Raw genomic sequence first — 115343 nt, forward strand, 5'->3', positions numbered from 1 at the left:
AGAACTTCGAATCAGGCCTCAGCGCCTTCTTCGTAGGCTGCGACGTTTCCGTCGTAGCGAGCCGCCCATTATATGGTGGCTTTTCTGCTTCGTCAACACCTCATTTCGGGGCGGTTGACTCGGCGGCTTCAGCGTTGGCCCGAAGGCTTTTCGTCGAAGCGAGCCGCCTATTATGGCAGGCTTTTTGTTTCCGTCAACACCCTTTTTGGAGGCTGCTGACGCTGCTTGTTGGTTCCGGTCACTGCTGTGATCGGCGCCGTGAAGCGAGGAAGTGGATTCTAGACATCTTTGTGAAAACCGCAATCACTTTTTGTTGCAGAGCGGCAAATCAGGGGTTGGGGCCAGACTTGGCAAAGTCCTTGCGGAGAGCTGCCCTCACCCCAGCCCCTCTCCCGTGTACGGGAGAGGGGCTTTGTCTTCGGCTGGGTGCAAAGAAGCTGCCGGTCTGTTTGCTGGGTGGCGTGGCTTGTTGGTGCGTTGTGCTTTTTTGCAATGCGGAGAGCTGCCCTCACCCCAACCCCTCTCCCGTATACGGGAGAGGGGCTTTGTCTTCGGCTGGGTGCACAGAGGCCGCCGGTCTGCTTGCTGGGTGGCGCGGCTTGTTGGTGCCTTGCGCTTTTTCAATGCGGAGAGCTGCCCTCGCCCCTGCCCCTCTCCCGTAAACGGGAGAGGGGTTCTGGCTTCGATTGCCCCTCTTCCGCGTGCGGCACTAAGGCTTTGCCTTCGGCTGATTGCATGAGAGCCGCAGGCCTGCTGGCTGGGCCACAATGCGGGTTGATCCGTTGCACCTCTATATAGATGACCAATCCGGCTCCGCGTTCGTTCTTTCGTGATCTCTCGCTGCCTGCGGTGGTTGCCGGCTTCATTACAGTGTTGGTGGGCTTTGCCAGCTCGGCGGTAATCGTGTTCCAGGCGGCGCAGGCCGTTGGCGCCGGGCAGGCCGAAATCGCGTCATGGATGTGGGCGCTGGGCATCGGCATGGGCGTTACCTGTATCGGCCTGTCGCTGCGCTACCGCGTGCCAGTAGTGACGGCTTGGTCCACGCCCGGGGCGGCGATGCTGGTGGTCGGGGCAAGCACGTTGCCACTGTCAGATGCCATCGGCGCCTTTGTGCTGGCAGCCGTGATGGGCACCTTGGCCGGATTCTCTGGCGTCTTCGAAAAAGCCATGCGGCGGATTCCGGTGTCGCTGGCTGCGGGCATGTTGGCCGGGGTGTTGCTGCGCTTTGGCCTGGATGTATTTGTATCGGTGAATACCCAGCCGATGCTGGTGCTGCTGATGTTTGCCACCTATCTGCTGGGCCGGCGTTGGTTTCCACGCTATGCGGTGATCGCGACCTTGCTGGTGGGCGTGGCGATGGCCAGTGGCAAGGGCTTGATGCATATGGAGCAGGTGCAGCTGCAGATGGCAATGCCGGTATTCACCGCGCCGACGCTGTCGTGGGCGGCACTGTTCGGCATCGCCCTGCCCTTGTTCATCGTGACCATGGCGTCGCAGAACGTGCCGGGCGTGGCAGTGTTGAAGGCCTCCGGTTATGACGCGCCGATATCGCCGGTGATCGGCTGGATCGGCGTGGTCAACACGCTGCTGGCGCCATTCGGCGGCTATGCCTTGAATCTGGCGGCAATCACTGCGGCGATCTGCATGGGCCGGGAGGTGCATGAAGATCCAGCACGGCGGTATACGGCGGCGGTGAGCGCCGGCGTGTTCTACATCGTGATCGGCTTGTTCGGGGCGACGGTGGCAGCGGTATTTGCTGCCTTCCCGAAGGAATTGATCGCGGCACTGGCCGGTATCGCCCTGCTTGGCACCATCGGCAACAGCCTGGCTGTCGCCTTGAAGGAAGAGGCCGAGCGTGAGCCGGCGCTGGTGACCTTTCTGGTGACGGCGTCAGGCCTGACCATGGCCGGGATCGGCTCGGCGTTCTGGGGCTTGTTGGCCGGTGTTGTCACCTTGCTGGTGCTGCGTCGGCCGTCGCCGCGCTGAGCACGCCGTGCATCGAGCGCGCACCTGCTCGGCAGCAGCAGGCGCGCACGCCTGCTGCTCAAATAATCAGGAACCCAATCACCACGTTGAGCAGGATCAACACGAAGATGCCAGTCACCACGGCTGCAACACTGGTGCCGCCGCGCAAGCGTAGCTGCGCCCGCAGTGCGTTGGCGCCGCTGGTATTCGCGGACGTCAGCTGCTGGATCTGCTTCTGCGTGTGCTTCAAATAAAACGCATTGCCCAGCCCACCTGCGGCAACGGAGATACCGATATTGACGCCCCATGCCGCCATGTCCGGGATGCCCATGATGCGTAGCGCGGTTCCCAGCAGCATTGCTCCGCCGCCCCACATCAGCGCTAGCGTATACATCTTGCGGTAGAGCATCCACAGCACGCCGAGGAAGAACGCCGGCCAATGCCAGGTGTCCTTGGCGTTGGGGTATTTTCCGTCCAGATGCCACTTCTGGCGGTACTTGTCGAAGTTGTTGCCGACAAAATCGGCGTAGGGCTTCAACTTGTCATCCAGCTCGACAACCGGTGCGGCAACAACCGTGGACGGTGCGGCATAAGGGTTGCTGCCAGCAGCGGGCGCGTCGTTGGCACCGGGCAGTGCCAGATCCTGCGCGAAGTTCTGCAGCGGCTGCCACTGCTCCATGCCGGCCCGCCATAGCAACGAGGCCGGGGCCAGCCCGCCCTCGGCGATCAGCTGCTGCAGCTGCGGGGTGGCAAGCGGCCCCTGCCGCTCATGCTGTGCATCGGTGTAATACCACTGGGTGTTCGGCATCGTTTCTTCCTTGATTGGGCACAGCTACCTTCATGGCAGCGCAAGGCGCCGACTCTAGGCCGGGCCGCCCTGCACTCACAACCAGAAACCACTCAAAGCGGCTTCACCTCGAACACCTGCTTGAGGCTGTGGCGTCCGCCCGGGGCCAGCTCGATCACGTCCGGGCCGGCGTTGGCCGCCTCCACGCAGACGTAGTTGCGCCACGCCGCGCCGATATCTTCCATCTTGGCTGCACCGGCTTCGCCTGCGTTCCAGACCACGGCGGTGCGGCTGCCGCTGGTGCTGATGTCGATTGCGCGCTTGAAGCCCGGGTCACGCAGTACGTAATGGCCGCCGGCCTGGGTGTAGAGGCGATCGCTACGGCCCGGGTCACGCGGATCGCGTAGGTTCCAGTCGCCCTTCTGCACATGGGCATTGCCGTTGTCGAGCTTGTCCAGGTAGGTGAGCCCGTCCAGGCCGGTGACATCCACCTTCAAGGCGTCGCTGACATTGAAGTAGTTGTGCAGTGCCTGGGTGAAGGTCTGCGGCTTGGTGCCGGCGTTTTCGGTGATCAGTTCCTGTTCGAGGGTGCGGCCGATGCGCAGCACCATCTGCAGGCGCAGGTCCAGGCTGTCCAGCACCGGTGGGGCAAGGGTCAGCACCACGCTGCCATCGGCTTCGCGGCGGGCATCGCGCAGCTGCCAGGCAACGGTACGCACGAAACCATGCGCGGGCACGTCATTGCTCTGGCCCTGCCGCGAGAAATATGGCCAGCACACCGGTGCACCGCCACGGATGGGCGTGGGCGGTTGCTTGGCAGTGGGCGAAAGCCACATCACGTCCTGACCGCCATTGGGCACGAAGGACAGCAGCTGCCCGCCAAACACGCTGATGGCAGCGGTCGAGAACGGGGTTTCCACCTTCCATGCGGTGAAACCCTTGTAGTCGCCTGTGCTCAGGCCCTGCACATCCTTCATTGAAACGTTGCTCCGTACGATCGGTGATTGGACAAGCTGCTGATAGCCGGCCGGTAGCCGGAACGCGGTGGGCTCGGCAGGCTGGGCGTTACGCAGCGCCTGCAGGATGCGGGTGCCGGCACGGCCATCGGCGTCCTTCCAGCCCAGCCGCTGCTGTTCGACCTGGATGGCGCGACGGGTGGCGTTGCCGACCATGCCATCGGCGCTGCCGATGTCGTGGCCACGAGCGAGCAGTAGGGTCTGCAGTTCGCGACGCTCATCGCGGCCGATGCCCGGGTCGTCGGTGGGCCAGGCCGCGCTCAAGCCAGGGCCGCCGCGCAGGCGGTCAGCCAGGGTGGCGATGGCCAGGGCGTAACTCTCGGCGGCGTTGTAGGAATAGATCGCGTCGTAGTTGCGGAACACCAGCAGGGCCGGGCCCTTGGTGCCGGCCGGCAGCAGCACGGCGGCGTTGCTGTCGTCAGCGATGGCCGATACCTGCAACGGCTTGCCGTCTGCCAGAGTGACGCCCAGCGCGCGCCAGTCCGCCAGCGGCTTGCGCTTGGTACGGCCGGCGAGTGCGGCATTGAAGTTGGCCGGGATGCGGACTTCCACGCCCCATGGCTGGCCGCTGCGCCAGCCGGACTGCTTGAGGTAATTGGCGGTGGAGGCCAGCGCGTCGGGAATGCTGGCAACCAGATCGCGGCGGCCGTCGCCGTCACCATCCACGGCGATGCGGGCGTAGGTCGATGGCATGAACTGGGTGTGGCCGAAAGCGCCGGCCCAGGAGCCGGTCAGGCCGTCGGGGTTAAGGTCGCCCTTGTCGATCAGCTTCAGCAAGGCCAGCAGCTCGCCCTTGAAGAAGGGCTGGCGGCGGCCGTTGCAGGACAGCGTGGCCAGTGACTGCAGCAGCGGGCGCTTGCCGAACACGCGGCCGTAATCGCTCTCCACGCCCCAGACCGCAACGATGGTGGCCGGATCAACGCCGTACTGGGCGCTTACCTGGTCCAGCAGCGCGCGGTGCTGGGTGAGCAGCGCGCGGCCATCGGCGATGCGGCGGCTGTCGACCAGCGAGGCCAGGTAGTCCCAAATGGGGGTGGTGAACTCGGGCTGCGCGTCGAGCAGTGGCAGCACGCTCAGGTCCGGCGTGATGCTGCTGAAGACCTGGTCAACCTTTTCGCCGCTGATGCCCTGGGCGACGGCGGCGGTCTTGAGTGAGGCGCCACAGCTGCCGAAGTCGGCGATCGCGGCGTTGGCAGGGAGGGCCAGCAGCAGCGCCGCCATCGTGGTGCCTGCACGCAGCAGGTTGATCGGGTTCATCCATGGGCTCCTTGCACTGGAGCTTGATGATAAGCGGTGTGCTTGCGTTTGGTTGTGGGAGCGGCGTGAGCCGCGAAGCTGGAGTTGTTTGAGGGTTGCGAAGAGCCAAAGGCACCCCTCCCCAGCCCTCCCCTTCGCTTCGCGCAAGGGAGGGTGCGTAGTGCCGAGCCGTGCTCGGCAGGGCTTTCCCGGTACGGCCCCAGCCGAGCATGGCTCGGCTCTACCAATGCGGCGCTGCTTCGCTGCATGCCCTGCCCGCGCAGTACGCGAGGGACGCGGTGGCGCTTCAGCCGGCGGCGTCCAGGTAGTACCAGCGGCCGTCGATGCGCTGGAAGCGGCTGTGCTCGGTCATCTTTACCGCGCTGCCACCGCCTACGCGGTAGCGGGCGGTGAACTCGACGTCGGCGGTGTCTTCGCCGGTGAGGGCATGACGCTTCACGCTCAGACCCAGCCATTGCGTGCGCTGGCCGGGGGCGTCCTGAAGCGAAAGCTCCGCCGGGCGGGTGTCCGGATGCCAGCTGGCCAACAGGTAGTCGACGTCCTGCAGTACATAGGCGCTATAGCGCGAACGCATCAGTGCCTCGGCATCGGGGGCAGCCTGGCCGGCGTGGTAACGGCCACAGCAGGCCGCATAGGTCTGCGCGCGGCCACAGGGACAGGGGGAGCTGGGAGATATCTGCATCTGTGCATTTTCGTCCAGCCGCGCGGCGCTTCCAAGCGATGTCGCCGTGCAGGGCGCGTATGCTGTCGCGCCCTGCGCCGGAGTTGCCATGCTGGAGTTGATCCCACCCGAGCTGCCGTGGTTGCTGGTCATCGCCTTCATCGCCGGACTGGTGGATGCGGCGGTCGGTGGCGGTGGTTTGATCCAGTTGCCCGGGCTGTTCACTGCCCTGCCGCAGCAGACGCCGGCCGCGTTGCTGGGTACCAATAAATTCAGCTCGGTGTTCGGCACCGGTGCCTCGGCGCTGCGCTATGCGCGCGCGGTGCGTTTCCCCTGGCGGCCGGTGTTGCTGGCGGCCGCTGCGGCGTTTGCGTTCTCCTTCCTTGGCGCCACTGCGGTGACCCTGCTGTCCAAGGAGGCGGTGCGGCCATTGGTGCTGACCCTGTTGATCGTGATGCTGGGCTATACCCTGACCAAGAAGGATTTCGGCGCGCTGCACCGGCCACGCGAGGTCGGCCGGCGCGAACTGCTGATCGCGCTGGCGATGGGCGGGGTGATCGGTTTCTACGATGGCTTCTTCGGGCCCGGTACCGGCAGCTTCCTGATCTTCCTGTTCGTACGCTTCTTCGGCCTGGACTTCCTGCGCGCCTCGGCCGCGTCCAAGGTGGTCAACCTGGCCACCAATGTGGCAGCGTTGTCGTTCTTCGTGCCCAGCGGCAATGTGCTGCTGGCCCTTGCGGTACCGATGGCCGCGGCCAACGTACTGGGCGCGGTGACCGGCACCCGGCTCGCCCTGCGCGGCGGCACTCCATTGATTCGCAAGCTTTTTGTGGTGCTGGTGGTGGTACTGATCACGCGCATGGCCTGGGATACCTTCAACACGCCGTGAAACCCACCTGCACATAGCTAAATTTCAGCCGCTGGAAATTATTGACGGACGTCACATAGTGGGTCCTTAACTACCAGCCAACCGGGACGGCGAATCTTGAAAAGCCCACGTGGAATTGCAGTGCTGCTGCTGGTCACGGGCGCCATCCTGGCCTGCGTACCAGTCGCCTACTCACTCCGCCAGGCACGGGCGCAGGCCATCCGCGAGAAGTTCGTGGGGCTGGACGAAGTGGCAGCCAACCTGGAACGCCAGGTCCGCAGCACCGCCACCACCTTGGGGATGCTGCGCGAGGAAATGCGCGGTAGCGGTGATGAACCCTGCAGCGACGCAGGAAGGCTGCGCTTGCAGCGCTTCGGGCTGGGTTCGCAGGTGGTGAAGAGCACGCTGTATCTGCAGGACGGCAAGGTGCTGTGCTCCTCCAGCGGCGCCTTGATGCAGCGGCTCGTGCTGGGCCCCTCTTCGCTGCGCACCCCCGAAGGGGTAAGCCTGTACACCCAACTGCGCGTCCCCGGGCTTGCCGACCGGCAGTACGTGTTGTTGGAGAAGGACGGCTACGCGCTGCTGCTGTACCCGGACGGGCTGATCGCACCGTTCGCACGACCGGATCTTTCACTGGGCCTGTTCAACGTCAAGGACAGCCGCTACACCGCGCGCAACGGCACGCTGGAACAACGCTGGGTTGAAGCCGACGGAAAGGCCGACGACAAGGGCCACTTCATCGACCAGCAGAGCGGTTACATGGTGGTGCGGCGGGTGCTGTCACCCGGCATCACCGGCTTGATCGTGGCCACCCCACTGTCGACCATCGACGCCCGCGTGGCCCAGTTCGCGCACTGGTTCATCCCGATCGGGGTCATCGCCGGGTTGGCCGTGCTGGGCATGGCGCTGATCCTTATCCGGCGCCAGGTGTCGGCGCGCGCCGAGCTGCTGCGGGCGCTCAACAAAGGCCACCTGTTCCTGCTCTACCAACCGGTTTTCGACCTGCAGGACAACACCTGCATCGGCGCCGAGGCGCTGCTGCGCTGGCAGCATGAGGACGGCACCGTGGTACCGCCGGACCGCTTCATCCCGTTTGCCGAGGATGCGGGCCTGATCCAGCTGGTTACCCGCCGTGTACTGGAACTGGTGGTCAAGGACCTGACCGGCTTCCTGCGCCGCCATCCACAATTTCACCTGGGCGTGAATCTGTCACCACGCGACCTGCAATCGATGCAGACACCGGCGCTGCTGGAAGCCATGCAGCGCAGTATCGGCGTGGGCAACGGCCAGTTCGTGGTGGAGGCTACCGAACGCGGCCTGCTGGAGGAAACCAGCGCCATGGAAGTGGTCAACGCCATCCGCGCCCTGGGCATTGCCATCGCCATCGATGATTTCGGCACCGGCTATTCCAGCCTTGCCTACCTGACCACCTTTCCGTTCGACATCCTCAAGGTCGACAAGAGTTTCACTTCCACCGCCTGCACCGAGGCGGTGACCAGCCAGGTGGCTACCCACATCATCGAACTGGCGCGCAGCCTGGGCATGCGCAGCCTGGTGGAAGGCATTGAAACCGCGGAGCAGGCGGAGTTCTTCCGCAACAAGGGCGTGGTCTACGCACAGGGCTATTTCTTCGGAAAGCCGATGTCGGCAAGTGCCTTGGCCGACTTCCTGCCGCTGCATAGCCGCCCCGGGCAGCACAGCACGCCGGCTGATGCGGCTGCTTGATCTGGCGCAATGCGCCGGCACCGTCAAACCCGCAGGCTGTACCCATCGCGGCAATGCCGCAGTTCGGGAGTACGGCCATGCAGCACGATTTTGCCGGGCGCATCGCCTTGGTGACCGGTGCCGCGTCCGGCATTGGTGAGGCGGTGGTGCGGCAACTGGCCGCTGGCGGTGCGCAGGTGCTGGCCGCCGATATCGATGGCAATGCGGCAACCGCGGTGGCGATGTCGCTGGGTGAGCGGGTGCAGGCGCTGCAGGTGGATGTGAGCGACCCGGATGCGGTGCGGCATATGGTGGGTGCCTGCAAGGAGCGCTTCGGCGGCCTGCATCTGGCCGTCAACAACGCCGGCATCAGCGGCGCCAGCCTGCAGACCGCCGATTATCCACTGGAAGAATGGCACCGCGTGCTCGGGGTCAACCTGCACGGCGTGTTCTATTCGATGAAGTATGAAATCCCCGCCATCCTCGCCAGTGGCGGCGGCGCCGTGGTCAATATGGCCTCGATCCTGGGCACCAATGGCTGGGCCGGTGCGGCGGCCTATGTGGCGGCAAAACATGCGCTGGTAGGCATGACCAAGAGTGCGGCGCTGGAATATTCCGCGCGCGGCCTGCGGGTCAATGCAGTGGGCCCGGGCTTCATCGACACGCCACTGCTGCAGGGCATGGACGACCGCGCCTACGCCGGGCTGGTGGCACTGCATCCGGCCGGGCGGCTGGGCACGGCCGAGGAGGTAGCGGCACTGACCTGCTTCCTGTTGTCGGACAAAGCGTCGTTCATTACCGGGAGCTACCACCTGGTCGATGGTGGCTATTCATCTCGGTGAATTGATGTAACAACGGTTTCATTGTGCGGTTTACGGCTCGTGTTGAGACGTCTCCGCTTGTCTGCGCCTAACGAATTGCTTACAAATCGGCTACGCCCGTCATGGTGGCGGGCACGTAGTCCGGCAATCACCAGGAGCTTTCCGATGACGTTGTTACCGCTACGCCCGCGCCGCCTCAGCTGCGCTGTCCGCTTATCCCTGTTGTGTCTGCTGCCCGGCGCGGCATTCGCGCAACAAGCACCCGACAGCGCGCCCAAGACCCTGGACAGCATTCAAGTCACGGGTACCCGCATCAAGAAAGCCGAGCTGGAGACCCAGGTTCCGGTACAGGTACTCACCCGCGAAGCCATCGAACGCACCGGTTACAGCTCGGTCGCCGATGTGGTCCAGCACCTCACCGCCAGCGGCGCATCGCTGAGCACCAAGCTCAACTCCAGCGGCAACTTCGGCTTTCCTCCCGATGGCGGCGGTGTCGGTGCCGGTGCGGCAACGGTGGACCTGCGCCATCTCGGGCCCAAGCGCGTACTGGTACTGGTGGATGGCATCCGCTGGGTCAATGAATCCTCCGGCTCGGGCGTGGGTTCCTCGGTGGACTTGAACACCATCCCGCTGGCGATCGTCGAACGCATTGAAGTGCTGGAAGACGGCGCGTCCTCGATCTACGGCTCCGACGCCATCGCCGGCGTGGTCAACATCATCACCAAGAAGGGTGCCGAAGGCGGCCACGTCGAGGTGCAGTACGGCGACTACAACCTCAAGGGCGGCGATACCAGCAGCATCGACCTGAGCTTTGGCGGCAGCAGCGAGCGTGCGCAGTGGATTGTGGGCGCGTCGTGGTTCAAGCAGAAGGAAATCTCCTCCAAAGAGTACGAATGGGCGACCGTGCCGGTACCCGGCACCGGCCTGGCCAACGGCAGCTCGGCAACCCCACAGGGGCGCCTGGTGTTTGCCGACCCCAGTGGCAATACCTACAACATCACCTCCAACAGTGGCGTTACCAATCCGGTTTTCGATCCCAGCCAGACCGGCTGTACCCGCACCGATGACTACCACTGCTTCGGCACCCCCGACCGCTACAACTTCGCACCCAACAACCTGCTGCTGACCCCGAACGAGCGCAAATCGGTGTTCGGCCAGGTGCGTTTCGAGTTCACCCCGAATGTCAGTGGCTGGTTCCGTGGCCTGTACAGCGAGCGTGAATCGGCCAACCAGGCCGCACCGGAGCCCTTCTTCCTGGGCACCGATGCCGGTGTGTACAACGACTGGGCCGAAACCAAACTGGTCATCTCTGCCAACAACCCCTACAACCCGTTTGGCTTTGACCTGACCACGATGGGCGCCAATCCCAATCTGTTCCTGCTCGGCCGGCGACCGGTCGAAGGCGGCCCGCGCCGCTACGAGCAGGACGTGAAAACCTGGTACGCGGCCGGCGGATTGGATGGCGTGTTCGAGGTCAACCAACGCACCTGGAACTGGGACGTCAACGTGATGTCCAGCGAGAGCAAGGCCACCCAGACCAATACCGGCAGCTACAACGTCAAGCACATCAACCAGGCGCTGGGTGACCCTGCCGCCTGCGCGGCGATTGCCGGTTGCGTACCGCTGAACATCTTCGGCGGGCCGGGCACCATCACCCCGGAAATGCTGGCCTGGATTTCGCCGATCGTGCGCGACCGCAGCAAGAACACCTTGTCACTGGGCTCGGCCAACATCACCGGCGAGCTGTTCGACATCTGGGCCGGGCCGTTGTCCTTCGCCGCCGGTGCCGAATGGCGCCGCTACAAGGGCGAGTACCATCCCGACCCGATCACCGTGGCCGGCGAATACAACGGCGTGCCCTCGGGCGTGACCATCGGCAGCTACTCGGTGAAGGAAGCGTATGTGGAATTCGACGTGCCGCTGGCGCGCGAGGGTTTCTGGGGCAAGAGCCTGGACCTGAGCATTGCCGGCCGTTACTCGGATTACTCCACCTTCGGCGGCACCGGCACCGGCAAGATCGGCCTGCGCTGGCAACCGGCCGACGAATTGCTGCTGCGCATGTCCTTCGCGCAGGGCTTCCGCGCACCATCGATCGGTGAGCTGTACGGCACCCTGAGCCGCTTCGATGCCACCATCGTCGACCCCTGCAACAACGCCGCCTCGACCACGCCCAAGTGCGTCGCCGACGGTGTACCGCCGGGCTACGAGCAGGCCAACCCGCAGATCTCGGTGGTGACCGCCGGCAACCGCAAGCTGGAACCGGAAGAGAGCCGCTCGTTCATGGCCGGCGCGGTGTGGAGCCCGAGCTGGGCCGAGGACAGCAGCTGGGCCAGCAAGCTGGACCTGGGTGTGACCTTCTACCGCCACACCATCGACAAGGCGATCCAGGCACCGGATGCACAGTCGATCATGGACCGCTGCATCGACAGCCGCGATGCCTTCGCCTGCGCCAGCTATACCCGCAACGACCGCGGCCAGATCGTCCGCTTCGAGGACATCCTGGCCAACCTGGGCACCATCAACACCAGCGGTTGGGATTTCAACGCGCATTGGCTGTTGCCGGAAACCGGCTGGGGCCAGCTCGGCTTCGACTGGAAGGCCACCTGGGTCACCCGCTACGAGCTGATCAATGAATCCGGCCAGCCCGAACCGAAGGGCCCGGGCATCGAAGTCAGCGACAGCGCCATCCCGGAATGGAGCTCGACGTTCACCACCAACTGGGATTACCAGAACTGGAACGTGAACTGGACCATGCGTTACATCGACCGCCTGCGCGAAAGCTGCGCCGGTGCCAATGGCTTTGCGATCTGCACCGACAGTGTCGCCGACCAGCATTGGCTTGGCGCCACCACCTACCACGATGCACAGATCAGCTGGCGCACCGATGCATGGATGAAGGGCGTGAAGCTCGCCGTGGGCGTCAACAACGTCTTCGACAAGAACCCGCCGATCTGCCTGAGCTGCACGCTCAATGGCTATGACCCGGGCACCTATGACCTGCCCGGCCGCTACACCTACGCCAAGCTCAGCCTGGATTTCTGAGTTGCATGACCGCCAAGGGAGCCGTAAGGCTCCCTTGGTTCATTGCCATTTTGTTTTTGTGGGAACGGCGTGAGCCGTGAAGCCAGCGAAGATTGCAATTGCAGATTGAACCGCAGCTGCGGGGCCATGAGCTTCGCGGTTTACACCGCTCCCACAAAAGCAGAAAACCGGTGCGGGCTCTCAGCGCAGGATCGCGCCGGCCAGGGCCATCAGCAGGAGCACCAGCACCGGCAACATCGACAGGCCGAAGCCCAGGCCGCGGCTGGACGGATTGCCGACATAGGCGCGCCAGTAGATGAAACGACCGATCAGGTAGACCGCGCCGATTGCCGCCACCCATTCGGCGGGCCAGAAGCGGGCAGCGATGAGCAGCGACGGCACCAGGGCAACCATCAGCTCCAGGGTGTTCATCTGCACCCGGTACATGCGCTCGAAGCCTTCATGGCCGGTGACGGCCGGCGCCTTGACGCCGTAGCGGCCGCGCGCACGGCCGACCTGGTAGATGAAGAACAGGTATTGCAGCACCACCAGGGCGGTGATGATTTCGACGTAATGCATGCTGATCTCCGTTGCGCGTGCTCTTGGTTGGCTCAAGGGTAACAAGTGCAGTGCGCGCTTTGCTCTGCTGCCTTTTCATGTGCGCAATGGATTGCTTTGCTGCTGCCACTTGATCAAAGGCTGAAGGGTAGCTTGGGGGTTTGGCTTCAAGCGAAAGCCGAAGCTGGATCACAAGCGTCCCCCCCATCCGCCCTTCGGGCACCTTCCCCCGCAAGCGGGAGAAGGGATGACCCTCATTGCTACGGGTGCGGCAGCCGCCGTGCACTGCTCCCTCCCTTGCGCAGCAGGGGAGAGTTGGGGAGGGGTGCTTTGGCTTTGGCTTTGGCTTTGGCTTTGGCTTTGGCTTGAAGCTAAAGCCGAAGCAGGATCACAAACTGCCCCCTTCCGCCCTTCGGGCACCTTCCCCCGCTTGCGGGGGAAGGGAAAGCCTCGGTGCCTGCCCTGACTGTCAGGCCGGAATGTTCTTTTTCGTCGAAGACTTCTTCGCGGCTTTCTTCGCGGCCGGCTTGGCAGTTGCTTCCACTTCCACTGAAGTTTCAACAGCCGGCGCTTCAAGCTCGGCCTCGGCGGCTTCGCTGGGTGCAGGCGCTGCGTCAGCAGCAAGCTGCACGTTCACCGCGTCCTCGACGCTGGCCTGGGCCATCGCGCCGCGTGCGCGCGCCGGCAGCTTCAGGCGATTGCCTTCGTCGTCGTATTCGATCAGCAATACGCCCGAATCGTGGCGGCCGCTGATCTCGACGAAGCAGGCGCCACCGATGAACGGTTCCAGCGTCATCACCGACTTCAACGGGGTGGCCACCACCATCTGGAAGCCGAAGTTCTCGAAGATGTTCATCGCCAGCGCGGTGAACTCGTTGTCGGCCTTGTCGAAAGCTTCGTCCAGCACCACGGCGGCGTAACGCGGCAGTTCGCCGTCTTCGCCGCCCAGCTGGTAGCGCAATGCAGCAGCAAGACAGGTCGTCGCCAGCTTCTGCCGCTGGCCACCGGATTTGCCGGCGCCGCTGCGATAGATTTCCACCTGTTCGCGGGTTTCGGCATCCAGCTCGACACCGATGAACTCCACATGCAGGCGCACGTCCAGCACCTGCTCGCGCCAGCGGCGCAGCTCCGGCTCCTGTGCGCCGAGGCGACGCACCAGGTCACGAAGCACATTGAACTGCGACTCGGCCAGCGAACGGTCTTCGGTCTGCTGGTGGGTCAACACCGCGCGCAGCTGCAGCTGGAAATCCTGCACTTCCGGCAGGCGCCGGTCGTGCACGTCGATGGCCAGCACAGTGCCGCGGTTGAACGCCACCTGCTCCAGCGAGGCGTTGACCTCGTCCATGCGCTGCTTGATCGCCTTGTGCGCTTCAGCGGTGTGCCGCTGCAGGGCAAGCAGATTGTTTTTGCTCTGGGTCTGCAGCAGCTCGAAGAAGCGGCCCTCGTGGCGCGGCAGGCCGTCGCTCTCAAGCCGGGTCAAACGCGCAAGGAAATCATCGGCGCTGGTCAGCGACACGGTGAAGTCACCGGAGTCTTCCGGCCACTGCTGGGTGTATTTGCGGAAGCAGTCCAGCAGGTGCTGGGTCAGCTTGGCGTCGCGGCCCTGGCTGCTGCCCAGTTCTTCGGCCAGGCCACGCTCGATCACCCGGAAGTGGCTTTCCAGACTTTCCAGGTTCAAGCCCGGCAGGATCTGCAGGCGTGCTTCCAGTCCTTCGCGCTGCAACTCGGTCAGTGGCGCGCTGGAAACGCGCGATTGGCCGTTGTCGCGCTGCTGCTCCAGGCGCACGCGCTCACGCGAGAACTGCGCACGTTCCAGGCGCACGTCTTCGTAGGTGCGCTTGCCCTGGTCGCGCAGGCCGCGGGTCAATTCAATCTGCTGGCCGATGCGGGCCAGGGCGCTGTCGCCCTCGCGCAGGTCAAGCAGCTGCTCGTCGATATCGGTGAGCCGCTGCAGGCGCGGGCCGACATCGATCTCGTCCCACTCACGCTCGATCAGCGAATGCGCGGCCAGCTGCTTTTCGTGGCCACTTTCGCGCTGCTTGCGCAGCATCGCCACGTCGGCTTCGCTGCGCGCGATGCGCTGTGCCAGCTCCTGGCCTTCGCGTTCGAATACGCGGCGCTTGTCGCGGTTGTCGTGGCCCAGCATCCAGCGCTTGCGATCGTTGACCGCGTGGCGGTCATCCTTTTCGTAGCGGTCGCCCGGGTGCTTGATCTGCCCTTCGCGGGTGATCGCGCGGTCTTCGCTGCGCAGCTGGCCAGCGTTTTCCACGCAGGTGTAGTCGAACCGGCGCTGCAGCTCGTTGTAGACCCAGTCGCCATAAGGATGGTCACGCAGCTGCAGCTTGTGGATCAGCGAGCGCTTCTCCGGCTCACGCGCATGCAGCAACTCGTTGTCGCGGATGCGGAAGTACACCAGCTTGGTGCCCAGGTGGGTGCGGTTGGCCCACTCGGCAACCTGCTGATGATTCTTCTCGTCAACCAGCAGCGACTGCGCGAAGCCGTGCAGCACGCGCTCGATGGCGCCGCGCCAGCCGATCTGGTCTTCGCGGACCTGGATCAACTCGCCGACAAAGGGCAGCGCCGATTCGGACAGGCCGGTGTCGTCGCACAGACGTGCGCGCAGCTGCTGCAGCGGTGCCGGGATCGAGCTCGGTGCAGCCTTCAGCGATTCCAGTTCCACCCGCAGTGCAGCGAAACGCTTTTCGTCATCGCGGCGCTCGGCCATGCGCTCGGCAATGGCATCGTCGACCGTGCCGGCGCCGGACTTGGTGCCGTCGATCAGCGCACGCGCCTGTTCCACCTGCTCGGAGAAACCGCTGGCGGTATCGGCCAGGGCCATGCCGAGCTGGCGGCATGCGCCTTCCAGCTGCTTGCGGCGACGGCTGCGTTCGTCGACTTCGCGCTCGACGCGGATGCGCTCGCGTTCGAGTTCCTCGATGCGCTCACCGCCCTGCTCGCGCTGCTGGCGTTCCAGCTCGACCAGCTTCTGTTCGTGGTTGTCCAGCGATTGCCGGCGTTGCCCTTCCTCGCCCATCAGGCCGCGGTCGAGCATTTCCACTTCTTTCAGGCGCTCGTTGACCAGCTCCAGGCGCTTCTCTTCGCGGAAGCCGTCGATGCCGATCTGCAGGTCGCGCAGCGTCGCTACGCCCTTGCGCAGGGTCATCAGGTCCTGATGGAAATCACGCGCCGGGGTCAGCGTCTCGACCTGGCGGCGCGCGGTGACCACGGCGTGGTGGGCACCATCAAGTTCAGCGAAATCTTCAACCAGGCGGTCGGCCGCTTCGAAGGTGCGCGGCTCTTCCAGCATGAAGCCACGCAGGAAGCCGTTGAGGTCGCCCAGGTTCTTGGCCGACTGGGTCTTGTGCAGCAGACGCAGCGCCATGTCGTTGCCGATGCCCAGCAGATGACGGAAGCGCTCGGCATAACCGGTGAAGCTGTCGAAGTGGCCGACGTCCTCGCCCAAGCGGCCGCGCAGCTTGCGCAGGTCCAGGTCGAAGCCTTCCATCTCCTTGGCCAGGTCGAAGCGACGCGGAATCACCATGTAGTGCTTGCGCACATCATTGGCCGAGGTGCCGGAGCCGGCAATCCAGAACAGGCGCACGATCGACACCGCGTCGCCGCGGGCGGTGTGGTATTCCAGCGCCAAGGCGCTCCAGGTGGCGCCTTTTCGCAGGTACTGGGTGGCGATCTCGCCCGACTCGCTGTCCTGCTGGTCGGCCCAGGCACCACGCACATAGGACACCAGCGAGCGGTCGCGGCCGGAGCGTTCGGCTTCGCGCGCGGCGGCGTTGAAGTCGACGATGCTCGGCGGCGTCAGCAGTGCACTCATGCCATCGAGCAGGGTGGACTTGCCCGAGCCGGAGCGGCCGACGAACAGGAAGCCGCGCTCGGCGATGGGCACTTCGGTCAGGCCCGAGAACGTGCCCCAGTTGAGCACCTGCAGGCGGCGCATGCGGAACTGGTTCGCGCGTGCATCGCTGGCCGGGTCGTTGAACAACGCGGCAGTGGGAAGCAGGGTGTGGGAAGTGGTTTCCATACGGCTCATCCTTCAGCCGCCACGCGGCGCGCGGCGGTGGTCATTCTGGTCAGCGTGGCGTGGGTGCCAGGCATCATTCGGCGGCAGTGCCGCTGGTCGTTTCTTCTTCGTCCACCGCGTCAGCGACCGCATCGCCGTCGCGCAGCTGGCGGTAGGCCTCGACCAGCACCTGCACGTCCTCGGCCGAGAACAGCAGCTTCAATGCCGGCGACACTTCGTAGCGGTCCTCGCTGCCGCGCAGCTTGGACAGCAGCTGGTTCTCGCGCAGCTTGGCGATGGCCGCGGCCACGCGCTTGCCGTAACCGGCCTGGTCGGTGGAGACGTTCTTCTGGTAGATGCTCATCGCCTCCACCAGCTGGAACTCGGCCACCACCGCGCGTTCGCCGCGGGTATCGGCTTCGGCCAGCTGCTGGCGCAGGAACAACAGCAGCACCGACTCGATGAAGGTCAGCGGCGCGGCGCGCAGCAGGTTGGGCGAGTCCAGTTCGGCAGTGTCGAACTGACGGGTGAAGGCAATACCGCCATCCCGGTCCAGCACCAGCTCCAGGAACAGCTCGCACAGCAGGCTGCGTACTTCGTCTTCATTGCGCAGCAGGGCCGCCCATTGCGCCGGTTGGCGCTGCGCATCGACGCTGGGGCCGGCCAGCAACAGGCACAGCGCGCGCCGTGCATCGACCGGCAGGCGGCCACTGTCGCCAACGAACAAGGCGCCGCCGCTCAGTACCGGTGCGGCCGGTGCCGGCGTTGCCTCGATCTCGTTTTCGGTTTCGGTCTCAGACCAGTTCATCGCGTCTTTCCTTGAGGAACCAGATCAGCGGTACGCGGGCGCGTCGCACCACGCCGTCACCGCCGGTCCATTCCACGGTTTCCAGTTGGTCGGTCATCACCTTGCCATGGCGGGTGCCGATGGAGAGGTAGCCGATGACGCTGCCCAGGCCCTGCCGCGCCGGCCGCTCGCGCAATACCTGCGAGATGCTCAGGCGCGGGCGTGAACCCAGCAGCATGAAGAGATTGTCTTTCAAGGTGCGCACGTCGATTTCCGACTGCGCGACCAGATCACCAACGCTGTCCAGAGTGATCTCGGCAGCTTCGGCGTAATAGATGGAGGTATCGACCTGGTGCGTGCGCGGGTCGTGCAGGCGCCATTGGCCGATCGAGCGGATGCGCGCCGACGACAGCGGCAACACGAAACCGGTGGGCGCGGTGGGCCGCACTTCTTCGCGCAGCAGCAAGGCCTGGCCCTGCGCCTGCTTGAGCAGCTGGTTGAGCCGGCGTTGTTCCAGATAGCCGCGGCTCTGCACGAAGCCACGCAGGCTGCGGGCAAAGTGCTGCATCACCTCATGCACCTGGCCGCCGCGTTCGAGCAGCGTGCTGGTGAAGTTGCGCAGGAAGTTGCGCTCGTTGCGGTCCAGCTTGCGGGTGAAGCCGCGGTTGAGCACGGTGTCCAGCGCGACATCGAGTTCGGCACTGCGTTGCGGGTCGTTCAACAGGTCCCAGAACGCCTGGAAGCTGCGCCCGGCATCGGATTCGCCAATCACATCGACGCCGTTGAACAGGCGGTCGAGCACATCGCCACGCGCGCCTTCGTCATCGATGATGCGCTCGCGGAAGCGGCGGTTGAGCTGTTCAAAGTCGTCACGCACGCGGCGGAAGTCCTCGGCCAGGTCATCGGCCAGGCGGATCACATCGCGGGTGCGTTCCAGCGCGCGCTTGCCATCCAGCGCGCTGACCTTGCCGGTGGACACCTGGGCGATCTCGGCATCGATGCGGTCGCGCTCGGCCTTCAATGCGGCCAAGCGTGCTTCCGGATCGGCCTCGGTCTGCTGTGCCAGCTGCGAGATCTGCTGCATCACCATCGCCAGGCGGCTTTCGGTGGCCAGGCTGGCGTTGTGCTCGATGCCGGCGATGAAACGGATGGCCTGCACCGCCTGCCGCGACAGCTCGTACTCTTCTTCCGTGGCGCCCTCAGGCAGGCGCCGCACCAGCCAACCCTGGGCCAGCCAGTAGGCGATGTAGGCCGGCGCGGTACGCGGCAGTTCGCGCTCGAGCTCCTCGCCATTGAGCGTGTCCAGCTGCTGCTGCAGGCGCTCGGCGAGGATGGAGCCGGGAATGCGGCGGTCGGCTTCCAGCAGCAGGCCCTGCAACAGGCCCACCAATACCGGGGCGCGGTCGGAGGCCAGCAGTTTCCATAGCGGCTGCTCGCGCAGACGCTGGTAGCCGGCAATACGTTGGCGGTACTTCATCGAGCGCGCGCGTTCCCTGGGTTCAGCGTCGGGCGTGGCCGACTTCGATGAAACGCAGGAACTCGGCGCGGGTGCGCGCGTCGTCATGGAAGGTGCCGCGCATGCGCGAGGTGACCATGCTGACGCCACGCTTGTGGATGCCGCGGGTGGTCATGCACTCATGCGCGCCTTCCACCACGATGCCCACGCCCATCGGCTGCAGCACGTCCTGGATGACATCGGCGATCTGCGCGGTCATCTTTTCCTGCACCTGGAAGCGACGCGCATAGGCCTCGACCACACGTGCCAGCTTGGAGATGCCGACCACGCGACCGTTGGGGATGTAGCCGACATGCACCCGGCCGATGATCGGCGCCATGTGGTGCTCGCAGTGGCTTTCGTACTCGATGTCGCGCAGCACGATCATTTCGTCGTAGCCGGCCACTTCCTCGAAGGTACGGGCCAGATACTCGCGCGGGTCGTCGTTATAGCCCTTGAACCAGTCGCCATAGGCCTCGGCTACCCGGCGCGGGGTGTCGAGCAGGCCTTCACGGGTGGGATCTTCACCAGCCCAGCGCAGCAGGGTGCGCACGGCGTCTTCGGCCTGAGCTTGGGTGACGGACGGGTTCTTGGGATCGGCCATTACAGAACTGCGCTTGGATTACGGGGTAGACATGCTACCAGCCGGGGGTGAAGTGGGGATGGAGAGGCCCTAAATCGCGTTGTACCCCCGCCCCCAAGAAATACATAAAACTTTGTTTTTATTGGTTTTATGAAGAGCCGACTCAGGAACGACTCCATCTGGATGCCCAGGCAATCGCGTCGGTGATGGGGCCGTACACGATTTGCCGCAATAGACGCGCCTCACCCGGATCTACCTGATGGGTAATGCCCTGCTCATATGCCTGCAGCAGTGCCTGCGCTTCCCGCCACAGGTTTTTGGCCAAGCGGTCCAACTCCAGCAGGGCCAGCCCCACCGGAATCCCGATGCTCTGACCAAACGCCCCCACCTCTGCCTTGGTTATATCGGCGAAGCGCGTGACATTGCCCATTGGGAAGACCAGGTTCTCCGTACCCCAATCCGGTGCCCGATAGACCGCAGTGCTCAGCAGGTCGTAATGCGGCGCCAGCTCCCAGCCCTTCTCGCCCCACAGAAAGCTGAGGTTCTTCAGATGGGCGTCGGCATTGCCAATAAAGAAGTTGAACAGCTGCCAGCGCAGCAGTGCCAGGCGCGTAACCGCCGGTGTCCGGATGATGTCCAACAGCTGTCGCAACGCGATGTTATTGGCCTGTTGGTACTTGAAGACGGCATCCAGTGACAGCAACTGGCAACCGTCCAGGGCGTAGCGACGCCGCACCTGCAGTCCCTCACCTTCACGGTCGAAGCGACGCACCAGATAGACCGGCTCCGGCACCCGCCGCACCTGCACCTCCGGTACCGGCAAGCCACAAGCGGCAGCCAGGCGCATGCAGAACCACTCGTTGACCACGCTGTGCGGGTAGTCATCCACCTGCTCGTGGTCTGGCTTGAGGATGTGGGTGGAAGCGGCCTGCCCGATCGGCTCCCACAGCTGATTCTGGTCGAACACCACGGCCAACTTGTGCTGTGCACCGGCCAGCGACATGCGCTTTGGCGCGCCGTGCGACAGCGGCTGCCTTGGCAGCGCCTGGATACGTGCGGAGAGCTCTGCATCGGACAGCGGCCGCAACTCGGGAGGCGGCAACTGCTGCCCGGGCGACAACAAGGTCAATGCGCCTGCCGACTCCGGACCAAAACGCTGCAGCAGGCCGAATGCGTCGGCCGCGTTGATGCCGGCATCGGCGGCGACCAACTGGCGCCCGCCCTCTTCCGGCAACAGGTTGTCGAAGAACCACTGCACGGGACGCTGGCTGCCACCGTCCTGGATCTCGCCCGCATTGCGCGGCAAAGCCGGCGACAGGTCAAAGCCGTTGTCGCGCCAGACCGGATCGTAGTGCAACGCCCACAGGTTGCCCTGCTCGTAGAGCTCACCGATGCGCTGTTGTTCCAGCCACACATCGAGCTGGCGCGGCTCGACCTCGATCGCCATCAGCCGCGCTCCGGCGGCGGCAGGTCCACTGGCAGATCAAGCTGCACGCGAATGCCCAGCTGTCGCAGCACTTCGAATACCCGGCCGATCTGCACGGTGTCCTTGCCGCGCTCCACATTGCCCAGGACCACGTGGCTGGTGCCCGCCATTGCTGCCAGATCATCCTGGCGCAGGCCTTGCGCCTTGCGCACAGCACGAACGTATTGGCCGATGTCTGACGCTTGGTCGATCTGCACCTGCATGGGCTGGCCCTCTGAAATATAACGCAGACTTTAGATTGATCTATAAAAGCGTATAGCTCAAGCGAAATCTAACGCAAACATTAGAAATTTCGTTTGCGGGTCGCCTCAGCATCAAAATCTAAAGCACACGTTATAAATTACCGAGAAGATCAAGCACGCCCAAAAACTAAAGCAGACATTATTTTCTGCCCACAGCAGCCTGGGTATCACGCTCCAGAGCCTGCATAAGGCTTGGGGCACGTGCAGTGGCGATATCGGCCACGCGCCAGCTGCTGCCTTGGCGCTGCAGGGTCAACTGCAGTTGCAGCGGGTGCTGGGGGTCGTCGAGCTGGGTGCTGGCGCGGAGTTGGCCGTCTGCCAAGGGCTGGATATCGAAGCTGAGCTGGCGCAGGTCCTGTGCGGTGTCCTGGCAGTCGCAGAGCGGATCGCCGTCCAGATAGCCTACTTCGCCGGCGTACGCGTCGCTATTGGCCTGCATCGCGGCCAGCAGGGCCGGCGCGTAGACCTCATCGTCCGGCAGGATGGCGTCCAGCCCGGCGTCGGGGTGATAGCCGGCGTAGATGTGGCTGAGGAAAGCGCGGGCGGAAGCAATGTCCTGCTCGCTGCTGCTGGCCGTTGCCGGGGCGGGCTCAGGCGCGGCGGTGGCGGGCGCGTCCTTGTTGCAGCCGGTCAGTGCCAGGAGCAGCAGTGCGGTGGTTGCCAGGGTTTTCATGGGCGTCCTTGCGGGTTCGTTTGTCGGGTCTTTTTTAGGCGGGACTGTTGGGGAAAGCAAAGGCTTTGAAGCACCCCTCCCCAACCCTCCCCTTGGCTACGCCAAAGGGAGGGAGACGAGCACCCCTCCGCTGCGCCTGCGGCGCAAGGGAGGGAGACAAGCGTTGCGCCCCCTCCCTTTGGCGCAGCCAAGGGGAGGGTTGGGGAGGGGTGCTTTTTGCGCGGACTGATCGCCCACCTTCGCCTACTTCAAAAGAGCGGGCGCCAACCGCTGCGCCAATCCCGACCAACGGCTGGCGTGGCGGGCCAGCGCCGCTTCAATCACCTCGGCGCTGCCGGCCAGATGCAGTCCATTGCGGGCGCGGGTAATGCCGGTGTACAGCAGCTCGCGGCTGAGCACGCGGTTGTCGCGGCGTGGCAGTTGCAGCCAGACCTGGTCGAACTCCGAGCCCTGCGCCTTGTGCACGGTCATCGCAAACGCGCTCTCGTGCAGCGGCAAGGCTGCCGGATGGAAGGCACGCGGGTTGGCCGGGTCGTCGCCCGGGAACCAGGCGCTGATGCTGCGGCCGTCGCCATCGCGTAGACAGATGCCGACATCGCCGTTGAACAGGCGGTGGCGATAACTGTTCTCGCCAATGATCAGTAGCCGGCCGTGGAACCAGCCCGGGCCCAGCGCGCGGCCGCGGTTGCCGGCCAACAGGTCTTCGATGCGGGCGTTGAGCCCGCGCGCGCCTTGCGGGCCTTCGCGCACCGCGGTGAGCAGGCGCATGCGACCGGCCAGCGCCAGCGCATCGGCCGGGCTGGCGGCATCGGCCAGTGACTGCCAGTACTGCTGCAGCGGCTCGCGCCAGGCCTGCAGGGGATCGATATCGCCTTCGTGGAAATGCACGCCGGACAGTTGCGCATCGCGCAGCAGTTGCAGCGTCTGTACGGCGTCGCCTTCGCGCATTGCCTTGGCCAGCGGCGACAGCTGCAGCGCTTCGCTCTGGCGGTAGCCGCGCTGCAGTTGCACGCGGGCACCGGCGAAGTCGGAAGGCTTGGATTCAATCGCCGCTGCCGGCAGTTCGCCCAGCAGTGCACGCAGCGCTTCTGCATCGGCCGCATTGCTGCGCTGGCCGTCACCGGCGGCGCGCAGGATGGCGCTGAGTACATCGCCCGCTTCCACCGATGGCAGCTGGTCGGGATCGCCGAGCAGCACCAGGCGCGTGCCCGGCGCGATTGCTTCGACCAGCTTGGTCATCAATGGCAGGTCGATCATCGAGGCTTCGTCGACCACGATGACGTCGTAGGGCAATGGGTTGTCGGCGTGGTGACGGAAGCGCGGGGAATCCGGGATCACGCCGAGCAGGCGATGCAAGGTGGTGCCGGTGCTGGGCAGTTGCTCGCACAGGGCGCTGTCGATGCCTTCCGCCGAGAGCTTCTGCAGGGCGTGGCGAAGGCTTTCGGCCATACGTTCGGCGGCGCGGCCGGTAGGCGCGGCCAGGGCAACGCGCGGCGCGGGCTGGTTTGTGGCCTGCGCCTGTGCGGCCAGCAGCACCAGCAGGCGGGTGATGGTGGTGGTTTTGCCGGTGCCGGGGCCGCCGGTGATCAGCAACAGATTGTGGCGCAGGGCGGTGGCTGCGGCTCTTGCTTGGTGGTCTAAAGGCTTGCCCTCATCCGCCCTTCGGGCACCTTCTCCCGCAGGCGGGAGAAGGAAGAGATCCGGCTGCACTGAGGTCTGTGGGTCTTGCGGCGCGGCCTGCCCTGGAAACAAGCGCGCAAACACCTCGGCCAATCCAGCCACATCCTCACCAGCAACCGGCGCCTGCCCGATCCGCTGCAGACCCGCCGCCAAGCGGCGCTCATACTCACGATAGCGGCGCAGATACAGCAATCCGTTTTCCCAGACCAGCGGCGCCTGTTCCGACTCCGCGTTGTTATCCACAGCACCGGCTATCCACTTCGACTCAGCCAGCTGCGCAATCCACTCCTCGGCCGCCGGCCATTCCACGCCAGCATCCACCAGCCGCTGCGGCTGGCTCGGATCAAAGCCCGCGTGGCCCTGCGATACCGCCAGCGACGCCAAGGCCGCCGCCGCCAGCACCGCATCCGGCGTTTCCGGGTCCAAACGGCGCAGGCTCTGCGCCAGCGCGTGATCCAGCGCGCGCAATGCGCTGGCTTTGTTCAAAGCGGCCAGCAGGCTCATGCCTCGCCTCCCAGTCGTGCCAACAAGGCCGCATGGCCGCCGCGGCCACCGGCAAACAATTCATCCACCGCGTGCACCAGCTCCGGTGCGAAGTTGTGCGCGTACAGACCCGGTGACTGCGTACGCGTTGCATCCAGCCCACGGCAGAACAGATAACGGATGCCACCGAAGTCACGCGCATAGTCGTAACCGGCACCGACGCGGAAGCGCAGCCAGCGGTGCAGGGCCACGGTGTAGATCAGCGCCTGCAGGTCGTATTCGCTATGGCGCATGGCCGCGTCCAGTTGCGCCGGGGCGTAATCGGGCAGGCGGTTGGATTTGTAATCGAGCACATACCAACGCCCGTCGCGGACGTAGGTAAGGTCGATCTTGCCGGTCATCAGCCCTTCCAGCTGGCGGCGCAGGCCAAAACCGTGGCGGCCGCGCACAACCCCGTGTGCATGCAGCACGCGCAGCAGTGCCGGCACCGTGGTCGGCTGCATGGCGAAGTGGAACTCGATTTCGGCACGGCGCTCGCCCTCGCCCAGCGAATGCAGGGCGCCGCCTTCGGGCAGGGTGACGGTCAGGGTCTGGCCGATCAGCTGGGTCAGCAGCGCCACGCCATCGGCGATCTCCTCGTCGATATAGCCATCGGCACGCAGGGCTTTTTCGATGATCTCGCCCTGCCCCTCCGGTGCCACCGCGCTGGGCTGCCAGTCACGCCAGTCGCCGAAGTCGACGTTTTCCAGCGCGGCATGCAGCACGTTGCCGAAACGGCTGCCGGCAAAACGCGGATCAAACACTTCCGGCTGTGCGGCGTTGGGTTCGCTGGCCGGCTCCGCGTCCACATCGACCTGCGCCGGTTCGTCGGCGGCACCGCCGCTGTCTTCGGTGGATGCGGCGGCGGTGTCGTGGCCGCCTTCGGCATGGGCCAGCTGGGTGAAGCTGTACACCCACCAGTCGTGCGGCACGCTGCGGCGTACGTCGCGCACCGGCGGCAGGGCCTGCTCACGCTCGGGTGGCAGCCGCGCCGGCGCCGGGCCGGTGTCGCCTTCGATCACCTCGATGTCGGCGTGCGCCGGCAAGCCCTGCAGCATCGGCCCCAGCCGCGAGGTGGCCAGGCCGGTCAAAGCGCCACCGCTTATCCACAAGGCATGCTCGGCGCGGGTCAGGCCGACGTAGAGCAGGCGCGCGGTCTCGGCTTCTTCATCGGCGTTGACCTGCTGGCCGATGGCCTTCCAGTCCGGGTCTTCCTTGTCGATCTTCCAGTGCAGCACGCGTTGTTCGCCGTCGTGCACGGTGCGGTGGTTGCTGCTGTCAGGCGCATTGGTGGCGATGCCGACGAAGGGCAGGTAGACCAGCGGGTACTCCAGGCCCTTGCTCTTGTGCAGGGTGATGATCTGCACGCGGCGCGCGTCCGATTCCAGCCGCAGCAGCTGCGCTTCGTCGCCTTCATCGGCGTGTGCGATCTGGCTCTGCAGCCAGTCCAGCAGGCCGTGCAGGCCGATGCTGCGATTGCTGGCTTCCTGCAGGGTTTCGGCCAGCTGCAGGTAGTTGGTCAGGCGGCGCTCGCCGTCGATCAGCAGCAACAGGCGTTCGGCCTGTTCGGCGCACAGGTCCGACAACAAGGCCAGCACGCCGCCGCGCTGCCAGCGCTCGCGCCATTGCAACAAGCGTTCCTGGTGCAGGCGCTGTTGTTCGCCTTCGTATTCCATCGCGGCGATGCGGGCAGCGCTCTCGCCCAGCAGCACGGTGGCCAGCGCGGCGCGCAGGCGGCCTTCGTCGGCCGGTTGCAGCAGGGCCAGCAACAGCAGGCGCAGTTCGTGGGCTTCGGCGCTGGCGAACAGGCTCTGCTTGCCGGCGGCTACCGCCGGGATGCCCAGTGCCGCCAAGGCCTGCTGCACGCGCGAGGCTTCCTTGTGCGAGCGCACCAGCACGGCGATATCGCCCGGTTGCACCGGTTTGCCATCGACCAGCGCGCGGCCTTCGCGGGCGGCACTGAGCACCCTGTGGATATCTGCAACGCAAGCGGCGGTGGCGGCATCGCGCGAGGCATCGGCCTTCAGCGGTTTGCCATCGGCATCACCGGCAATCAGCTGCAGGGTCAGCGCGGGCGCGGGCTTGCCGTCGAACAGATAGTCGGCGTCGCTGCGCTTGCTGCCCGGCAGGACCGGCTCGAACTGGATGCGTTCGTCGAGGAAGGCTTCGGGGCCGGCGTTGTCGTACAGCGCCTGGATCGCACGCAGCACGCCCGGGCGCGAGCGGAAGTTGCGATCCAGCGCCGGCGCGGCTTCGGCCAATGCCTTGGCCTGCAGATAGGTATGCACATCGCCACCACGGAAGCCGTAGATGGCCTGCTTGGGGTCGCCAATCAGGAACAGTGCGGCTGCCTCATCATCCGCAGCGAAGATGCGGCGGAAGATGTCCCACTGGCGCGGATCGGTGTCCTGGAATTCGTCGACCAGGGCAAAGCGGTACTGCGCGCGCAGGCGTTCGGCCAGATGCGCGCCGTGCGAACCGTGCAGGGCGTTGGCGACGTTGTCGATCAGGTCGTCATAGGTCTGCTGGCGGCGCAGCTGCTTGAGCTTGGCCAGCCGCTGGCGGACCTCGTCGCGCAGCTGGTGCAGCAGCACGATGGATTGCTGGCGCTGCCACTGCGTGACCTGCGCCAGTGCCTGCAGGTAGTCGGCAATCAGTGGCTGCAGCGGTGATTGCGGGGTGCTGCCGGCCTTGGCCTTGTTGGTCTTGGCGGTCAGTGCCTCCAGCGTCAGTCGTTCCAGACGCTCGTCCAGTTCGGCGCTCGGATCCGGATGGCGGCTCCACTGCAGCAGTTGCTGGAACAGCGGCTCGATCCAGTCGGGCTTGTAGCTGGCCTTGTTGAGGATGCCGCCATCAAGCGCGCCGCGCAGCTGCTGCAGGTAGCTCTCGCCGTGTTCTTCAAAGGCGGCGGCAAGACGCTGCGCGGCGCCGTCGCGGAAGGGGCGCGTGTCTTCGATCAGGCGCTGCGGCGGCTGTGGATAAAGCGGCAGCTCGGCAGCCAACGCGGGCAGATCGCGGGCCAGGGCATCGGGACTTTTCCACAGACCCAGCAAGGCCTCCAGATGCTCGCCCTGCCCTGCATGCAGGCGCCACAGGTCGGCAGCCAACTCATCATGCAGCGCGCGGGTATTGGCCAGCAGCTCGGGCGCGGCAAAGGTGTGGCCGCTCTCCAGCGCGTATTCGCCCAGCACCCGCGTGCAGAAGCCGTGGATGGTGAAGATGGAAGCCAGGTCGGTTTCTTCGGCGGCAATACGCAGGCGCCGGCCCAACTGCGCGGCGCTTTCCGTGCCCTGCTGCAGATGACGTTGCAGGATGGCGCGGGTGAGTGTGGTTTCCGGGCTGTCGTCTTCTGCAGCCGTGCTGTCGACCACGCGCGCGGCCAGTTCCAGCCGCTCACGGATGCGCTTGCGCAGCTCCTGGGTGGCGGCATCGGTAAAGGTCACCGCCAGGATCTGGCCCATGCGCAGGCCCTGTTCCACCACCAGACGGGTGAACAGCGTGGCCAGGGTGAAGGTCTTGCCGGTGCCGGCGCTGGCCTCGATCAGGCGCAGGCCATCCAGCGGCAGATGCAGATAGGGATCGGATTGCAGCGCTTCGGTGCTCATGCGCCGGCTCCATTCAGTGCATCGGCCTGTTCGTCGAAATCGGGCAATACGCGGCCCTCGCGCAGGGCGGTAAATATCAACAAGGCGTTGTGGATAAACCTGTGTGTAGTGGCCGGCGAAGCGAACGGATCGCGGCCGCGCAAGGCCAGTTGCAGAGCTTCGCCATTGCGCTCGCCCCAGCTGTGTTCGCTGCCGAACCAGCGTGCCTGGGCGGCGCTTTCACGTTTGTCATCGGCTGCGTTATAGACCTCCCAGCCGGTGTACGGGGCGAACAGCAGCGGTTGCTGCATGCCTTCGGAACGTAGCTGCAGCAAGGCTTTCAGGGCTGTTTTCGCGGTTTCAGGCGACAGCGCCGGCAACTGATGCGGGCCATAGCCGGCCTGCCCGTTGTCATGGAACTGCAGCATCGCCGACGGTGTTCCCGCCGCATTGGCCAACAGCCAATCCAAGCCGCCGCGCAGCACATAGGCCACACCTGCGGCACCGGCCTGCAGGCGCACCAGCCCCTGTGGATGGATTTGATCGACACGCCCATGCAGGCGCACGCCATCCAGTTCAACTTCGTAGCGCTGCGAGTCCAGCGGCTGCCCGTCGTACCACTGCGAAAACGCCTCCGCACAGGGGCGGATGCGGCTGAGCATGCGTTCGAACTGCTGCCGTCCCAATGCACCTGAAGGCAACAAAGCGCGGGCACGCAGGCGCTGGTACAGCCCGGCTTCGCGCCCCTGCAGCAGCGCACTGAGCACGTGCTGCTGCAATGAGGAATGCAGGCGGCCACCGCCGGGCACCAGCAGTGGCTCGATGTCTTCGCTGTCGTCTATTTCGCCCGCCAGACGCAAACCCAGGCGCTGGCTGAGGAACTGCCCGGCCGGGTCGCTGATGAAGCGCCGCAGTGCGTCCAGCGACAGGCTGTCGTCGTTGAGCGCGCTGGGCAGCGGCGCATCCAAGGGCCCATCGAACCACGGTGCCAGGCGCTGGCGACTGCCGCCAACCGCGCTGGCGGCCGGGTGCCACTGGCGCCGATAACTGAAACGCCGCGGTTCGCCATCGCCACCAAACGCGGCCGGGGCGAACGGCTGCAGCGGATGCCGCACCACCAGCTGCTTGCGGGCCGCAGCGGCATCCTGCTGATAGGCGGCCGCCGCATTGACCAGTTCGCTGACCAGCACCGACGGCTCACGCACGCTGCCATCGCGGGCATCGGCGCCCAGATAGCTCAGGTAGAACACTTCCTGGGCGGAAGCGAACAGCTGCAGGAACAGGAAGCGGTCGTCCTCGCGCAGCGAGCGATCGCCGTAGCGGCGGCGCTCGGTGCCGAGTTCGGCGGTAAGCCGGCTCAGGCCGGCGGCCGGGTCGCGGCGCGGGAAATCGCCATCGTTCAAACCCAGCACGCAGATCACCCGGAACGGCAGCAGGCGCATCGGCACCATGCGGCCAAAACTGATGCCGCCGGTCAGCAGCGGCGCGCGGGTATCGGCCTCGGACAATACCGAGGCGAAATGCGCACGCACCACTTCGGCCGGCACCGGCGCATCGAAGCCGGCCTTGTTGGCTTCCTCGGCGAACTCGTTGACCAGTTTGCGCAGCCGGTCCAGCGCGCGCACGGCGGACGGCTCGCTCGGGTTTTCAGGCAGCAATGCATTCAACAGGCCGAGCAGGCGCTCACGCCATTGGTTAGGACTCAGGGCTTCGGCCAGGGTCTTCTGGTGACGGGCCAGCACCCGCAACAGGCGGATCAGCGCATCCAGCGCGGCCAGGCCGCCGCCTTCCAGTTCCGGCCACGGGGCGACACCGCCGATGTCCTCATCGCTGCCGCTGGCGTGGCCGAGCAGCAGCCGGTCCAGCGCGAACTGCCAGGTGTAGGCATCGTCGGCCGGTGCCTGATGCTGCTGGCGGTGCCTGGCATCCAGCCCCCAGCGCGCGCCGGCGGCCTGCAACCAGGCGTGCAGGCGCTCGAAGGCAGCCGCATCCAGGCCAGAGGCCGATGCCAGCGGTGCGCTGGACAGCAGATCGAGGATTTCATTGAGGCCGAAGCGCGACACCGGCAGGCCCAGCAGCTGCACGAAAACCTCGGCCAGCGGCTCGCCCTGCAGCGGGCTGGCATCGGCCAGTGCCCACGGAATATGCGCGTCGTTGCCGCCGCGGCCGCCAAACACCGATTCCAGATACGGCACGTAGGGATCGATATCCGGCGCCAGCACGGCGATTTCGCGCGGCTGCAGCGGTGGATCGAAACGCGGGTCTTCCAGCAGCGCACGCAGCTGTTCGTGCAGCACCTGCATCTCGCGCAGGCGGGTGTGGCAGGCGTGGATCTGGATGCTGGGGTCGTCCAGCCGCAAGGCTTCGAGCAGCGGTGGCGAGGGCAGCGCGCGGCGATGGAACAGGTCGGCCTGCAGGCGATGCAGCAGGCTGTCGCCCAGGCCGCCGGCATCCAGGCCCGGCACCGGGATGCTTTCCGGATCGACATAGGCGGCGATTTCGCCGCTGGGGTGGACCACTTCGTAATCGCCCAGCACCGCCATGAAGTCGCGGCCGGCCTCGCCCCAGGCCTGCAGCAGCGGGTTCTCGCCGGCCTCGATGCCGAACGGCTCGGCCAGCCCGCTGCGCAGCTTTTCCTTCAAGGTCTGCAGGTCGCCCCAGTAGGAGCGGGTCGGCGTCGGCATATAGAAGTGCAGCGTGCCGACCCGCGCCTGGGTGGCGATCACCCGCAGTACGTCCGGCGAGACATTGAGCGTGGCGAAGGCGAACAGCCGCTGCGGCAGTCCCTGCGGCAAGGGCTGGTGCTCGCCCTCGAAGCGGGCCAGGTAGTCGTTGATGCGGCGCGCGCGGTAGTTCTGGCCGCCGGCGATATGCCGCCACAGGATGGCCTGCGGGTCGTCCGGCTCGGCACCGTCCTCCCAACGCAGCAGCCAATCACGGCGCCAGGCCTGGTATTTCTCGAACACCCCGCCCAGCTCGGCCGCCAGCGCCCAGGGCCGCAGCGGGTCGTCGCGGTCCAGGTAGGCACGCAACCCGCCCATCGCCGGTTTCTGCATCACCGTGCTGTCGGTCAACGCCCCATACAGCCGCCAGTGCAGGCCGGTGGCGCCCAGGTCATCGCGCTCGCCGGGCACATTGGCCTTGAGCGCCTTGGCGACAAACTCGCCTGGCGTCAGGAATTCGAGATTGGCCGACACCCCGTACTCGGCCGCCAGGGTGGACTGCAGCCAGCGCCGCATCGCCACCTGCGGGATCAGCACGATATCGGCGGCCAACAAGGGCTGGCCGGGGGCCGGCTCACGCAGCGCGTGGGCCAACAGCTGGGCCAACACGTCCAGGGCATTGGAGTGGTACAGGCGGAAATCGGGGGCATTGCTCATCGCGCCATCTTGCCGCAGTGCGATGGGTTCGACGAGTGATCCGCGGGGTATGTGGTGGATGAGCGGCTGGGTTGCGGCGCTTGGCAGCTATGTCTGACGGCAAGCTGCCGCAGTGGCTTGCCGGTTCAACCAATGTCCAGCAGGCGCGGCGCAGTGATCAAACATCAATCTTCTGATGAAAAACCAAGACTCAAATGGCACGTCAGGTTCAAAACTCCACTCCGCGGATGACGCCGTCCATCAACCCTTTACTTCGATCGAAGAGATCAATTTGATGACGTTACCTGGCCTCCACAACCTGCAGCGTCGTCGCTATAGATACCGCATCCGGAGCGTCGGAGTCAGATTGAAAGAAAATCGAACCGTCAGATCCACTGGCTTCACGGCAAATCGGTTTATCGAATCTGGCGCTGCCAACCAAGGGATTCGAACCGCTTCACCAGGAGAGAGAACTTGCACCTGTTTGGCCAAAGTTGAACTGGGTGGTCCCATGCACAATCGGCTCTCCTTTCCCGAGTGATTATCAATAAGAATCACCTTTGGCCCTCGCCTCCGGTAGTACTCAATTGGCAACGACACAGGCTGCTCGCCTGCGTTGAGTAGTTCCAATTCCACGTGGATCATCTCGTCGATGAAGCGACAGGGATTGCCGTCAAGGCAACGAGCACGCAGCTCAATCGTGGAAGCAGTTTCCCCGCTATGCGCGGACAAGGGCAACAATAGAATCAGGATCAACAAGAGACGACGCACATGACCTCCCGGCCGATTCTCCGGCTCAAAAATTCCTGAACTTCAAGACCTATGTTCCAGGCATTGGGGCATCGCCCACTACGATCAGCGTCCTTGCCATCGTGCTCGGCCCCTCCATGGCCGTCGCAGTGATTGCACTCGGGCTGGACCTTAGTCCCCTGACGCTTGATCAAGAATGGGATGTGTCTGGAAGTGGCCTGGTCCTGCAGCCTGGGCGGTTCCCGTCATTGAGCGGGGGCTCGCCGCCGGGAACCGGGCAGGCTGTACCCGCCACGGCTTGTGCACACAGGCCCCGGACGCCGATTCGGCCACTGGGGAGACAGTGTGTTGCCACCAATACCGACCTGCAGCGCATGCCGGGAGGCACTTGGGATGCGACAATACTGCACGGTCCAGTACGCTTATGTTCAGGCGCAGCTGGCAATCCTAGAACGTTGGTTTTCCGTTAAAGGCCACCATGCCCTCAGCTCGGACTCCCTTGGTGCAGTTGTCCAACGTGCGAATCGATCGCGGCGGACGCACCATTCTGCGCGACGTTTCGCTGCAGGTACCGCAAGGCAGCATCACCGCTGTGCTGGGTCCGTCGGGCAGTGGCAAGTCAACCATGTTGGCGGCGCTGACCGGTGAGCTGCGGCCGGTGTCCGGCACCGTGCAGTTGTTCGGTCGGGATATCCCGCACGGCAACCGTGACCTGCTGGAGATGCGCAAGAACGTCGGCGTGCTGCTGCAGGGCAACGGTCTGCTGACCGACCTGAGCGTGGCCGACAACGTGGCGCTGCCGCTGCGGGCACATACCAAGCTGCCCGAGCCGGTGCTGCAGCGCCTGGTACAGATGAAGCTGCACGCGGTTGGCCTGCTGGCCGCTGCCGATGCCTGGCCGCGCGAGCTGTCCGGCGGCATGGCGCGGCGTGTGGCCTTGGCCCGCGCCTTGGCGCTGGACCCGCCGCTGATGATCTACGACGAGCCGCTGACCGGGCTGGACCCGATCGCCTCGGGCGTGATCATGAGCCTGATCCAGCGCTTGAATGACAGCCTGGGCCTGACCAGCATCATCGTCAGCCACCATGTGCATGAAACCCTGCCGATCTGCGATCAGGCGGTGGTGATCGCCAATGGCGGCATCGTGTTCTCCGGTACGCCGGATGCGCTGCAGGCCACGACCGACCCGCTGGTGCGGCAGTTCCTGCACGGCGAGCCGGACGGCCCGATCCCGTTTGACGCGCCCACGCGCAGCTACGGTTTGGAGAAGGCGTGATGGTGACACTGCACGCGAAGTCCGCTTTTGGCCCCCTCTCCTGCGAAGCGGGAGAGGGCTGGGGTGAGGGCGCTTTTGAAGGCGCTTTTGAAGCTGGTGTTGCCAAAGCTGCCCTCATCCGCCCTTCGGGCACCTTCTCCCCTAAACGGGAGAAGGGCTTGTCGTCCAGCACCTTCAGTAGCTCAAGGGACGCCAGCTGATGCCCTTCACCTCTTCCATCCGCTCGCTGGGCCGTGCCGGGCTGTTCTCGTTGACCGTACTGCGTGGCTCGGTACCGACCCGCGACTTCCTGGCCGAACTGACCCGCGAGATCTACAAGATCGGTGCGCGTTCGCTGCCGATCATTGCCGTTGGCGGCGCGTTTGTCGGCCTGGTGCTCACCCTGCAGGGCTACCGCACGCTGACCACCTTTGGTGCGTCCGATGCGCTGTCCACCCTGCTCGGGCTGTCGCTGTACCGCGAACTGGCACCGGTGCTGACCGCGCTGCTGTTCATCGGCCGCGCCGGCAGCTCGATCGCCGCCGAACTGGGGCTGATGCGTGCCACCGACCAGATCAAGGCGCTGGAGCTGATGGCCATCGATCCGATCGCCAAGGCGGTGGCGCCGCGCTTCTGGGCGGCGGTGCTGACCGTGCCGTTGCTGACCGGCATCTTCTGCTCGCTGGCCATCGCCGGTGGTTACTTCGAAGCGGTACACATCCTGGGCCAGGACAACGGCACGTTCTGGTCGGGGCTGCGTGGCAGCGTCGATTTCTGGGACGACTTTGCGGTGGCCCTGCTCAAGTCGGCGATCTTCGGCGGTACTGCGGCGCTGGTTGCCGCGTATGTCGGCTTCCATGCCGAGCCGACCATCGAAGGCACCTCGGTGGCCACCACCCGCGCCGTTGTAAACGCCTCGTTGCTGGTGCTGATGTTCAACTTCGTGTTGTCGGCACTGCTGTTCCAATGATGCGGGTCAACCGCACAAGCCCGCGCATCCGTGTGCGGGAAGTCAATAAAAACCCGAACAATCCGCTTCGCACTGCGAAGCAACAGCTGGATCAGGAGTGAGACACAACATGGCCATCCGTGGACCCAGACTCGAATTTTCCGTCGGCGCCTTCCTGCTGCTGGCCCTGGCTTCGTTGCTGGTGCTGGCCGTGGCCTCCACCAACCAGCGCTTCGGCATGGGCGGTGGCGACTATGAATTGAAGGCACGCTTCAGCCAGATCGGGCAGCTGCGCAAGCAGGCGCCAGTGAAGGTTGGCGGTGTGACCATCGGCCAAGTAGCTGACATTCAGCTCGACCCGACTAAATACGATTCCATCGTGACCCTGGCGTTGGACAGCAAGTTCAAGGACCTGCCGGCCGACACCTCCGCCGGCATCTACACCAGCGGGCTGCTGGGCGAGAGCTACATCGGCCTGCAGCCGGGCGGCGATCCGGACGTATTGAAGTCCGGCGATGAAATCGTCTTCACCCAGCCGGCGGTGGACCTGCTGCAGCTGGTAGGCAAATACATGTTCAGCGGTGGCGGCAATACCGGCGCTGCTGCCAACGACACCCACGGCGCAGACGCGCCCGCAACGGAACCGCAACCATGAAAGTGAAACTGCTTACCGCCGTGCTTGCTGCGGCCCTGCTGGCCACCGCGCCGTCGGTCACGCTGGCGCAGGCGCGCCCGGCCGCAACCGCCGCGCAGCCTTCGGCCGCCGCCCGCACCGTGCTGGATTCCAGCACCCGCATCATCAACGCCCTGCAGACCCGTCGCGCCGAGTTCCGCGCCAACCCGGCAACGCTGCGCAGCTACATCGATGGTGAGCTGAGCCGCGCCTTCGATCGCGACTACGCCGCCCGCCTGGTGCTGGGCGTGCACGGCCGCGGCGCCGCCGATGCCGACATCAAGCTGTTCGCCGATGCCATGGCCGACAACCTGATGTCGCGCTACGGCTCGGCCCTGCTCGACATCCAGGGCAAGCCCAGCTTCCGCTACAAGAGCGAGCAGCCGCTGCCGGGCAATCGCGGCGTCAAGGTGTCCACCGAGCTGGTGCGCGCCGGCAGCGAGCCAACCCCGGTCGAGTACCTGATGCGCAACGTCGATGGCCAGTGGAAGATCTTCGACGTGATGATCGAAGGCATCTCCTACGTGCAGACCTTCAAGAACCAGTTCGATGCACCGCTGCGGCAGAAGTCGATCAAGCAGGTGGCCACCGAACTGCGCAGCGGCAGCATGCAGGCCAACGCCGGCCCGGCTCCCCGTGGCAAGTAACGCGACCTTCCGCACCGAGGGCGACACCCTGCTTTTGGCAGGGGTGATCGACCGCGCGGCGGTGGTTGCACTGTGGCCGCAGCTGGCGCGCGGGCTTGGCCCCGTACGCCAGCTCGATCTGCAGGCAGTGGAGCGCATCGACAGTGCCGGTCTGGCCTTGTTGAGTGAGCTCGCTGCACGGCTGCGCGCGCAAGCTGGCGGCAACGTCAGTGGTGCGCCGGCTGGACTGGACGAATTGTGTGCGGCCTACCGGCTGTCGCCGTCCCTCGATTTCAACGCCTCCTCGGCAGGAAGCTGACATGAAACTTTTCCGCACCCTTCTCCTTCTGCTCGTCGTGGCCCTGCTTGCGGCCTGTGCCGGCAAGCCGGCGCGCGATGCCATGCCGGCCACCACGCTGGTTGCACCGGCGGCCACCGAGCCGGCCGCGGACACCGCTGCAGCGGCGCCCGCTCCGATGCAGGACACGGCCAGCAACAGCGGCGCTACGCAGCAGGACAATGCAGCTGCCGGTGCCAGCGATGCCACCGCACCGACCGGTGCCGAAGACGACTTCGCTGCGTTGTACGGCGGTCCGGCACCGGGCAGCGAAGGCCAGAACGGCGCGGCCGCCGCCAGCATGACCTACGACCCGTGGGAGAAGTACAACCGCGGCGTGCACCGCTTCAACAACGCGGTTGACCGCACGGTCGCGCGCCCGCTGGCCACCGCCTATGTCAACGTGGTGCCGCAGTTCGCACGTACCGGCGTGAGCAACTTCTTCAGCAACCTGCGCTCGCCGTTGACCATGGTCAACCAGGTGCTGCAGGGCCATGCCGATGATGCCTGGGACACGCTGGGCCGCTTCCTGATGAACTCCACCTTCGGCATTGGTGGCTTGTTCGACCCGGCCAGCAAGGCGATGGTGCCCAAGCGCAGCGAAGATTTCGGTCAGACGCTGGGTGCGTGGGGCTGGCGCGGCTCACGCTATGTGGAGCTGCCTTTCTTTGGCCCGCGCACCGTGCGTGATGTGTTCGGCCTGGCCGGTGACATTCCGCTGTCGCCGATGCGTCAGATCGAGATGGACAAGGTCCGTATCGGCCTGCAGGGCCTGCAGCTGGTGGACATGCGCGCACAGCTGATGGCCGTGGATTCGCTGCGTGACACTGCGGTGGACGAGTACGCATTGACCCGCGATGCCTGGCTGCAGCGCCGCACCTACCAGATCGAGAAGGATCTGCGCCATGGCGGCAAGCGCGACGACGACGACCAGCCCACGATTCCGGTCGACGCGATGCCGATGCCGAACTGGGGCGACTGATCCTGGTTGTTGCTGGTTAGTCTCCAGCGACATACAAAAAGCCCGGGGAAACCCGGGCTTTTTGTTTGCTTCTTTTTTGTGGGAGCGGTGTCAACCGCGAAGCTGGCTGGTCAACAGATCGCGGTTGGATGCGGTTGCCATGCAATGTCAGCTTCGCGGCTGATGCCGCTCCCACAAGAACACAACTGTGGCTGCTTTACGCTGCCAGCGCTGCGTCCACTGCCTTGCGCAGGCCTTCGTCATCGGCGCTGGTGTCCGGGGCGAAGCGAGCGACGACGGTGCCGTCCTTGCCGATCAGGAACTTCTCGAAGTTCCACAGCACGGCCGGGGCCGGGTTGGCCTCGATGCCGAAGCCGACCAGCTTCTCGCGCATCGGGCCTTCGCCGATGGCGGCCGGCTGGGCGGCGGTCAGCTGCTGGTACAGCGGGTGGATGTCGTCACCGGCAACGCTGATCTTGGAGAACATCGGGAAGCTGACGTCATAGGTCAATGCGCAGAACTGCTTGATCTCGTCCTCGCTGCCCGGCTCCTGGCCATTGAAGTTGTTGGCCGGGAAACCCAGCACTTCCAGGCCGGCGTCCTTCTTTTCGCGGTACAGCTTTTCCAGGCCTTCGTACTGCGGGGTGAGACCGCACTTGGAGGCGGTGTTCACCACCAGCAGCACCTTGCCGCGGTAGTCGGCCAACGCTGCCGGCGCGCCGTCGATGGTGGTCAGCGCGATGTCGTAAACAGAAGCGGTCATGCGGTTGCCTGCTTGGGGGGTTGGAAAGCCCAAGCATAAACGGCGGCCGTGGCGCTGGCACGACCATCAGGTTGTAACACTGGGTTCTGTAGTGGTGCCGAACCAGGCTTGGCTACTGCATTACCTGTAGAGCCGAGCCATGCTCGGCTGGAGCGTTACCGGTAGAGCCTCTGCCGAGCATGGCTCTGCACTACAGTGGGATTGCTGGTGGAGCTCCTGCCTAGCATGGCTCGGCACTACATGGGTGTTGCTGGCATTTTGTGGGAGCGGCGTGAGCCGCGAAGCCAGTGCTGCATTGGCCTGCGAAAAGCCAACCCCTCCCCAACCCTCCCCTTCGCGATGCGAAAGGGAGAGAGCCGAGCATGGCTCGGCACTACATCGGGATTGCTGGTAGAACCTCTGCCGAGCATGGCTCGGCACTACGCTGTGGGGCTTTCGTCTTCTGCTTCGTCGGCTTCGTCGTCGGTGCCCAGCATTGCCTGCGAGGCGTCGCTGGACAGCGACTCCACGCCGCGCAGCTTACGCTCGATGGTGCGGGTCTTGCGGCTGGCGTCGCCCAGGCTCTTGCCGACGGTATTGATCTGCTTCTCGGCCTTCTCAAGGATGCCGGCGAACTTGCCGAACTCGCTCTTGACCGCGCCCAGCAGGCTCCACACTTCCGAGGAACGCTGCTCGATGGCAAGGGTGCGGAAGCCCATCTGCAGACTGTTCAACAACGCGGTCACCGTGGTCGGGCCGGCGATCACCACCCGGTGCTCGCGCTGCAAGGCATCCACCAGGCCGGCGCGGCGGATCACTTCGGCATACAAGCCTTCGGTCGGCAGGAACATCACCGCGAAGTCGGTGCTGTGCGGCGGCACGATGTACTTCTCGCTGATCGACTTGGCCTGGATGCGGATCGCCCGTTCCAGCTGGTTGCCGCAGTTGCGTACCGCATCCACGTCGCCGGCTTCCTGCGCATCGAGCAGGCGTTCGTAATCCTCGCGCGGGAACTTGGAATCGATCGGCAGCCACACCGGCGTACCGGCATCGCTGCGGCCGGGTAGGCGCACGGCAAAATCCACCATCTCGCCGCTGTCGGCGCGCAGCTTGACGCCACGTGCGTACTGCTCGGCAGTGAGCGTCTGCTCAAGGATGTTGTCCAGCTGCACTTCGCCCCAGCCGCCACGGTTCTTGACGTTGCTCAGCACGCGCTTGAGATCGCCCACGCCGGTGGCCAGCTGCTGCATTTCACCCAGCCCGCGCTGCACCTGCTCCAAACGCTCGGAGACCAGCTTGAACGAGGAGTCCAGGCGCGTATTGAGCGTGCTCTGCAGCTTCTCGTCCACGGTCTGCCGCATCAGTTCGAGCTTGGCGGCGTTGTCGCCCTGCAGGTCCTTCAGGCGCGCTTCCAGGGTCTGCCGCATCTCGGTGATGCGCTGCTCATTGCGCTGTGTCAGCTCCCCCAGTTTCTGGTTGAGGGTTTCGCCAAAGCGCAGCTGTACCTGTGCGCCCTCTTCGCGGCCCTTGCGGGTTTCCTCCACCAGGCTCTGCTGCAGGCCGGCCAGCTGCCGCGCGAAGGCTTCCATGCGCGCTTCCTGCTGCTGGCCGAACACGTCGAGCTGGCCGCGCACATCCTGCAGCCGCGTGCCCAGCAACTGCGCAAGCAACTGCTGGGCGTTGGCGGTTTCCTCGCGGCCCTTGCGGGCGTCGTCGTTGAGGCTGTCGCGCAGCAGGTCCAGGCGCTGGTCGGTGCGGGTGGACAGGTCGCTGAGGTTGCGGCCGAAGCCATCGCTGCGGATGTCCTGCTGCCGCGCCATGGTTTCCAGTTGCTCGCGCAGCTCGCCACGGCCGCTGCGTTGTTCTTCGCGCAGGGCATTTTCCAACGTGGACGTGTCATTACGGCGCAGCAACAGCAACAGCTGCAGCACGAGGACGGCGACCAGCAGGCCGCCAAGGATCAGGGTTTCAGTTTGCATGGGGAGAAGTGTAGCCCTGCCCGTCTCAGAAGCTGATCCGGCAGCTTGTCGGCTGGTGGCGAAAACTTCCCTCGGCGCGCATCTGCGATCATAGGCACCCCCACCTGCTGCACCCCCGACATGAAGTCTCTGTCCCTGCTGTTGTCGAGCCTGTTGTGCCTGTTGCCGATGGCAGCCCGCGCCGCCGACTCGCAGACCATCACCTCGCCCCACGCCCTGCCCACCAACGATGCGCGGCCCAAGGTGTTCCTGGCCGGCAGCATCGAGATGGGCAAGGCCGGCGACTGGCAGCAGCAGGTGCAGGCGGCATTGGCCGACCAAGGCGTGTTGATGCTCAACCCGCGCCGCGCCGACTGGAATCCAGCCTGGCGCGCCGAGGCCGACGAGCCCGAGTTCCGCCGTCAGGTGGAATGGGAACTGGCTGCGCTGGAGCAGGCCGACATCGTGCTGATGTATTTCGCGCCGGGCACGCAGAGCCCGATCACTCTGCTCGAATTCGGCCTGTATGCACGCTCGGGCAAGTTGCTGGTGGCCGCGCCCGCCGGTTACTGGCGCAAGGGCAACCTGGACATCACCGGTGACCGCTACGGCGTGCCGCGCTTTGATGACCTGCCGGCGCTGATCGACGCGGTGACACAACGCATCGCCGCACAGCGCGCGCCCTGACCCCCACGGAGAACCGCCATGCCGTGGATGGGCATCAACGACCTGGGCACCTTCGTGGTAGCCGTCATCCTGTTCCTGATGTTGCCCGGCCCGGGCACCTTCACCCTGCTCACCGCCACCGCGCGCGGTGGCGTGCGTGCCGGCTACGCCACCCTGGCCGGGCTGATGCTTGGCGACCAGATCCTGATCGCCATCGCTGCCACCGGCGTGGCCGCGCTGTTGCAGGCGCATCCGGTGTTGTTCGCCGGGCTGCGCTTTGTGGGTGCCGCCTATCTGATCTGGGTTGGCATCAACCTGCTGCGTGAGCCGGCGGCCGCTGTCGCTGGTGACAGCCCGGCGCTGCAGCACGGCCGGCGCTGGTTCCGCCAGGCGCTGCTGGTGGGCCTGCTCAACCCCAAGGCGATCCTGTTCTACATGGCGTTCTTCCCGCTATTCATTGATCCGGTACGGCAGCGCGGCGCGCTGACGCTGGCAACGATGGCGGTGCTGATCGCGATTCTCAGCGTCGGTTGGTGCTCGGTGCTGATCTTCGGCGGCCAGTTCATCGCCCGGCGTCTGGCCGGCTACCCGCGCGTTGGCGTGTGGCTACGCCGCGGCGTCGGCGTCTGCCTGGTGGTGTTCGGGCTGCGGCTTGGCATTGCCGAGTGATGCCGTTGCAAAGCCGGCACTGTTCAGCTGCCACAGCGGCGTAAGCTCGATCATCCGGACCGCTGCCCGGCTTGCACCGATGGTTTTTATGCCGAATTCGGCGCGTTGCCATCTGTACTCGGTAAAAGCGCGCCAAATGGCGGGTTTTTCTAGCTTTGCTGCACTGCGTTAAGCCAAACTCGGCCGCTTCCCCGAACCACCACGAACCGTGAGGTCCGCATGCAGTCCTGGCTCCGGCGCAAGCCCATCGACCAACTCACCGAACACGAAGAAGGCCGCCGGCTTATTCCCTCGCTGAGTTGGCCCCATCTGGTCGCCCTGGGCATTGGTGCCATCGTCGGCACCGGCATCTACACGCTGATCGGCGTGGGTGCGGACAAGGCCGGCCCTGCGGTGCTGCTGTCCTTCATCATTGCCGGCACCATCTGCGCCTGTGCGGCGCTGGCCTATGCCGAGCTGTCGACGATGATGCCGGCCGCCGGCAGTGCCTATACCTACAGCTACAGCGCGTTGGGCGAGACCATCGCCTGGGTGGTGGGCTGGAGCCTGATCCTGGAGTACTCGCTGGTGGTCAGCACGGTGGCGGTCGGCTGGTCCGGCTACTTCGTCGGCTTCCTGGAGTGGCTGCACACCTCGTTCGGCTGGAACGTGGCCCTGCCGCAGGCACTGGCCGCCGGCCCGCATGTGGAAGGTGGTTTCCTGAATGTGCCGGCCATCGTCATCACCTTCCTGGTCGCCGGCATGTTGATGGTGGGCACCAAGGAAAGCGCAACGCTCAACGCAGTGCTGGTGGTGTTCAAGCTGATCGCGCTGGCGGTATTCGTGGCAGTGGCGCTGCCGGCCTTCGACACGGCCAACCTGCAGCCGTTCATGCCCTATGGCTTCCCCAAGTCGCTGGGCCCGGACGGTGTGGAACGCGGCGTGATGGCAGCGGCGGCGATCATCTTCTTCGCCTTCTATGGTTTCGATGCGATCTCCACCGCCGCCGAAGAAACCAAGAACCCCAAGCGCGACCTGTCGATCGGCATCATCGGTTCGATGGTCGGCTGCACCATCATCTACCTGCTGGTGGCCTTGGCTGCGGTAGGCGCGATGAGCTACACGGTGTTCGGCAAGAGCGCCGAGCCGCTGGCGTTGATCATGCGCGAACTCGGCCACGGCACCGCTGCGCTGGTGATCGGCATTGTCGCCATCATCGCCCTGCCGACCGTGTTGCTGGCCTTCTTCTACGGCCAGAGCCGCATCTTCTTCGTGATGTCGCGTGATGGCCTGCTGCCGCGCAGCCTGTCCAAGGTCAACCAGCGTACCGGCACGCCGGTGACCATCACTCTGTTCACCGCGGTGCTGGTGGCAGCACTGGCTGGTGTGGCACGCCTGGATGAAATCGCCGCGCTGGCCAATGCCGGCACGCTGGCCGCGTTCACCGCGGTGGGCCTGTGCCTGCTGGTGCTGCGCAAGCGTGAGCCGAACCGTCCGCGTACCTTCCGCACGCCGCTGGCGTGGGTGGTGGGTCCGCTGGCCATCGGCGGCTGCATCTATCTGTTCATCAGCCTGCCAATGCGCACCCAGCTGTGGTTCCTGGCGTGGAATGTGTTTGGTTTGCTGGTCTATGCCCTGTACAGCCGCCGCAATGCGGTGCTGGGGCGTAGCAAGTAATCCACAGGCTGTTGTGGATAAAGCGAAAAGCGGGCTTCGGCCCGCTTTTTGTTTGTAGGGGTTTGTTGGTTCTGCTTGAAGAGCACCCCTCCCCAGCCCTCCCCTGCGCTACGCGCAAGGGAGGGGGTGGCGCTCTGCCCCCTCCCTTTGCCGCAGGCAAGGGGAGGGTTGGGGAGGGGTGCTTCTGCCTTGAAGCCTTGAAGCCTTGAAGCCTGGAAGCCTTGAAGCCTTGAAGCCTTGAAGCCTTGAAGCCTTGAAGCCTGGAAGCCTCAAAGCTCAACTCCACCTGTGGATAACCCACTTATCCCCAGCAGTTTGTGGATAAAAACAAAGCGGGCCTGAGCCCGCTTTGTCATTGCACGCCTCCAACAGCGCGCGATTACGACTTCTTCTGCGCCGCCGCGTAGTCCTGCGCCTGGCGCATCACCCGCAGCACGTTGCCGCTCCAGATATTGGCGATCTGCGCATCGCTCAAGCCACGGCGCTGCATCCACGCGGTGATCTTGGGCAGGTCGGCGGCGTCTTCCATGCCGGTCACGCCGCCGCCACCGTCCCAATCCATGCCGATGCCGACATGCTCCGGGCCGACCACGTCGAGCAGGTGGCCGAAGTGCTGGAAGAAATCATCCAGCGTGGCCTTGGGGCCTGGGTACTTCTGGTCGAGTTCGGCCAGCGCCTTGTTCAACTCGACGCCCTTGGCCATGGTCATGTTGTCCCAGCCGCCGAGGCGCTTCTCCAACGCGTCTTCGGCCTGCTTGCGTTCGGCGCTCTTGGTTTCGTCGACCAGATAGCCGCCATAGGCGTTGGCCTGGATCACGCCGCCCTTGGCCGCCAACTGGCGCAGGCGCGCGTCGTCCAGGTTGCGCGGGTGGTTGTACACCGCCTTGGCCGAGCTGTGCGACAGGATGAAGGGCACCGGCATCATTTCAATCAGGTTGTCGAACACCGCATCGGAGGCGTGCGACTGGTCGATCACGATGCCCAGCTTCACCGCCTCGTTGACCAGCGATTTGCCGGCCGGGCTCAGGCCCTTCCATTCGGCGCCCTTGGGGTCGGTGGCCGAGTCGGCGAATTCGTTGTTGGCGAAATGCACGGTCGACATCAGTCGCAGGCCGGCCTTGTAGTAGTAACTCAGCAGGGTCGGGTCGGCGACCAGCGGGCTGCCGTTCTCCATGCTGATATAGACCACACGCTTGCCGGCGGCCTTGATGCGGGCGGCATCGTCGGCGCTCAGTGCCAGCTGGAACTTGTCCGGGTTGGCGGCCAGCATTTCGTGGATTTCCTGCATGCGCTGCAGGCCGTGGTCGCGCTCATTGATATGCGCGGCCGGGCTGCGGTCGCCCTGATGGGTGTAGATGGCGAAGAAACCACCGTCCAGTGCCCCTTCCACCATGCGCGGGTAATCCACCTGCGACAGCGCGTTGTGGTCATGCCGCTGCATGATGTCGAAGTCGGCGCGGGGGAAATTGGCCGGTGTGTCCAGGTGGGTATCCAGGGTCAGCAGTTTCTGCTGCAGAGCCGTCGCCTTGCTCAACTCGGCCTGGCTGAACTCCACCGCCGAGGCTGCCAACGGAAAGCACAGGGACAGGGATACCAATACGGACAGGGGACGCAGGGTCATGGAGCCTCACCGAATTCGGGAAAATCCGACCTTACAGCCGGTCGCCCGATCACAGCCAGTGACGGACGACACAGACCTGCGCTGCCGCAACGGCAATGCCCGAACGCTTATCCACAACAGGTTGTGGATAAGCTCCGCACCTGCGCTGACGCAGCGCTTATTCCACCTCGCACTGCACGGTAAGTGTTACCTGCCCGCTCAGCGGGAAGCTCGCGACTGCTGCGCCGGCCGGTGTGAGCAGGTCGGCAGGCGTGGCCGGGCAGCTGGCGCCGTTGAGCGCGTCACATGCGCTTACCGCGCAGTTCTTCAAACCGGTGACGGGGGTATCACGCAGCACGGCGCCATCGGCGGCGGCCGGCCCGCCGTTGCGGGCAACCACCGTGTACTGCGTGGTCGCGCCGGCAACCAGGCTGTTGACGTCATTGCTCTTGCTGATCGACAGCTCGGCGCCGGCCTTGTTGGTGAAGGTGCAGACGACATTGGCGCCCTGCACCGCCGCGGCGGCAGGCAGGGTGACGCGGCGATTGGCCAGGTCAACCGTGGCATTGACGCCAGCGGGCAAGCCGCTGCATTGCACTGCGCTGAGGCTGAAGCCCGGGGTCGGGGCTTCGCTAAGGGTGGTGGCCGTGTTCAAGCTGGCGAACACCTGCGGCTTGCCACTGACCGCCTGGCCGATGCTGGTGGTGGTGATGCTGTGGGCGCCGACGCCATTGCTGCCACTGAAACTGAAGGCACCGGTGGCACCTTCGCTGATCTTGCGGGTGGTAAGCGACGGCCGCGCGGTATTGGTGATGGTGCAGGTGTACTGCGTATTGGCAGCAACAGCGAGGCTCCAGTCCGGGCCGCTACCGGTGACGGTGACCGCCGGCTCGGAGCCATCGGTCACCCGGTAGGCGCTGCAGCTGATGCTCTTGTTGTAGTCGGCGATGGCCGCCAGGCTGCCTGCCGCCATCGCATCACGCAGGGTATGCGTGCCGGTGTTGACCTGGATCGCGCCGGTGCTGGCCTGCTGGCCCACACCGCTGCCGCTGGTGGTGGCCGAGCGCAGCACGGTGCTGCCCTGGACGATGGCGACGGTGAACTGGTCCTGGGCGGCAATCCGCCCGGCCACGTTCTTGTTGATCATGATCGCCGGCACCGGGAACACCACCGAGCCCTGGCAGCCAAGCGAACTGGCCTCATCGGAGGGGTTGCGGAACTGTGCGGCCGGGATGATCTGCTCGACCCCGCCATTGATGTCGGCATGCTGCCAGCGCAGGCGGTTGAAGTTGAGGCCGCCGGCATTGACCCAGTACATGCGGATCAGGGCGCAGCTGTTGTCCACTGCGGCGGTGAAGCTGCCGATGCTGCGGAACACATCCTGGCCACCGGTATAGCTGCTCAGCGCACCCACCGCGACGTCATAGGTCGCCGCGCGGTAGCTGGTGTTGGTGTATTGCGTGGACAGATTCACCTGCACCGCATCATCGTGGGCAACCGCCAGGTTGTAGGTACCAGCGCGCGGGAAACGGATCAGCGAATAGATGACCTTGCCCATGGCGTGGTTGCTGCAGGCGCTGGAGGTGCGGCTGCCGGCGGTGCGGTTGTCGCACAGGCCATTGTCGATGCCAGCGCCGAAATCAATGAGTGCCGAGCTGCCGGTGCGCACCGCGTTGGCTGGGTTGGCGGAAAGCGTGCGCAGTGCATCCACGCCAGTGAGGGTGTAGTCGAAACTGGGCGCACCCGCGCGCCCGGCATAGGTCACGTTGGCCAAGCCGGAACCGCGGCTGGAATCGCCCCGATAGTCTTCCCAGCGCACGTTCTGCGCCGCTGCCGGCAACGCGCCCAGCAAAAGGGCAATCAGGAGTAGCACTACGCCGGTGCAACGCGCGGCGTGGGTGGATGGTGCAGTCATTGGCCGAGCCCTCGATGCGACAGACGTAGGGACCGACCGACAGAAAACTCCGGTGCAAGGCGCAGCGCAGCCACCCTTGCGTGTGGCTGCAGCGTGCCGTTACCTCGTCCTCCCACTCACGTGGGCCCCCACAGGTGCGGACACTTTCCAGCACAAAGTGTGACGGGATAGTCAAAACAGATGGCAGGCGCCGCACTGCCAGCGATTGCTCGCCAGCGGGTGGGGGTTCCAGGCTTGTGTGATGTGCGGATGCGCAGCCGTCTGTGGGCTGCGCTGGGGCGCTGCGGGTATCACCGCAGCGCCAGGCAGCGTCAGCTGCTCAGTCCAGCACGCGGCAGAACACCGCCTTGAGGTAACGCGATTCCTGCACGTGCGCCATGAACGGGTGATCCGGGCCGGCGCCGGCCACCTTCAGGATCTGGATGGTGCGGTTGGAATAGAACGCGGCACGCCGCAGCATGTCCAGGAACTGGTCCTCGGCTACCAGGCCGGTGCAGGAGAAGGTGGCGAACAGGCCGCCGGGCTTGACCACGCCCAAGGCCAGCTTGTTCATGTCCAGGTACTTCTTCAGCGCGGTGATGACCTGCTCGCGGTCGCGGGTCATCTTGGCCGGGTCCAGGATCACCACGTCGTACTGGTCGCCACGGTTGGCCGCATCACGCAGCCACGGGAAGATGTCGGCCTGCACGAAGCGCGGCTTGGCGTTGTTCAAACGCGCATTGCCCTTGGCCAGATGGATCACGTCCTGGTCGATGTCCACGCCCAGCACGTCGGCCGCGCCGCGCGCTGCGGCGTACACCGCAAAGCCACCGGTGTTGCAGCACAGGTCGAGCACGGTCTTGCCTTCCACCTGCTGGCTCAGCCACTCGCGGTTCTCGCGCTGGTCGGCGAAGAAACCGGTCTTGTGCGCGCCAGCCGGATCGGCACGGAACTTGATGCCGTATTCGGTGATCACCGCCGGCTCGGTGGTGGTATTGCCGTGGAAATCGAAGCTTTCCTGCTTCTGCACGTGTTCGTCGGCAAAGCTGTGGAAGCGGCAGCCCGGGAACAGGTCGCGCAGCGCCTCGTAGATCCATTCGCGGTGGCGGAACATGCCGGCGGCGAAGAACTCGACCACCAGCAGGTCGTCATAGCGGTCCACCACTAGGCCGGACAAGCCGTCGCCTTCACTGTGGACAACACGCCAGGCATTGGAAGTTGCATCCAGCTTGAGCACGTCGCGGCGCAGCGACACCGCCTGCGCCAGCTTCTGCGCGAACCAGGCCTGGTCCACGGCCACGTCCGGGTTGGTTTCCAGGATGCGCACGGCGATGCGTGAGTGGCCGTTGTAGAAGCCGCGTCCAATCCACTCGCCGTCCACGCCGACAACATCGACGATGGTGCCGGACTTCGGCTTGACGGTCGGCTTCTCGACCAGTTTCTGGAAAATCCACGGGTGGCTGGAGCGCCACGCGTTCTTCAGGCGTAAGACGGGGAGTGGGGTATTCATGGGCGCTATTGTAGCCGCGCACCGCCCCCTGCCTGCAGCGTATTCATTGACTGGAATGGGCACAGGCGGCATTATTCGCCCCAGAAGGGGAGTAGCTCCCAGACGTTGTCGCCGTCAATTCGAGTCGTAAGACTCCGGTGCAACGGCAGTTCCAGCCATTGGAACTGTGAGCAAGACCTTCGCCGCATTGGCGAAGCTCTGTCCCCGGTCTCCTTATTCCGTGTCCAGCTCTTGGCCTTTGTGGTTCCGAGATACCCCCGTTCACGACCGGAATTTTTCCATGATGCAGACAATTGGTAATCCCTGGCTTTGGGGCGGCTTCATTGCCGTGGTCATCGCCGCGCTGTTGATCGACCTGGTGCTGATGCGCCACGGCGGCCCGCACAAGGTCACCTTCAAAGAGGCCATTTACTGGTCGCTGGGCTGGGTGGCGCTGGCCTTGGCCTTCAACGCCGGCCTCTGGTACTACCTGCATGAGACCGCAGGCGCGGCCGTTGCCAATGAAGTGGGCCTGCAGTTCCTGACCGGCTACCTGATCGAAAAGGCGCTGGCGGTCGACAACATCTTCGTCTTCCTGCTGATCATGGGCTACTTCGCGGTGCCCGAGACCCAGCGCCAACGTGTGCTGATCATCGGCATCCTGGGCGCGATCGTGCTGCGTACGATCATGATCTTCGCAGGTTCCGTGCTGGTCACCCAGTTCCATTGGCTGCTGTACGTGTTCGGCGCCTTCCTGCTCTACACCGGCTGGAAGATGTGGTTTGCCGCCAGCGAAGAACCCAGCCTGGACAACAACCCGGCGCTGAAATTCATGCGCAAGCACCTGCGCATCAGTCACGAGTACAACGGCAACAAGCTGGTCACCGAAAAGAACGGCGTACGCTGGTTCACCCCGATGTTCGTGGTGCTGATCCTGATCGCCGTCACCGACGTGATCTTCGCGGTGGATTCGATCCCGGCCATCTTCGCCATCACCACCGACCCGTTCATCGTGCTGACCTCGAACGTGTTCGCGGTGCTGGGCCTGCGCGCGATGTTCTTCCTGCTGGCCGGCATGGCGGACCGCTTCCACCTGTTGCCTTACGGCCTGGCGGTCATCCTGGCCTTCATCGGTACCAAGATGCTGCTGATCGACATCTTCAAGATCCCGGTACCGGTATCGCTGGGTGTGGTTGCCGCGATCCTGGTGGCCACGGTGATCCTGAGCCTGAAGATCCCGCCGAAGGGCGGCCACAAGGCCTGATGCACGCACCCACCGGCGGGATTGTCCCGCCGGTGGCACGCCAGTTCCCATGCGCGGCGCCCTTGGCTTTGCCAGCGGGCGCCGCAATCACTTGATCATGGACACGCCAACCCTGCCTGACACCGGCGACACGCCGGCCTCCGCCGCCCGCAACGACCGCAGCCGCGTGCTGCGCGCGTTCAACATCAGCCTGGGCTTCGTATTGCTGCTGGTGGCGATGTTCGCCCTGCAGAGCAGTGGCTGGGATTGGCGGCCGTGGGCGGTAGCCCCATTGGAAGCCAGCGGCCTGGCCGGCCTGCTTGGCGCGCCCCTGCTGCACGGCTCGATCGAACACCTGGGCGCCAACGCGGTCGCCCTGCTTATTCTCGGTACCTTGGCTGGCAGCGTTTACCCAAAGGCCACCCTGCGCGCCCTGCCCTTGCTGTGGCTGGGTTCCGGCCTGGGTGCATGGATGCTGGGGGATGCCGGCAGCCGTCATCTCGGTGCCAGTGGCCTGACCCACGGCCTGATGTTCCTGGTGTTCGTGCTCGGCCTGCTGCGCCGCGACCGGCCAGCGATTGCCGCCAGCCTGATCGGCTTCCTGTTCTACGGCAGCATGTTGATCACCATCCTGCCGCACGAACCGGGCGTGTCCTGGCAATCGCATATGGGCGGTGCCGCCGCCGGCGTGATCGCCGCGCTGCTGTTCCGCAACGCCGACCCGCGCGCTGAGCGCAAGCGCTACAGCTGGGAAGACGAGGAAGAAGAACAACTGGCGCAGGCCGAAAACGAGCTGGAGCCACCGCTGCCGCAGAACGTGCCGGTGCTGTGGCAGCCGCGCGAAGGTCGTGATTATGAAGTTGTTGTGCCGTTGCGGCGGCGGGATCCGAACGAGCGGCCGTAAGGGCAGCACGGTAGTGCCGAGCCATGCTCGGCAGTGGCTCTACCAGCAATCCATCTGTAGGAGCGGCGTAAGCCGCGAAGCTGGCATGGTTGAAATCACCGACAGTCAGCTATCTGGTGGAGTGTGGGCTTCGCGGCTGACGCCGCTCCCACAAACAGCACGCAGGTTCAACCCTTAAGAACCACCATCCACCGCCCGCCGCCCCAACGCCGGATCATCGGTAAAAAACGCATCGATGCCCGCCTGCAGATAGGCGCGGATCTCGGCTACCGAGGCTTCCGGGTTGCGCGCATTCTCCGCGCCCTGGCGCAGTGCCGGCGGCAAGAACGGGTTTTCCGGGCGGAAGCTGTAAGCCACTACCTGCAGGCCCGCAGCATGCGCATCGCCGATCAAGGCGGTAGGCGCCGCCAATTGGCCCTGTGCATCCAGCGGCACCAGCGCGCGCCGTTCCACACCGATCGCATCGGCATAGCCGGCGATATCGCGCAGGCCGGCCGGGGTCATCATCTGTGCATAGGTCAACGTGCCGCCGGCCAGTGCCACGTCGGCCGGCTTCTCGTCGCCGCCATCAAGCAGCTGTAGCAGGCGGATATTGCTGTCCTTGCCGAGCTTGGCGCGAATCTGCCGCAGGTTGGCGGTTTCAAACGACTGCAGCAGGATCGGCGCGACCTTGGTGTAGCTGTTGCCCTGCAGGGTGGCGAGCAGCTTGTCCTCCATCGGCAGGCCGATGCTTTTGAAATAACTGCCGTGCTTGATCTCCGGCGCCAAGCCGATGCCACGGTTGGCGCGGCCGGCCTGCTGCACCAGGAAGCTGATGATCTCGTCCAGCGTGGCGATGCGGAACTGGCCGTCGAAGGCGGTGCCGCGGATCTGCGGCAGGCGTTCGCGCGCGTACAGCGTCTTCAGCTCGGCAATGGTGAAGTCTTCAGTGAACCAGCCTTCCACCTGCTGCCCATCGATCAGCTTGCGGGTGCGGCGGCTGGCGAACTCGGGATGGCTGGCGACGTCGGTGGTCGAGCCGATCTCGTTTTCGTGACGGGCCAGCATCACCCCGTCCTTGCTCATCACCAGGTCCGGCTCGATGTAATCGGCGCCGTCGCTGATGGCCTGTGCATAAGCGGCCAGCGTGTGCTCGGGCAGCAGTGCGCTGGCACCACGGTGCGCGTACACCGAAACCTGTGGGTAAGTCTGTGCGGCTGAGCTGTCCATTGCCCAGCAGCATGCCACGCCAACCCCCACCGCCATCAACCAGGCCCAGCTTCGCACCGTCAGCACTCCAATTGGAATCAAGGCGCGCAGCATGCCCGCTGCATGTGACGCGCGTAAGAACGCGCTGCCTTCAATCGCGTTGCCATTGCCAACCGTCCGCACCGGCATGCAGGCGCGCGCTGATGCCGATGGCCTGCAGCAGCGCTTCGTCATGCGAAACCAGCAGCAGGCTGCCCTGGTATTGGCGCAGCAGTTCCTCCAATGCGGCCAGGGCATCCAAATCCAGATGGTTGCCGGGTTCATCCAACAACAACAGCTGTGCCGGTGGATCGGCGTACAGCGCGCAGGCCAGGCCGGCTTTCAGGCGTTGCCCGCCGCTGAGCTGGGCCGAGGGCAGCTGTACCTGGTTTGCATCCAAACCCAGCAGGGCCAGCCGGCTGCGTAGTTCGCCTTCGGCCGAGCCCGGATTGCGCAGGCGCAAGGCCTCCAGCACGCTGCTGTGCGCGGGCAGCAATTGCAGTTGCTGATCGAGCAAAGCGGCTGGCACCTGCACGTTTACTTCGCCAGCCAAGGCAGCTAGTTGCCCGGCCAAGACCTTCAGCAGCGTCGACTTGCCCACACCATTTGCGCCGGTGATGGCGACCCGTTCGCCGCGGCGCAGATTGAAGTCCAGCGCGCGCAGCGCCGGTGCTACGTGTGGCAGCTGCAGTCCGGTGGAACGCACTACCCACTCCGGTCCGCTCGGTTGCAGGCTTGGGAGCAGCAACACCGGTGCTGCGGCTTCGCTATCGGCCTGCGCCTCGCGCACCGCGTCATGCAGCCGTAGCTGGCGCTGATCCAGCTGCGCGCGCGCCTTGCCCTGGCTGGCTTCTGCACGTTGGCGCTGCAGGCCAAGCAGGATCGGCGCTTGATTGGCGTTGGCGGCGTCACGGTTGCCGCGCGCGCTGCGCTGCTCCAGCCGCTGGCGTTGCTCACGCAGCGTCTGTTCGCCTTTGCGGCGTTCGTTTCGACGTTGCTGCAGCAGCGCCTCAGCTGCAGCGCGTTCACCAGCGCGTGCCTGTGCATAGAACGCGTGGTTGCCGCCGTAGCTGCGCAACCCTTGCGGCGACAGTTCGACGATGCGCTCCACCTGTTGCAGCAGCAGGCGATCGTGGCTGACCAGGATCAGCCCCTGCTTTCTTGCCTGCAGTTGCGCGGCCAACCACTGCCGGCCGGCACGGTCGAGATGATTGCTGGGTTCATCGAGGATCAGCCACTCCACCGGTTGCAGCAAGGCGCCGACCAGGGCCACGCGCATGCATTGGCCACCGCTGAGCTTATCCACAGGCGTGTCAGCATCGACGTCCTGCAGGCCTGCATCGGCCAAGGCCTGCTGCAGCGTTTCACACAGCGTCCAATGCTCGCCAACCGCGTCGAAATCCGCTTGCAGCGTGCTGCCGGCTTCAATCCTGCGTAATGCATCCACACGCTTATCCACAGCCGCCAGCTCCGCTATGCGCTGTCCGGCGCGCGGCTGTACCTGCTGTGCAAGGTAATAGGCCTCGCCGCTACGACGGCAGTGCCCGGCACTTGGCTGACGCAAGCCAGCCATGATCTGCGCGAGTACGGATTTGCCCACGCCGTTGCGTCCGACCAGGCCGGTTGGCCGCTGATCGAACTGTGCGTTGAGGTTGGAGAACAGGCTGCGCCCGTCAGGCGCCTGCCACGCGACGCTGTCCAGCGTCACGGAAATAGAAGTTGTCATGCGGTATTCCATCGATGCCCGAAGCACCCGGCCGCCAAGGGCAGCAGGGACTGGTAGGGACCGTCATCAAGACGGTGACATCAATGGCGCATTGGACCGGACTCCGTTGGCGGGGGCATCCCGTAACGCTTATAGCCTAACGGCGGAAAACCGAACCGTCAGTAACCGGCGGCGCTGTCACCCGCGCCGCCGTACCAGGCAAAGGGATGGCTCAGGCTTTTGCCGGGCGATGCGTGGCACAAAGCTTGTTGCCGGCCGGGTCGCGCAGATAGGCCAGATAGAGCGGGCCGAATGGGCTTTGGCGCGGACCTGGCGGATCTTCCACGCTGGTACCGCCGTGGCCAACACCGGCGGCATGCCATGCATCCACCAACTCGGCTGTGGCGCAGTTGAAGCCGATGGTGCCGCCGTTGGCGTGCGTTGCCGGCTCGCCGTTGCGCGGGTGGCCGACGATCAGCAAGGCGCCTGCGTGGAGATAAACCACGTTGCCCTTGGGGTCGATGAAACCCGGCTTTGCGCCGAGCGTGGAAAGCAGCGCGTCATAGAACGCCTTGGATGCTTCCAGGTCATTGGCGCCCACCACGATGTGCGAAAACATCCACTACCTCCTGATTACTGTCCTGTCTGGCCCCTGCGGGCCGGTCGCTACGCCAGCATCACTTGCCGATGCAGAAGCTCGAAAAAATCCTGCCCAGCAGATCATCGGCGGTCATGCGGCCGGTGATTTCGCCGAGTGCGTCATGTGCAAGCCGCAGTTCCTCGGCGGCCAGTTCCAACTGGTCGTAGTGCAGCTGCCCATCGGCGGCGTCGAGGTGTTCGCTGGCCAGGGCCAACGCTTCGACGTGGCGCAGGCGCGCGGAAAACTCACCCTGCATGCCCTCGCCCGCGCCGTCATTGGCGATCTCGCGCAGGCGCGCATGCAGCTGCTCCAGGCCTTGGCCATTGGCGGCGGACAGGGCGATGCTGTCTTCGCCCAGTTCCTGCGGCCACTGCGGCAACAGGTCCGACTTGTTGTAGATCCACAGCTGGCGCGCGGCCTGTGCGGCGGCATCACCAATCGCTTCCCTGCCCGCTTGCGGGTCGCGGGCATCGAGCACGACGATGGCCAGGTCGGCGCGCTGCATTTCGGCGCGGGCGCGGCGCATGCCTTCGCGCTCGATGGCGTCGCCACCTTCGCGCAGGCCGGCGGTATCGACCAGCTCCAGCTCCAGGCCGTCGATGCGGATGGTTTCGCGCAGGGTGTCGCGGGTGGTGCCGGCGATGTCGGTGACGATGGCCCGCTCGCTGCCAGCCAAGGCATTCAGCAGTGAACTCTTGCCGGCATTGGGCGGGCCGATCAGCACCGCGTGCAGGCCGTCGCGCAGCTTGCGGCCACGTTCGGCATCGATGCGCAGCTGGGCCAGCAAGGCCTTGGCCTGTTCGATGCCGGCGCGCACCTGCGCGCCGCCCAGCGTGTCCAACGGCTCGTCGGCGAAATCGATGGCGGCTTCAACATGGATGCGCAGCCGCACCAGTTGTTCGCCCACCTCTTCCACCCGCCGCGAGAACACGCCATCAAGCGAGCGGCGGGCAGCGCGGGCGGCGCGCACATCGCCGGCTGCGATCAGGTCGGCGATGGCTTCGGCCTGGGCCAGGTCGAGCTTGCCGTTGAGGAATGCCCGTTCACTGAATTCACCGGCGCGGGCCTGACGCGCGCCCAGTTCGATGCAGCGGGCCAGCAGCTGGCGCAGCACGACCGGGCTGCCGTGGCCTTGCAGTTCCACCACGTCTTCGCCGGTGAAGCTGCGCGGGCCAGGGAAGTACAGGGCAATGCCGTCGTCGATGACCTCGCCGGCGGCATCGCGGAACCTGGCGTAATGCGCATGGCGCGGCTTGAGCTGTGGGCAGCCCAAGGCAACCGCGATGCGCAGTGACTGCGGCCCGGAGATGCGCAGCATGCCAACGCCGCCGGCAGCATTGCCGCTGGCGATGGCGACTATGGTCTGGCCTGTGGACAACTCGCTCATGATTTACAACTTCTGCAGTTGTGCGCGGGCCTGGGCGGCGCCGCTGCCCTGCGGCTGCAGCTCCAGGTAGGTGCTGTAGGCCTGCTTGGCCTTCACCTTGTCGCCTGCATTGAAGTAGGCATCGCCAAGATTCAGATAGGCCACCGCGCGTGAGGGATCGATCTTCAAGGTGTTCTCCAGCCAGCGCGCTGCTTCGGCATAGCGCTGCTGGCGGTAGTAGACGAAACCAAGATTATTGGCCGCCTGGGCAAAGTCCGGACGCAGCTTCAGTGCTTCGGTGAACTGCACGGCGGCTTCGTCATAGCGCTTCTCGCGGTACAGCTGCAGGCCACGGTCATTGGCCTGCTGCGCGCGCTGGCGGTCCGAGGTCGGCACCGCTGCCGGCACCACCAGTGTGCTTTTGCCACCTTGCAGGTCGGCCACGGTCACCGGTGCCTCGGTCTTGCCGGCGGGCTTGGCGTCCTGCGCGGCGGCATCGACGCGACTGTTGAGGGCGATGGCATCGGCCGAAAGCTGGTCACTGCCGGCGTTGAGGTATTCCTGGCTGTCCGGCACCTGGAACACGAACTCACCGCCCTGCGAACCGGGCAGGCTGCCGAAGGCCGGGGTTTGCCGCGATACCGCCGACACCGCAGGCGCTACATAGGCGGCCAACTCGGTACCGGTGATCAGGCCATCGCCATTTAGGTCGCCCTTGCCGCCCAGCGCCTGCAGCAGCACCCAGGTGAACACCGAATGCCCGTTCGGGCCGCTGTCGGCAACCTGCTGATCGGCGCCACCGGCGGTCAGCATCTGCCGCGCGCTGCGGCGGGCATTTTCGCGCAGGAACGAGGACGAGCTACCGCCGCCACGGGTCAGGCCCAGGCCGCTGTAGCAGGCGTCCATCACGAACAACACGTGCTTGGCCTGCATGCTCTCGGCGATGTTCTGGATATCGGTCATCGCGATCGCATCGGTGGCGAACTCGTTCGGATCCGAATCCACCGGAATGATGTAGCCAAGATCGCGGCCGGAAGCGAGCTGGCGGGTGGCGCCATGGCCGGCGAAGAACACGAACACACGGTCGTTCTTGCCGGTGCGCTCATCGGCCAGGCGGTCGTGGAAGGCGGCAAGGATGTTGTTGCGGGTGGCCTGCTGGTTCTTCAGCACGATCACCTGCGAAGACGGGAAGCCGAACTGGTCGGTCAGCGTGTCGGCGATGGACTGCGCATCGCGGCCGGCGTATTCGAGCTTGGGCCACTTGGCGTACTCATCGATGCCGATGACGATGGCCCAGGACTTCTCGTAGCCGGTGGTGACTGTGGTGTCGGCGACCGCACCCTTGCGCGCTCGGCTGACGCTGAAGTCGCGGCCGTTCCAACCGGCGAACTGGTAGCCATCGGCGATCAGCTTGTCGAGGATCTGCGGCAGCGCCTTGACCGCGCGGTCGTGGATGTCATGGAACAGGATGATGCCGCGCTGTTCCTTCTGCACCTGGTCGACCACGCGCTGCACGATGGATTCGGGCACCGGGTCGGCCCAGTCCATCGAGTCGATGTTCCACATGATGGATTTCAGACCGGCTTCGTTGAGCAGCTGCAGGCCTTCGGCATTGCGCGCGCCATACGGGAAGCGGAACAGTGGTGCGCGCTTGCTGTCCACGCCCTTGAGCAGGGTGTCGGTGTCGAGCACCTGCTGGCGCAATGCATCGCCGGTGGTGCGCGAGAGCTGCGCGTGGGTCAGGCTGTGGTTGCCCACCGCATAGCCGTGCTCCATCAGATTGCGGCTGATGCCGGCCATCGGACCGAGCTTGACCTTGCCATCGGCTTGGACCGCGCCGAGGTTGCGGCCGACTTCGAAGAACACGCCCGGCACGTCGTAGCGCTGCAGGATGGCGACGACTTCATCGGTATAGGCCTTGTGTGGGCCGTCGTCGAAGGTCAGCACCACGGTCTTTGCCGGCAGGTCGCGGCCGAAGATTTCACGGTCGCTGTCCTGCATCGACATCGGATAAGGCTCGATCACGCCGAAGTCGCGCAGGATCGCCTCGCGCTTGTACAGCGTGTTGAGGTGGGCGACATAGTCGTCCCACTTCTCGCGCTTGAGCTCGATCGCGCGGGTGCGCTCGAAGCGGCTGAAGATGCGGGTCAGTTCCTGGTTGTAGTTGCGCTCGATTTCATCGAGTGCCTCCAGGTCTTCGCCGATGCGCTGGTGCAGCTTCACTGCCGGCAACGAGGAATCCGCACCGACACGCTGATGCAGCTCACGCAGTGTTTCGCGGAAGGCCAGGCGGTCGGCGTCGTAGAGTTCGGGCGAGGATTCGATGTAATCGAGCACCGTGCCCAGCGTGGCGAAGCGCTGCGGGTTGGGATCGCGCAACAGCGCATCGAACTGCGCGGCGATGGCCTGGCGCTGTTCCAGACCATCGTGGAACAGCTGCTGGCCGATGCGGCTGGAGGTCTGGCGGTCGGCCGGCGATTGCTGTGCCTCATCGGCCAGCAGCACGACGATACGGCGGTGGCCATCGAGTTGTTTCTGCAAAGCCGTCAACAACGGCGCCGCTGCAGGATTTGCCGCAGCTGCCGCCTGCGCGCTGGCCTGGGTTGGGGTCGCGGTGCCGGCTTCTTCCTGTTTGGAACAGCCTGCAACCGTCAGTGCGGCTAGCAGCAAAGCGGGCAAGGACAGGCGGCGCGACAACGAACAGGGCATGGCAGGCTCGGGGAAAAGGGTGCAACGGGCGTGGTGATTCTAACGCCACCGGCGGGAGCCAGACCTGCGGCGAAAGGCCGCTCCCTTTGTAGGAGCGGCGTAAGCCGCGAAGCTGGCCTTGCTGGAACATCAGGAACCTGTGCGATCTGATGCTGCGTCGGCTTCGCGGCTTACGCCGCTCCTACAAACAGCCGAACGTTCTGTCTTCGCGAGGCTCCCCCCACATGCGAAAAGCCCGCCTTGCGGCGGGCTTTTGCTTACTTGGCTTCGATCACCTTGCCCGGCGCATCTTCGCCGTGCTTCTTGATCATCCACCACTGCTGCAGCAGGCTCAGGCCGCCGTTGACCACCCAGTACAACACCAGGCCGGACGGCATGAAGGCCATCATCACGCCGAACACCAGCGGCATGAACTGCATCATCTTCTGCTGCATCGGGTCCATGCCCACAGCCGGGGTCAGCTTCTGGGTGAACCACATCACCGCGATGTTGATGATCGGCAGGATGAAGTACGGGTCACGTGCGGTCAGATCCTGGATCCAGCCCAGCCACGGTGCCTGGCGCAATTCCACCGATTCCACCAGCACCCAGTACAGGGCGAAGAAGATCGGCATCTGGATCAGCAGCGGCAGGCAGCCGCCCAGCGGATTGATCTTCTCCTTCTTGTACAGCTCCATCATTGCCGTCTGGAACTTCTGCTTGTCGTCGCCGTAGCGCTCTTTCAGCTGCGCGATGCGCGGCTGGAACTTGCGCATCTTGGCCTGCGACTTGAACTGCGCATTGGCCAGCGGGAACAGCGCCATCTTCAGCAGGATCACCAGGCCGATGATCGCCCAGCCCCAGTTGCCGACCAGCTTGTGCACCTGGTTCATCACCCAGAACAAGCCCTGGCCGATGATGGCCATGATCGAGAAGCGGCTGTAATCGACCACGCGGTCCAGGCCCTTCACGTCTTCCTTGGCGATCTGGTTGACCAGCTTCGGGCCCACCCACAGGCGCGCCTCGGTGCTGACCTTCTGGCCCGGTGCCACGGTGAAGCCGGGGCCGCGGGTTTCGATCACATTGCGCGGGCCGTTCTGCGACAGCAGGTACAGCGCGGACTGGTCAGCCTGCGGAATCCAGGCGGTGAAGAAATGGTGCTGCAGCATCGCCACCCAGCCACCACTGATGGTCTGGTTGATCGGGCCGTCTTCCATGTAGTCCTTGAACGCACGGCGCTGGTAGCCATCGGCCGGGCTGAACCAGGTGGCGCCATTGAAGCTGAAGGAATCCGGGTTGGTCATGCCCTTGGTGATCACCGGCGGCACGCGGTCGAGCTTGCGGAACACATAGCCCTGCCACGGCGCGGTGCCGGTGTTGACCACTTCGTCCTTCACACTGACGGCGTAATCGCCGCGCTTGAAGGTGTAGGTGCGGTGGATGCTGACGCCGTTGGGGCCGTTCCAGACGAACGGCACCTGCACTTCATCCTGGCCTTCCGCCAGGGTGACGGCGGTGACACCGGCTGCCGGCTGGAAGCCATTGGCGCCGGGGACGGGCGAGTTGTTCTGGCTGGCCCAACCGGCGGTGGCGCTGTACGGGTGCGCCTTGTCTTCGGTGAGCAGCTGCACCGGCGGGCTGCCGGCGGCCTTGGTCTGCGGGAACTGCAGCAGATCGGCATCGAGCACGCTGCGGCCATCCAGCACCAGCTTCAACACATCGGTGGTGACGGTGACGCGCTGTGCATTGGAGGCGGCTTCCATGCCCGCCACGGCGGGGGCGGCCGGCGGCTGGCCGGGCACGGTGGCCTGCGGCACTTCGGCGGTGCCCGGAGCGGCCAGGTCGGCGTCATTGGCGACGGGTACGGCAGGTTGGGTGGTAGCTACGGTCGCCGGATCCGGTGCGGCCTTTTCGCGACCCCATTCCATCCACAGCAGCACGGCTACCATCAGCCAGGCAAAAATCAGGAATACACGGGTCTGGTTCATCAGCAGGCAGGCTCGGCTCGACCGGAGGAGGTGTCCGGTACGTTCAAAGGAAGAGGGGCATCAACGCCCTCGCGCGGCGGCATTGTGCCGCCCGCAGCCACAGGGGGCAATGCGCCGGCACGGCGCAGCAGGCGCTCGAACGCCTCACGGATCTGTTGATTGCTGGCGGTCTTGGCCGCGGATCGGGCGACGATGACGTAGTCGCCACCGCTCAGGCACGACCGTAGATGGCGTGTTGCATCCCGCAACACACGCTTGATACGGTTACGACCGACCGCACGCGTATCCACCTTGCGTGACACAGCCAGACCGAGTCGAGCGGGGCTATCCCCTTTCAACCAGTGGAGTGTCATCAAAGGTTCGGATACACGGCGGGCGCCGTTGAAGACCGTTGTATATTCGGCACGCGTACGAACCCGCGCAGAGCGAGGAAATCGCTTACGCGGGTAGGCACTGATCACGATCGGTGTTGCGATTGCCGCTTCACGCGGCAACGCAATCAAGCGCTGAGGACTTTGCGGCCCTTGGCGCGGCGACGCGACAGGATCTTGCGGCCGTCGGCGGTCTTCATACGAGCACGGAAACCGTGATCGCGCTTGCGCTTGAGGTTGCTGGGCTGGAACGTGCGCTTGGTGGCCATTGGGGCACCTGTATGAAGTGGACGGAAAGAACCGGAAATTCTATAGACCCTATTGGGGCCTCGTCAAGTCCTGGCTGACAAAGCTATCCACAGGCCGGTGTACATCTTGTGGATGAGCCTGTGAATAAATCCGGGACAAGCATTCCCGCATCGGGCCTGCGGTGGTAGGCTGGGCCATCCACTTTCCCCCTTCCGGCCTGTGGCCCGGCGGCTTTCTGCGCCCGGCTGCCAAGCCTTTGACGACTATTGCTGATGGATGCCTGGACACGTTGTCTCGAACGTCTGGAGGCGGAATTTCCGCCCGAAGATGTCCACACCTGGTTGAAGCCGCTTCAGGCTGACCAACGCGCTGACAGCCTTGTGCTGTACGCGCCAAATGCGTTTATTGTCGATCAAGTGCGCGAACGTTACCTGCCGCGCATCGGCGAACTATTGACCCACTTTGCCGGTTTCGGCGAGGTGATCCTGGAAATCGGCTCGCGTCCGCGCGCGCCGGAGCCGGCTCCGTTGCTGGCCCCGACGGCCAGTTTTGTGCCGGCCGCGCCGGTGGTGCCGTTCAACGGCAACCTCGACGCGCACTACACCTTCACCAATTTCGTCGAAGGCCGCAGCAACCAGCTGGGTCTGGCTGCCGCATTCCAGGCCGCGCAGAAACCGGGCGATCGTGCACACAATCCGCTGCTGCTGTACGGCGGCACCGGTCTGGGTAAAACCCACCTGATGCTGGCGGCCGGCAATGCCATGCGCCAGGCCAATCCGGGTGCCAAGGTGCTGTATCTGCGTTCGGAACAGTTCTTCAGCGCGATGATCCGTGCGCTGCAGGAAAAGTCCATGGACCAGTTCAAGCGGCAGTTCCAGCAGGTCGATGCGCTGCTGATCGATGACATCCAGTTCTTCGCCGGCAAGGACCGCACCCAGGAAGAGTTTTTCCACACCTTCAACGCTTTGTTCGACGGCAAGCAGCAGATCATCCTGACCTGCGACCGCTACCCGCGCGAAGTGGAAGGTCTGGAAGCACGCCTGAAGTCACGTCTTGCCTGGGGTTTGTCGGTGGCCATCGAGCCGCCGGATTTTGAAACCCGTGCCGCCATCGTGCTGGCCAAGGCCCGCGAACGCGGCGCCGACATTCCGGACGACGTGGCGTTCCTGATCGCCAAGAAGATGCGCTCCAACGTGCGCGATCTGGAAGGTGCGCTCAATACGCTGACCGCCCGCGCCAACTTCACCGGCCGCGCGATCACCACCGAGTTTGCCCAGGAAACCCTGCGCGATCTGCTGCGTGCCCAGCAGCAGGCGATCAGCATTCCCAACATCCAGAAAACGGTTGCCGATTACTACGGGCTGCAGATCAAGGATCTGCTGTCCAAGCGCCGCACCCGTTCGCTGGCCCGTCCCCGCCAGGTGGCGATGGCGCTGACCAAAGAGCTGACCGAACACAGCCTGCCGGAAATCGGCGATGCGTTTGCCGGCCGCGACCACACCACGGTGCTGCATGCCTGCCGCCAGATCCGGACCCTGATGGAAACCGACGGCAAATTGCGCGAGGACTGGGAAAAGCTCATCCGCAAGCTCAGCGAGTAAGCGCAGCAACATCACCTCAGGAGGCTCTCGTCGGCAATTTGGGCGGGAAATTCATCGGCTGATCGGCGAGGTGGTGAGAAGTTGAGCGAATCATGCACCGACGCCACAGCGGCGTCATCGCACAAAACGGTGCATGATTCGGGGGCAGGCGTTGGAGAAGTTGTGGATAAGATTGGCTGGTAAAAACGCAGCAAATTTATCCACAGCTTCACCCACCTGCTCAGTGCCAGTAATACACGGGTTTCAAAGCAAATAAACCCATATAAAACAAACACTTGGGTGTGTTTTAAACCAAATCTGGCTCTACCAGCACCACCAAGCTTTTGATTTAATCCACATCTTTTAAAAGCATAGGGGCACGAAACCACATGCGTTTCACACTGCAGCGCGAAGCCTTTCTCAAGCCGTTGGCCCAGGTCGTCAACGTGGTTGAACGCCGCCAGACTCTGCCGGTTCTGGCTAATTTCCTCGTCCAGGTTCAAGGCGGCCAGCTTTCGCTGACCGGTACCGACCTCGAAGTGGAAATGGTCTCCCGCATCGCGGTCGAAGATGCCCAGGACGGCGAAACCACGATTCCGGCGCGTAAATTGTTCGAAATCATCCGTGCCCTGCCCGACGGCAGCCGCATCACGGTTTCGCAGACCGGCGACAAGATCACCGTCCAGGCCGGTCGCAGCCGTTTCACCCTGGCCACCCTTCCCGCCAACGACTTCCCGTCGGTTGACGAAGTTGAAGCTACCGAGCGCGTCGTCGTGCCGGAAGCGGCGCTGAAGGAACTGATCGAACGCACTGCTTTCGCCATGGCGCAGCAGGATGTTCGCTACTACCTCAACGGTCTGCTGTTCGACCTGCGCGACAGCATCCTGCGTTGCGTGGCCACCGATGGTCACCGCCTGGCGCTGTGCGAAACCGCACTGGAAAACGATAACGGCGCAAAGCGTCAGATCATCGTGCCGCGCAAGGGCGTTACCGAATTGCAGCGTCTGCTGGAAGGCGGCGAGCGTGAGGTGGAGCTGGAAGTTGGCCGTAGCCACGTGCGCATGAAGCGCGACGATGTCACCTTCACCTCGAAGCTGATCGACGGCCGTTTCCCGGATTACGAAGCGGTGATCCCGATCGGTGCCGACCGCGAAGTGAAGGTTGAGCGCGAAACCCTGCGTGCCTCGCTGCAGCGTGCGGCCATTCTCTCCAACGAGAAGTACCGCGGCGTTCGCGTCGAAGTCACCCCGGGCCAGCTGAAAATCAGCGCGCACAACCCGGAGCAGGAAGAAGCGCAGGAAGAAATTGAAGCCGATACCGTGGTCAGCGACCTGGCGATCGGCTTCAACGTGAACTACCTGCTCGACGCCTTGTCGGCATTGCGCGATGAGCACGTTGTGATCCAGCTGCGCGATTCCAACTCCTCGGCGCTGGTGCGTGAAGCCAGCAGCGAGAAGTCGCGCCACGTGGTGATGCCGCTGCGTCTCTGACCAGCAGGTTCCACGTGGAACACGAAGAAGCCCGGCTGATGCCGGGCTTTTTTTTGCTTCGCTTCCAGACCAGGTTCCACGTGGAACAGCCCCTTTCGATGGCAGATTCGCCAGCTACTGGGTGTTTGCTGGGCCTGTCTGCAGGGTTCTCGCGGAGCTGCGGCTGGATCGCAGTTGGTTTTCCTTCTCCGGCTGATGAAGCGGCGGGCATGGTCGCGACAGAACACCGATTGCCGGAGAAGACCTGGTTCTCCGCTTCAGCGTTCTCCGCGTAGTCGTTGGCCCTACCGCTACGTTCTGGCTGGGCTGAACCAATTACGTCAGCACTGGCCAATGCTTTCGATGCCGGGATCCAGTCCCCTGCCCCTCCGCGCTGTTGGTAGATCGGCAAGACCTACCGAGGACTGCAGGCCGGTCCAGCAATGTAGCTATCCGCGCAATGCCAATCGCCTCGATTCACTGAAACTTTTGCCATGCGCCGACCTGCCGCGTGTCCAAGTCCTGGGCGAGCTGTCGATGCGCCATGGATTCCTTGAAATCCGCGAGTACTCACCGCCAGCAGGCAATCAGATTTGAAGAAATCTGCCCCTGTTCCACGTGGCGGCATCCGAGGACGCAGGGCAGGCAGACGAAGCGGTTTCAGCCAGCGCCAGATTTCTTCAAATCTGAAACAACTAGCAGTATCTCCGCCCGCAGATTTCAAGAAATCACAGGCTTGGATTTTGGCCCTTTCTGGCTGCCGGTTTTCTCAGCTCTATGCTTTAAATCTGAGAATAAATCAAAAGCTTGGTGGTGATGGTAGGAGCAGATTTTATGTAAAACTACCTTAAGTTGCTGTTTTACATAGCCTTATTGGCCTTGAAACCCCCTGTAGAACTCGCCTTCAAGCCTGTGGATATCTGTGGATAAGACCGAAGGGTGCTTCAAGGGGTCATCTTATCCACAGATTGCCCCACTTATACACAGGGTTTGTACCCCGACCTATACATTCCGGAAAAAGACGCCGGATTTCGTGAAATCTGCAGCAGCTCTGGCCACACCACCTCTCAGATTTGAAGAAATGCGGGGGTGTTCCACGTGGCACCTGTTTACGCCGGCAGCTGGCAGTCGAACGGAACTGCTCAAACAGGGCGGATGCTTTAAGCTGCGCATGGCCAGCCACGGACTGCGTGGCGGCGTCATGCTTTCTTTCGAGCGTCAATGCATATCGTCCGTGTTGCCTTGAACCGTGTACGTCGGTTCGATTCGGTGGAGTTGGCTCCCCGCCCCGGCATCAACCTCATTACCGGCGCCAACGGCGCTGGCAAGACCAGCGTGCTCGAAGCCCTGCACCTGATGGCGTATGGGCGCAGCTTCCGTGGCCGCGTGCGCGATGGCCTGGTGCAGAAAGGCGCAGAGAATCTGGACGTTTTTGTCGAATGGCAGGAACGAACCGGCGCAGAACAAGGCGTTTCAACGCGTCGCGCCGGTCTGCGGCACAGCGGACAGGCCTGGAAAGGCCGCCTGGACGGCGAAGATGTGCTGCAACTGGGCAATCTCTGCGCCGCGCTGGCCGTGGTGACCTTTGAACCGGGTAGCCATGCGTTGGTCAGCGGCGGTAGTGAACCGCGCCGGCGTTTCATCGATTGGGGATTGTTCCACGTGGAACCTGACTTCCTCCCCCTGTGGCGGCGTTATACCCGTGCGCTCAAACAGCGCAATGCCCTGTTGAAGATGGGCGCCCCGGGAAAGCAGCTCGATGCCTGGGACTGGGAGCTGGCCGAAGCGGGAACCCCGCTTACCTCCAGGCGCCAGCACTATCTGGAAAGGCTGCAGGATCGGGCCGTGGCGATTGCCGCCGATCTGGCGCCGGGCCTGCAATTGAACAGTCTGGAACTGCAGCCGGGTTGGCGTCGGCACGAAATGCCGCTGAGCGACGCCTTGTTGTTGGCACGCGAACGCGATCGCAGCGCCGGCTACACCTCGGTAGGCCCACATCGCGCCGATTGGAGCGTAGGTTTCACGCAGATTCCCGGCCGTGATGCCTTGTCGCGAGGCCAGGCCAAGCTGACGGCGCTGGCTTGCCTGCTCGGCCAGGCTGACGACTATGCGACGCAGCGTGGCGAATGGCCGGTCATCGCCCTGGATGACCTTGGCTCGGAGCTGGATCGCAACCACCAACAGCGCGTGCTGGAGTATCTTGCAGGGACACCTGCGCAGATCTTCATCACCGCCACCGAAACACCGGCCGCCCTTGCAGCCGATCTGCATCCCGCAGCTGTGTTCCACGTGGAACATGGCGCCATCAATGCCGTGAACTGAAGCCTTCAGGGCGGAACCCCCCCCGGCAGGTATAATCGGAACGTCATCCCCTATCTCTCATGCCTGTTCCACGGAATGGCGCATGACCTGCGGAGCCTACGGCAAGCGCAATGAGCGAAGAACAGAACACCCCGGTCAACAACGGCAATTACGACGCCAACAGCATCACCGCATTGGAAGGCTTGGAGGCTGTACGCAAGCGTCCCGGTATGTACATCGGCGACGTCCATGACGGCACTGGCCTGCACCACATGGTGTTCGAGGTTGTCGATAACTCCATCGACGAAGCACTCGCCGGCCATGCCGACAACGTATTGGTCACCATCCATGCCGACGGTTCGGTGTCGGTGGCCGATAACGGCCGCGGCATTCCGGTGGGCAAGCACGCGCAGATGAGCCAGAAGCTCGACCGCGAAGTCTCCGCCGCTGAAGTGGTGATGACGGTCCTGCATGCCGGTGGCAAGTTCGACGACAACAGCTACAAGGTTTCCGGTGGCCTGCACGGCGTCGGCGTCAGCGTGGTCAATGCGCTGTCGCAGAAGCTGATGCTGGATATCTACCAGGGCGGTTTCCACTACCAGCAGGAATATGCCGACGGTGCCGCGGTAACGCAGCTGAAGCAGCTGGAAGCCAGCGACCGTCGCGGTACCGTGCTGCGCTTCTGGCCGTCGGTAAAGGCGTTCCACGGCAACGTCGAGTTCCATTACGAAATCCTGGCCCGCCGCCTGCGCGAGCTGTCGTTCCTGAACTCCGGCGTCAACATCACCCTGGTGGACGAGCGCGGCGAAGGCCGTCGCGACGACTACCACTACGAAGGCGGCATCAAGAGCTTCGTGGAGCATCTGGCGCAGGTGAAGACCCCGCTGCATCCGAACGTGATCGCGGTAACCGGCGAAGCCAATGGCATCGTGGTTGAAGTTGCGCTGCAGTGGACCGATTCCTACCAGGAAACGATGTACTGCTTCACCAACAACATCCCGCAGAAGGACGGCGGTACCCACCTTGCCGGCTTCCGCGCCGCGCTGACCCGTACGCTCAACAACTACATTGAGCAGAGCGGCATCGCCAAGCAGGCCAAGATCAGCTTCACCGGCGACGACATGCGCGAAGGCATGATCGCGGTGTTGTCGGTCAAGGTGCCGGACCCGAGCTTCTCCAGCCAGACCAAGGAAAAGCTGGTCAGCTCCGACGTCAAGCCGGCGGTGGAAAGCACCTTCGGTGCCAAGCTGGAAGAATTCCTGCAGGAAAACCCGAACGAAGCCAAGGCCATTGCCGGCAAGATCGTCGACGCAGCCCGTGCCCGCGAAGCCGCGCGCAAGGCCCGCGATCTGACCCGCCGCAAGGGCGCGCTGGATATCGCCGGCCTGCCGGGCAAGCTCGCCGACTGCCAGGAAAAAGATCCGGCCTTGTCCGAACTGTTCATCGTCGAGGGTGACTCGGCAGGTGGCTCAGCCAAGCAGGGCCGCAACCGCAAGAACCAGGCGGTGCTGCCGCTGCGCGGCAAGATCCTCAACGTGGAACGTGCGCGCTTCGACCGCATGTTGGCCTCCGATCAGGTCGGTACGCTGATCACCGCGCTGGGCACCGGCATTGGCCGCGACGAGTACAACCCGGACAAGCTGCGCTACCACAAGATCATCATCATGACCGACGCCGACGTCGACGGCGCGCACATCCGTACGCTGCTGTTGACGTTCTTCTACCGTCAGATGCCGGAGTTGATCGAGCGTGGTTACGTGTATATCGGCCTGCCGCCGCTGTACAAGATCAAGCAGGGCAAGACCGAGCTGTACCTGAAGGATGATCCGGCGCTGGATGCCTATCTGGCCAACAACGCGGTCGAAAATGCATCACTGATCCCGGCCACCGGCGAACCGCCGATCGAAGGCGTGGCGCTGGAAAAGCTGCTGATGACCTACGCCGCCGCGCAGGAAGCCATCAACCGCAACGCGCACCGCTACGATCGCAGCCTGCTCGAGGCATTGGTGGATTTCACCCCGATGGATCTGGAGCATCTGCGCACCGCAGGCCCGGGCGAAGGCCTGGAAGCTTTGGCCACGCGTTTGAACCAGGGCAGCCTGGGTACGCCGCGTTACAGCCTGGTCCTGCAGGAACCGAACGAACAGCGTCCGGCTGCGGTACTGGTCAACCGTCGTCACATGGGTGAGGAACATACCCAGGTGCTGCCGCTGGCTGCATTTGAATCCGGCGAACTGCGCCAGCTGCATCAGGCCTCGCAGCTGTTGCACGGACTGGTGCGCGAAGGCGCCACCATCAACCGCGGCAACAAATCCTCGGAGATCACCGGTTTTGCGCAGGCACAGGCCTGGTTGATGGAAGAAGCCAAGAGGGGCCGCATGATCCAGCGCTTCAAGGGCCTGGGTGAAATGAACCCCGAGCAGCTCTGGGATACCACGGTCAACCCGGATACCCGGCGCCTGCTGCAGGTGCGTATCGAAGACGCCGTGGAAGCCGATCAGATCTTCAGTACCTTGATGGGCGATGTGGTGGAACCGCGTCGCGACTTCATCGAGAGCAATGCGCTGAAGGTCATGAACCTGGATATCTGATCCAGCGCAGCCGCTAGCGTGGGCGCCGGCAACGGCGCCCACTTCTTATCCGTGCCACTCCCAGGTCCGCGATGTCCAGCCTCCCTGACGTACCGCTTTCCTCACCCTCCTCGTCTTCGCCGCCGCACGGTTCACCGGTCCTGGGTTTCGGACTGGATCTGCTGATCGGCATCGCCACACTGTTGTTCCTCAGTGTGCTGGGCGGTTTGGCGTGGGGCTTGTGGCGCGGTATTGAGGTTGGCATGCAGGCCGCCCGTGACGGCACCACGCCTGCGGCGACGGAAATGGCCAGTGCGCTGGGTGCGCCCGGCGCATTGGCGCAGATGTTGATTGCGCTGTTTTCCACCGGCGGTGCCGCGCTGCTGCTGTATTTCCTGCGCCGTCGCGCCAACGCGGCAGAACGCGCGCAGTCGCAGCAGGCATTACGCCGCGCTTCCACCTGGGGCTGGACCGCACTGGTCGCCGCCGGGGTTTTTATCGGCAGCAGCTTCATTGGCTGGGCGGCTAAGCAGATGGGCGTGGAACCGGTGCCCACCAACCTGCTGTTGATGCAGCAGGCATGGGCGCAATACCCGGTGTTTCTGGTGGCGTTCGCGGTGCTGCTGGCCCCTGCCTACGAAGAACTGCTGTTCCGCCGCGTGTTGTTCGGGCGGCTGTGGGCGGCTGGACGCCCGCTGCTGGGCATCGTGCTCAGCAGCATGGCATTTGCGCTGGTGCATGAAATCCCCGGCACCAGCCCCAACAGTTTTCCGGCAATGCTGCAGCTGTGGTTGATCTACGGCGGCATGGGCGCAGCTTTCGCCTGGGTTTACCGCAAGACCGGCACGTTATGGGCGGCGGTTATCGCTCATGCTGTGAACAATGCGGTTGCGTTGGCGGCGATGGTCCTGTTCGGCACGCAATAAAACGACCTGCGGTTGACGAAAAATTAAGCTAGACGCTCGCACACTGCAGATGTGAATCAGGGGAACGCGAATGAAAGCTGTCGGACTAGCCGTTGTTGCCGCGCTGTTGCTCAGCGCCTGTGCTACCACCACCTCCCCTACCGGGCGGCGCCAGGTGGTTGGCGGTGTTTCCCAGCAGCAGCTGGATCAGCTCGGCGCCCAGGCCTTCGCTGAAACCAAGGCCAAGCAGACCCTCAACCGCGATGCCAGGCAGAACGCCTACGTGCAGTGCGTGGTGAACGCGCTGGTGGCGCAGCTGCCGCCTCAATACCATGGCGTACGTTGGGAAACGGCCGTTTTCGTCGAAAAGGAACCCAACGCCTTCGCCCTGCCCGGCGGCAAGGTCGGGGTGAATACCGGCATCTTCAGCGTGGCCAAGAACCAGGATCAGCTGGCGGCGGTGATCGGCCATGAAATCGGCCATGTGATCTCGCGCCACCACGAAGAGCGCCTGACCCGCCAGCAGAGCACCCAGCTGGGCCTGGGCATTCTCGGCGCGCTGGCCGGCGCAGCCTACGGCGATACAGCCGCCAGCGCGGTCAATCAGTTCGGTGGAATGGGCGCACAGGGCCTCATTCTGTTGCCCGGCTCACGCACGCAGGAAAGTGAGGCTGACGTGGTGGGGCAACGTCTGATGGCACAGGCCGGCTTTGACCCCTCACAAGCGGTAAACCTATGGCAGAACATGATGGCTGCCAGTGGAAACCGTTCTCCCCAGTGGCTTTCCACCCATCCCGACCCTGCCAACCGCATCCGTGAATTACAGCGTGACACCCCTGCGTTGGAGCCTGTTTATCAGCAGGCGCGGCGTTCTGGTGTAGTCCCACGCTGTGGTTAGTTGTAGGGAAATGCTGCAGTACACCATCAGAAGTGATTTCTCCGTCAAATAATTTCTGATACGTTTGTGTGCTCGGTTTCGTTCCGACAGTTTGAATTTCTACCGCCACGGCGGCTCCTTCGAGGTGATACATGATCTTCCGCAGCCAAAAGCACGCCGTGCTCTCCATCCTCATCGCCACTGCATTGGGCGGTGTTGTCGTCGCTGACGCTGCGGCGCAGTCGCGCTCGTCCGAGCGTCGTGGCAACAAGGAAAGCGCCAAGGCTGAAGTGCTGTACCCGGAAGCGACCCGCGTCGACCCGAAGGGCAAGGCCTCCTCGAAGATGGGCAGCAAGCTCAACAAGCTGTTTGCTGCCTACAACAAGCAGGAATACGCGGAAACCCGCACCCTGGCCGATGAAATCATCGCCTCGCCCGATGCCAACGATTACGACAAGGCCGTGGCCAACCAGCTGGGTTCGCAGGGTGCCTACAACCTTGACGACAACGCCGCCGCCAAGCAGTACCTGCAGCAGGCCATCGCGCTGAACCAGCTGGACAACAACGGCCACTTCCAGGCGATGTTGATGCTGGCCCAGCTGCAGCTGCAGGACGACCAGCTCGTGGAAGGCCTGGCCAACCTGGACAAGTACTTCGCCGAGTCCAAGTCGAACAAGCCCGAAGAACTGATCATCAAGGGTCAGGCGCTGTACCAGAGCGAAAAGTACGCCGAGGCGATCCCGGTGCTGAAGGCGGCCATCGCTGCCTCGCCCGAGCCGAAGGACAACTGGAACCAGCTGTTGATGGCCTCCTACGCCGAATCCGGCCAGACCGGTGAAGCGGTCAAGGAAGCAGAAGCGCTGGCGGCCAAGAACCCGGCCGACAAGAAGGCCCAGCTCAACCTGGCCAGCATGTACATGCAGGCCGACCAGATGGACAAGGCTGCCGCAGTGATGGACAAGCTGCGCGCGGCTGGACAGCTCACCGAAGAGCGCGAATACAAGCAGCTGTATTCGATCTACGCCAACACCGACAACAAGGAACGGGACGTCATTGCGGTGATCAACGAGGGCATGTCGAAGGGCATCCTCAAGCCGGACTACCAGACTTACCTGGCGCTGGCCCAGTCGTACTACTACACCGAGCAGGTGCCGCAGGCGATTGAAGCCTGGAGGAACGCGGCCCCGCTGTCCAAGGACGGTGAAACGTACCTGAATCTGGCCCGTGTTTTGCATGCCGAAGGCCGTATTCCGGAAGCAAAGCAGGCCGCGCGTGATGCACTGGCAAAGGGCATCAAAAACCCTGCCGATGCAAACAAAATCATCAACCTGAAGTAAGCAGGAATAACGCCTGAACGGCTGCATTTTTGATGCGCAGCTGGTCAGGATTGGTATAAGCTTGGAGGTTCCTGCGGTGTCATGCACCGCTGAATCAGGGGCGGTTCCACACCACCGTCCCGACCCCACTAAAGAGTTCTTGGCGCATGACGGAACAACTGGTCTTCCACCACAGGTATGACACCCAGAAAGAAACGGGCCTGAGCTGGCCGCGTATCGCGGGTATCGCATTTGTAATCGCACTGCATCTCGCAGCCTTGATGATGCTTCTGATTCCGGCCGTTGCTCCCAAGGCAGCAGCGGAAAAGGAACGCAACGTCATGGTGACGCTGGTCGACGCACCGCCGCCGCCACCGCCGCCGCCGCCGCCGCCGCCGCCGCAGGACACCCCGCCGCCGCCGGTCAAGAACCTGGCGCCGCCGAAGGCTTCGCCGTTGCCGCCGCCGCCGGAAGCACCGGTGATCGACGTGCCGGAACCGCGTCCTAACGACGTGGTGACGCCGCCGGCTCCGCCTGCACCGCCGTCGCCGCCGGTTGACATCCAGGCCAGCGTGGACATCTCGTCCAAGGCCATGAACCCGCCGCGTTACCCGCCGGCTGCATTCCGTGCCGGTATCCAGGGCGAGGTCATCCTGATCATTGATGTCGATGCCAGCGGCAACGTCACCAATGTGTCTGTCGAGAAGTCCAGCCGTAACCGCGACCTCGACCGAGCTGCAATGGAAGCGGCGCGCAAGTGGAAGTTCAACCCCGCCCAGAGCGGTGGATCGAAGGCAGCTGGTCGCGTCCGCGTCCCGGTCAACTTTGCGCTGAGCTGATCCGCGTGGCGGCTTCGATCGCCGCCACCAGGTCAGGTCAACATTAGCTACACCCTTTAACACCACACACAACAAAGGTAAGCGTCATGCTGCAGGAAATTTTCATCGCCGCTGCTGCCGGGGGCAACGCAAACAACGCTCTCTCGCAGATGGGCTTCGAGCATCTGATCCACGAAATGACCACCAAGCCGGGCGACTTCGCCGTTTCCTGGGTTGTTCTGTTGACCCTGGTGATCATGTCGGCCATGTCCTGGTACTGGACCGTCATCAACATCTTCCGTACCGCTCGCCTGAAGTCGGCTGCTGATCGTGTGCCGTCGCAGTTCTGGGATGCCCCGAACGCACAGGACGCCATCCGCGCCATGGAAGAACAGCCGGCTTCGGAGCCGTTCTCCAAGATCGCACTGGACGCTGCCCAGGCTGCCGCTCACCACCAGCAGGCTGGTGCTTCGGAAACCCTGAGCCGTTCGGAGTTCGTTGACCGCGCCCTGCGTCAGGCCGTGACCCGCGAATCCAACAAGCTGCAGGGCGGCATGATCCTGCTGGCCACCGTCGGTGCAACCGCTCCGTTCGTGGGTCTGCTGGGTACCGTGTGGGGCATCTACGGCGCGCTGATCAAGATCGGTGCAACCGGTTCGGCCTCGATCGACGCCGTTGCCGGCCCGGTGGGTGAAGCACTGATCATGACCGCCATCGGTCTGTTCGTGGCTATCCCGGCCGTGTTCGCCTTCAACTTCTTCAGCAAGATCAACAGCGCGACTGTCAGCAAGTTCGACACCTTCGCTCACGATCTGCACGACTTCTTCGCCACCGGTTCGCGCGTTCGCTAATCCGGCAGCTTAAGTAAGTCTTCGCAACGATATAGACGGAGCCCGTTATGGCTTTCAGTAGTGGTAACAGCAGCGGCCCAATGGCCGAGATCAACGTCACTCCCCTCGTGGACGTGATGTTGGTGCTGCTGATCATCTTCATCATCACGGCTCCCCTGATGTCCCATAAGGTCAAGGTGGAGTTGCCGGAAGCCAACCTGATCCAGAATCCGGATACTGCGCCAGATCGCAAGAATCCGATTACGGTGGCGGTCAAGGAAGACGGCAAGCTCTACTGGAACGACGAAGAGGTCTCCAAGGAGACCTTGGAATCCCGTTTCGCGACCGCTGCCCAGCAGACCCCCCAGCCGCCCTTGAATCTGCGTGGTGACAAGACCACCAAGATGAAGGTGATCAACGAGGTCACCAAGATCGCACAGGGTCAGGGCATGCTGGACGTCGGTTTTGTTGCCACCAAAGACAAACAGGGGCAATAAGGCATGGCATTCAGTAGTGGTGGAAACAAGGGCCCAATGGCCGACATCAACGTCACGCCCCTCGTGGACGTGATGCTGGTCCTGCTGATCATCTTCATCGTTACCGCGCCGATCATGACGTATCCGATCGCCGTGGATCTGCCGCAGCGGGTTATCAACCCGCCGCCGCAGCTGCGCGAGCCGCCGCCGCCGATCGACCTGCGCGTCGATTCAAGCAACCAGGTTTTCTGGAACAACAGTCCAGTCAACGTGGGCGACCTGCAGCAGAAGATGGAAGAAGAAGTACAGAAGGATCCGACCAACCAGCCGGAACTTCGCATCGAAGCAAGCCCGGATTCGGAGTACGACGTCATGGCCAAGATCCTGGCCCAGGCGAAGAACGCTCAGATGAAGAAGATTGGCTTCGTGCAGTAAGCAATACTGCAACACCAAGTCATGACGCGACTGGAAAACGCCCTCCTTGTGGGGGCGTTTTTTTTTGCTGTTTTTTTATTGCTTTTTGCCAATGCGTTTGCCAGATACGGTCCTGGAAGCGGCGGGTGCTCCGGCGTAAGCGAAGGCAAAGGTGGCAGAAGTGCAGAAATGCAGAAGTGGCAAAGATGGCAGTAGCGGCAATGGCGGCAGAACAAATGCCGAAGCAGCAGATCAAGCCCCTCTCCCGTTTACGGGAGAGGGGTTGGGGTGAGGGCAGACCGGAGCAGCCGTTTTCAAACGACATCCGATTTTTCCGAAGCCACAAACAGCAGCCCGCAAACCGAGCATTCAGCACTCCCTGCGCTGCTGCCTGGTCACGCGCTTGCCAAAGAAATCGAGCCGGATTCCCAAGCCAGTCCAACGCAGACAGATCTCTGGAAATCCTACGCAGCACCCACTTATCCACAACACATTGTGGATAGCTCAGAGCCGCCGGCGCCGATCACCAACCGCCGGAAAGGCCTGTGGATTACTGCACAACGCTCCACGTGAAAGCCTTCCATTTGAGGTAGACGATCACGGCGAACCCGCACCCTCGGTTGTGGATATCTTCACTGGCATCACTGCTGCTGCGTCATAGCCGCCCTGCCCCACCCTGCGGTCGCGTACATGTGGATAAGCCAACACGGAGTGCCCGCCCGGACTCTTCCGGCTCGTGATGGAGCGGGCAATCCACCGCCTGAATCCCAGAGGTTCCGCATCAGAAACGGCATTTTCGCACCGGCTTACAAACGCCCGAAAGCGCAGCCTGAAAGTTCCAGAAATCTATAAATCGGCGAAGAAGGCCGAACATAAGCGGCGTATAGCCGACATTGATTCGGAATTACTTCATCACTTGCCAAGCCGAGCCTGCACATGCCGGGATTACCAGCAGGACGTCAGTCGCTACAGGCCGATTGCATGGGTGCGATGGAAGGTGGTCGTACGCACCCATGAAGCCGCCGTGCTGCCTGTGGATAAGGTTGCCGTGCACATGCCGCAGGGCCAGATTTGGCAAGCTGCGGGCGTGACTCGAATGCCGCTATTTAGCTTATCCACACTGCTGAGCAGTTCAGTCAATGCCCTACGAAATGCTGTGGAAACGTATGTGGATAAGTGTGTGGATGCAATTTCATCCCTACCCTGCCAGCGCGGCCGCCGGGTCGTAGCGGTTGCCGTCGCGGAGTAGCGCGCGCCAAGGGCGTTGGGGGAACGCAGCGCTGTTTCCTGGCCTTGGCTGTGCCACAGGCGAACCTGGACCGGCTTAGCTGCTCAGGTTCTCGGCTTCGGCAATGGCTGCCAGATAGCCTGCCACGCTCGCTTCCAGCCCGGTATACAGGGCTTCGCTGATCAAGGCGTGGCCGATGGAGACTTCCAGCACATTGGGGACGTGGGCGAGGAACGCGCTCAGGTTGGCCTGCGACAGGTCGTGGCCGGCGTTGACGCCCAGCCCCGCTGCCTGCGCGCGGCGCGCCGCGTCGGCAAACACGGCCAACGACTCCCAGGGATCGCCGGCAGCATGCGCTTCGGCGTAGGGGCCTGTGTATAACTCGACGCGATCGGCACCCAGCACAGCGGCCTGGGCGATATCCGGATTGCCCGCATCAACGAACAGGCTGACCCGGCAGCCATAGGACTTCAGCGTAGCGATCAGCGGCCGCAGGCGTGCGCCATCGCGGTCGAAATCGAAGCCATGATCGGAGGTCAGCTGGCCATCGCTGTCGGGCACCAGCGTGGCCTGTGCCGGACGGGTCTGTTCGCACAGTTCGAGCAGGCCGGGATAGCCCTCGCGCGGCGGCGCGAACGGGTTGCCCTCGATGTTGAACTCGACGCCGTGTTGCTGGGTAAGCGCGGACAGCATCAGCACGTCGGCGGCGCGGATATGCCGCTGGTCCGGGCGCGGGTGCACGGTGATGCCGTGCGCGCCGGCACGCAGGCAGGTCATTGCCGCGCGAACCACATCCGGATCATTGCCGCCGCGCGAATTGCGCAGCACGGCAATCTTGTTGACGTTGACGCTGAGCACGGTCATGACTGTGGCAGCTCACGGTCGCCGGCAGCAGGGCTTGCCGGCGCTGGCGTGACCGCCGGTGCAGGCGCTGCCGTGGCGGGCTCGGCAGCGGGGCGCAGCTGCGCGCGCAGGGCCTGCAGTTCGGCGGCATGCAGCGGCCGCGGCACGGTGTTCATGCCACCAAAGCGGGCCACGTACAGGCCTTTGGCCCACAGCAACAGGAACACCAACGCCGCAAGCAGGGCCAGGACCAGCAGCCAGCTGTGGGTGGTGGAGAAGGCGAGCAGGAACGCCCCCAGCGCAAGCAATAGAAACAGCCAGTACATGACGATCTCCCCATCAGAGGTGTGCAGTGTAACGGCGTGGGCTGTGCCGATTCCACGCCGTCCCGCCCGCGTGGCCGCTGTACCTGCGAATGGGTAAAACGGGTGAAACGGTGGACAAGCCGCCTGCCCGGCCGCGCACGGCTGCAACGCCGGACGTGGGCGGTTGCGCTGCCGGGGTTACAGCAGCGGCGAGGCCAGCCGCGCGAAGGCTTCGGGCAGGCGCTTGCGCCACAGCGAGCGGTCGCGGATGGGCTGCACTTCTTCGGCGCTGTCGAACTCGGCCTGCAGGATGGCCTCCAGTTCGCCGGTGAGCTTGCGGTCGGTGTACATCATCGACAGCTCGAAATTCAGGCGGAAGCTGCGGTGATCGAAGTTGGCGGTGCCGACGATGCAGGTGTCGTCGTCGGCGATGAAGGCCTTGCTGTGCAACATGCGCGGGCCGTATTCGAAGATGCGCACACCCGCTTCCAGCAGCTCATCGAAGTAGGAGCGCGCGGCCAGGGTGACGAACCGGGAGTCGCTCTGCTTGGGCACCATCAGGCGTGTGTCCAGCCCACCGAGCGCGGCCGAGGTCAGGGCCATGCGCGCGGCCTCGCCGGGCACGAAGTACGGAGTGACAAGCCAGACCCGGCGCTTGGCTTCCTGGATGGCGGCCACATGCAGGCGGTGGATCGGCTCCCAGGCCGAGTCCGGGCCGGATACCAGCACCTGCGCATCAATGCTGCCCTGCGCGCGGCTGGGTACATCGGCCGGGAACAGGTCGGCGCGCTCGAATGCCTCCGGGCCCTGCTCGGTGGCATAGATCCAATCCTCCAGGAACACCAGCTGCAGGCTGAGGACAACCTGGCCGCGGATGCGCATATGCAGATCGCGATAGGCATTGGGGTTGCGGCTGTCGTCTTCCTCGTCGGTGACATTGATGCCGCCGGTAAAGGCCACCTCGCCATCGACCACCACCAGCTTGCGGTGGGTACGCATGTTCAACCACGGCCGCTTCAGCGGCTTGAGCAGCTGGCGCGGATGGAACCAGGCGACCTCCGCGCCGGCATCAAGCAGCGGCTGCAGGAAACGCTTGCGGATCTTGGACGAGCCCACCGCATCAAGCAGCAGGCGCACCTTGATGCCAGCGCGCGCGCGTTCCACCAGTGCATCGCGCATGGCGGTGCCGGCGTGGTCCGGCTCGAAGATGTAGTACTCCAGGTTGACGTGGCGGCGCGCTTTGCCGATGGCGTCGATGATCGCCGCATAGGTGGCCGCGCCATCCAGCAGCCAGTCGACATCGGTGGCGGTGCTCGGGGACAGGCCGGTGGTGGCCTGCCCTACCCGTGACAGTTCGGTGCAGTTGGCATCGGGCGGGCATACCGCGTCATAGGTGCTCATGCCCTCGCGGGAGCGGCCACGGCGCAGGCGTTGGCGCACGATTTTCTGTGGCCCGATCAGGTAGAACACGAACAGTCCGATATACGGCAGCGCGGCCAGCGACAGGATCCAGCTCAGCGTCGCCACCGGCTCGCGCTTCTGCAGCACGATGTAACAGGCCAGCACGAGCAGATAGGTGAGGTAGGCGGCGGCCAGGATCTGGGCGACGTAGGGAATGCTGGACAGACTTGTCCACAGGTCTTGGAGGGCTTCGCGCATCCGCCGATTCTAGCCATGCCGAGGACGACCGGGGCCCTGGTTGTTCTTGCGGGCTTGTGGGAGCGGCGTAAGCCGCGAAGCCAGGGATCTATCCGGCTTCAAAAAGCCCGGAGCAGGCGAGGCACCGGGCATGTACAGCGCGCGGCGGGAATGTCAGCTTCGCGGCTGACGCCGCTCCTACATGTGAGCCTCTGCGCAGCCTGCGGGCATCCGCCGACCAGCCGCTGTTTTGTAGGAGCGGCGTCAGCCGCGAAACCAGGGAACTATCCGGCTTCAAAAAGCCCGGACCAGCCGAGGCACCGGGCATGTACAGCGCGCGGCGGGAATGCCAGCTTCGCGGCTTACGCCGCTCCCACAAGCACACCTCTGCGCAGCCTGCGGACATTGGCCGCCCAGCCGCTGTTTTGTAGGAGCGGCGTAAGCCGCGAAGCCGGGGATCTATCCGGCTTCAAAAGCCCGGACCAGGCGAGGCACCGGCCATGTACAGGGCGCGGCGGCAATGCCAGCTTCGCGGCTTACGCCGCTCCCACAAGCCTCGCTGTTGTTTGTGCGTTGCATCAATTACTACATAAGTGTAATATACCGGGATGGACAAACCCCTTCCCGCCGCCGGCGGCTATGCCAGCATCGACCAGAAGCTGGCGATCAGCAGCCGGCGCCATCCCGGCTTTCCGCGTGACCAAGCCATGCTGGCGCGGCTGATCAAGCTGGTGCACAAGCTGTTCTGCGACCACGGCAACCAGCTGATGCGCGATTACGGTATCTCCCACCCGGAGTACAACGTGCTGATGATGCTGGATGGCTCCGAGCAAGGCCTGAGCCCGTCGGAGATCAGCGAGGCGGCCAGCGAGAAGTCGTCCAATGTCACCCGCCTGATCGACCAGCTGCTGGCCAAGGACCTGGTCAGCCGCGAACCCAGCGCCGAGGACCGGCGCAAGCTGGTGGTGCGGTTGAGCCCGGCCGGTGAACAACTGATCGAGCAGGTGATGCCGGCGGTGATCCAGCAGCTGCAGCGGTTCTTCAGTGGCGTCGAGCCGGAAGAACTGCGCCACACCGAAACCGTGCTGACCCGCATCCTGATCGGGCTGGAACAGCAGCCATGAGCACCCGCCCGGCTGAGCACGCGCCGGACGCGCAGAAGTCTCCTGACACGAAGTCCCCCAACACCTTGCTGCATACCTTCGCCCAGGCCATGAGCGGCGAACGCGCGGTGTGGGCCTACATCGGCAAGGTGCTGGTGGCCCTGTACCTGTCCGGCTGGATCGCGATGCGGCTGGGCATGAGCTCGCCCGGCACCGCGATGATCACCGTGCTGGTGGTGATGAACCGCAATACCGGCATGGTGCTGGCCAAGGCGTTCTACCGTGGCGTAGGCACCGTGGTGGGCTGCGCGATGGCGGTGCTGATGGTGTCGGTGTTTCCGCAGAGCCCGGTGGCGCTGGTAACGGTGATGGCGCTGTGGGCCGGCTTCTGTGCCGGCGGCTCGGTGTGGAGCCGTGGCATGGCCTCGTATGGCTTTGTGCTGTCCGGCTACACCGTGGCGATGATCGTGTTTCCGGTGCTCAACCACCCGCAGAACATCCTCAACAGCGCGCTGGAACGCACCGGCGAGGTGCTGCTGGGCATGGCAGTGACCAGCGTGGTGTTCGACGTGCTGTGGCCCAACCGCCTGCGCGCCGGCCTGCGTGCGGCCGATGACGGCAACCTCAATGACTTTCTCGGCTTCGTCGCCGATGCCATCGGCGGCCGGCTGCAGGGCTTCGAGGTGATCGAGCGCACCCAGAGCCGCGTGGTGCAGGGCGCAATCCAGTTCGAGGATCTGCGTGCCATGGCCTGGTTCGATGACCCGATCCTGCGCAGCAGCAACGGCCAGCTCAAGCTGATCAACCAGCACTTCATGGCAGCCACATCGCGCTTCCAGGCGCTGCACCACCATATCGATAGGCTGCGCCGCAGCAAGGATGAAGCCCTGGTCGCGGCGATCCGGGCAAGCCTGAAACCGCTATCGCAGCTGCTGGACGACAGCACTCTGCGCGATGACGTGCCGGCGTTGGCCAAGGCCTTGCAGCATTGGTGTGGACAACTTGATGGAGTGTTTGCCCGCGAACGGCGCGCGCTACCGGTAGACCTGCAGGCCGGCTTCGACGCCAGCACCTTGCTGGTGCGCCGTTTCGCCGAGGAGTTGCAGGCCTATCTCGGCGCCAAAGCGCGAATGGAAACCGGCCATGGGCGCCTGCGCGTGGGCGCACCACGGCTTAGCAAGGTGCGTTTCAGCCGCGCCAACGACTGGTATGCGATTGCCCTGGCGGCCGTGCGCTGCTTCGTGGTGATGCTGGCCTTGTCGCTGCTGTGGTTGAGCAGCAGCTGGAACCAGGGCGGCCTGGCGGTGTTCGGCATGGCCGCGCTGGTGGCGATGTCTTCGGCTGCACCGGATCCGCTATGGGTGGTGCGTCGCGCCACCATCGGCCATGTGATCGCGCCGTTCTTCGCTCTGCCAGGCTTCGTTGTGATGGCACTGGCCAGCGACTTTCCGATGCTGGTGCTGTTGACCCTGCCGTCGATGATCGCCTCGTTGTACATCTCCACCCGGCCGCGCTTCGCGGTGATTGGCATGGCGTTGAACGTTGGCATCCTGGTGTCGTGGAACATGGGCCCGCATTTCCATCCCAGCGCGCAGACCTACCTGGACAACTCGTTGACGCTGGCAGTCGGCGCCTTCATCGCAACCGGCGTGTTCATGCTGGTGCCAGGCCTGCCCGGCAGCAAACAGCGCCAGCGGCGCCTGCTGGAGCGCCTGCGCGCACAGGTGCAGCTGGCGGTGACAGCGCCCCTGCCCGGCCTGTTGCCGAAGTTCGAGAGCGTCAGCCGCGAACTGTTCCAGCAGGTAGCCAGCCGCACCACGCCGGGCAGCCGGCCGTCACGGCAGCTGTTCGAATGGGCCTTGCTGGTCCACGAAACCGGGCATTGCGCGATCGACCTGCGCCACGACCTGGCCGAGCAACAACTGCCTGCCACGCTGCGCACCCTGATCGAACAGGCACTGGCACAACTGGGCCAGCTCTACCGCGAACCGCAAGCACGCACCCTGCGTGATGCCAAGGCCAGCGTGCGTGCCGCACTGAGCGAACTGGCCGGCCCACAGCCGCAGGCGCTGCGCGCGGTGCGCGATCACCTCTACCTGCTGCAGATGAGTCTGGATGACAGCGCCTCGGTGCTGGCCGCCTATGTGCAACGTTCCCGCCGCCAGCAACGCCTGAAGGAGGCCCGTCATGCCGTTTGAAGTTTCCATGGGCGGTATCTATTTCCCCGGCGCGCTGGTGCTGGTGGTGCTGCTGCTGCCGTTGTTCGGCCTGCTCGATTACGGCCTGGGCCGGGTTGGTCTGTACCGCCGCGCGCTGCACCCCTCGCTGGTGCGGGTGGCCTTGTTTGCCAGCATTTACTGCATGGCGCTGTTGTTGCTCCTGCCACACTTTTCTGATTGAGGATGTACCGATGAAAACCGCCAGCCTGATACGAGGTGGTGTCACCAGCGTGGTGGTGCTGCTTGCCGCAGTGCTTGCCTACGTGGTCTGGCACCAATACATGCTTACGCCATGGACGCGCGATGCACGCCTGCGTGCCGAAGTGGTGCGTCTTGCGCCGGATGTGTCCGGCCTGGTCACCGAGGTGGCCGTGCATGACAACCAACTGGTCAAGAAGGGCGAGCTGCTGTTCGTCATCGACCGTGACCGCTATGCCCTGGCGGTGGCCAAGGCCGAGGCCGATCTGCAGGCCGCTGAAGCCGCTGCACGTGCGGCGGGCGCCTCGATTTCCGCCGCCAGTGCCGGTGCCAACGCCAGCCAGGCCGAGTTCCAGATGCGCCAGGAGCAGGCACAGCGTCGCGCCCAGCTCGACGGCATCGTCTCGCGCGAATCGCAGGCCGATGCCCGTGCGGTAGCGCAGGCCGCACAGGCCAGCTGGAAGCAGGCACAGGCCAGCGCGCATGCCGCCAGCGCTGGCAGCCAGCAGGCCAGCGCGGCCCTGCAGCAGGCGCGCGTCATCCTGCAGCAGGCACAGCTGGAGCTGGCACGCACCGAAGTACGCGCAAGCGCCGACGGCACCATCACCAACCTCGACGTGCGCGTGGGCGACTACGCCGCCGCCGGCCAGGCGCGGATGGCGCTGGTCGCCAGCGAAGGCATGTGGGTCTACGGCTACTTCGAGGAAACCAAGCTGCCGAAGATCCATCGCGGCGACCTTGTGGATATCCGCCTGATGGCCGGCGGCCTGCACCTGCGGGGCAAGGTCGAAGGCATTGCCACCGGTGTGGCTGATGCAGCCGGCCCTACCGGCAGCAATCTGCTGGCCGAGGTCGAACCTACTTTCAACTGGGTGCGGCTGGCACAACGCGTGCCGGTGCGGGTGAGCATCGACCCGGCCTCGGTACCGGCCGATGCCGTGCTCAGCGCCGGCATGAGCGCCACCCTGGTGATCAAGCCCAAGGCTGGCTGAAGCGCGCGCTGGATGAATGCGGCTTGTCGCAGATCCTGCGACCAAGCCGCGTTAGCGTAGGCATATGCCTACCCCGATCAAGGGCCGCGGTGCCAGCACCCACCTGCCCGGCCGTTTCGAAACCCAGACCAGCGAAGCTGTCGATGACGGCTGGGCGGTCGATGAGAGCGAGGAATTCGCCGAGGCCAGGCTGCGCACCGACGTGCGCCCGGAAACCGCGCGCAGCATCATCAGCCGCAACAACTCGCCGGACGTGGGCTTCAGCCAATCGGTCAATCCCTACCGTGGCTGCGAGCATGGTTGCTCGTATTGTTTCGCGCGGCCGACGCATGCCTATCTGAACCTGTCGCCGGGCCTGGATTTTGAAACCAAGATCTTCGCCAAGACCAATGCGGCTGAAGTGTTGCGGCGCGAGCTGTCCAAGCCTGGCTACGTGCCGCAGCCGATAGCGCTGGGTATCAACACCGACGCCTACCAGCCCATCGAACGCAAGCTGGGCATCACCCGCCAGCTGATCGAGGTAATGCAGGAAACCAGGCATCCGTTCTCGCTGATCACCAAGAACGCGCTGGTCGAGCGCGACATGGATCTGCTCGCGCCTTTGGCAGAGCAGCAGCTGGTCAGCGTGCACTTCTCGGTGACTTCGCTGGACCCGCATCTGTCGGCCAAACTCGAACCGCGTGCGTCGGCACCGCATGCACGGCTGCGTGCGATGCGCAGGTTGAGCGATGCCGGTATTCCGGTAGGCGTGATGGTGGCGCCGGTGATTCCATGGATCAACGACGCCGAACTGGAAGCGGTGCTGGAAGCCTCACGCGAGGCCGGCGCCAGCAGCGCCGGTTATGTGCTGCTGCGTCTGCCCTACGAAGTGGCACCGCTGTTCCGCGACTGGTTGGACGCGCATTACCCACAGCGCGCGGAGCATGTGATGAGCACCATCAACCAACTGCGCGGCGGCAAGGATTACGACAGCCAGTTCGGCAAGCGCATGCGCGGCGAAGGTGTGTATGCCGACCTGCTGGCAAACCGCTTCAAACTTGCCAGCAAGCGGCTGGGCTTCAACGCATCGCGTCAGCAATGGCCATGGCTGGACTGCAGCAAATTCATCGCCCCGCTGCCACCGAAGAAGCCATCGCTGCAGGGCGAGTTGTTCTAGGCGCGCAACTGTAGTGCCGAGCCATGCTCGGCAGCACGCGATGTCAGTTGTGGGAGCGGCGTAAGCCGCGAAGCCGGCAGCAATGAAACTGCAGGGCATCACCACCCCGGATGGATTGCCAGCGTCGCGGCTTACGCCGCTCCTACATGGGGTTTACGGGTAAAGCTTCAGCCGAGCATGGCTCGGCTCTACCGGTGAGGCGGGCAATCCCTGTGAGTGATAGGGATCAGCCACCATCCCCATACAAGCGCTGCGCCGACTGGAACAATATCCAACTCGTCGCAATGAACTTATCCCCACCCTGCGGGCGATTACCGCGATGGGTGTGGGTGAAGGCTGTCGGTGCAATCAACAGGCTACCGGTACGCGGCACCACCTTGCGTTGCTGGAACAGAAACTCGGTCTCGCCGTCTTCGAAGCCATCGTTGAGATACAGCGTCCATAGCAGATGGCGGTGCAGGGTTTCGCCGCCCGGGTCGCGCGGGAACAGTTCGCAGTGCCAATACGGATAGCCGCCCTCGCCCGCTGTATACCACTGCAGGTTGATCGCGCCGGGTCGCAGGCAGGTGCGCGCGAGTTCGGATAGCGCGGCATCGTCCATCCCTTGGAAATCATCCGCACCCAGTCGCCGCGCCTGGCCTTCCGCGTCGGGCACCTGCAGCATCAACGGCGAAATCAAAACCTGTGGGTAACGCCGCAGGTAATGCAGCATGCCGTTGAAAACGGCATGCTGCAGGCGCTGTTCGACATCGCGCCAACCGTCGTTGCCGCTGATGCGCAGGTCGTGGCTGCGCTTGAGTTCTGGGAATACGCCGCTGCCGACCTGGCCGGGCGTGAGCTGTGTACTGCGGCGCAGGCGTTCGACGATGGCTGCACAATCGGCAGCGGTCAGTACGTTGTCGTAGACCTCGATGAAGTCGGGCACGCTCATTGCGTGGTCTCCGCCAGCCGTGAGGAATGCGAGGCCAGCATCTGCCATTGGCCGTCGCGCAGCAGCCAGACGCGGGTGAAGCGGAACCTGCCCTCCCAGGGTTTGCCATCGCTGATGGCGGCCTGCACGCTGGTACCGGTGATCACCGCGGTATCGCCATGCTGACGAATCTGCACGTCTTCGTTGTCGATGCGGGTATTGCGGCGCTGACGTGTTGCCAGTTCCTGCAGGTAGTCGGCCTTGTGCTGCACACGGCCATCGGAATGGGTGAGCAGCCAGTCGTCGGCCAGCAAGGGCGCCAGTGCCTTGGCATCGCCATGCAGGCGCAGCTGGTTCCAGGCCGCGTCGGCCTGTTCCAGCGTTGTGGATGTTTGTGCCCAGGCCCAGCTGGGAGCCAGCAGCATCAACAGCATGATGAATCCGCGCATCGACGGTATCTCCGGAGAGCTACCGCCGATGGTGGCGCGAACCGCCCCGCATGTGTAGTGCCGAGCCATGCTCGGCAAGGGGCCTTACCAAGCAATGCCAGTTTGGTTTACCGGGAAAGCCCCTGCCGAGCATGGCTCGGCACTACGCACAGCCGTAGCCCGGGTAAGCGCCGTGCCCCCGGGGCTTTGCGCGAAACAGGAGCGGTTGCTCAGGCGTCGTGGTCGCGGTGGTAGCGGGTGGCTTCGGCGACTTCGTTCTTCGAGCCGAGGAACACCGGCACGCGCTGGTGCAACTGGGTCGGGGCGATGTCGAGGATGCGCTCGCGGCCATCGGTGGCGGCGCCGCCGGCCTGCTCCACCAGCAGCGCCATCGGGTTGGCTTCGTACATCAGGCGCAGCTTGCCGGCCTTGGACGGGTCCTTCTTGTCCCACGGGTAGATGAAGATGCCGCCGCGGGTCAGGATGCGATGCACGTCGGCCACCATCGAGGCGATCCAGCGCATGTTGAAGTCCTTGGCGCGCACGCCTTCCTTGCCGGCCAGCAGATCGGCCACATAGCCCTGCATCGGCGCCTCCCAATGGCGCTGGTTGGACATGTTGATGGCGAATTCCTTGGTGTCCGCCGGCACCTGCATGCCGCGCTGGGTCAGCACGAACTCGCCGGTTTCACGGTCCAGGGTGAAGGCGTGGGTGCCGTGGCCGACGGTCAGGATCAGCATGGTGCTGGGCCCGTAGATGCAGTAACCGGCAGCCACCTGCTGGGTGCCCGGCTGCAGGAAGTGCTCGTCGCCCGGGTTATCCACACCCTTGGGCGCACGCAGTACCGAGAAGATGGTGCCGACCGAGACGTTGACGTCGATGTTGGAGCTGCCATCCAGCGGGTCGAACAGCAGCAGGAAGTCGCCCTGTGGATATTCCGATGGCACCAGCTGGCTGTGGTCCATTTCCTCGGAGGCACAGGCGGCCAGGTGGCCGCCCCAGGCGTTGGCTTCGAGCAGGATCTCGTTGGAGATCACATCGAGCTTCTTCTGCGCCTCGCCCTGCACGTTGCCGGTGCCGGCATCACCCAGTACGCCGCCCAGGGCGCCCTTGCTGACGGCGATCGAGATGCTGGTGCAGGCGCGGGCGACGACGGCCACCAGTTGGCGCAGGTCGGCGTTGATGCGCTTGGCATGCTGTTCTTCGATCAGGAAACGGGTCAGCGACGTACGGGACATGGACGGGAGCTACCTTCAGACGAAAGGGCGGCTATTGTCGCGGCTGGGCCCTTTTTTTACGAGCCATGGCCAGACTTTGTCTTTCTGTGGACAAATATGGACAGCCGCCAGCAGCCGCTGCGTTGCGCCACTGGGCCGACGGAGAAAATCCCCGGCATGGCTGGCGCAGCAGGGTTATCCACAAGCGATTGGGGATAACTCCATCTGCGAATGAGATGTGGATAAGTCCGTGGGTATTGGCTTTATCCACAGGCTTCGTACCATTCAGGGCCTTGCTGGAGAACACGATGGATTGGAATCAGGCCATACACGGTTTGTTGACTGCCTTGGGCATCGGCCTGCTGATCGGTGCGGTGCGCGAGCGCCAGCACGGTGGCCGCACCAGCCTGCAGGCGGGCGTGCGCACGCACGCGTTGGCCGCCTTGCTGGGCGCGGCCGGGCTGATGCTGGGCCAAGCGGTGTTCGTGGTGGCCCTGCTGGCCGTAGCGGCGCTCGCCTGGACCAGCTATCGCGTGACCTCGCGTGAGGATCCCGGTCTGACCGGTGAGATCGCCCTGTTGATAACCGTGCTGCTGGGCGGCCTTGGCATGCAACAGCAGGCCTTGGCTGCGGCACTGGGCGTGGTGGTGGCCATCCTGCTGTGGGCCAAGGCGCCATTGGCGCGGCTGAGCCGGGAAGTGATCAGCGATCAGGAAGTACGTGACGCCCTGCTGCTGGCGGCCTGCGCGCTGGTGGTGCTGCCGATGCTGCCTGACCGTGCGGTTGACCCCTGGGGCGTGCTGGTGCCGTCCAAGCTGTGGCAGATCGTAGTGCTGGTGATGGGCGTGGGCATGCTCGGTCACATCGCCTTGCGGGCGGTGGGCGCGCGCTGGGGCTTGCCGGTGGCCGGGTTCTTTTCCGGCTTTGCCTCCTCCACCGCGGCAGTGGCCGGGTTTGGCCGCGGCAGCCGTGGCGCGCCGGGGTTGGTGATGCCTTCAGTGGCTGCGGCCTTGTTGGCCAACCTTGCATCGTTGCTGCTGTTTGCGGCGGTTATCGGTACCAGTTCGCCGACATTGCTGAAAGTTTCGGCGTGGCCGCTGGCGGCAGCGGCACTGGTGCTGCTGCTGTGTTCGGCGTTGGGGCTGCGCCATGTAGCCGATGAAGCAGTGCCGCAGGGGCCAACCGCGAAGGCCTTCCAGCTCAAGCACGCCTTGTTGATCGCGCTGGTGATTGCGGTGGTGCTGCTGTTGTCCGAAGGGCTGCGACAGCTGTTCGGACAGGCCGGCGCCTTGGCCGGGGCGACGATTGCCGCTCTGGGGGAGCTGCATGCGGCGGCAGCCAGCATTGCCGGGCTGACCGCCTCGGGTGGCCTGGAGTTGGCGCAGGCGCGCTGGGGCGTGGTGGCCTTGCTGGCCTCGGCGTCGTTGGCCAAGTCGGTGCTGGCGTTTGCCAGTGGTGGCGGGCGTTATGGTGCCGGTGTGGCCTTTGGGCTGGGGGCGATGGTGGCGGCTGCGGTGGTGGTTACCTGGGTGGTGCCGGGCTAGCTGTGGATATCCCTAGGGGTTGTGGATAAGGCTGGGGGCAACTGCAACTGCAACTGCAACTGCAGTTGCAGTTGCAGTTGCAGTTGCAAGAGCACCCCTCCCCAACCCTCCCCTTGCCTGCGGCAAAGGGAGGGGGCAAAGCTGCGGTTGCGCAAGATAGTGCCGGCTGCAGGAACCGCCCCCTCCCTTTGCCGGAGGCAAGGGGAGGGTTGGGGAGGGGTGCTTTAAAGCTTTAGAGCTCTTACTCCACAGCCTTATCCACAACCCTAAAACCACAAAAAAGCCCGGGTTTCCCCGGGCTTTTTCAACACATCAGCAGCAACGATGAATCAGCCGCGGCTGACTTCGTAAACCGCCTTGGCCACGTAGTCCAGGTTGTTCTGGCTCAGTGCGGCCACGCAGATGCGGCCAGTGCCGACGGCGTAGATGCCGTAGTCGTCACGCAGCGTGTCTACCTGTGCCTTGCTCAGGCCCGAGTAGGAGAACATGCCGGCCTGCTGCTGGATGAAGCCGAACTCCGGCGCGCCCAGGGCGGCCAGCTTCTGCACCATGCCCGCACGCAGGGCGTGGATGCGCTCACGCATTTCGGTCAGCTCGGCTTCCCACACGCCACGCAGCTCGCCGCTGCCCAGCACGCCGGCCACCAGGGCGGCACCATGAGTGGACGGGCTGGAGTAGATGGTGCGGATGATGCGCTTGACCTGCGACTGCACGGCCTTGGTCGAGGTTGCATCCGGGCCCACCACCGACAACGCACCCACGCGCTCGCCGTACAGCGAGAACGACTTGGAGTACGAGTTGGCGACGATGAAGCTGTCGATGCCGGCCTCGGCGACGATGCGTACGGCCTGGCCGTCCTGCTCGATGCCCTTGTCGAAGCCCTGGTAGGCCATGTCGATGAAGGGGAACAGCTGGCGGTCCTTCAGCAGCGCGGCAACCTGCTTCCACTGCTCGGTGCTCAGGTCGGCGCCGGTCGGGTTGTGGCAGCAGGCGTGCAGCAGCACCACGGTGCCCGGCTGCAGCTTCTGCAGGTCGGCCAGCATGCCGGCGAAATCCAGGCCGTGCGCGGCGTTGTCGTAATAGGAGTAGTCGACCACGTCAAAACCGGCGGCGCCGAACACGGCGCGATGGTTTTCCCAGCTCGGGTTGCTGATGGCGATGGTGGCGTGCGGCAGCAGGCGCTTGAGCAGGTCGGCACCGACGCGCAGCGCACCGCTGCCGCCAACGGTCTGCGAGGTGGCAACGCGGCCAGCGGCCAGCAGATCCGAGCCTTCGCCGAATACCAGCTTCTGGGTGGCCTGGGTGTAGGCCGGCAGGCCGTCGATGGGCAGGTAACCGCGCGGTTTGGCCTCGGCGGCAAGCGTCTGCTCGATCTGCTTGACGGCGCGCAGCAGCGGAATACGGCCGCTCTCGTCGTAGTAGATGCCCACGCCAAGATTGACCTTGGTGGTGCGGCTGTCAGCGTTGTAAGCCTCGGTCAGACCCAGAATCGGGTCACCAGGAACCTGTTCGACGTTTGCAAAGAAGGACACGGCGATACTCGTATCAGTGGCGGGGAGTGGGGGCGTTCGGCGCGGCGATGCAGCAAAAGCGCGCTCAGAACCGCATTATCGTAACAGGGCTGGAGCCCCGTGGCCGTAGGGTTTCAGCTGGAACTTCAGCGCGTGGGGCGATGACGCTGCCTCTGCGGATCGGAGATGATGGCTGGATGCGTACTTGTAATCGGTTTTTTGCGTTTTCCGGGCTGATGCTGGCGTTGCCGGCGCTGGCCGACGAGTTGCCCACCCCAACGCTGGATCGGGTGCAGGTCCAGGCGGCCAAGGTCCACGCGGTGGATGATTTCGACCTGCCCGCCTCCAGCACCACGCTGGCTGTGGATGCCGACGGCAATGGCCGTGGCGCGCAGCTTTCCGAAGTGCTGGGCGCAGTGCCCGGCTTGCTGGCACGTGACCGGCAGAATTATGCACAGGACACCCAGCTGTCCCTGCGTGGCTTTGGGGCGCGCTCCACCTTCGGCGTGCGCGGCGTGCGGCTGCTGGTCGACGGGGTGCCGGCGACCATGCCCGATGGCCAGGGCCAGCTGTCCCACTTCAACGTGTTTGGCGCGGAGCGGGTGGAAGTGCTGCGCGGGCCGTTCTCGGCGCTGTACGGCAACTCCTCCGGTGGCGTGCTGCAGTTGTGGAGCGCGGACGGGCAGGAAGGCGATCCGTGGCGGCTGCGCAGCAGCTACGGCAGCAACAACAGCTCCAGCACCGGCGTGCAGCTCAAGGGCTTGGCCGGGGCAATGCACTACAACGTGGCGGCCAACCACTTCCGTACCGACGGCTGGCGTGAGCACAGCGCGGCCCGGCGGGAATCGGTGAATGCGCGTCTGGGCTTCGAGCTGGCGGTCGGCCAGCGGCTGGAGCTGCTGTTCAACGGCTTTGATGCGCCACATGCACAGGACCCGCTGGGCCTGAGCCGCGAGCAGGTGCGCGACAACCCGCGCCAGGCCACGGCGGTCGCCACGCAATACAACACCCGCAAATCGGTGCGGCAGAACCAGGCTGGTGCGGTCTACAGCGCGGAGCGTGGCGCGCAGACCTGGCGGCTGATGGGCTATGCCGGCCAGCGCGCGGTGGAACAGTTCCTGGCGATTCCACCGGGGCCGCAGAACAGTCCGCTGCATTCGGGCGGGGTGATCGACCTGGACAGCGATTACGGCGGCCTGGACGCGCGCTGGGCCCTGCACGGGCAATTGGCCGGCAAGCCGCTGGAACTGGTGATCGGCGCCAATGCCGACCGCCAGCAACAACACCGCAGCGGTTACGAGAACTTCGTCGGCAGCACGCTGGGCATCAAGGGCCGGCTGCGCCGCGATCAGCAGGACCGGGTACAGAACTTCGACCAGTTCGCGCAGTCCTGGTGGCAGTTCAGCCCACGCTGGTCGGCGCTGCTGGGTGCGCGCCACAGCCAGGTACAGTTCCGCTCGCGCGATCACTACATCACCGCCGGCAATCCCGATGACAGCGGCAGCCGCGATTACTCAGCGACTACCCCGGTTGCCGGTGTGGTGTTCCGCGCCAGCGACGACCTGCGTCTGTACGCCTCGGCCGGGCGTGGTTTTGAAACACCGACCTTCAACGAACTGGGCTACCGCGCCGACGGTGCTGCCGGCCTGGCCCTGGATCTGGCCGCAGGCAGCACGCGCAATTACGAGATCGGCAGCAAATGGCGGGTGCAAAGCGGTGCGCGGCTGGAGCTGGCGCTGTTCCGTGCCGACAGCGATGACGAACTGGCGGTGGCGACCAATAGTGGCGGCCGCAGCAGCTACCGCAACATCGGTGCCACCCGCCGCCAGGGTGCGGAGCTGAGCTGGCAGCAGCCGATTGGTGCCGATCAGCAATTGCAACTGGCCTATACCTGGCTGCAGGCCAAGGTGCGCCAGGCCTACCTGACCTGCACCGGCCTGCCCTCGCCCTGCAACCAGCCCACGAACGAGGTGGCGGCCGGAACGCGTTTGCCGGGGGTGCCGCAGCAGCAACTGTTTGCACGTTGGCAGTGGCAGCCAGGCCCGTGGCAATGGGCGGCGGAACTGGTGGCCGCCAGTGCTATCGGGGTCAACGACCTGGGCACTGCCAATGCGGCGGGTTACGGCCTGGTCAACCTGGAAATGGCGCGGCAATGGGCCACGGTGCGCGGGCCGCTGCGCGCGTTCGCACGCGTGGACAACCTGCTGGACCAGCGCTACATCGGCTCGGTGATCGTCAATGACGGCAACCAGCGCTATTACGAGCCGGGGCCGGATCGCAGCGTTACCGTGGGGCTGCAGTGGCAGTGGGCGCGGTGATTGGCCATTGACCTCGGCGAAAGCTGAAGGCGCCGCTCAGCCCCCTCCCTTTCGCACAGCGAAGGGGAGGGCCGGGGAGGGGTGCTTTTGCTTGCTTTTGCCCTTGTCTTCATCGACGCAGTCGCTCAGCTAAATCCCCCTAAACACCCCGATCACCCCTCGCTAACGACCCCGGGCGTATCTGTGACCGCCCAACTGGGAGGGTTGTGCCATGTACCGCCCCGATCGTATCGAGAGCCCCGCGCCGCCGACGCTGTTCGGTGTCGATCCGAAGATGATGCGCCGTGGCCGGCTCAGGCGCAGTCAGCATGCAGCCGACGAAGTGGCGCAGGATTTCGTGCAGTACAGCCTGGCGGACTATGCCCGACGGCGGCGCGGTGCGCGCGGCTGGCTTGACCTGCAACCGGCCTATGCCTTCGCCCTGACCACGCACGCGGCGGACTGGCCGCGTGGCAACGGCGATACCGACGGGGAGCTTGCCGAACATTGGGAACAGGCACGCGGTGGCTCACGGCTGCGTTGGGAACAGGTACGTGACCTGGTCGAAGACGCATGGCTGGCGCTGGACCGCATGCCGGTGGCAGCGGTGCACGTGCGTTAGACGAGATGGGGCTGCAGCAATTGTAGGAGCGGTGTAAGCCGCGAAGCTGGTAATGCTCGGTTGCCGATGGCTACGCAATCTGGGGGGTGCTTGAGCGCTTGCGGCTGCGCCGCACCCTCTCCTGCCTTCGGCATCCAGCTTTTTGTAGGAGCGGCGTAAGCCGCGAAGCTGGTAATGCTCGGTTGCCGATGGCTATGCAATCTGGAGGTGCTTGAGCGCAGCGGCTTCGCCGCTTCCCCTCTCCTGCCTTCGGCATCCTCTCCCGCAAGGGGAGAGGAGAAAAGCAAAAGAAAAAGCAAAAGCAAAAGCAAAAACCAAAGCCAAAGCCAACACCAACACCCTCAAAAGCAATCCAGCCAGCACACCCCGGGGGAGGTGCGGGTGTGCTGGCCGGTTGCGATCAGGCGTTGAAATCCAACACCACGCGGCCTTCAATCGCACCTTCGTGCATGCGCTTGAAGACGTCGTTGATGTTCTCCAGCTTGTCGGTGCTCACCGTGGCGGCAACCTTGCCTTCGGCGGCGAACTGCAGCGATTCCTGCAGATCCAGGCGGGTGCCGACAATCGAGCCGCGCACGGTGATGCCGTTGAGCACCATGCCGAAGATGTCCAGCGGGAAGTCACCCGGCGGCAAGCCATTCAATGACACCGTGCCGCCACGCCGCACCATGCCCAGTGCCTGCTCGAAGGCCTTGGGCGATACCGCCGTTACCAAGGCGCCGTGTGCGCCGCCGATTTCCTTCTTCAGGAAGGCCGCCGGATCGGTGTTGCGGGCGTTGATGGTGATGCTGGCGCCCAAACGCTTGGCCAGGGCGAGCTTGTTGTCGTCGATATCCACCGCAGCCACGTTCAAGCCCATCGCCTTGGCGTACTGCACCGCCATATGGCCGAGGCCGCCGATGCCGGAAATCGCCACCCAGTCACCGGGCTTGGTGTCGGTGACCTTCAGGCCCTTGTAGACGGTGACGCCTGCGCACAGGATTGGCGCGATCTCGACAAAGCCCACTTCCTTGGGCAGATGGCCGACGTAATTGGCGTTGGCCAGGGCGTATTCGGCAAACCCGCCGTTCACCGAATAGCCGCTGTTCTGCTGCGCCTCGCACAGGGTTTCCCAGCCGCCCAGGCAGTGCTCGCAATAACCGCAGGCCGAGTACAGCCACGGAATGCCGACGCGGTCGCCTTCCTTGATGTGGGTGACGCCCTCGCCCACCGCAACCACATGGCCTACGCCCTCATGGCCGGGAATGAAGGGCGGATTGGGCTTTACCGGCCAGTCGCCTTCGGCGGCGTGCAGGTCGGTGTGGCAGACGCCACAGGCCTCGATCTTGACCAGGATGTCGCCAGCGGCCGGGCGCGGCACGGTTACTTCTTCGATCACCAGCGGCTTGCCGAATTCGCGGACCACGGCGGCTTTCATCGTCTTGTCCATCAATCGATCTCCTTTGCGGGGGATAAGTGCAGCTTCGCGCCAAGCCACGCCTGACGCCTTGATCCAGATCACGCCCGGCCAGTTCCGAGCGGGCGGATCCGGGCGTAGGTCAGAAGAAGCCGAGCTTTTTCGGCGAATAGCTGACCAGCAGGTTCTTGGTCTGCTGGTAGTGGTCGAGCATCATCTTGTGGTTCTCGCGGCCGATACCGGACTGCTTGTAGCCACCGAACGCGGCATGGGCCGGATAGGCGTGATAACAGTTGGTCCACACCCGCCCGGCCTGTATCGCTCGTCCCATGCGGTACAGGCGTGAAGCGTCGCGGCTCCACAGACCGGCGCCGAGGCCGTACAAGGTGTCGTTGGCGATCTCCAGCGCTTCTTCTTCGGTCTTGAAGGTAGTCACCGACACCACCGGCCCGAAGATTTCCTCCTGGAACACGCGCATCTTGTTGTGGCCCTTGAACACCGTTGGTTTGACGTAGAAGCCATCGGCCAGATCGCCATCGAGCTGGTTCTGCTCGCCACCGATCAGCACTTCGGCGCCCTCGGCCTTGCCGATTTCGATATAGGACAGAATCTTCTGCAACTGCTCCTGCGAGGCCTGCGCGCCGACCATGGTGTTGGGGTCCAAGGGATTGCCCTGCTTGATCGCCGCCACCCGCGCCAACGCGCGTTCCATGAATTTTTCGTAGATCGATTCCTGGATCAGCACCCGCGACGGGCAGGTGCAGACTTCGCCCTGGTTGAAGGCAAACATCACGAAACCTTCCACCGCCTTGTCGAGGAAATCATCGTCCTCGGCCATCACGTCGGCGAAGAAAATGTTGGGCGACTTGCCGCCCAGTTCCAGCGTCACCGGGATCAGGTTCTGGCTGGCGTACTGCATGATCAGCCGGCCGGTGCTGGTCTCGCCGGTGAAGGCAATCTTGGAAATACGCGGGCTGCTGGCCAGCGGCTTGCCCGCTTCCAGGCCGAAGCCGTTGACGATGTTGAGCACGCCCGGCGGCAGCAGGTCGCCAATCACTTCCATCAGCACCAGGATCGAAGCCGGCGTCTGCTCGGCCGGCTTCAGCACCACGCAGTTGCCGGCGGCCAGGGCCGGCGCCAGCTTCCATGCCGCCATCAGCAGCGGAAAGTTCCACGGGATGATCTGCCCGACCACGCCCAGCGGCTCGTGGAAGTGATAGGCCACGGTGTCGTTGTCGATCTGCGACAGGCTGCCTTCCTGCGCGCGCAACGCACCGGCGAAATAGCGGAAGTGGTCGGCCATCAACGGCACGTCGGCGTTGAGGGTCTCGCGGATGGGCTTGCCGTTGTCCCAGGTTTCGGCGTGGGCAATCAGTTCAAGATTTTCCTCAATGCGGTCGGCAATGCGGTTGAGGATGTTGGCGCGCTCGGTGGTCGAACGCTTGCCCCAGGCGTCCTTGGCGGCGTGTGCGGCGTCCAGCGCCAGCTCCACATCCTCGGCATTGGAACGCGCCACCTGGGTGAACACCTTGCCGGTGATCGGCGTGGTGTTGTCGAAATATTGGCCACTGCGCGGGGCGACCCATTCGCCGCCGATGTAGTTGCCGTAGCGGGATTTGAACAGCGACTGCGGATCGGTGGCGTGCGGCTTGGCGGACAGGACTGCGTTCATTGCGGGATCTCCGGTTCGGCGGTGTGTGGGCCGCGTGTGTGGCGGTGGCGGTAACAGGCGCAAGAGCGGTGCCAAGTTCTGCCTGCTGCGCTGCGGCAGCTGCCAAACGCAGTGCTGACGTTGCGCGTCGGAGGAATTTGCTGCGCTGCGAGGCGGCAGGTGATTGCAGTGCCAGTCCGGGTGTGGTGTTAATCGGGACAGTGGTTTGAACAGCTGTCGCAAATTGCGACACAGGAGCGCTCATGGCACTGGCACTGCAACATCGCGTGGGCAACGCCCGCCGCTCGTTCTTCGAGCGCGGCACCACGCCCGTGGGCACGGTGCCCGACACCATCCTGCAGTCGTGGCGGCGCTGCCAGCGCAGCGGCCTGCTGGTGGATGCGGAGCCTGCATTGGAGCCCCTGCCCGGTCACAACCTGCGCGAACTGCGTGAACGCCATGAGCGGCTATGGCGACTGGCGCGCGCCGAGCTGGACGGGCTGGCCGCGCACACCGCCAGTACCGGCAGCATGGTGCTGCTGACCGATGAGAGCGGCTGGATCCTCAGTGCGGAAGGCAGCGCCGGTTTCCTCGACAAGGCCGGACGCGTGGCCTTGATGCCGGGCGTGTGCTGGAGCGAGTCAGCCGTCGGCACCAATGCCATCGGCACGGCGATAGTCGAAGGCCGCGCGGTGGAAGTGCGTGGCGGCGAACACTACTTCGCCCCGCACGGCATTCTCAGCTGTTCGGCCATGCCCATCCACAATCCGCATGGGCAGTTGGCCGGCGTGCTGGATATCAGCGGGCCGGCCAGCGTGCAGCAGATGCATGCGATGGGCCTGGCGCGGCTGGCCGCCAACCGTATCGAGCACCGCTTCTTCGAGAATGGTCTGGGTGAGTGCGAGCTGCTGCGCCTGCACCACGACCGCACCCTGCTGGGCACCGCAGGCGAAGCCCTGCTCGGCTTCCGCAATGGCCGTCTGGTCGCCGCCAATGGTGTTGGCCTGCGGCTGTTCGGGTTGGAGCGCGGGGATATCGGCCGCGCTTCGTATGAGGCGCTGTTCGAGGTGCCACTGTCGCGGATGCGCGACGAGGGCATGCTGCAGGACCGCAGTGGCCGCGTGCTGCATGGTCAATTGGATGCGCCAACACAGCCAACCCGCACGCGGGCTGCCGGCGCAACGCAACCGCTGGCGCGGCCATTGCCAACCACCGTAGCCGCACCCGCCGTGGTATTCGATGCAGCCCAGCGCGAACAGTTGCTGCGCGCCGGCCGCGTACTGGAGGCCGGCCTGCCGGTCCTGCTGCAGGGTGAAACCGGCACCGGCAAGGAAGTGGCGGCGCGCGCGCTGCATGCGCAGGGCAGCCGCAGCGGCAAGCCCTTCGTCGCGGTGAACTGCGCGGCCCTGCCCGAAGGATTGATTGAAGCCGAACTGTTCGGCTACGAGGAAGGCGCCTTCACCGGCGCACGCCGTCAAGGCAGCCAAGGGCTGCTGCGGCAGGCACAGGGCGGCGTGTTGTTCCTCGATGAAATCGGCGACATGCCGCTGGCCCTGCAGCCGCGCCTGCTGCGCGTATTGCAGGACCGCGAGCTGTCACCGCTGGGCGGCGGCAAGCCGGTCAAGCTGGATTTCATGCTGATCTGCGCCACCCACTGCGACCTGCAGCAGGCGATGGACGAAGGCCGTTTCCGCTCGGATCTGTATTACCGCATTGCCGATCACGTGCTGCGGCTGTCGCCGCTGCGCGAAGCGCAGGACCGCGCGCAGTTGCTGCAGGCGATGTGGCTGCCGTTGGCGCAGGGACGAGTGCTGAGTGTGGAAGCGGAGCGTGCGCTGGTTGCGTACGACTGGCCCGGCAATCTGCGCCAGCTTGCGGCGTGTTTGCGCACCCTGGTGGCGTTGACCGAGGCGGCTGCGGTGATTGATATGGAACTCTTGCCGGAGTATCTGCATCAGGCCACGCGGCGTGCCGCTGCTGCGCCGGTGGTGGATGGCAGCTTGCAGGAGCTGGCTTTGGATGTGATGCGGCAGACGCTTGCTGCCTGCGATGGCAATGTGAGTCTGGCTGCCAAAAGGCTGGGGGTTAACCGCAGTACTTTGTATCGGCGCTTGAAGCTCTAAAGCTGAGCAACAGCAACAGCAACAGCAACAGCAACAGCGACAGCGACAGCGACAGCGACAGCAACAGCAACAGCAACAGCAACAGCACCCCTCCCCGGCCCTCCCCTGCGCGTTGCGCAAGGGAGGGTTGGTTCGTTTGGCCTGCAGCATCCTGCGCAATTGCAGCTTCAGCCCCCTCCCTTTGCCGAAGGCAAGGGGAGGGTTGGGGAGGGGTCAGCTTTTGACGTTGACTTTGATCTGGAGCCAACCCCAAAAACCAAATCACCCCGGCAACACCGCCGCAGCACGTGCCAAGGCTTCAATCCCCTTCCAATCACGCGCCTGCAGCAGCTCACGCGTGGTCAACCACGAACCGCCCACGCACAGCACATTTGGCAGGTGCAGGAACTGCGATGCGGTCTGCGCACTGATGCCGCCGGTCGGGCAGAAACGCACATCACCGAACGGCCCGTTCCAGGCCGACAACATCGCTGCGCCACCGGCCTGTACCGCCGGGAAGAACTTGAACGTATCCAGGCCGTGCTCCAGCCCGCGCATCAGCTCGGACGAGGTCGCAACGCCGGGCAGGAACGGCAGGTCGGTGGCGCGTGCCGCCGCATACAGGGTGTCGGTTGCACCCGGTGACACCGCGAAGCGGCCGCCGACGGACTTCACTTTCTCCATCTGTGCCGGCGTCAGCACGGTGCCGGCACCCACCACCGCATCGGGCACGGCCTCGACCATGGCCTTGATCGCCTCCATCGCCACCGGCGTGCGCAGGGTGACTTCGATCACCGGCAGGCCGCCGTTGAACAAGGCCTGCGCCACCTGCACCGCGTCATCGACGTTGTCGGGAGTGAACACCGGAATCACCGGGGCCAGTTTGAGCACTGCGCGTACGCGCGGATCAGCGCCGGACATCGAACTTTCCTTCGCCCATCAGGGCCATGACGTCGGCAACGCCGACTGGATTGAAATCACCGGGAATGGAATGTTTCAGGCAGCCCGCAGCCAGCCCGAAACGGATCGTGGTCTGCGCATCCATGCCCTCGATCAGGCCATGCAGCACGCCGGCAGCAAACGCGTCGCCACCGCCAATGCGGTCAACGATATCGGTCAGCTCTTCGGCCGGTGCCAACGCGCGGATGCCATCGCGCCCAAGCAGCATCGCGCCCAGCGAATGGTGGCCGACGCTGTGCGCGGTGCGCTGCGTGCAGGCCATGTACTGCAGGCGTGGGAACGCCGCAAATGCCATTGCCGCGGCGGCGTCCACGCGTGCCTGCGGCTCGCTCTGGCTGAACTCGCCGCCCAGCACCACGCCGATGTCGCGGTAGTCGGCAAACACGATATGCGCGCAATCAAACAGGTCGCGCAGGATCGCCTTGGCGTCGCCGCCCCAGCGCTCCCACAGCTTGGGCCGGAAGTTGCCGTCGAAGGAGACCTTGATGCCGCGTTCGTTGGCCATGCGCGCGGCAGCCAGGGTGGCCTGCGCCGCTTCCAGGCCCAGTGCCGGACTGACCCCGGACAGGTGCAGCCACTGCGCGCCCTGCAGCAGTGCAGGCCAGTCGTAGCTGTCGGCGCGGGCGCTGGCAAAGGCCGAGTCGGCCCGGTCATAGACCACTTCACTGGGGCGGTGGCCCGCGCCGGTGGTGAGGAAGTACAGGCCCATGCGGCCGTCACTGCGGCGCACGCGCGAGGTGTCCACGCCATGCCGGCGCAGTTCACCGGCCACCGCCGCTCCCAGCGGGTTGTCGGCAACCACACTGATCATCGCCACGTCATGGCCGAAGTGCGCCAGCGACACACCGACATTGGCCTCGGCGCCGCCGGCATGCACGTCCAGCGCGGGCGACTGCAGCAGCAGCTGGTTGCCGGGCGCGCCCAGGCGCAGCAACAGCTCGCCGAAACACACAACACGGGGGGAAATCATTGGCATTCCTGTCTCCTTGTCGATCGGCGCGCATCATGGCACGGCTGATTGACTATCGGTGTCATTTACCCGCCACTGTCCCTCTGTCTGCCCGTGTTACCGTCCGCCAATGTCCCTCAGACAAAGGTTTTAGCCCTGTTTGGCTCCTGTTGCAGTGCAAGATGCTCCCTCTTCACGCAGCTGCTACTTTCCGTTTTGACCAGCGGTGTCATCCGGCAGAAACCACAAGCCAGAGCCACTGCATCGCATGCAAACCTGGGAGAGGGGAAGCACATGAATCCACGTATCACGCAGAAAAAGACACCGGTTACCTTGCTTGCACTGGGTATCAGTTTGGCCCTGCAGGCAGGCGTTGCCATGGCCCAGGATGCAGCTGCGCCGGCCACCGGCACCGCCGCCACCGAACTGGATGCGGTGACCGTTACCGGCTACCGCGCCAGCGTGGAGAAGGCGCTGGACATCAAGCGCGGCGAAGCCGGCATTGTCGACGCCATCGTCGCCGAGGACATCGGCAAGTTCCCGGACAGCAACCTGGCCGAGTCGCTGCAGCGTATCCCCGGCGTGGTGATCACCCGTGATGGCGGCGAAGGCCGCAACATCTCGGTGCGTGGCCTGGGCCCGGACTTCACCCGCGTGCGCATCAACGGCCTGGAAGCGCTGAGCACTGTCGGCAGCAGCGACGGCCAGGGCGGCACCAATCGCGGCCGCGGTTTCGACTTCAACGTGTTCGCCGCCGACCTGTTCACCCAGCTGATCGCACGCAAGACCGCCTCGGCCGACGTCGAAGAAGGTTCGCTGGGCGCCACCGTCGACCTGCGCACTGCGCGCCCGTTCGACTATGACGGCTTGACCATCGTCACCAATGTGCAGGCCTCGTACAACGATGCCTCCGAATCGGCGATGCCGCGTTTTGCAGGCCTGATCGCCAACAGCTGGGCCGACGGCAAGTTCGGTGCGCTGCTGTCGGTGGCCTACTCCGAGCGCGAGACGGTTGAAGAAGGCAGCGGCACCGTGCGCTGGTCAGGCGGTACCACCAATGGTGGTTTCAACGCCGCTTCGCCGTTCAAGGATGCCTTGAAGTCGGACGTGTATGCGCCGCGCTTCCCGCGCTACACGCTGATGGAGCATGACCAGAAGCGTCTGGGCGTGACCGGTGCGCTGCAGTTCAAGCCCAGCGATCGCACCAGCTTCAGCCTGGATGCGCTGTATTCCAAGATCGACGCCAAGCGGGATGAGAAGTACATCGAGGCCAACGGCCTGAGCAAGTCGTCGGCCGACGGCAAGAACCAGATCGTCGTCAACAACGGCGAAGTGCGCAACGGCGCGCTGGTCTATGCGGAAATGGACAACGTCGACATCCGCGCAGAGAACCGCCACGACGAGTGGAGCACCGAGTTCTACCAGGTCAGCCTGGACGGTGAGCATCGCCTGACCGACAACTTCACCATCACCGGCAAGGTGGGTACCTCGCGCTCCAAGCACGACAACCCGGTCCAGGCCACCGTCATGATGGACAAGCTCAACGTCGACGGTTACAGCTACGACTACCGTGGCAACCCGAACAAGCCGGTGTTCAACTACGGCGTCAACCCGACCGACCCCAACGGTTGGACGCTGTCCACCATCCGTCTGCGTCAGAACTACGTCACCAACGATTTCGACAACGGCCAGTTGGAGTTCTCGTGGGTGCTGGGCCCGTCGCTCACCCTGGAAGGTGGCGTGCAGGCGAAGAACTTCAGCTTCGATTCGATGGAACGCCGTCGCGTCGGCAACGAAGCCACCTCGCTGCCCAACTTTGCCGGCGGCACACGCATCGTGCCGGTCAACATGACCGAACTGGCCAGCCTCAACGGCATGTCCGGCTCGCCGGGCAAGTGGGTGGTGCCGAACTTCAACGGCATCGCCAATGAGTTCGGCATCCTCAGCGGCGAAGGCATCTATGCGCTGGCCGACTACGCGGCCAGCATCCGCAGCGTGCAGGAACAGGACCGCGGCGGTTGGTTGATGGGCAAGTTCGGTTTCGACATCGGCTCGATTCCGTTCACCGGCAACATCGGTGCGCGCTACGTCAAGACCAAGCAGACCTCCAGCGGCATCGCCACGGCCAGCGGCACGCCGGTCAGCACCACCGTCAGCCGTGAATACAACGACTTCCTGCCGTCCTTGAATGTGGTGGCGGAAATCACCCCGGACTTCCTGGTCCGCTTCGGCGCCGCCAAGGTGATGTCGCGTCCGGGCCTGGGCAGCCTGACCCCGGGCGTCACCGTCAGCGTCAGCGGCAGTGCGCGTACGGTCAGCGGTGGCAACCCGGCGCTGGATCCGATTCGCGCCAAGACCGCCGACCTCGGCTTCGAGTGGTATTTCTCCGAAGGCGCGATGCTCGGTGTCGGCCTGTTCTACAAGGACATCGAGAGCTTCATCCAGGCAACCCGCGAAAGCCGCGTCTACTCGACCAGTGGCCTGCCGGCGAGCCTGCTCGACAACCTCAATGCCAGCGTCACTGATGAGTTCGTGTTCAGCACCCCGGTCAACACCCCCGGTGGCGACCTGACCGGTGTGGAGTTCAACTACACCCAGCCGTTCACCTTCCTGCCGGGCAAGTGGGCCAACTTCGGTACCCAGCTGAACTACACCTACGTCGAGTCGAAGATCCAGTACGTCACCGCCGGTGGCGTGATGGCGCAGAAGGACGACCTGATCGGGCTGTCACGCAACGCCTGGAACGCGACGTTGTTCTATGAAGGCGAGAGCTGGTCGGGCCGTGTTTCGGCGACCAACCGTGACGATTACCTGATCCAGGTACCGGGCACCGAAGCTGGCTTCGACAGCAAGGGCCTGGGCGTGCACGGCCAGAGCGGCACCACCTTCGTTGATGCGTCCATCCACTACCGCATCAGCGACCAGCTGGAAATCAGCCTGGAAGGCGCCAACCTGACCAACGAACCGCAGGAATCGTGGGTGGCCAACCCGTCGGTGTCGCTGCCGCTGGAATACAGCGAAACCGGCCGCCAGTTCACCCTGGGCCTGCGTTACAAGTTCTGATAGCTGCACTTTGGCAGGGACCGGATCGCATTCTCTCCGCAGATCCGGCCCTGCCCTTTCGGTACCCGCAGGCCTGCTTACGCCATGGCCTGCCGCTTGTTCCTGTCGGGCCGCAACGGCCTGGCAACGCCTGTAGTACTCGCCAGGGAAATCACTCTCGCCCCTTTCAGTCCGCTTGATTCCCCGCCCGGGGAAGGAGCCCACCGCATGGATCGTAAGCGTCGTTTTGGAAAGACACCGGTTACCTTGTTGGCAACCGCCATTGCTTCGGTATTGACCGCTCCCCTCGCCTTTGCCCAGTCCGCACCTGCGGCCGCCGAGGCCACCCAGCTTGATGCAGTGAACGTCACTGGCTATCGCCAGAGCCTGCAGAAATCGCTGGACGAAAAGCGTTACACCACCGAACAGGTGGATGCGATCTTCGCCGAGGACATCGGCAAATTCCCCGACCAGAATCTTGCCGAATCGCTGCAGCGCATCGCTGGCGTATCGATTGATCGCGAAGGCGGTGAAGGCCAGCGCATCTCGATCCGCGGCCTGGGTGCGGACTTCACCCGCGTGCGCCTCAATGGCCTGGAAGCACTGGCCACCGCCGGCAACGGCAGCAGTGGCGTCAACCGCAGCCGTGGTTTCGATTTCAATACCTTTGCCTCCGAGCTCTTCAGCCAGGTCAAGGTCAACAAGACCCAGTCGGCGCAGATGGACGAGGGTTCGCTGGGCTCAACCGTGGACCTGCGCGGCTCGCGGCCGTTCGATTTCGCCGGCTTCCAGGCCTCGGCCTCGGCGCAGGCCGGTTATGGCGAGTTGTCGGAGAAATTTGATCCGCGCTTTTCTGGCCTGATCAGCAACACCTGGGCCGATGGCCGTTTCGGTGCACTGCTGTCCGGCTCGTACAGCAAGCGCAACGTCTACGAGGAAGGCTACAACCCGGTGCGTTGGGAACACGGCAACCACCGCAATTCGAACCAGGCCACTGCTGCCAACAACGGCACCTATGGTTTCTGCTCGCCGGTAGGCTACAACCCGCAGACGCCGCGCAATCCAGCTTCCAATGAAACCGCCGCCGGCAGCGGCAGCCAGGCCAACCAGGACCGCAACAACGGCTGGGGCAGCTACGGCATCAGCAGGACCCATTGCGGTAACGGCCTGCCTCGCCCGGCCAATACGCCGGAGAACATCGCCGCCTACGAGACCGCGACCAATGCCTGGATTCCGCGCTATCCGCGTTACATCCGCACCGCGCACGAAATCGAGCGGTTGGGCGTAACCGGCGCGTTCCAGTTCAAGGTGTCCGATGACACCCTGCTCAGCTTCGATGCGATGTACTCCAAGCTGGACAAGGAGCAGCGCGAAGATTCCATCGGTGCCAACCTGCACCGCGCGGCCAACCTCGGCGGCAAGACCCAGATCGTGGTGCGCGAGGCCGAGGTGGATGCGCAGAACCGGTTGATCTACGGCGTATTCGACAACGTCGATTTCCGCACCGAATCGAGCCTGATCGAGGAATCGACGACCTTCCAGCAGTACAGCCTGAATCTGGAGCACCACTTCAACGATGCAGTGAAGATGGAGGCGGTGCTCGGCCACTCCAGCTCCGACTATGAGCGCCCGGTGTTCTCGCTGGTGAGCTTCGACAACAGCAATGTCGACGGCTTCGTGATGGACATGCGCAACGGCGGTGACATGCCGAACATGACCTTGCCGTTTGCCTTGAACGACCCGGCGGCATGGTCGTGGCTGGGTTATGGCGCGGTGCCGGTGAACAGCAATGGCACCGCACGCGGCAGCAACATCAGTGAAGTGCGCTTGAACCCCAGCTACGTCAACAACGCCTTCGATACCGCCAAGATCGATCTGCAGTTCAACATCAATCCGACCTTCACCCTGCGTACCGGCCTTGCCTACAAGGACTACGACATGGAGTCGGAGGAGTACCGCCACATCAGCTACGGACGCCTGGCCCAGGCCTTGCCGGCCGGGGTGACCGTGGGCGATATGAGCACCAACCTGACCGGCTTCGGCAAGAACCTGTCCGGCAATGTGCCGAATGGGTGGCTGATCCCGGACTTCGGCAAGATCGCCGAGCTGCTCAACATCAACTGCAACTGCGATACCGGTGTGCAGGGCGGTGACTACCGCCTGGCCGGCGTCGGCCACTTTGGTGCCTCCAACAACAACTTCGAGGTCAACGAGCGCAGCCTGGGTGGCTATCTGCAGCTGGATTTCAACACCGAGCTATGGGACCGCGCCTTCCGCGGCAACCTTGGCGTGCGTGTGGTCAATACCCAGATCAACGCGTCGGGCTGGGCGCCGTGCAACGCGGCCACCTCGGGCAACAATTCGGCCAACTGTGAATCGTTCTTCGGTGTCGCCAGTGCCACCGCTGCCGCCGGCGAACGCTCGCTGGTGCGCTCGGTGGTCAACCACAGCTACCAGGACGTGCTGCCTTCGTTGAACCTGGCCTGGGACGTGGCCGAGAACGTGGTGCTGCGCTTTGGCGCGGCCAAGACAATGGCCCGCCCAACCCTGGCCTACCTTTCGCCCAGTGTCAGCGGTGGCCCCACCGGTTACTTCGACGATGGTCGCGTGTTCGCGATCAACCTTGGCAACCCCAAGCTCGACCCGTTCCGCTCCACCAACTACGACCTGAGCGCGGAGTGGTACTTCGGTGATGGCGGGCTGCTGTCGGCGGCGTTGTTCTACAAGGACATCGACAGCTATGTGCAGCGCACCCGCCTGCTGACGACCTGGGGCGACATGGGCTACTCGTTGGATCTGCTGCCAGCGGGCTTCAACGCCGACACCTTGTTCAATGTGCAGAGCTACTACAACACCCCGGGTGGCCCGCTGAAGGGCTACGAGCTGAGCTACCAGCAGCCGTTTACCTTCCTGCCGGGGATCTGGAGCAAGTTCGGCATCCAGCTGAACTACACGCATGTCGAGTCCAGCATCAAGTACATGTTCAGCTCGGCCGGCAACAGCAATACCAGCATTACCACCACCTTCACCGACAACGACCTGGTCAACCTGTCGCCGAACTCGTACAACGCCACGCTCTACTACGACGATGGCAAGTTCAGCGCCCGTGTTTCCACCAGTTACCGAGACGGCTACATCGGCGAAATCCTGAGCCAGGAGAGCGTCTGGGACCTGGACGGCAAGCAACTGGCCACGCCCGATGTAACCGGCAAGGACAGCGTGCGCAATGTGGATTTCAACATGTCGTACAAGCTCAGCAAGAAGCTGTCGCTGACCTTCGAGGCGATCAACCTGCTGGACACGCCGGATCAACGTTACGTGGATTCGGCCTTGCAGATGGCTGACCGCTACACCGTCACCGGCCGCCAGTACTACCTCGGCGCACGCTACAAGTTCTGAGATGAGGCAGCTGCACGGCCAATGCAGTAAAACCGGGATGCCAGCACGCTGGCATCCCGCTGCATGCAGGAGGAAGCGATGAAGTGCTTGTGGTTACCGACCGTGTTGCTGCTGGGTGCGGGCTGGCTATGCCCGCCGGCGCACGCGGCTGCGCCGCGTACCGAGGCGGAAGCGGAAAACATGTTGTTGCTGCAGACCGCCTCCGGCGGCTGGTCCAAGCAATACCAGGGCAAGGCGGTGGACTACCAGCATGTGTTCAGTGCTGGCGAGCGTGCAGCGCTGCAGGCACCGGACCGGGTGGACGATGCCAACATCGACAACAAGTCCACCACGCGCGAGATCCGTCATCTGTTGCAGGCTTGGCAGGACACCGGCAACGCGGCGTATCTGGGCGCCGCGCAGCGCGGCGTGGACTATCTGCTGGCTGCGCAATACGCCAACGGCGGCTGGCCGCAGTATTACCCCGAGCGCTCGCTGTACCGCCATCAGATCACCTTCAACGATGACGCGATGACCCGCGTGCTCGACCTGTTGCAGGACATCGCAGAAGGCGCACCCGCCGTTGCTGGTCTGCCTGCGGACTACCGGGGCAAGGCCAACGCCGCCTTGCAACGTGGGTTGGGCAATGTGCTGGCCACGCAGGTGCGCATGGACGGCCGCCTGAGCATCTGGGCGGCGCAGTACGACGAGGTCAGCCTGCAGCCGGCCAAGGCGCGCTCCTACGAGCTGCCTGCGCTGGCGGTGTCCGAGTCGGTAGGCGTGCTGCGGCTGCTGATGCGTCAACCCGAGCCGAGCCCGCAGACGGTGGAGGCCATTGAAGCCGGCCTGCAGTGGCTGCAGGCAAATGCGCTGCCGGACCTGGCGATGCGCAAGGTCGAGGCCGCCGACCAGCCCAGCGGCAAGGACGTGCTTATAGAACCTTTGGCAGGCGCACGCCTGTGGGCACGCTTCTACGATCTGCAACAGGGCCGGCCGATGTTCGTCAACCGCGAAGGCGAGCGTGTGGCGCGGTTCGCGGATATTCCGAACGAACGCCGGGTAGGTTATGCCTGGTACGGCGTATGGCCGGAGCAGTTGCTGGTGCGGGAGTGGCCGAAGTGGGCGCAGCGGTATGGGCGGAAGATGCCGGAACGCACATGAAAGTCACCCTTCTCCCTCCGGGAGAAGGTGGCCCGAAGGGCCGGATGAGGGTAGGGGCGAAGCCCATGCAATCCTGCATTGCGGATGTGGCCAACCCTCTCCCCAACCCCTCTCCCGAAGGGAGAGGGGCTAAAGCAAAGCAGTCAACCGATTTGGAATGAGCTAGACGATGAACCAGAAAACCATGTTGCGCCCCACCCACCTCGCCTGCGTGCTGGGCCTGCTGTTGGCACCGTTGAGCGTTGCAGCGCAATCCCCCGAGCTGCTGTTCCGCGTATCGGCGGACAAGGGCTTCATTGCCGACAGCGCGCAAGGCGATGCCACCCCCAACTTCCAGGACAAGGTCAGCCTTGTCGAGGACGGCGCGCATGGCCGCGCCATCCAGTGGCAGGACGATGGCGTGCTGTCGTGGAACGCGCCGGGCAATATCCAGGCCGAACGCGGCACGCTGTCCTTTTTCTGGCGCTCGCGTTACGCGGTGGGCGAAACCCCGTTTGTGATCTTCCGCGTCGGTTATGCCGACCACAGCAGCTGGGACATGGCCTGGCTGCGCATCGACTGGAACGGTCATGGCTTCGATGCCTTCGTCACCGATGCCAATCTGGCCCGCACCCGCGTCTCGTTCAAGCTCGACAAGAACCCAAGCCCGGAGCAATGGCAGCACATCGCATTCGCCTGGGACGAGGACAAGGGCGTCAAGCTGTTCGTCGATGGCCGCGAGGTTGCGCAGGCGGTGGCCACCGGCGATTACGATGCCGCCCTGGACCAGCTCGGCCTCGCCGGCCGGGTGATGGCGCCGTACCAGGTGCAGAGCCGCTACAACTTCCTGCGCGGCAGCGACTTCGACGAGATCCGTGTCTACGACCGCATGCTTGATGGCGCCGGTGTTGCCGCACTTGCACGCAATGCCGAGCCACGCAGTGCCGAAACCGCAACCGCTTCACAGCGCGCCTGGTGGCACCGTTATGGCTGGGAAGGCACGCCACCACCGGCATTGAGCGCGGCGACGACATCGATCCGCAAGGTCGAGTTCGCCGATGTAAAAGACAAGCTGCAGTGGATGTGGAAAGGCACCGACGGCATCGCCGAAACCACCTGGCCGGGCGTCTACAACCGCTCGCGCCTGCCCGGCCGCAATGACTACATGCAGCTGCCGGATTGGAACACCTATGTTGAAGGTGGCCAGCAACTAGATCTGACGGTTCCGGCAGGCGAAACCATCAACCGCATCGAGATCCGCGGCGCCGCCTATGGTGAGCTGAAAGGTACGGCGGGCAGCTTGTTCAACCGGCCGCAGGGCGTGGTGCGCAGTGTCGACAGCTTCGCCGATCAGGTTGGCGGCACGCTGCACTTCCACAACACCGCGCAGGAAACGCCGATCCAGGAGATCTGGGGCTATCAGGTCAGCGAAGCCGCCGAGCCGGAAGGCACGGTAAAGCAGCGCTACCAGATCGACAGCAGCGTGCTGCCGGACTACATCAACATCGCAAGCCTGCGTGACTACATCGACGGTCGCTTCGCGCCGGACGAGCGCAGCACGGTGATGGCCTTGCCCAAGGGCGCGGGTTCGCGCAAGCGCGGCGCCGACAGCCTGCCGGCCAAGCCGATGCCGATCGTGCATGTGCTGGTTCCGTCCGGCGTGGGTGATGCACCGGCCGCGCAGCCACTGATCCGCAGTTGGGCGCACAGCTGGGAGAACATGCATGACGGCCTGGATGGTGTGGCCATTGATATCCCGGCCCTGGATCTGCCCGCCACGCACGACGGCGTGATTCCGCTGAACATTCGCATCAAGGATCCGATCTGGCCGGCGCGCGACATGATCGACGTCTCGGTGTCGGTGAAGCCGGGCCAGGCGCGCACGCTGTGGCTGGATCTGCGCGACCGCATCCTCACCGCCGACAGTCTGTGGATCTCGGTGGCCTCGGCGGCACCGGGCTTCAACGCCGCATCGCTGGACGGTGGCGAAGTGCGGCTGGTATTCAAGGACCGCCAGGAGGCAGTCAAGCAGCACGTCGCCGATCGCTTCAACCAGGTGCGTGACAATTGGGGCTTCCTGGTCGAGGAACACACCACTTCCAAGCGCCAGCGTCTGTACGCGCGCGTCTATGCCGACTTGAGTGATCTGCTGCGGGTTGATCCCGACCATGAACTTGGCCGTCTTTACTGGAACTACATCAGCTACAACAGCCAGGGCAAGCCGCCGTTCGCGCAGCCGCAGCCGCCCAAGGGCGTAACGCTGTGGGCATTCCGCCAGGTGGAAGACCTGAAGTACGTGCGTCGCTTCGTTGACTGGTGGATAGAAAATCGCCAGGTGCCTTACGGCGATTTCGGCGGCGGCATTTCCGATGACTCGGATCTGGTCCAGCAGTGGCCAGGGCTGGCATTGATGGGGGTTGAGCCGGAGCGGCTGAACACCTCGCTGACCGCGCTGTCGGACGCTGTTTACAAGAACGGCATGTTCTCCAACGGCCTGAGCACCATCGAGACCGACGAGCTGCACGCTTACGAGGAAGGCATCAACGCCAACAGCGCGATGCTCTACCTCAACTGGGGCGATCCGCTCACCGTCGAGCGCCTGATGGAAACGGTGAAGGCTTTCGACGAGCGCATCATCCTGCGTAACCCGCAAGGCAACCTGCTGTTCTCCAGCAACTGGTTTGGCGGCAACAAGGTTTACCGCGAGCCGAACTGGCAGTGGCAAAAGCCATACTCGTTCCCGGCGCTGCACCCGGCCTTCCTGATCGGCGAATACAACGCCGATCCCACCGGCCGCAAGTTGGTTACAGGCTTGGCTGACGGCTATCTGGCCCACGCGTACAAAGACGACAAGGGCCGCTTCACCCTGCCCAACGAAATCAACTGGGCCACCGGCAAGACCCGTGGTGGCGAGTTGAACCAGGGGTCGGGTAGCGGCGATGTGATGCATACGTTCTGGGCCGCGTGGCGTTGGAGTGGCGATGCGAAGTACCTGCAGGCGCTGGACTATCGCGTGGTGCGTGGCGGGCCGGGCGTGCTGTCCAATCTTGGCGAGAACTACGTCGATGTACTGGGCAGGCAGCAGGACTGGGGCAAACAGTTGGTTGCTGATGCAGACAAAGGCGGCAGCGGTTTCGCCGCGATCAGCGCCTGGCAGCAGACCGGCGACAAGAAGTATCTGGAAGCACTGCATGCCGACGGCATCCAGGCCAAGGCGCAGCGCGAGTACATGAACACCGAAGGCCATTGGTGGAGTGACCGCGTCGAGGCTCCGAGTGAGTTCCTGCAGCGCCTGCGTCTGGGCGGCATCGGCCTGAAGCGCAACCAGAGCTGGCCGGGTCATACCGTCAGCTGGCAGTTTGCCCAGCCTGATGGCGCTGAGCAGGTGGCCTTGCTGGTGCATGCGCCGTCACGTGAGTACTTCAAGGTGATTGCCTACAACCTGAGCGACACGCCGCTGGATGCGACCATGACCGGCTGGAACATCGCCGCCGGTACCTGGCGTGTGCGTAGCGGTGTGGATCGCGATGGTGATGATGTGATCGACGGCAAGGCGGAGGTGCGCGAGGTGCTGCTTGAGAAGAGCGCCAGTACGCAGCTGCGCTTTGCGCCGAAGCAGAACCAGGTATTCGAGTTCGAGCTGGTGACAGCGGGTACGCCAGTGGAGACGCGCGCCGACCTGGGCATTGGTCGCGGTGACCTGAAGATCGACGGTGAGCGTGTGCTGCTGACCGTGCACAGCCTGGGGCATGTGGGAACCGGCGCCGGTTATGCGGTGCTGGAGGATGCCCGTGGCCGTGAGGTTGCGCGGGTTGCGGTGCCTGCCTTGGAGGCACCGTTGGATCTTGTGCCGCGCACGGCGACGGTGGAGTTGGTGTTGCCGGCTGGGTTCAAGCGTGAGGGGGCGAGCGTGCGGGTTGGCTTGGACGGGGACGGGGCTGAGGTTACGAAGCTCAACAACCGGCTGCCCTTGCGGTGATTGCTCGAGCGCCTCTCCCCTCGGGAGAGGGGCTTTGCTTGCGGTAGTGCCGAGCCATGCTCGGCAGGTGGCGTTACCGGGAAAGCCTCTGCCGAGCATGGCTCGGCACTACAGGCGTTGGTTGCTTTGTCGGCTCACGCCGCTCCCACAAAACCCAGCGCGCCGATTACGCATCCAACCCCAATTCCCTGCACTCACGCGCATACCAGCGCGGGCCATCGTCAATCGGCTGGAATACGTGGCTGCGCTCCATCACCCGCTGATAAACGTGCACGGATATCGCTATCCGCTCGGCATCGCTGTTGCGCAGTGTATGAAACTCATCGGGCGGAATCAGATTGCCCGCACTGCCCTTACAGCCCTGCAGGCAGTCACGCGGGGCGAACCGGTAGCGCTCGCCATCACGTTCCAGCATCCGGTAGGGGGTGATCTCCAGCGTGCCCTGCCATACGCCTTCCACGCACCACAGGCCGTCGTGGTCATGCAGCGGCGTGCCCTGCCCCGGCCCCCAGGTCATGGCGATGATGCTGTAGCCATGCTGCGGGCTGCGGTAGATCTCGCGGCGCGCGTAGTGGCCGTGCAGCGGTGCGTGTACACAGGCTGGCAGCACGATCTGCGGATCGTTGATGGCCTGCTCCAGTACGTGTTGGATCCGGGCAACGGCGCCTTGGGTGTCGCTCGCCTGCAGGGCGGCATCAATGCCATCCAACAAGCGCTGGCGTCCGGCAAACTCGGGATGCGGCGAATGCAATGTCATTGCCGCAGTCTAGGCAAGGCAGGTAAAGATTCCGTTGAAACTATCTGCGCGCCTGTTCAGAACGTGCCGCGTTGGATGAAGGGCGCCTGCTGATAGAGCCGGCGCTCGCCACCACGCGGATCATCCATCTGTCGGCTCGGGGTATCGAACAGCATTGTCTGCCGGCGCTCCAGCCCGTACTGCTGCCAGTGCGGCAGCCCGGCATGGTTGGGGTCGCCGTGGCGGGCGAAGGCCAGCAGTGCATCGCTCATCGTGTCTGACAGCTGCTGCATCGCCGCACCGCTGCCGGTGCGTGAACCGGGCTGGGCGTTGTTGTGGAACACCAGCGGGATATCCAGGGTATGGAAGGCGCGCAGCTTGGCGGCATCGCCATCACGGTCATAACCGTCCAGCTGAAAGGCCCAGGTCGGTGCGCCCTGTCGCGCGCGTGCTTCCAGTTCTTCCACTGCGCCGCGCCAGGAGCGACCTGCGGTGGTGGCGGCGAAGAACACCTCCGACGGCGAATATCGCGGGTATAGCCGGCGGTATTCAGCGATCACCACCGACGGCAACAGATCCACGTATTGCTGCGCCTCTAGCTTGGCCGGCAATTCCTCCCAGCTCAGTTCGAAATTCTTCGGATCGTTGCCGAGGAAGGCGCGGGTTTCGTCATGGGTATTGCCGATCACCATCGGGATCGCCGCCGATTGCTGCGCTGCCTGCGGCCAGAACGGATGCACCGGCAGGTTGCGCGCGTCCAGCACCGGGCCGACATACAGGCTGCTGTTCTCCACGCGCGAGGGATCGCGCACCTTCACCGCTTCCAGCAATTGCTGCATCGGCATGCGCCGCAATGCATCGGCATCGGTCTTGAAGTGCTCCAGCACCAGCTGCGCGCGCTGGGTGGCCGCGCGTGGGCCAGCGGCGGTGGCCTGCTGGCCGCTCATCGTCCAGGCGCGATGGAAAAGGCCTTTTGCCGCCGGCATCGCCATCAGCGTGGCGATCTTGGCACCGCCGCCGGATTGGCCGAATACGGTGACATTGTCGGCATCGCCGCCCAACTCGGCTGCATGCTGGCGCAGCCACTGCAGCGCCTGGACCAGATCAAGCTGGCCGACATTGCCGGAGTCGGCAAAGCGGTCGTCGCCGAGCTGGGCCAGGTAGAGATAGCCGAACAGGTTGAGCCGGTGATTGACCGTCACCACCACCACGTCGCCGCGTCGGCACAGGTTGCCGCCGTCATACAGCGGGTCGCTGCCGGAGCCGTTGTTGTAGGCACCGCCGTGGATATAGAACAGGATCGGCCGCTTGCCGCCGTCGCGCAGTGCCGGTGTCCACACGTTGAGGTAGAGGCAGTCTTCGCTGCCCGGGCCTTCGCTGCCGGTCTGCGGCGCGGCTGCGGCGTAGTCGAGGACATCACGTACGCCGCGCCAGGGCTGTTCCGGAAGTGCTGACTGGAAGCGGCGTGGGGCGGTGTCGGCGCCGTAGGGGATTCCACGGAAGACGTGCACGCCGCTTTCGGTCTGCCCGGCGAGGCGGCCGCTGCGGACGCGGGCGATCGGGCTCGTGCCGGTGCTGGCCCAGCTGTTGTTGCCGAGGGTGCTCAAGCCGGTTGCTGCGGCCAGCAGAGTGGTTTGCTGGAGGAAGCTGCGGCGGGCCGGGTTGTTTGGGTGTTGGGGCATGGTTGTGTCCTGGGATGGCGGGATTGGGCGCGCTTCGCCCTCTCCCCAACCCCTCTCCCGATGGGAGAGGGGCTTTAAAGGCTGGGCTTCGGTTGGGTTGGCGGTTGCGATGCCATCCAGCTCAGCGCCAGTTGTGGCCATGCCGCTGTTGTGAGGCCCACTGTGCCGCGTGTGCCGAAGCCGTGGCCGCCGTGTGGAAACAGGTGCATTTCACTGCTGATGCCGGCACTGCGCAGGCTGTCGTAGAACTGCAGGCTGTTGCCTACCGGCACCACCTCGTCATCGGCGGCATGCAGCAGGAAGGTTGGCGGTGTATCGGCGCGGACGTGCAGCTGCATCGAGTACTGCTGCAGCAGTGCGTCGCTGGGCGTGCTGCCCAGCAGTCGTTGCCGCGAGCCTGCATGCACGTCGTTGCCGCGCATGGTGATGACCGGGTACATCAGCAGCTGGAAATCCGGGCGCGCGCTTTGGTCATCGATCACGTCGCTGTGCGGGTAAACATTGCGGTCAAAGCCATTGCCCAGACGCGCGGCGAGATGTCCGCCGGCCGAGAAACCCATCGTGCCGACACGCTGCGGGTCCAGGCCCCATTCCGTGGCGCGGTGGCGGATAAGCCGCAGTGCACGCTGCGCATCGGCCAGCGCCGCTTCGCGATTGGCGCGGCCTTCGCCGGGTAGCCGGTAGCGCAATACGAACAGGGTCACTCCCCCCTGCTCCACCAAGGCAGGCACCAATGCCGTGCCTTCCTTGTCCAGCACCACCCGTTGATAGCCGCCGCCGGGGATCACCAGCAGCGCGCTGCCATTGGGCTTGGCCGGGCGGTACGCGACCAGGTAAGGCGCGCTGACATGCTCGATATAGCGGTCCGGCAATGCTGGGTCACCGCTGCGCTCGACGATGCGCTGCGCCTGCGGCAGTGCTTTGTCCCCCGGTGCCATACCTTGCGGCCACAGCGCGATGCGTTCGGCGGAACCCTCCGCGGGTTCACTCCCGGTAGCGGCCATCGCGGCCGTCGGAAGAAATGCGATGAGGGCGGCGAAAGCCAGCTGGCGCAGAGGTTTCAGTCGAATCATAAGGGCCGGAACAGGACAGGTGGCGATGGCGGGGTACAGCTTCTGGTGCACTGCACATTGTCAGATGACACCGGTTTACCTTATACAGCCAGTCACGGCACTGTCGATGGGCAGTGCAGCAAAGTCACCAGGAGACGCACTTGAGCAACGACCAAGGCAGCCAGCAGCAGGCAAGCGCCGCGCTGGACGAGATTGCCCGCACTTTTGTGGAAGCACGCCGCGACGGCCGTTCGCTTCCGGATTTCCCGGGTGCAATCCCGGAGGACCTGGTCACCGCCTATCAGGTGCAGGATCTGGCGATTGGTCGCTGGGACGACAGCGTGGTTGGTTGGAAAGTGGGCTATATCGCCGCCGAACGCCGCGACAACTCCGGCGACGATCGTCTTCTGGGGCCGATTTTCAAACGTAATCTCTGGAATGCTACCGGTAGCATCGTGGAGATCCCGGTATTTGCGGCCGCCGGTGGCTTTGCTGCGGTAGAGGCCGAATACGTGCTGGAACTGCTGGCCGATGCACCGGCCGACAAGCTGGACTGGACCCCGGAAGAAGCCGAAGCGCTGCCGGCGCGCCTGTTCATCGGTGTGGAAGTGGCCAGCAGCCCGCTCAAGACCATCAACGTGCTGGGCCCGCGCGTGGTGGTGTCCGATTTCGGCAACAACAACGGCTTGGTACTGGGCGGCGAAGTGCCGAACTGGACCCGCTGCGATGAGCCGGAACTGCGTGCGCAGACCGAGATCGACGGCGTGGTGGTCGGCACCGGTGGCGCTACCACCCTGCCCGGCGGCCTGCGCGCGGCCTATGCCTTCGCGCTGTCGCGTTCGGCCAAGCGCGGCCGGCCGCTGAAGAAGGGCGAGCTGATCGCTACCGGCAATGCCACCGGCATCCACGACATCAGCGTGGGCCAACAGGCATTGATTCGCTTCGCCGGTTACGGCGACATTTCCTGCAAGGCTGTGCCGGCCGGGTAATCCCGGCAGCCACGGTAGCAACGCGTTGGAGGGCGCTATGGTCACTCGAAGAGGCTTTCTCAAAACCGGCATGGGGGCATTGGCCGCACCGGCACTTGCCGCCTGTTCTGCAGGCAACAAGGGTGCAGCTGGCGGCAGCCAGCTGCTGACCGCCACCGATGTACACGTGGCCGACTACCCGACCGTCACCGCGGTGAAGTGGATCGGTGAACAGCTGCGCCGCGAAACCGGTGGCCGCTTGGGCTTGAACCAGTTCCACTCCGGCCAGCTCGGCCGCGAGTCCGAGGCGATCGACATGGCCCGCTTCGGCGCCATCGACATCACCCGCGTCTATTCCGGCGCACTCAACAACGCATTCCCGCTGACCCGCGCGCTGTGCCTGCCGTATGTGTTCGACTCGGTGGCGCATATGCGCCGCGCGCTGGATGGTGGCATCGCCGATGCGGTTCTGCAGGGCTTTGAAAGCCGCGAACTGGTCGGCCTGGCCGTCTATGACTCCGGCGCGCGCAGCTTCTACAACACCAAGCATCCGATTGTGGAGCCCAAGGACCTGCACGGCTTGAAGCTGCGCGTGGCCAGCTCGGACATCTTCCTGCAGCTGATGCGTCTGTTCGGTGCCAACCCCACGCCGATGTCGCTGGGCGACACGTTCTCCGGCATGGAGACGCACATGATCGACGGCGCCGAAAACAATATGCGCAGCTTCCACTCCAGCCGTCATTTCGAGGCCGCGCATTACTGGTCCGAAAGCCAGCATTCGTATGCGCCGGACATCCTGCTGATGTCCCGCCGCAGCCTGGACGCATTGTCCCCGTCCGATCGCCGCCTGG

General features: G+C 64.4%; 82 protein-coding genes and 1 pseudogene (1 of these 83 running past the window's edge). 42 read left to right on the forward strand and 41 right to left on the reverse strand.

Going from position 1 to position 115343, the window contains the following annotated elements; genetic code table 11:
* Positions 1-798: 798 nt before the first annotated feature.
* Positions 799-1986 (forward strand): benzoate/H(+) symporter BenE family transporter, encoded by a 1188-nt coding sequence (locus ACVOKO_RS03425; RefSeq protein ID WP_346497302.1) that lies wholly within the window; start codon positions 799-801, stop codon positions 1984-1986.
* A gap of 58 nt (positions 1987-2044) precedes the next feature.
* Here the strand turns inward: ACVOKO_RS03425 and ACVOKO_RS03430 are convergent, their stop codons facing one another.
* The 3 genes from ACVOKO_RS03430 to ACVOKO_RS03440 form a co-directional block, all read right to left on the reverse strand.
* Positions 2045-2773: a GYF domain-containing protein gene (locus tag ACVOKO_RS03430; protein WP_346497304.1), complete on the reverse strand. Its 729-nt coding sequence runs from the start codon at positions 2771-2773 to the stop codon at positions 2045-2047.
* Between the two features lie 92 nt (positions 2774-2865).
* A complete protein-coding gene (locus tag ACVOKO_RS03435) occupies positions 2866-5016 on the reverse strand; it encodes a lytic murein transglycosylase (RefSeq protein ID WP_430980709.1) in 2151 nt (716 codons plus the stop codon).
* 295 nt (positions 5017-5311) lie between these two features.
* Positions 5312-5707: a YchJ family metal-binding protein gene (locus ACVOKO_RS03440; RefSeq protein WP_346497306.1), complete on the reverse strand. Its 396-nt coding sequence runs from the start codon at positions 5705-5707 to the stop codon at positions 5312-5314.
* 88 nt (positions 5708-5795) lie between these two features.
* Here ACVOKO_RS03440 and ACVOKO_RS03445 point away from each other — a divergent pair, with 88 nt between their 5' ends.
* The 4 genes from ACVOKO_RS03445 (at position 5796) to ACVOKO_RS03460 (ending at position 12121) form a co-directional block, all read left to right on the forward strand.
* On the forward strand, positions 5796-6575 hold the full coding sequence (locus ACVOKO_RS03445; protein ID WP_346497308.1) for a sulfite exporter TauE/SafE family protein: 780 nt from the start codon (positions 5796-5798) through the stop codon (positions 6573-6575).
* Between the two features lie 120 nt (positions 6576-6695).
* Positions 6696-8279 carry an EAL domain-containing protein gene (locus tag ACVOKO_RS03450; protein WP_346497310.1) on the forward strand — a complete coding sequence of 528 codons (1584 nt, stop codon included), beginning with the start codon at positions 6696-6698 and terminating at the stop codon, positions 8277-8279.
* A 77-nt stretch (positions 8280-8356) separates the two neighbouring features.
* On the forward strand, positions 8357-9100 hold the full coding sequence (locus tag ACVOKO_RS03455; protein WP_346497312.1) for an SDR family NAD(P)-dependent oxidoreductase: 744 nt from the start codon (positions 8357-8359) through the stop codon (positions 9098-9100).
* Between the two features lie 144 nt (positions 9101-9244).
* Positions 9245-12121: a TonB-dependent receptor plug domain-containing protein gene (locus ACVOKO_RS03460; protein WP_346497314.1), complete on the forward strand. Its 2877-nt coding sequence runs from the start codon at positions 9245-9247 to the stop codon at positions 12119-12121.
* Between the two features lie 180 nt (positions 12122-12301).
* On the opposite strand, the gene ACVOKO_RS03465 is transcribed toward ACVOKO_RS03460, so the two are convergent.
* The 11 genes and pseudogenes from ACVOKO_RS03465 to recC all read right to left on the reverse strand — a co-directional run bounded on the left by ACVOKO_RS03465 (position 12302) and on the right by recC (position 31105).
* On the reverse strand, positions 12302-12679 hold the full coding sequence (locus ACVOKO_RS03465) for an MAPEG family protein (protein WP_346497316.1): 378 nt from the start codon (positions 12677-12679) through the stop codon (positions 12302-12304).
* A gap of 451 nt (positions 12680-13130) precedes the next feature.
* Positions 13131-16694, reverse strand: a pseudogene (locus ACVOKO_RS03470) (ATP-binding protein); the annotation flags it as partial.
* A 73-nt stretch (positions 16695-16767) separates the two neighbouring features.
* Entirely contained in the window at positions 16768-17481 is a 714-nt protein-coding gene (locus tag ACVOKO_RS03475; RefSeq protein ID WP_430980705.1) for a DUF4194 domain-containing protein, read from the reverse strand.
* Entirely contained in the window at positions 17468-18937 is a 1470-nt protein-coding gene (locus ACVOKO_RS03480) for a DUF3375 domain-containing protein (protein ID WP_346497318.1), read from the reverse strand. The genes ACVOKO_RS03475 and ACVOKO_RS03480 overlap by 14 nt, the downstream gene beginning before the upstream one ends.
* Positions 18938-18959: 22 nt before the next feature.
* A complete protein-coding gene (folE, locus tag ACVOKO_RS03485; RefSeq protein ID WP_282267683.1) occupies positions 18960-19559 on the reverse strand; it encodes a GTP cyclohydrolase I FolE in 600 nt (199 codons plus the stop codon).
* A gap of 142 nt (positions 19560-19701) precedes the next feature.
* Positions 19702-20985 (reverse strand): HipA domain-containing protein, encoded by a 1284-nt coding sequence (locus tag ACVOKO_RS03490; protein ID WP_346497321.1) that lies wholly within the window; start codon positions 20983-20985, stop codon positions 19702-19704.
* Positions 20985-21227 carry a helix-turn-helix domain-containing protein gene (locus ACVOKO_RS03495; RefSeq protein ID WP_346497323.1) on the reverse strand — a complete coding sequence of 81 codons (243 nt, stop codon included), beginning with the start codon at positions 21225-21227 and terminating at the stop codon, positions 20985-20987. The genes ACVOKO_RS03490 and ACVOKO_RS03495 overlap by 1 nt, the downstream gene beginning before the upstream one ends.
* A 178-nt stretch (positions 21228-21405) precedes the next feature.
* Positions 21406-21939, reverse strand: a complete 534-nt coding sequence (locus ACVOKO_RS03500; RefSeq protein WP_346497325.1) for a DUF3828 domain-containing protein — start codon at positions 21937-21939, stop codon at positions 21406-21408.
* Positions 21940-22182: 243 nt separating this feature from the next.
* The gene (recD, locus tag ACVOKO_RS03505; RefSeq protein WP_346497327.1) at positions 22183-24123 is read right to left on the reverse strand and encodes an exodeoxyribonuclease V subunit alpha; all 1941 of its coding nucleotides are present in this window, start codon (positions 24121-24123) and stop codon (positions 22183-22185) included.
* Complete coding sequence (recB, locus tag ACVOKO_RS03510) at positions 24120-27746, reverse strand: exodeoxyribonuclease V subunit beta (RefSeq protein WP_346497329.1); 3627 nt, start codon at positions 27744-27746, stop codon at positions 24120-24122. The genes recD and recB overlap by 4 nt, the downstream gene beginning before the upstream one ends.
* Entirely contained in the window at positions 27743-31105 is a 3363-nt protein-coding gene (gene recC / locus ACVOKO_RS03515) for an exodeoxyribonuclease V subunit gamma (RefSeq protein WP_346497331.1), read from the reverse strand. The genes recB and recC overlap by 4 nt, the downstream gene beginning before the upstream one ends.
* 1207 nt (positions 31106-32312) lie before the next feature.
* Between recC and ACVOKO_RS03520 the strand changes: the two genes are divergently transcribed.
* The 6 genes from ACVOKO_RS03520 to ACVOKO_RS03545 all read left to right on the forward strand — a co-directional run bounded on the left by ACVOKO_RS03520 (position 32313) and on the right by ACVOKO_RS03545 (position 36656).
* Positions 32313-33110 (forward strand): ABC transporter ATP-binding protein, encoded by a 798-nt coding sequence (locus ACVOKO_RS03520; RefSeq protein WP_346497333.1) that lies wholly within the window; start codon positions 32313-32315, stop codon positions 33108-33110.
* A 199-nt stretch (positions 33111-33309) separates the two neighbouring features.
* Positions 33310-34059 carry an MlaE family lipid ABC transporter permease subunit gene (locus tag ACVOKO_RS03525; protein ID WP_346497335.1) on the forward strand — a complete coding sequence of 250 codons (750 nt, stop codon included), beginning with the start codon at positions 33310-33312 and terminating at the stop codon, positions 34057-34059.
* Between the two features lie 109 nt (positions 34060-34168).
* Entirely contained in the window at positions 34169-34693 is a 525-nt protein-coding gene (gene mlaD, locus ACVOKO_RS03530; RefSeq protein ID WP_346497337.1) for an outer membrane lipid asymmetry maintenance protein MlaD, read from the forward strand.
* Positions 34690-35358: an MlaC/ttg2D family ABC transporter substrate-binding protein gene (locus tag ACVOKO_RS03535; RefSeq protein ID WP_346497339.1), complete on the forward strand. Its 669-nt coding sequence runs from the start codon at positions 34690-34692 to the stop codon at positions 35356-35358. The genes mlaD and ACVOKO_RS03535 overlap by 4 nt, the downstream gene beginning before the upstream one ends.
* Complete coding sequence (locus tag ACVOKO_RS03540) at positions 35348-35656, forward strand: STAS domain-containing protein (protein ID WP_346497341.1); 309 nt, start codon at positions 35348-35350, stop codon at positions 35654-35656. Before ACVOKO_RS03535 ends, ACVOKO_RS03540 begins: the two co-directional genes overlap by 11 nt.
* A gap of 1 nt (position 35657) precedes the next feature.
* Positions 35658-36656 carry an MlaA family lipoprotein gene (locus ACVOKO_RS03545; protein ID WP_346497343.1) on the forward strand — a complete coding sequence of 333 codons (999 nt, stop codon included), beginning with the start codon at positions 35658-35660 and terminating at the stop codon, positions 36654-36656.
* A gap of 196 nt (positions 36657-36852) precedes the next feature.
* On the opposite strand, the gene ACVOKO_RS03550 is transcribed toward ACVOKO_RS03545, so the two are convergent.
* Together ACVOKO_RS03550 and ACVOKO_RS03555 are read right to left on the reverse strand one after the other, a co-directional pair.
* Positions 36853-37398: a glutathione peroxidase gene (locus ACVOKO_RS03550; protein WP_346497345.1), complete on the reverse strand. Its 546-nt coding sequence runs from the start codon at positions 37396-37398 to the stop codon at positions 36853-36855.
* A gap of 419 nt (positions 37399-37817) precedes the next feature.
* Positions 37818-39356: a DNA recombination protein RmuC gene (locus ACVOKO_RS03555; protein ID WP_346497347.1), complete on the reverse strand. Its 1539-nt coding sequence runs from the start codon at positions 39354-39356 to the stop codon at positions 37818-37820.
* A gap of 120 nt (positions 39357-39476) precedes the next feature.
* Here ACVOKO_RS03555 and ACVOKO_RS03560 point away from each other — a divergent pair, with 120 nt between their 5' ends.
* The 3 genes from ACVOKO_RS03560 to ACVOKO_RS03570 all read left to right on the forward strand — a co-directional run bounded on the left by ACVOKO_RS03560 (position 39477) and on the right by ACVOKO_RS03570 (position 42326).
* Positions 39477-40022: a nucleoside 2-deoxyribosyltransferase domain-containing protein gene (locus ACVOKO_RS03560; protein WP_346497349.1), complete on the forward strand. Its 546-nt coding sequence runs from the start codon at positions 39477-39479 to the stop codon at positions 40020-40022.
* A gap of 18 nt (positions 40023-40040) precedes the next feature.
* The gene (gene leuE, locus ACVOKO_RS03565) at positions 40041-40670 is read left to right on the forward strand and encodes a leucine efflux protein LeuE (RefSeq protein WP_346497351.1); all 630 of its coding nucleotides are present in this window, start codon (positions 40041-40043) and stop codon (positions 40668-40670) included.
* Positions 40671-40889: 219 nt separating this feature from the next.
* A complete protein-coding gene (locus ACVOKO_RS03570) occupies positions 40890-42326 on the forward strand; it encodes an amino acid permease (protein ID WP_346497354.1) in 1437 nt (478 codons plus the stop codon).
* 379 nt (positions 42327-42705) lie between these two features.
* On the opposite strand, the gene ACVOKO_RS03575 is transcribed toward ACVOKO_RS03570, so the two are convergent.
* From ACVOKO_RS03575 to ACVOKO_RS03585, 3 genes are all read right to left on the reverse strand, one after another.
* Positions 42706-43947, reverse strand: coding sequence for a dipeptidase (locus ACVOKO_RS03575; RefSeq protein ID WP_346497356.1), 1242 nt, complete (start codon positions 43945-43947; stop codon positions 42706-42708).
* A 157-nt stretch (positions 43948-44104) separates the two neighbouring features.
* The gene (locus ACVOKO_RS03580; protein ID WP_346497358.1) at positions 44105-45841 is read right to left on the reverse strand and encodes a prealbumin-like fold domain-containing protein; all 1737 of its coding nucleotides are present in this window, start codon (positions 45839-45841) and stop codon (positions 44105-44107) included.
* A gap of 319 nt (positions 45842-46160) precedes the next feature.
* Positions 46161-47330, reverse strand: coding sequence for a class I SAM-dependent rRNA methyltransferase (locus ACVOKO_RS03585; protein ID WP_346497360.1), 1170 nt, complete (start codon positions 47328-47330; stop codon positions 46161-46163).
* Between the two features lie 283 nt (positions 47331-47613).
* Here ACVOKO_RS03585 and ACVOKO_RS03590 point away from each other — a divergent pair, with 283 nt between their 5' ends.
* Complete coding sequence (locus ACVOKO_RS03590; protein WP_346497485.1) at positions 47614-48573, forward strand: TerC family protein; 960 nt, start codon at positions 47614-47616, stop codon at positions 48571-48573.
* Positions 48574-48670: 97 nt separating this feature from the next.
* Complete coding sequence (locus tag ACVOKO_RS03595) at positions 48671-49456, forward strand: rhomboid family intramembrane serine protease (RefSeq protein WP_346497362.1); 786 nt, start codon at positions 48671-48673, stop codon at positions 49454-49456.
* Positions 49457-49630: 174 nt separating this feature from the next.
* Here the strand turns inward: ACVOKO_RS03595 and ACVOKO_RS03600 are convergent, their stop codons facing one another.
* From ACVOKO_RS03600 to rpmH, 8 genes are all read right to left on the reverse strand, one after another.
* Positions 49631-50665, reverse strand: a complete 1035-nt coding sequence (locus ACVOKO_RS03600; RefSeq protein WP_346497364.1) for a glycerophosphodiester phosphodiesterase — start codon at positions 50663-50665, stop codon at positions 49631-49633.
* A 130-nt stretch (positions 50666-50795) separates the two neighbouring features.
* On the reverse strand, positions 50796-52409 hold the full coding sequence (locus tag ACVOKO_RS03605; RefSeq protein WP_346497366.1) for an ATP-binding cassette domain-containing protein: 1614 nt from the start codon (positions 52407-52409) through the stop codon (positions 50796-50798).
* 211 nt (positions 52410-52620) lie between these two features.
* Positions 52621-53007, reverse strand: coding sequence for a VOC family protein (locus ACVOKO_RS03610; RefSeq protein WP_346497368.1), 387 nt, complete (start codon positions 53005-53007; stop codon positions 52621-52623).
* 58 nt (positions 53008-53065) lie between these two features.
* Positions 53066-54415 carry a tRNA uridine-5-carboxymethylaminomethyl(34) synthesis GTPase MnmE gene (mnmE, locus tag ACVOKO_RS03615; protein WP_346497370.1) on the reverse strand — a complete coding sequence of 450 codons (1350 nt, stop codon included), beginning with the start codon at positions 54413-54415 and terminating at the stop codon, positions 53066-53068.
* Between the two features lie 3 nt (positions 54416-54418).
* Positions 54419-57103 carry a polysaccharide deacetylase family protein gene (locus ACVOKO_RS03620; protein WP_346497371.1) on the reverse strand — a complete coding sequence of 895 codons (2685 nt, stop codon included), beginning with the start codon at positions 57101-57103 and terminating at the stop codon, positions 54419-54421.
* A 257-nt stretch (positions 57104-57360) separates the two neighbouring features.
* Positions 57361-59070 (reverse strand): membrane protein insertase YidC, encoded by a 1710-nt coding sequence (gene yidC / locus ACVOKO_RS03625; RefSeq protein ID WP_346497373.1) that lies wholly within the window; start codon positions 59068-59070, stop codon positions 57361-57363.
* Positions 59070-59564, reverse strand: coding sequence for a ribonuclease P protein component (gene rnpA / locus ACVOKO_RS03630; RefSeq protein WP_430980710.1), 495 nt, complete (start codon positions 59562-59564; stop codon positions 59070-59072). Before rnpA ends, yidC begins: the two co-directional genes overlap by 1 nt.
* 5 nt (positions 59565-59569) lie before the next feature.
* Positions 59570-59710 carry a 50S ribosomal protein L34 gene (gene rpmH, locus ACVOKO_RS03635; protein WP_006404565.1) on the reverse strand — a complete coding sequence of 47 codons (141 nt, stop codon included), beginning with the start codon at positions 59708-59710 and terminating at the stop codon, positions 59570-59572.
* A 252-nt stretch (positions 59711-59962) separates the two neighbouring features.
* Here rpmH and dnaA point away from each other — a divergent pair, with 252 nt between their 5' ends.
* The 11 genes from dnaA to ACVOKO_RS03690 all read left to right on the forward strand — a co-directional run bounded on the left by dnaA (position 59963) and on the right by ACVOKO_RS03690 (position 73267).
* On the forward strand, positions 59963-61291 hold the full coding sequence (gene dnaA, locus ACVOKO_RS03640) for a chromosomal replication initiator protein DnaA (protein ID WP_346497375.1): 1329 nt from the start codon (positions 59963-59965) through the stop codon (positions 61289-61291).
* Between the two features lie 368 nt (positions 61292-61659).
* A complete protein-coding gene (gene dnaN, locus ACVOKO_RS03645) occupies positions 61660-62760 on the forward strand; it encodes a DNA polymerase III subunit beta (RefSeq protein ID WP_057629944.1) in 1101 nt (366 codons plus the stop codon).
* Between the two features lie 1200 nt (positions 62761-63960).
* Positions 63961-65061, forward strand: a complete 1101-nt coding sequence (gene recF / locus ACVOKO_RS03650; RefSeq protein WP_346497378.1) for a DNA replication/repair protein RecF — start codon at positions 63961-63963, stop codon at positions 65059-65061.
* 110 nt (positions 65062-65171) lie between these two features.
* Positions 65172-67631: a DNA topoisomerase (ATP-hydrolyzing) subunit B gene (gyrB, locus tag ACVOKO_RS03655; RefSeq protein WP_346497380.1), complete on the forward strand. Its 2460-nt coding sequence runs from the start codon at positions 65172-65174 to the stop codon at positions 67629-67631.
* A gap of 71 nt (positions 67632-67702) precedes the next feature.
* The gene (locus ACVOKO_RS03660) at positions 67703-68536 is read left to right on the forward strand and encodes a CPBP family intramembrane glutamic endopeptidase (RefSeq protein WP_346497382.1); all 834 of its coding nucleotides are present in this window, start codon (positions 67703-67705) and stop codon (positions 68534-68536) included.
* A 70-nt stretch (positions 68537-68606) separates the two neighbouring features.
* Complete coding sequence (locus ACVOKO_RS03665; protein ID WP_346497384.1) at positions 68607-69413, forward strand: M48 family metallopeptidase; 807 nt, start codon at positions 68607-68609, stop codon at positions 69411-69413.
* Positions 69414-69544: 131 nt separating this feature from the next.
* Entirely contained in the window at positions 69545-70729 is a 1185-nt protein-coding gene (locus ACVOKO_RS03670; protein WP_346497386.1) for a tetratricopeptide repeat protein, read from the forward strand.
* A 146-nt stretch (positions 70730-70875) separates the two neighbouring features.
* Positions 70876-71547: an energy transducer TonB gene (locus ACVOKO_RS03675; protein ID WP_430980706.1), complete on the forward strand. Its 672-nt coding sequence runs from the start codon at positions 70876-70878 to the stop codon at positions 71545-71547.
* Positions 71548-71633: 86 nt separating this feature from the next.
* Entirely contained in the window at positions 71634-72377 is a 744-nt protein-coding gene (gene exbB, locus ACVOKO_RS03680; RefSeq protein WP_057629874.1) for a TonB-system energizer ExbB, read from the forward strand.
* A 47-nt stretch (positions 72378-72424) separates the two neighbouring features.
* Positions 72425-72853, forward strand: a complete 429-nt coding sequence (locus ACVOKO_RS03685) for an ExbD/TolR family protein (RefSeq protein ID WP_346497388.1) — start codon at positions 72425-72427, stop codon at positions 72851-72853.
* Between the two features lie 3 nt (positions 72854-72856).
* Positions 72857-73267 (forward strand): ExbD/TolR family protein, encoded by a 411-nt coding sequence (locus ACVOKO_RS03690; protein WP_346497390.1) that lies wholly within the window; start codon positions 72857-72859, stop codon positions 73265-73267.
* Positions 73268-74570: 1303 nt separating this feature from the next.
* Here ACVOKO_RS03690 and ACVOKO_RS03695 read toward each other — a convergent pair.
* The 3 genes from ACVOKO_RS03695 to cls form a co-directional block, all read right to left on the reverse strand.
* Positions 74571-75338: a pyridoxine 5'-phosphate synthase gene (locus ACVOKO_RS03695; protein ID WP_346497392.1), complete on the reverse strand. Its 768-nt coding sequence runs from the start codon at positions 75336-75338 to the stop codon at positions 74571-74573.
* Positions 75335-75643 (reverse strand): hypothetical protein, encoded by a 309-nt coding sequence (locus ACVOKO_RS03700; protein ID WP_346497394.1) that lies wholly within the window; start codon positions 75641-75643, stop codon positions 75335-75337. The genes ACVOKO_RS03695 and ACVOKO_RS03700 overlap by 4 nt, the downstream gene beginning before the upstream one ends.
* A 177-nt stretch (positions 75644-75820) precedes the next feature.
* Positions 75821-77281 carry a cardiolipin synthase gene (cls, locus tag ACVOKO_RS03705; protein ID WP_346497396.1) on the reverse strand — a complete coding sequence of 487 codons (1461 nt, stop codon included), beginning with the start codon at positions 77279-77281 and terminating at the stop codon, positions 75821-75823.
* Between the two features lie 587 nt (positions 77282-77868).
* Between cls and ACVOKO_RS03710 the strand changes: the two genes are divergently transcribed.
* The 5 genes from ACVOKO_RS03710 (at position 77869) to ACVOKO_RS03730 (ending at position 82928) form a co-directional block, all read left to right on the forward strand.
* Positions 77869-78384, forward strand: coding sequence for a MarR family winged helix-turn-helix transcriptional regulator (locus tag ACVOKO_RS03710; RefSeq protein WP_346497398.1), 516 nt, complete (start codon positions 77869-77871; stop codon positions 78382-78384).
* Positions 78381-80561, forward strand: a complete 2181-nt coding sequence (locus ACVOKO_RS03715; protein WP_346497400.1) for an FUSC family protein — start codon at positions 78381-78383, stop codon at positions 80559-80561. The genes ACVOKO_RS03710 and ACVOKO_RS03715 overlap by 4 nt, the downstream gene beginning before the upstream one ends.
* Positions 80551-80763 carry a DUF1656 domain-containing protein gene (locus tag ACVOKO_RS03720; protein ID WP_346497402.1) on the forward strand — a complete coding sequence of 71 codons (213 nt, stop codon included), beginning with the start codon at positions 80551-80553 and terminating at the stop codon, positions 80761-80763. The genes ACVOKO_RS03715 and ACVOKO_RS03720 overlap by 11 nt, the downstream gene beginning before the upstream one ends.
* A 10-nt stretch (positions 80764-80773) precedes the next feature.
* Positions 80774-81772 (forward strand): HlyD family secretion protein, encoded by a 999-nt coding sequence (locus ACVOKO_RS03725; protein WP_346497404.1) that lies wholly within the window; start codon positions 80774-80776, stop codon positions 81770-81772.
* Positions 81773-81836: 64 nt separating this feature from the next.
* Positions 81837-82928 carry a PA0069 family radical SAM protein gene (locus ACVOKO_RS03730; RefSeq protein ID WP_346497406.1) on the forward strand — a complete coding sequence of 364 codons (1092 nt, stop codon included), beginning with the start codon at positions 81837-81839 and terminating at the stop codon, positions 82926-82928.
* Positions 82929-83154: 226 nt separating this feature from the next.
* Here the strand turns inward: ACVOKO_RS03730 and ACVOKO_RS03735 are convergent, their stop codons facing one another.
* The 3 genes from ACVOKO_RS03735 to ACVOKO_RS03745 all read right to left on the reverse strand — a co-directional run bounded on the left by ACVOKO_RS03735 (position 83155) and on the right by ACVOKO_RS03745 (position 85504).
* Positions 83155-83859, reverse strand: coding sequence for a 2OG-Fe(II) oxygenase (locus ACVOKO_RS03735; protein WP_346497408.1), 705 nt, complete (start codon positions 83857-83859; stop codon positions 83155-83157).
* A complete protein-coding gene (locus ACVOKO_RS03740) occupies positions 83856-84287 on the reverse strand; it encodes a nuclear transport factor 2 family protein (RefSeq protein ID WP_346497410.1) in 432 nt (143 codons plus the stop codon). Before ACVOKO_RS03740 ends, ACVOKO_RS03735 begins: the two co-directional genes overlap by 4 nt.
* Positions 84288-84496: 209 nt before the next feature.
* Positions 84497-85504: a class 1 fructose-bisphosphatase gene (locus ACVOKO_RS03745; RefSeq protein ID WP_346497412.1), complete on the reverse strand. Its 1008-nt coding sequence runs from the start codon at positions 85502-85504 to the stop codon at positions 84497-84499.
* 287 nt (positions 85505-85791) lie between these two features.
* On the opposite strand from ACVOKO_RS03745, the gene ACVOKO_RS03750 reads away from it, so the two are divergent.
* Positions 85792-87027 (forward strand): MgtC/SapB family protein, encoded by a 1236-nt coding sequence (locus tag ACVOKO_RS03750; protein WP_346497414.1) that lies wholly within the window; start codon positions 85792-85794, stop codon positions 87025-87027.
* A 329-nt stretch (positions 87028-87356) separates the two neighbouring features.
* Here ACVOKO_RS03750 and ACVOKO_RS03755 read toward each other — a convergent pair whose 3' ends face one another.
* Positions 87357-88559 carry an amino acid aminotransferase gene (locus ACVOKO_RS03755; protein WP_346497416.1) on the reverse strand — a complete coding sequence of 401 codons (1203 nt, stop codon included), beginning with the start codon at positions 88557-88559 and terminating at the stop codon, positions 87357-87359.
* A gap of 215 nt (positions 88560-88774) precedes the next feature.
* Between ACVOKO_RS03755 and ACVOKO_RS03760 the strand changes: the two genes are divergently transcribed.
* Both ACVOKO_RS03760 and ACVOKO_RS03765 read left to right on the forward strand, forming a co-directional pair.
* Positions 88775-90856 (forward strand): TonB-dependent receptor family protein, encoded by a 2082-nt coding sequence (locus tag ACVOKO_RS03760; RefSeq protein WP_346497490.1) that lies wholly within the window; start codon positions 88775-88777, stop codon positions 90854-90856.
* 277 nt (positions 90857-91133) lie between these two features.
* Positions 91134-91457, forward strand: a complete 324-nt coding sequence (locus tag ACVOKO_RS03765; protein ID WP_346497492.1) for a hypothetical protein — start codon at positions 91134-91136, stop codon at positions 91455-91457.
* Positions 91458-91857: 400 nt separating this feature from the next.
* Here the strand turns inward: ACVOKO_RS03765 and adhP are convergent, their stop codons facing one another.
* Together adhP and adh are read right to left on the reverse strand one after the other, a co-directional pair.
* Entirely contained in the window at positions 91858-92886 is a 1029-nt protein-coding gene (gene adhP, locus ACVOKO_RS03770) for an alcohol dehydrogenase AdhP (protein ID WP_346497418.1), read from the reverse strand.
* Between the two features lie 109 nt (positions 92887-92995).
* Entirely contained in the window at positions 92996-94525 is a 1530-nt protein-coding gene (gene adh, locus ACVOKO_RS03775) for an aldehyde dehydrogenase (protein WP_346497420.1), read from the reverse strand.
* Positions 94526-94767: 242 nt separating this feature from the next.
* Between adh and ACVOKO_RS03780 the strand changes: the two genes are divergently transcribed.
* On the forward strand, positions 94768-96627 hold the full coding sequence (locus ACVOKO_RS03780) for a sigma-54-dependent Fis family transcriptional regulator (RefSeq protein ID WP_346497422.1): 1860 nt from the start codon (positions 94768-94770) through the stop codon (positions 96625-96627).
* A gap of 261 nt (positions 96628-96888) precedes the next feature.
* Here the strand turns inward: ACVOKO_RS03780 and eda are convergent, their stop codons facing one another.
* Positions 96889-97527, reverse strand: a complete 639-nt coding sequence (eda, locus tag ACVOKO_RS03785; RefSeq protein ID WP_346497424.1) for a bifunctional 4-hydroxy-2-oxoglutarate aldolase/2-dehydro-3-deoxy-phosphogluconate aldolase — start codon at positions 97525-97527, stop codon at positions 96889-96891.
* Positions 97514-98536, reverse strand: coding sequence for a sugar kinase (locus ACVOKO_RS03790; RefSeq protein WP_346497426.1), 1023 nt, complete (start codon positions 98534-98536; stop codon positions 97514-97516). Before ACVOKO_RS03790 ends, eda begins: the two co-directional genes overlap by 14 nt.
* Positions 98537-98809: 273 nt before the next feature.
* Here ACVOKO_RS03790 and ACVOKO_RS03795 point away from each other — a divergent pair, with 273 nt between their 5' ends.
* From ACVOKO_RS03795 to ACVOKO_RS03810, 4 genes are all read left to right on the forward strand, one after another.
* Positions 98810-101578 (forward strand): TonB-dependent receptor, encoded by a 2769-nt coding sequence (locus ACVOKO_RS03795; RefSeq protein ID WP_346497428.1) that lies wholly within the window; start codon positions 98810-98812, stop codon positions 101576-101578.
* A 207-nt stretch (positions 101579-101785) separates the two neighbouring features.
* Entirely contained in the window at positions 101786-104956 is a 3171-nt protein-coding gene (locus ACVOKO_RS03800; RefSeq protein WP_346497430.1) for a TonB-dependent receptor, read from the forward strand.
* Positions 104957-105034: 78 nt separating this feature from the next.
* A complete protein-coding gene (pelA, locus tag ACVOKO_RS03805; protein ID WP_346497432.1) occupies positions 105035-106096 on the forward strand; it encodes a pectate lyase in 1062 nt (353 codons plus the stop codon).
* A 184-nt stretch (positions 106097-106280) separates the two neighbouring features.
* Positions 106281-110054 (forward strand): LamG-like jellyroll fold domain-containing protein, encoded by a 3774-nt coding sequence (locus tag ACVOKO_RS03810; protein ID WP_346497494.1) that lies wholly within the window; start codon positions 106281-106283, stop codon positions 110052-110054.
* A gap of 166 nt (positions 110055-110220) precedes the next feature.
* On the opposite strand, the gene ACVOKO_RS03815 is transcribed toward ACVOKO_RS03810, so the two are convergent.
* The 3 genes from ACVOKO_RS03815 to ACVOKO_RS03825 all read right to left on the reverse strand — a co-directional run bounded on the left by ACVOKO_RS03815 (position 110221) and on the right by ACVOKO_RS03825 (position 113545).
* Positions 110221-110811, reverse strand: coding sequence for a cysteine dioxygenase family protein (locus ACVOKO_RS03815; protein ID WP_346497434.1), 591 nt, complete (start codon positions 110809-110811; stop codon positions 110221-110223).
* Between the two features lie 56 nt (positions 110812-110867).
* Positions 110868-112472 carry a carboxylesterase/lipase family protein gene (locus ACVOKO_RS03820; protein ID WP_346497436.1) on the reverse strand — a complete coding sequence of 535 codons (1605 nt, stop codon included), beginning with the start codon at positions 112470-112472 and terminating at the stop codon, positions 110868-110870.
* A 74-nt stretch (positions 112473-112546) separates the two neighbouring features.
* Positions 112547-113545 carry an alpha/beta hydrolase gene (locus ACVOKO_RS03825; RefSeq protein WP_430980707.1) on the reverse strand — a complete coding sequence of 333 codons (999 nt, stop codon included), beginning with the start codon at positions 113543-113545 and terminating at the stop codon, positions 112547-112549.
* Positions 113546-113685: 140 nt separating this feature from the next.
* On the opposite strand from ACVOKO_RS03825, the gene ACVOKO_RS03830 reads away from it, so the two are divergent.
* Positions 113686-114513: a 2-keto-4-pentenoate hydratase gene (locus ACVOKO_RS03830; protein WP_346497440.1), complete on the forward strand. Its 828-nt coding sequence runs from the start codon at positions 113686-113688 to the stop codon at positions 114511-114513.
* 37 nt (positions 114514-114550) lie between these two features.
* Positions 114551-115343, forward strand: the 5' portion of a protein-coding gene (locus tag ACVOKO_RS03835) for a TRAP transporter substrate-binding protein (protein WP_346497442.1). Its footprint extends 212 nt past the window's final position; the window shows 793 of its 1005 coding nt (coding positions 1-793); the start codon lies at positions 114551-114553; its stop codon lies off the right edge, out of view.

It is taken from the genome of Stenotrophomonas sp. STEN240, from assembly GCF_056756175.1.

What these genes read in the sequence shown, in the direction of transcription:
- ACVOKO_RS03425 (WP_346497302.1), top strand. Translation starts at nt 799, where the DNA reads ATGACCAATCCGGCTCCGCGTTCGTTCTTTCGTGATCTCTCGCTGCCT.
- ACVOKO_RS03430 (WP_346497304.1), bottom strand. Translation starts at nt 2,773, where the DNA reads ATGCCGAACACCCAGTGGTATTACACCGATGCACAGCATGAGCGGCAG.
- ACVOKO_RS03440 (WP_346497306.1), bottom strand. Translation starts at nt 5,707, where the DNA reads ATGCAGATATCTCCCAGCTCCCCCTGTCCCTGTGGCCGCGCGCAGACC.
- ACVOKO_RS03445 (WP_346497308.1), top strand. Translation starts at nt 5,796, where the DNA reads ATGCTGGAGTTGATCCCACCCGAGCTGCCGTGGTTGCTGGTCATCGCC.
- ACVOKO_RS03455 (WP_346497312.1), top strand. Translation starts at nt 8,357, where the DNA reads ATGCAGCACGATTTTGCCGGGCGCATCGCCTTGGTGACCGGTGCCGCG.
- ACVOKO_RS03460 (WP_346497314.1), top strand. Translation starts at nt 9,245, where the DNA reads ATGACGTTGTTACCGCTACGCCCGCGCCGCCTCAGCTGCGCTGTCCGC.
- ACVOKO_RS03465 (WP_346497316.1), bottom strand. Translation starts at nt 12,679, where the DNA reads ATGCATTACGTCGAAATCATCACCGCCCTGGTGGTGCTGCAATACCTG.
- ACVOKO_RS03475 (WP_430980705.1), bottom strand. Translation starts at nt 17,481, where the DNA reads ATGAACTGGTCTGAGACCGAAACCGAAAACGAGATCGAGGCAACGCCG.
- ACVOKO_RS03480 (WP_346497318.1), bottom strand. Translation starts at nt 18,937, where the DNA reads ATGAAGTACCGCCAACGTATTGCCGGCTACCAGCGTCTGCGCGAGCAG.
- folE (WP_282267683.1), bottom strand. Translation starts at nt 19,559, where the DNA reads ATGGCCGATCCCAAGAACCCGTCCGTCACCCAAGCTCAGGCCGAAGAC.
- ACVOKO_RS03490 (WP_346497321.1), bottom strand. Translation starts at nt 20,985, where the DNA reads ATGGCGATCGAGGTCGAGCCGCGCCAGCTCGATGTGTGGCTGGAACAA.
- ACVOKO_RS03495 (WP_346497323.1), bottom strand. Translation starts at nt 21,227, where the DNA reads ATGCAGGTGCAGATCGACCAAGCGTCAGACATCGGCCAATACGTTCGT.
- ACVOKO_RS03500 (WP_346497325.1), bottom strand. Translation starts at nt 21,939, where the DNA reads ATGAAAACCCTGGCAACCACCGCACTGCTGCTCCTGGCACTGACCGGC.
- recD (WP_346497327.1), bottom strand. Translation starts at nt 24,123, where the DNA reads ATGAGCCTGCTGGCCGCTTTGAACAAAGCCAGCGCATTGCGCGCGCTG.
- recB (WP_346497329.1), bottom strand. Translation starts at nt 27,746, where the DNA reads ATGAGCACCGAAGCGCTGCAATCCGATCCCTATCTGCATCTGCCGCTG.
- recC (WP_346497331.1), bottom strand. Translation starts at nt 31,105, where the DNA reads ATGAGCAATGCCCCCGATTTCCGCCTGTACCACTCCAATGCCCTGGAC.
- ACVOKO_RS03520 (WP_346497333.1), top strand. Translation starts at nt 32,313, where the DNA reads ATGCCCTCAGCTCGGACTCCCTTGGTGCAGTTGTCCAACGTGCGAATC.
- ACVOKO_RS03525 (WP_346497335.1), top strand. Translation starts at nt 33,310, where the DNA reads ATGCCCTTCACCTCTTCCATCCGCTCGCTGGGCCGTGCCGGGCTGTTC.
- mlaD (WP_346497337.1), top strand. Translation starts at nt 34,169, where the DNA reads ATGGCCATCCGTGGACCCAGACTCGAATTTTCCGTCGGCGCCTTCCTG.
- ACVOKO_RS03535 (WP_346497339.1), top strand. Translation starts at nt 34,690, where the DNA reads ATGAAAGTGAAACTGCTTACCGCCGTGCTTGCTGCGGCCCTGCTGGCC.
- ACVOKO_RS03545 (WP_346497343.1), top strand. Translation starts at nt 35,658, where the DNA reads ATGAAACTTTTCCGCACCCTTCTCCTTCTGCTCGTCGTGGCCCTGCTT.
- ACVOKO_RS03550 (WP_346497345.1), bottom strand. Translation starts at nt 37,398, where the DNA reads ATGACCGCTTCTGTTTACGACATCGCGCTGACCACCATCGACGGCGCG.
- ACVOKO_RS03555 (WP_346497347.1), bottom strand. Translation starts at nt 39,356, where the DNA reads ATGCAAACTGAAACCCTGATCCTTGGCGGCCTGCTGGTCGCCGTCCTC.
- ACVOKO_RS03560 (WP_346497349.1), top strand. Translation starts at nt 39,477, where the DNA reads ATGAAGTCTCTGTCCCTGCTGTTGTCGAGCCTGTTGTGCCTGTTGCCG.
- leuE (WP_346497351.1), top strand. Translation starts at nt 40,041, where the DNA reads ATGCCGTGGATGGGCATCAACGACCTGGGCACCTTCGTGGTAGCCGTC.
- ACVOKO_RS03570 (WP_346497354.1), top strand. Translation starts at nt 40,890, where the DNA reads ATGCAGTCCTGGCTCCGGCGCAAGCCCATCGACCAACTCACCGAACAC.
- ACVOKO_RS03575 (WP_346497356.1), bottom strand. Translation starts at nt 43,947, where the DNA reads ATGACCCTGCGTCCCCTGTCCGTATTGGTATCCCTGTCCCTGTGCTTT.
- ACVOKO_RS03580 (WP_346497358.1), bottom strand. Translation starts at nt 45,841, where the DNA reads ATGACTGCACCATCCACCCACGCCGCGCGTTGCACCGGCGTAGTGCTA.
- ACVOKO_RS03585 (WP_346497360.1), bottom strand. Translation starts at nt 47,330, where the DNA reads ATGAATACCCCACTCCCCGTCTTACGCCTGAAGAACGCGTGGCGCTCC.
- ACVOKO_RS03590 (WP_346497485.1), top strand. Translation starts at nt 47,614, where the DNA reads ATGCAGACAATTGGTAATCCCTGGCTTTGGGGCGGCTTCATTGCCGTG.
- ACVOKO_RS03595 (WP_346497362.1), top strand. Translation starts at nt 48,671, where the DNA reads ATGGACACGCCAACCCTGCCTGACACCGGCGACACGCCGGCCTCCGCC.
- ACVOKO_RS03600 (WP_346497364.1), bottom strand. Translation starts at nt 50,665, where the DNA reads ATGGACAGCTCAGCCGCACAGACTTACCCACAGGTTTCGGTGTACGCG.
- ACVOKO_RS03605 (WP_346497366.1), bottom strand. Translation starts at nt 52,409, where the DNA reads ATGACAACTTCTATTTCCGTGACGCTGGACAGCGTCGCGTGGCAGGCG.
- ACVOKO_RS03610 (WP_346497368.1), bottom strand. Translation starts at nt 53,007, where the DNA reads ATGTTTTCGCACATCGTGGTGGGCGCCAATGACCTGGAAGCATCCAAG.
- mnmE (WP_346497370.1), bottom strand. Translation starts at nt 54,415, where the DNA reads ATGAGCGAGTTGTCCACAGGCCAGACCATAGTCGCCATCGCCAGCGGC.
- ACVOKO_RS03620 (WP_346497371.1), bottom strand. Translation starts at nt 57,103, where the DNA reads ATGCCCTGTTCGTTGTCGCGCCGCCTGTCCTTGCCCGCTTTGCTGCTA.
- yidC (WP_346497373.1), bottom strand. Translation starts at nt 59,070, where the DNA reads ATGAACCAGACCCGTGTATTCCTGATTTTTGCCTGGCTGATGGTAGCC.
- rpmH (WP_006404565.1), bottom strand. Translation starts at nt 59,710, where the DNA reads ATGGCCACCAAGCGCACGTTCCAGCCCAGCAACCTCAAGCGCAAGCGC.
- dnaA (WP_346497375.1), top strand. Translation starts at nt 59,963, where the DNA reads ATGGATGCCTGGACACGTTGTCTCGAACGTCTGGAGGCGGAATTTCCG.
- dnaN (WP_057629944.1), top strand. Translation starts at nt 61,660, where the DNA reads ATGCGTTTCACACTGCAGCGCGAAGCCTTTCTCAAGCCGTTGGCCCAG.
- recF (WP_346497378.1), top strand. Translation starts at nt 63,961, where the DNA reads ATGCATATCGTCCGTGTTGCCTTGAACCGTGTACGTCGGTTCGATTCG.
- gyrB (WP_346497380.1), top strand. Translation starts at nt 65,172, where the DNA reads ATGAGCGAAGAACAGAACACCCCGGTCAACAACGGCAATTACGACGCC.
- ACVOKO_RS03660 (WP_346497382.1), top strand. Translation starts at nt 67,703, where the DNA reads ATGTCCAGCCTCCCTGACGTACCGCTTTCCTCACCCTCCTCGTCTTCG.
- ACVOKO_RS03665 (WP_346497384.1), top strand. Translation starts at nt 68,607, where the DNA reads ATGAAAGCTGTCGGACTAGCCGTTGTTGCCGCGCTGTTGCTCAGCGCC.
- ACVOKO_RS03670 (WP_346497386.1), top strand. Translation starts at nt 69,545, where the DNA reads ATGATCTTCCGCAGCCAAAAGCACGCCGTGCTCTCCATCCTCATCGCC.
- ACVOKO_RS03675 (WP_430980706.1), top strand. Translation starts at nt 70,876, where the DNA reads ATGACGGAACAACTGGTCTTCCACCACAGGTATGACACCCAGAAAGAA.
- exbB (WP_057629874.1), top strand. Translation starts at nt 71,634, where the DNA reads ATGCTGCAGGAAATTTTCATCGCCGCTGCTGCCGGGGGCAACGCAAAC.
- ACVOKO_RS03685 (WP_346497388.1), top strand. Translation starts at nt 72,425, where the DNA reads ATGGCTTTCAGTAGTGGTAACAGCAGCGGCCCAATGGCCGAGATCAAC.
- ACVOKO_RS03690 (WP_346497390.1), top strand. Translation starts at nt 72,857, where the DNA reads ATGGCATTCAGTAGTGGTGGAAACAAGGGCCCAATGGCCGACATCAAC.
- ACVOKO_RS03695 (WP_346497392.1), bottom strand. Translation starts at nt 75,338, where the DNA reads ATGACCGTGCTCAGCGTCAACGTCAACAAGATTGCCGTGCTGCGCAAT.
- ACVOKO_RS03700 (WP_346497394.1), bottom strand. Translation starts at nt 75,643, where the DNA reads ATGTACTGGCTGTTTCTATTGCTTGCGCTGGGGGCGTTCCTGCTCGCC.
- cls (WP_346497396.1), bottom strand. Translation starts at nt 77,281, where the DNA reads ATGCGCGAAGCCCTCCAAGACCTGTGGACAAGTCTGTCCAGCATTCCC.
- ACVOKO_RS03710 (WP_346497398.1), top strand. Translation starts at nt 77,869, where the DNA reads ATGGACAAACCCCTTCCCGCCGCCGGCGGCTATGCCAGCATCGACCAG.
- ACVOKO_RS03715 (WP_346497400.1), top strand. Translation starts at nt 78,381, where the DNA reads ATGAGCACCCGCCCGGCTGAGCACGCGCCGGACGCGCAGAAGTCTCCT.
- ACVOKO_RS03720 (WP_346497402.1), top strand. Translation starts at nt 80,551, where the DNA reads ATGCCGTTTGAAGTTTCCATGGGCGGTATCTATTTCCCCGGCGCGCTG.
- ACVOKO_RS03725 (WP_346497404.1), top strand. Translation starts at nt 80,774, where the DNA reads ATGAAAACCGCCAGCCTGATACGAGGTGGTGTCACCAGCGTGGTGGTG.
- ACVOKO_RS03730 (WP_346497406.1), top strand. Translation starts at nt 81,837, where the DNA reads ATGCCTACCCCGATCAAGGGCCGCGGTGCCAGCACCCACCTGCCCGGC.
- ACVOKO_RS03735 (WP_346497408.1), bottom strand. Translation starts at nt 83,859, where the DNA reads ATGAGCGTGCCCGACTTCATCGAGGTCTACGACAACGTACTGACCGCT.
- ACVOKO_RS03740 (WP_346497410.1), bottom strand. Translation starts at nt 84,287, where the DNA reads ATGCGCGGATTCATCATGCTGTTGATGCTGCTGGCTCCCAGCTGGGCC.
- ACVOKO_RS03745 (WP_346497412.1), bottom strand. Translation starts at nt 85,504, where the DNA reads ATGTCCCGTACGTCGCTGACCCGTTTCCTGATCGAAGAACAGCATGCC.
- ACVOKO_RS03750 (WP_346497414.1), top strand. Translation starts at nt 85,792, where the DNA reads ATGGATTGGAATCAGGCCATACACGGTTTGTTGACTGCCTTGGGCATC.
- ACVOKO_RS03760 (WP_346497490.1), top strand. Translation starts at nt 88,775, where the DNA reads ATGCTGGCGTTGCCGGCGCTGGCCGACGAGTTGCCCACCCCAACGCTG.
- ACVOKO_RS03765 (WP_346497492.1), top strand. Translation starts at nt 91,134, where the DNA reads ATGCGCCGTGGCCGGCTCAGGCGCAGTCAGCATGCAGCCGACGAAGTG.
- adhP (WP_346497418.1), bottom strand. Translation starts at nt 92,886, where the DNA reads ATGGACAAGACGATGAAAGCCGCCGTGGTCCGCGAATTCGGCAAGCCG.
- adh (WP_346497420.1), bottom strand. Translation starts at nt 94,525, where the DNA reads ATGAACGCAGTCCTGTCCGCCAAGCCGCACGCCACCGATCCGCAGTCG.
- ACVOKO_RS03780 (WP_346497422.1), top strand. Translation starts at nt 94,768, where the DNA reads ATGGCACTGGCACTGCAACATCGCGTGGGCAACGCCCGCCGCTCGTTC.
- eda (WP_346497424.1), bottom strand. Translation starts at nt 97,527, where the DNA reads ATGTCCGGCGCTGATCCGCGCGTACGCGCAGTGCTCAAACTGGCCCCG.
- ACVOKO_RS03790 (WP_346497426.1), bottom strand. Translation starts at nt 98,536, where the DNA reads ATGATTTCCCCCCGTGTTGTGTGTTTCGGCGAGCTGTTGCTGCGCCTG.
- ACVOKO_RS03795 (WP_346497428.1), top strand. Translation starts at nt 98,810, where the DNA reads ATGAATCCACGTATCACGCAGAAAAAGACACCGGTTACCTTGCTTGCA.
- ACVOKO_RS03800 (WP_346497430.1), top strand. Translation starts at nt 101,786, where the DNA reads ATGGATCGTAAGCGTCGTTTTGGAAAGACACCGGTTACCTTGTTGGCA.
- pelA (WP_346497432.1), top strand. Translation starts at nt 105,035, where the DNA reads ATGAAGTGCTTGTGGTTACCGACCGTGTTGCTGCTGGGTGCGGGCTGG.
- ACVOKO_RS03810 (WP_346497494.1), top strand. Translation starts at nt 106,281, where the DNA reads ATGTTGCGCCCCACCCACCTCGCCTGCGTGCTGGGCCTGCTGTTGGCA.
- ACVOKO_RS03815 (WP_346497434.1), bottom strand. Translation starts at nt 110,811, where the DNA reads ATGACATTGCATTCGCCGCATCCCGAGTTTGCCGGACGCCAGCGCTTG.
- ACVOKO_RS03820 (WP_346497436.1), bottom strand. Translation starts at nt 112,472, where the DNA reads ATGCCCCAACACCCAAACAACCCGGCCCGCCGCAGCTTCCTCCAGCAA.
- ACVOKO_RS03825 (WP_430980707.1), bottom strand. Translation starts at nt 113,545, where the DNA reads ATGATTCGACTGAAACCTCTGCGCCAGCTGGCTTTCGCCGCCCTCATC.